The organism is Burkholderia sp. RS01 (assembly GCF_039748055.1).
In the GTDB taxonomy this organism is placed as follows: Bacteria; Actinomycetota; Actinomycetes; order Actinomycetales; family Micrococcaceae; genus Arthrobacter.
Window position 1 is genome coordinate 1 of the sequence record NZ_JBDLAK010000004.1, and the last position, 115,343, is coordinate 115,343.

Genomic DNA, 115,343 nt, shown 5'->3' on the forward strand with positions numbered 1-115,343 from the left:
CCGCCTCTTGGTGGCGGAACAGACCGTGGCCCGGCAACCCACGAACCTCTTTGAACCCGAGGTTCCAGTCCTACATCAGGGACCGGCCCGCCACACTTCATATCGTCTAGCTCCTCCCCGCGCCGTTTCGACGGTTCCCTGTCGGACCGATGCTTTGCAGCGTCGAGTGCGTACGGAACCGTCGAAACGGCGGACGCAGGTTCGCTCAGCAGCCAGAGCCCGCCCTCTTCAGCGGAGCCTGCCGGTAGACGTAACGGGCGGCCTCGCGGAACCCTGCGCGCGTGTAGAGCTCCCGTGCGGGGGCTTTGGATGCCATGACGAGCAGCCAGTAGCCGGCCAGCCCCTGCGCCGAGCCTTCGTCCAGCAGCGCACGGACCACCCGGCCGGCGTGCCCCTGCCGCCGGGCATCGGGGCGCGTCGCCATGCAGTACAGTCCGCCCCACCCGTCGGGCCCGCCGGGAGGAACCGCAAGGCGTCCGACGGCGGCCGGCCGGCCGCCGTCGTCCCTCACCATCGCGTACAGCGACGGGCAGGCGGTCAGGATCCCCAACGCAATGGCCAGCTGATCCGCGCCGCCGCGGCCGTCCACCGACCACCACAGCTCGGCCCACTCAGCCGAGGGCCGCCGAGAGATTTCCGCGGCGGGATGCCCTAAACCCGAATGCACTGGGGCGTCTGAATAGCCGGACCTGCCGTTGCCGGGCATGGCCATGATCAGCGTTTCGGACTGACTGGAGAAGCCCTGCCGGTCAAGCAGCGCATCCAAGGGGTCTGCGGGGCCACGGGCGAACATCTGGTAGATCACCGGAAGCCGTCGGTCCCGGTACCAGGCCGCCGCGTTCCGCGCGGCGGCCACGGGTTCCGCAGCCGCGGCACGGGGCCAGACGGAGTTCGCCCGCTGCGTGACGCCGTCGGCGGCGCGAAGCACCCACTCCCCTGTGTCGTGGCGGTCAGGGGCGGGCCACGCGGCGTCCATCAGCTCTTCCAGCCGCGGCAGCGAAATCAGGTCCGGCATGGCTTCCTTTGTATCAGCCGACTGTGTCAGGGGACGCCAACGGCTCCCCGGGATTCCGGGGAGCCGTTGATACCGCAGCTGCGGCGGCCCCGAAGGGGCGCTAAACCAAGACGCTTGCTGCGCCGGCTACTTCTCTTCGGGCGACTGCTCGTCGGCCTTCTTGGCCTCAGGCTTCTTGGCCTCGGGCTTGAAGTCCACGCCGGCTTCCTTGCGCTGCTGTGCCGTAATGGGGGCAGGGGCGTCCGTGAGGGGGTCATGGCCGCCGCCGGACTTCGGGAAGGCGATGACGTCGCGGATCGAATCGACTCCGGCGAGCAGGGCTACGACACGGTCCCAGCCGAAGGCGATGCCGCCGTGGGGCGGGGCCCCGTACTTGAAGCCCTCCAGCAGGAAGCCGAATTTGGTCTGCGCGTCCGCCCTGTCGAGACCCATGAGCTCAAATACGCGCTCCTGGACGTCCCGCTCGTGGATACGGATGGATCCGCCGCCGATCTCGTTGCCGTTGCAGACGATGTCGTAGGCGTAGGACAGCGCCGATTCGGGATCCTTGTCGAACGAGTCCATGAACTCCGGCTTAGGCGAGGTGAACGCGTGGTGGACTGCGGTCCACTGGCCGGTACCCACAGCCACGTCACCGGACGCCACGGCCGTAGCAGCGGGTTCGAACATGGGTGCGTCCACTACCCAGCAGAAGGCCCACGCCTTGGGATCGATCAGGCCGGTGCGGTGGCCGATCTCAACGCGGGCGGCGCCGAGCAGTGCACGGGAGGGCGTCTTCTCGCCGGCGGCGAAGAAGATGCAGTCGCCGGGCTTGGCGCCAACGGCGTCGGCGAGGCCTGCACGTTCGGTTTCCGTGAGGTTCTTGGCCACGGGGCCGGCGAGCTCGCCGTCTTCCTTGTACAGGACGTAGGCCAGGCCCTTGGCACCGCGCTGCTTGGCCCATTCCTGCCAGGCATCCAGGGCGCGGCGTGCCTGGGAGGCACCGCCGGGCATGACCACGGCACCCACGTAGGGCGCCTTGAAGACGCCGAAGTTGGTGTCCTTGAAGAATTCCGTCAGCTCAGTGAGTTCCTGGCCGAACCGCAGGTCGGGCTTGTCGGAGCCGTACCGCGCCATGGCGTCCGCGTAGGTGATGCGCTGGATGGGCGTGGGGATCTCGACGTCGATCAGCTTCCACAGCGCCTTCACGATGTTTTCGCCGAGCGAGATGATGTCGTCCTGGTCGACGAAGCTGGCCTCAATGTCCAGCTGGGTGAACTCCGGCTGGCGGTCGGCGCGGAAGTCCTCGTCGCGGTAGCAGCGGGCAATCTGGTAGTACTTCTCGAAACCGCCCACCTGCAGCAGCTGCTTGAAAAGCTGCGGCGACTGCGGCAGGGCGTACCAGGAACCCGGGGCGAGGCGGGCCGGCACCACGAAGTCGCGGGCGCCTTCTGGCGTCGAACGCGTCAGCGTGGGGGTCTCGATCTCGACGAAGCCGTCCTGGTGGAGCAGTTCGCGTGCCACGCGGTTGGCTTCGGAGCGGAGGCGGAGGTTGCGGCTGGGGCCGGGGCGGCGCAGGTCAAGGTAGCGGTGCTTGAGCCGGGCTTCCTCGCCGACCTCGACGTGCTCGTCGATCTGGAACGGAAGCGCGTCCGCGGTGTTGAGGATGACCACCTTGTCCGCCATGACCTCGATCTCGCCGGTGGCCAGCGCCGGGTTTTCGTTGCCCTCGGGGCGCTTGGACACCGTGCCGGTCACCTGCAGCACATACTCGTTGCGCAGCCCGTGGAAGACCTCTTCTTCGCGGACCACGATCTGGGCGACGCCTGAGGCGTCACGCAGATCGACGAATGCGACACCACCGTGATCACGACGGCGGCCAACCCAGCCAGCCAGGGTTACGGTTTGTCCAATGTGCTCGGAACGGAGGGATCCGAGGTCATGTGTGCGCAGCACAACATTCCTTTCAGAAGGAAAACAAAATGAAGTTCAATAGGATCGTTGCGGAACGATCCCGTCCGAGTTTACCCGCTGGAAAGGTTCACGACCCGCCATGACCAGGCACCAGAGGCTCCAGCGAAGGCTTGGTGTGTTCGACGCAACTTCGATCGGGCTCGGATCGATGCTCGGCGCCGGCGTCTTTGTGGTTTTCGGTCCGGCTGCCGGCCTCGCCGGAAATCTGCTCCTCGCATCCATCGTGATTGCCGGGGCAGTGGCGTATTGCAACGCCGTGGCGTCCGCCCAGCTCGCGGCCACATACCCGGAGAGCGGCGGCACGTACCTGTACGGCCGCCGGCAGCTGGGCGAATGGCCGGGCTTCCTCGCGGGATGGGGTTTCGTGACCGGCAAGACGGCCTCGTGCGCCGCCATGGCCCTGACCTTCGGGCAGTACGTCGCGCCGGAGTACGCCACCCCGGTGGCTGTCGCAGCCGTGGTGGTGCTGACCGGCGTGAACCTGCTGGGCATCACCCGGACGGCGTTCCTGACCCGCATCCTGCTGGGCATCGTGCTGGCCACCCTGGTGTTTGTGTCCGCGGCCAGCATCCTGGGTCCGCACCCCGCCGGCAGTGGGACGGGAGACTCCGTGGGCAGCGTGTGGGGCATCCTGCCGGCGGCTGGCCTGGTGTTCTTCGCTTTCGCCGGCTATGCACGGATCGCCACCCTGGGCGAGGAAGTGAAGGACCCCGCCAGGGTGATCCCGCGCGCCATCCTCGGTGCACTGGCCGGCGCCTTCGCCATCTACGTGCTGCTGGCGGCGCTGCTGCTGGCCCATCTGCCCGTCCAGTCGCTTGCCGCCTCATCGGCACCGTTGCTCGACGCCGTGGTGCAGTCCCGCCTGGCCGGCTGGGCGCCGGTCGTGCAGGCCGGTGCCGCCGCCGCGTCCCTGGGCGCACTGCTGGCGCTCATCACCGGCGTGGGGCGCACCGCGATGGCCATGGCCCGCGAACGAGACCTGCCCCGCCCGCTCGCGCGGGTGGGCGGACGCCATCCGGTGCCCTTCGTGGCGGAACTCGCCGTGGCCGCCGTCGTGATCCTGCTGTTGCTGGCCAGCGACGTCGTGACCGTGGTGGGGTTCTCCAGCTTCGGTGTGCTGCTCTACTACGCCGTGACCAACGCTGCGGCCTACACGCTTAAGGACCGCCCGCGGCATGCGCCGAAGTGGCTCAATGCGGCGGGACTCGCCGGCTGCCTCCTCCTGGCCTTCACCCTGCCGCCGGCGTCGGTGCTGACCATGGCGGCTGTGCTTGCCGCCGGGATTGGCGGACGGGCGCTGGCGCTCCGGCTGCGCCGGCACTGAGCCTCCGCACCGCGGAGTGGATCAGTCCGGGCGGTCACCGGCAGCGGTCAGCCCCGCCGATTACTCCGGTGAAACGCCCGTGACCTGGACGTGCAGGTCCTCGTCCGACGGCGTCCATGTCGCCGGATCGGCGTCGGTCTGGACCCCGGAACGGATGTCCTTGACCTGGTGCTTGCCGTCGTCGTCGGTGAACCAGACGAAGGGGATCCCCCGGCGGTCGGCGAACTTGATCTGCTTTCCGAACTTCTCGGCCTTGGCGGCCACTTCCGTGGCGATGCCGCGGCTGCGCAGCTGGGTGGCCACGTCCTGCGCCTCTCCCCACGTGTCGTCCGCGTTCAGCGCGACGAGCACGGCGGTCGGCACCGAGCGGGACGCCTTCGCAAGGTCCTGGCTGAGGATGCGGGAGACGAGGCGGGTCACGCCGATGGACAGCCCGACGCCGGGGAACTTGCGGCTGCCCTTGCTCGCCAGCGCGTCATACCGGCCGCCGGAGCAGATCGAGCCCAGCTGCTCGTGGCCGACCAGCACCGTTTCGACCACTGTTCCGGTGTAGTAGTCCAGCCCGCGGGCAATGCTCAGGTCCGCAACCACCTTCCCCGGAGCGCGCTTCACCGCGGCCTCAATGACCTGCTCGAGTTCGTCCAGGCCTTCTTCGAGGAGATCGTTGCTCACACCAAGGGAACGGACCTGGGCCACGAAGGACGTGTCCTCGGTCCGGATGCCGGCAAGCTTCAGCGCTGCCTGTGCCTGCTCGTCAGTGGCGCCCAGCTCGGTCCTGAGCAGCTCGGCCACCTTGTCGGGACCGATCTTCTCCAGCTTGTCGATGCTGCGGAGCACGCCGGCGGTGTCGTCCAGGCCGATGCCGCGGTAGAACCCCTCTGCGAGCTTCCGGTTATTGATGCGGAGCCGGAAATCCGGGATGGGCAGCGCGCCCAGGGCCTCGGCGATGACCAGGGCGATTTCGACGTCGTAGCGGAAGGGAAGGTCGCCGTCGCCCACCACATCGATGTCCGCCTGCGTGAACTCGCGGGCGCGACCTTCCTGCGGACGTTCCCCGCGCCAGACCTTCTGGATCTGGTAGCGGCGGAACGGGAAGGCCAGGTATCCGGCGTTCTCAACGACGTACCGCGCAAACGGGACCGTCAGGTCAAAGTGCAGGGCGAGTGCGTGGGGGTCGTGCTTGCCCTTGCCCTCTTCGCCTTCGTCGTCCTGAAGCCGGCTGAGGCCGTAGACCTCTTTGTCGATCTCGCCCTTGCGCAGCAACTGGCCGACCGTTTCCACGGCGCGGGTTTCAATCGAGGAGAAGCCGTGCAGTTCAAAGGTACGGCGCAGGGTGTCCAGGACATGCTGCTCCACCAGCCGCTCCTCGGGAAGCCACTCGGGGAATCCGGACAGGGAGGCTGTGCGTGCCATGGTGGAGTTTCTCCTCAGGTAACCGAAGGCCGGAGTCCGGTGCGCAGTATTCCGCGTCGCCATTTAAATCAAAAAGCGGCGGCAAGGGCGGGAGTCCAGCCTGTCATGCATAAACTATGTGCGGCAGTCAGTTTATGCTTTCGGCGCCTGCATCTCTAATGCTGGGGCCGCGACGTGACCGGCCGCCACACTGCAGCTGCAGCCGGGGATGCCTTCAGGGCGGATCAGGCGGGCAGCCCGATCAACGAGGAGGACCTGTGGCGGCCAGCCCACGCGAGACGCGTGAAGCCAAGAGGCGCATCCAGCAAATGGAAGCCAAACGCGAGCTTCGCCGGGACCAGGAAAAGCGCCGCAAGCGGGACAACCTGCTTGCCGGTGGCGCCGGAGCGGCGGCGGTGATCCTCGCCGTCGTGCTTCAACTGACGGTTTTCTCCGGAAACCCGACAGAGGAAGAGTTCGCCGCGGCTGAGGCAGGGCTGGCGTCGCCGTCGGCCTCTGCATCGGCCCCTGCATCGGCCCCTGCCACCAACGCCCCCAACATCCCCAAGCCGGAATCGGCCGCGGGCAAGGTCTTCACCGGCGAACTGAAACTCAACCGCGGAGCCGTGGGCGTGCAGCTGGATGGCACCAAGGCGCCGCAGGCCGCCGCCGTCTTCAAGTCCCTTGCCGACTCCGGCTACTACCAGGGCGTCAGCTGCCACCGGCTCACCACTGCGGATAACTTCGGCGTGCTGCAGTGCGGCTCCAAGACCGGAGACGGCCAGAGCGACCCCGGCTACACCTGGGGGCCGCTCGAAAACACGCCGGCGGACAACAAGTATCCGGCCGGCACCATTGCGGTGGCCCGCACCGGCGGAAACGCCTACGGCAACGGCACGCAGTTCTTCGTCGTATACAAGGACACCGTCATCCCCGCTGACGCCGCGGGCGGCTACACAGTGGTGGGCAAGGTGACCTCCGGCCTGGATGTGGTGACAAAGATTGCGGCTGCAGGTCTTAAGTCGGGCGGAAACGCCACCGACGGCGCTCCTGCGGAACCAGTCACGATAGACTCGTTCTCTCTGAAGTAAGAACCCCGTGTTCCAAGCGGCCACGGGTGCATTACGAGAGTATTTTCCTCCAAGCGAAAGACTTTTAGCGGTGACAGACAGTCAGAAATCCGACGAAACAGCTGCCGACCTGAACGAGGTTCCAGCCCCTCCGGCCGAACCGACGGACGCAGCAGCAGACGACACGCAGGCAGAAGCAGTGCAGGCTGAAGCTGTGCAGCCTGAAGCAACACAGCCGGAGGCGGAGCAGGCCGAGGTAGCCCCGGTGGAGGCCGTGGCGGCTGAACCTGAGCAGGTTGAGGCTGAGCCGGCTGAGGTAGCCCCCGCCGAGGCCGGCGCCGCTGACGCTGATCAGGCTGAGGAAGCCCCGGCCGAGGCCGGCGCCGCGGAACCTGCGCAGGCTGCAGCTGAGCAGGCCGCACCGGTTGAAAAGGAGGCCGCGCCGGAAGCTGACACCGTTGAAGCGCCCGCTGAAGCTGCCGCCGCTGAGGCTGCACCGGTTGAGGGAGAGGCCGCCGCCGAAGCGCCTGCCCCTGCTGCCCCGCGGCCGGCGCCCCGGCCGGCACCGTCACCCGCGGCGTTCGCAGCCCGCCCCAAGGCTGGCCCTGCGGCTGCCGCGGCGCCTGTCCCGGCTGCACCCGCGACGTCACTGGCTGAAGCGGCCCGCTGGGGCCGGGTCGAGGGTGACGGCCACGTCTTCCTGACCATCGACGGCGAGGAGCACCCCGTCGGGCAGTATCCGGACGTGAGCAACGACGAAGCGCTGGCGTACTTCGCCCGGAAGTATGACGACATCGTCGCCCAGATTGTCCTGCTGGAACAGCGCGTTGCGTCCAAGGCGCCCACGACTGACATGCAGAAGACCGTGACTCACCTCCGCGAGCAGCTTGCTGAGCGCAACATGGTGGGAGACATCCGTTCCGCGGAAAGCCGGCTGGACGCACTGTCCACGGAGATCACTGCGCTCGAAAAGGCAGAAAAGGCGCAGCACGACGCCGTTCGGGCGGCCGAACTCGCCGCCCGGGAGGCCATCGTCACGGAGGCCGAAGCCATTTCCGGAACGGATCCGGCGCAGATCCAGTGGAAAACCTCCAGCGCCAGGATGAACGAACTGTTCGAGAGCTGGAAGACCGCGCAGAAGAGCGGCGTCCGGCTGGGCCGCAGCAATGAAGATGCACTGTGGAAGCGGTTCCGGGCCGCCCGGACCGTCTTCGACCGGCACCGCCGAGCCTACTTCTCCCAGCTGGACAGCAACAACTCCGCCGCGAAGGCCGCCAAGGAAAAGCTCATCGCCGAGGCCGAGGCACTGTCCTCCTCCACGGACTGGGGCTTTGCGGCCGGCGAATACCGCCGGCTGATGGACGACTGGAAGGCGTCTCCGCGCGCCAGCCGCAAGGATGATGACGCGCTGTGGGCGCGTTTCCGCGCGGCCCAGGATGTCTTCTTCTCCTCCCGCCAGGCTGCGAACGACGAGATCGACCAGGAGTACGCTGCCAACCTGAAGGTCAAGGAGGCCCTCCTCGAGGAGGCCAACACAATCCTGCCGATCAAGGACCTGGGCGCAGCCAAGAAGGCCCTGCAGTCCGTCCGCGACCGCTGGGAGGAAGCCGGCAAGGTGCCCCGTGCGGATATGGGGCGCATCGAAGCCGGCCTGCGCAAGATTGAAGATGCGGTCCGGCAGGCCGAGGACGAGATCTGGCAGCGCTCGAACCCCGAGACGAAGGCCCGCACCAACAGCGCCCTGAGCCAGCTTGAATCGGCCATCGCCGGGCTCAAGGATGATCTGGCCAAGGCCGAGAAGGCCGGCGACCAGCGCAAGATCAAGGCAGCCCGGGAAGCCCTGGACGCCCGCCAGGCATGGCTGGACCAGATCCAGCGTTCGGCGAGCGAGCTCTCCTAGCCAGGACACCTGCAGGCCCCGTACCGGTTATCCACATAGCCGGGGCGGGGCCTGTACTCGTTTCGAGCCGTTCCGGCAGGATGGCTGAATGGCCTCAATTTCCGGGCGCGCCCCCGACTCCCCCGCGCACCTTCTGGACCTCTACGCCCCGGGCCCGTTGTTTTCCTGGCCGGAACTGCAGTCCATGGCGGCCGACGGCGTGCTGGCCCAGCTCTACCAGCACGGCTACACCGTTCCCGGAATGGCGGCGTCCCCGCAGCTGAGGGCCCGCGCTGCCGCGTTTGCCGTGCCGCCGGCGATCCGGCAGCGGGTCGTGGCCGGGCGCATGACGGCCGCCTGGATCTACGGCTGCGCGCGCGAGCCGGACCGCCTCGCGCTGCTCGTGGACACCAAACGCCGGATCTCCAGCCTCCGGTCCACCAGGGGGTGCACGCTCCACGAGGTCCGGCTCGGCCCGTTCGACGTCGTGAGCCTTGGCGGGTTGATGGTCTCCAGCCCCCTGCGGACTGCCTTGGACATTGCCCTGCACGTGGAGGCCGAACGCGCCGTACCGGCCCTGCGGCAGCTGCTGGACAGACCCGAACTCGATGTCCGGCTACGGCTCCTGACCTTGGCCGTGGAAGCGACGCCCCGGCTGCCCCACAAGAACGCGGCGCTCGAGAAACTCGCCCTGCTAGCTCCGCCGGCGGTTGCCCGTGGTCCGGTAGACGTCGAACACACCGTCGATTCTCCGGACTGCACTGAGCACGTGGCTCAGGTACTTGGGGTCGCCCATCTCGAAGGCAAACTTTGAGATGGCAACTCGGTCGGTCGACGTATGAACGCTTGCGGCGAGGATGTTGACGTGGTTCTCGGAGAGGACCCGGGTGACATCGGACAGCAGGGATTTCCGATCCAGCGCCTCCACCTGGATCTCCACGAGGAACACGCTCGACTGCGTCGGCGCCCAGTCGACGTCGACGATCCTGTCCGGCTGGTCCTTCAGGCCGGAAACATTGGTGCAGTCGGTCCGGTGCACGGAGACGCCCGAGCCTCGCGTAACGAAGCCGAGGATGGGGTCCGGCGGTACGGGTGTGCAGCAACGAGCCAGCTTGACCCAGACGTCGCCCACGCCGCGGACCACCACTCCGGAGTCCGAGAAGCGGGCCTTGCTGACCTGGGTGGGAATGCTGACTTCGGTGAGGTCGTCGTCGGGGGTTTCGTTTCCGCCCAGGCTCTCGATGAGCTTTTCCATGACGGACTGGGCAGACGTGTGCCCGTCTCCGACACCGGCGTAGAGGCCGGAGATGTCAACGTACTTGAAGTCCTCGGCAACGGCGGCGAGGGCGTCATGGGTCATCAGGCGCTGCAGCGGGAGGTTCTGCTTCCGCATGGCGCGGGTCAGCAGCTCCTTGCCGCGGTCGATCGCCTCTTCGCGCCGTTCCTTGCTGAACCACTGGCGGATCTTGTTCCGCGCACGGGCGCTCTTGACGAAGTGCTGCCAGTCCTGGCTCGGGCCCGCCCCTTCGGCTTTGGAGGTGAAGATCTCCACCCAGTCGCCGTGGTTGAGCTCGCTGTTGAGCGGGACCAGCTTTCCGTTGACCCTGGCCCCGATGGTGCGGTGGCCCACCTCGGTGTGCACCGCATACGCAAAGTCCACCGGCGTGGAGCCTGCCGGAAGCGCCATGACCTCGCCCTTGGGCGTGAACACGAAGACTTCCCGGGCGTTGATTTCAAACCGGAGCGAATCGAGGAATTCACCGGGATCGGACGTTTCCTGCTGCCAGTCCACCAGGGAGCGGAGCCAGCCCATGTCGCCGTCGCGCGGGCTGCCGGGGCCGGTGGCGGTGCGGTTCGGCTGGTCCTTGTACTTCCAGTGGGCTGCCACGCCGTACTCCGCGCGCCGGTGCATCTCATGCGTGCGGATCTGGATCTCCACCGGCTTGCCGCCCGGCCCGATCACCGTGGTGTGCAGGGACTGGTACATGTTGAACTTCGGCATGGCGATGTAGTCCTTGAACCGCCCCGGCAGGGGGTTCCACCGCGAATGCAGCGTGCCCAGGGCCGCATAACAGTCACGGACAGAGTCCACCAGGACGCGCACGCCCATGAGGTCGTTGATGTCGTCGAAGTCCTTGTCCCGGACGATCATCTTCTGGTAGATCGAGTAGTAGTGCTTGGGCCGGCCGGTGATCGTCGCCTTGATGCGCGCCGTGCGCAGGTCATCGGCAATCTGGTTCCGGATGACGCTGAGGCTCTTTTCGCGTTCCGGTGTCCGGTCGCCCACCATCCGCACGATTTCCTCGTACACCTTGGGGTAGAGCGCGGCGAAGGAAAGGTCCTCCAGCTCCCATTTGATGGTGTTCATGCCGAGCCGGTGGGCCAGCGGCGCGAAGATCTCGAGGGTTTCCCGGGCCTTGCGGGCCGACGACTCCGCGGAAACGAAGCGCCACGTCCTGGCGTTGTGCAGCCGGTCCGCCAGCTTGATCATAAGGACCCGGATGTCCTTGGCCATGGCCACGACCATCTTGCGGACCGTCTCGGACTGGGCGGCTTCGCCGAAGCTGACCTTGTCCAGCTTGGTCACGCCGTCCACGAGCATGGCAACTTCCGGACCGAAGTCCGCCTTCAGGTCCGCCAGGGTGTAGGGGGTGTCCTCGACGGTATCGTGGAGCAGCGCCGCCGCCAGCGTGGTCCCGCTAAGCCCCAGCTCCGCAAGGATGGTCGCCACAGCCACGGGGTGGGTGATGTAGGGGTCGCCGCTCTTGCGCTTTTGGCCCCGGTGGCTCTGTTCCGCGACCACGAAGGCACGCTGGATCAGGTCGAAGTCCTCTTTGGGGTTGTTCGCCCGTACAGTCCGCAGCAATGGCTCAAGGATGGGCGAATAGGTGGCGGTGCTCCGGCCTGTCAGCCTCGCCAGCCGCGACCGCGTGCGCTCACGCCTGCCCGGGAAGGTGGGCCGGACACCCGAGTTGTCCACGGGAACGCCCGGCGCGGGGCGTCCGTCAGCAACCAGACCAGTCTGCGGACCCTGGCCCGGACTGTTGTCCCCGGCTGCTGCTGGAGCCGACGTCGAACCCTCTTCCAATGAAGCACCCCTCATCAACCCGTTTAATTATCCCAGTCTATTCCCGCCGCGGGCCTGTTCGATAACCGGCTCCGTCCGATGGCCGGCGCCCCGACGCAAAAAGGCCGGATGCCGTCATGATGACGGCATCCGGCCTTTGGCGGTGCCTGCTAGGCCTGTGCGGGCTGCGCGGCGGCCGCGTCCTTGGCGGCGCTGTCCGCGCGGCGGTGCTCCACGCGCTGGGCCTGCTTGACCAGGGCCGGTTCGTTCTGCCGCAGCCAGGCGTACATGGGCGCAGCGACGAAGATCGTTGCCGCGGTGCCGATGAGGATTCCCACGAAGAGGGCCAACGAGAGGTCGCGCAGGGTGCCTGCACCGAGCAGGCCGGCCCCGATGAACAGGATCGCTCCCACGGGCAGGATGGCCACCATCATGGTGTTGATGGACCGGACCAGGGTCTGGTTGACGGCCAGGTTGACCTCTTCGCCGAACGTGCGGCGGGTGGACGAGTCGAGATCCGCCGTGTTCTCACGGATCTTGTCGAACACCACCACGGTGTCGTACAGCGAATAGCTCAGCACGGTCAGGAATCCGATGATCGCCGAGGGCGTGACCTCGAAATCACTCAGCGCGTAAACGCCGGCCGTGATGAACATCGTCACCAGCATGCCCGCAATCGCGGACAGCGACATCTTCCAGGTCCGGAAGTACAGCGCCATCAGGACCGTCGCCAGGGCCACGAAGACCACCAGCCCGATGAGGGCCTGCTTGGTGACGTCCGCACCCCAGGTCGGCCCCACGAAGGTGGAGGTCACCTCGTTGTCGGTGACGCCGTAGGCCGTGGTCAGTCGTTCCTTGATCTTGATGGTCTCGTCGTCCGTGAGCTTGTCCGTCTGGATCCGCATGGTGGTGCCGGCGACGTTCGCCACACGCGGAACGCTTCCGGCCACGACGTCGTGCACAGCCTTCTCGCCCAGTGTCGCGTCCGTGGTCTTGACGTTGGAGACGGTGAACTCGGAGCCGCCGCGGAATTCAATGCCGAGGTTGAACCCGCCCTTGGCCACCGGAATCAGGATGGACAGGGCCACGGCGACGGCGGCAATGAGGAACCAGAGCTTCTTCTTGCCGACGAAGTCGTAGGAACGCCTGCCCGTGTAGAGCTCGTTACCGAATTTCGCAAAACTGGACATTACTTGCCCTCCTTGGCCGGGCCCTTGGAGGAACCCGCGAGCTGCTCCTGCTGCTCCGCGCGGCGGCGTTCAGCGATGGTCATCCTGCGCTCCGCTTCAGCAGCGGCACCCTTGTTCTTTGTGCGCACCAGGGACGGCTTGTCCTCCGGTGTGCGGAGTCTGCCGGCGCCGCGGTAGAGCGGCACCGCGCCGAGGCTCGCGGGGTCGAGGCCCGAGAACTTGTGGCCTTCACCGAAGAACCGGGTGCGGGCCAGCAGCCGCAGCATGGGGTGCGTGAACGTGAACACGACCATGAGGTCGGCAAGCGCGGTCAGGCCCAGCGTGAAGGCAAAGCCCCGCACGTTGCCCACGGCCACGAAATAGAGCACCAGGGCGGCAAGCAGGTTGACGGCCTTGGAAGCCAGGACCGTTCGCTTGGCCCGCTTCCAGCCGTTCTCGACGGCCGAGACGAGGCCGCGGCCTTCCCGGAGTTCGTCGCGGATGCGTTCGAAGTACACGATGAACGAGTCCGCTGTCTGGCCGATGGAAACGATGATGCCGGCCACGCCGGCCAGGGACAGGCGGTAGTTCTCCGTCCAGCCCAGGATGGCGATGGCCAGGTAGGTCAGGGCACCGGCAACCACGAGGGATGCGATGGTGACGAAGCCGAGGGCACGGTACTGGAACAGGGAATACACCACCACCAGCAGGAGTCCGATCAGGCCTGCAAGCAGGCCCATGCGGAGCTGCTCGCCGCCGAGGGTCGCCGAGATCTGCTGCTCGCTCTGGATGTCGAAGCTGATCGGCAGCGCACCAAAACGCAGCTGATCGGACAGGGCCTTGGCCGACTGCTCGGTAAATCCGCCGGTGATCTGCGGGCGGCCGTCGGTGATGACCGCCTGGGACCGCGGCGCTGAGATGACCTTGTCGTCCAGGACGATGGCGAACTGCGACTTCGGGTCCGTGCCGGTTTCGCCCCCGGCAGCGACGTAGAACTGGTTCAGGCGCTCGGTGACGGTCTTGAACTTGGCCGTACCTTCACCGTTGAACTGGATGTTGACGGCCCACTCGTTGGTGACGGCGCCGTGGGCGCCCTGCTGGAGTTGGAACGTCGACCCCTGGATGTCCACGCCTTTGACCTCCACGGGACCAAGGATGTACTTGATGGCCGGGGTCTGGGCGGTAGCGCGCTCACAGGTCACCAGCGGCTTGGCCGGATCCGAGCGCTGCTGCTTGTCCTGCGCCGGCTTGTCGCAGTCGAGTGCCTCGAACTGCTTCTGGATGTCCGCCGTGATCCAGTTGGAGTCGCTGGCGTTCGCGGGCTTCGCCGTCGGCTTGGGCAGTTTCGCCGCCGGCGTGCGGGATTCCGCGGGAACAGCCGCGCCGGGTCCGGTGACCAATACCGGGCGGAAGTTCATGTCGGCGGACGCCTGGATCAGGGCCCGGGTCTCCGAAGAGGGCGTTCCGGGGAGGCTAACCACCACGTTACGGCCCGACTGGGTGCTGATTTCGGCTTCCGCGACGCCGGAACCGTCCACGCGTTGGCGGATGATCGCCACGGCCTGGTTGAGCTGTTCCTCGTTGATGTCGGACCCACCCTCGACCTTGGGTGCCAGGATCATCTGGGTTCCGCCCTCAAGGTCCAGCGCGAGCTTCGGAGCCCAGCTTGCCTTTCCGGCCATGGTGCCGCCCGCAAGGACGGCCGTCAGGACAGCCAGAATTACGCCAAGCCAGACCAGCACCCTGAGGGATGGTTTATTGCGGCCAGTTCGTGCCATTGTCGATCTTTCTATTAATTACGGAGAAGCCGCCGGTGCGGGTATGAACCGCACCGGCGGCAGCCCGCAGCCGTAGATGGTGTGCCCAGCGGGACGCGGCGGACTAGATGTCCTTCTTGCCCTCATCATTGAGGCGCTTCAGGGTTTCGTCCGGCGTCTCGCTAACGGCGGAAGCAGTTCCAAGCTCGGAGGTTCCGTGCTCCTCGGCCGTCAGCGACGACGCGTCATCGGGCACAGCGTGCGCCTCGTCGGCGGCGGGCTCCACGATCTTGGTGACGGCTTGGCGGTGGACCGTGGCCAGGTTGCCGGGTGAGAGTTCCAGAACAACCTTGTTGTCTTCGTCATCGATCGACACAATGCGCCCGTACAGGCCAAAGCTGGTCATGACCTCAACCCCCGGCGCAAACTGCGACTGGAGCGAAGCCTGCTGCTGCTGAGTCTTCTTGTTCCGGCGGAACATCATGAAGATGAAGATGCCGAGCATGACGAACAGCAGGATGGTCATGATGTCGATGCCGCCGCCGGCCTGCGGCTGGGCCTGGGCAGTGATATGTCCGAACACAGGGAAGTTCCATTCTGTACTTGCGTAGCTGGTTGACAGCAACATCCGCTTTGCACCGCGTCGGGCCACACGCGTGACTGACAACAGACGGCTGGCTGGCGCCAGCCACGGAAACAAAGCCCGGAGGTGCCGAGCGTCTTTCCAGTCTAGAGGGAAACCGCGTGCAACGGTGCTAGTGGGTGTTCGGAATCCATTGCGATTCGGTCTCTGCGCCCGTCTCTCCGGTGAGTTCGTCAACAGCGAACACGTCCAGCGGTTCCTGCCCGAACACGCCGGGAGGAACCGAGAAGCCCAGGTGGGTCCATGCCGGCGCCATGGCGATGCGGCCCCGGGGCGTCCGCCCGAGCAGGCCTTCCCGGACCAGGTACGGCTCTGCCACCGTCTCCACGGTCTCCGGTTCCTCCCCGACGGCGATGGCCAGCGTCGACAGTCCCACGGGTCCGCCGCCGAACTTGGTGATCAGCGCTTCCAGCACGGCGCGGTCCAGGCGGTCCAGGCCGCGCTTGTCCACCTCGTACATGTCCAGGGCGGCCGACGCTGCCCGGGCGTCGATCTGTTCGATGCCGTGCACCAGGGCCCAGTCCCTGACCCGCCTCAGCAGCCTGTTGGCGATACGCGGCGTACCGCGGGACCTGCCGGCGATTTCGCTGAATCCGGCCGAGTTCACCTTCAGGTCAAGGAGCCCGGCCGATCTGCGCAGCACGAGCTCGAGCTCCTCCACCGAATAGAACTCAAGGTGCCCGGTGAAACCGAAGCGGTCGCGCAGCGGTCCCGGCAGCAGCCCGGCCCGGGTGGTGGCGCCGACCAGCGTGAAGGGCGGCAGCTCAAGCGGGATGGCCGTTGCCCCCGCGCCCTTGCCGACCACAATGTCCACCCGGAAGTCTTCCATCGCCATGTAGAGCATTTCCTCGGCGGGGCGGGACATCCGGTGGATTTCGTCGAGGAAGAGAACCTCGCCTTCGGAGAGCGAGGAGAGAATGGCGGCGAGATCCCCGGCGTGCTGGATGGCGGGGCCGCTGCTGATGCGCAGCGGCGCGTTCATTTCCGCGGCGACGATCATGGCGAGGGTGGTCTTACCGAGACCGGGCGGGCCGGAAAAGAGCACGTGGTCCGCGCTGCGGCCCCGCATCCGGGATGCCTGCAGCACGAGGGAGAGCTGCTTGCGGACCCGGTGCTGTCCCACGAAGTCGTGGAGGTTCTTCGGCCGAAGGGCGGCCTCGATGGCCCGCTCCTCCGGCTCTTCTCCCCCGGCTACGAGGGACGGTTCAGCCACGGCTGCCTACCCGGTTGCCGGCGCGGGCACCGTCCTGGCCGAGCCAGCGCAGCGTGGTGCGCAGGATCTCGGCGACATTTCCCTGGTCCGCAAGGTCGGGTGAATCGGCCAGTGCTTTGTCGATGCTGCCGGTGGCGTCCTTCTCGGACCAGCCGAGGCTGGTCATGGCGGCCACCACCTGCGGTTTCCAGACCGATTCCGCCGAGGCGGCAGGGGCGGCAGCTGCCGGAGTGCCGTGCGGAACGAGTTTTCCGGCCAGCTCCAGGACGATGCGGCCGGCTACCTTCGGGCCGATGCCGGGGACCTTGGTGAATGTCTTGCTGTCACCGGTGTGCGCCGCGACGCGGATCGCTTCGGGATCGTGGACGGCCAGGACGGCCAGCGCAAGCCGCGGGCCGACGCCGCTGACGCTGAGCAGGACATCGAAGACCTCCCGTTCGTCGTCGGAGGCGAAGCCGAACAGCGTCAGCGAGTCCTCGCGGACGATCAGGGACGTGAACAGCTTGCCTTCGTCGCCGGTGCGCAGCTTGCTGAGGGTCTGCGGTGTGGCGTTAACGCTCATTCCGGCGCCGTTGAGATCGATCACGGCCGTGGACAGGCCAACGTGCGCTACGGTTCCGCGGAGAAAACTTATCAAGGCCGGGCTCCTGAACTACCGCCGGCAAAGACCGACTATCCGAACATATCTACGAATACCCTAGCAAGGGCCGCGGACAATCAGCGCGCACGGCGCGCCTTTGCCTCCGCGTCGGCCCACGCGCGCTGGGCCGGCGTCAGCGACTGCGATCCCGGTCCGGTGGTGGCCACGGCCGCTCCGCTGCCCGCCCGCCAGGCGTGGGTGATGGCAAGGGCCAGGGCGTCGGCGGCGTCCGCCGGACGCGGCGGTGCGTCGAGGCGGAGGATCTTGGTCACGAGTTTGGTGACGGCGTCCTTGTTTGAGTTGCCGCTGCCCGTGACGGCCGCCTTGACTTCCGACGGCGTGTGGAGCGCCACCGGGATGCCGCGCCGGGCGGCTGCCGCGATGACGACGCCGGAAGCCTGCGCCACACCCATGACCGTGCTGACGTTCAGCTGGGAGAAAACACGTTCCACCGCGAGCACGTGCGGCTCGTAGCGGTCGAGCCAGTCGTCAATGGCGAGGGCTATGACGAGCAGGCGCTGGTCCAGCGACTCCTCGGGGGACGTGCCCACCACGCCGACGGCCACCATGGTGGCGCGGCGGTTCTTCTCGACGTCCACCACGCCGATGCCGCAACGGGTGAGGCCCGGGTCGACTCCCAACACGCGCAGGGTCAAGGCCGGCCCTCAGAGTCACTACAGGACTGCAGGATCACTCGGCTTCCAGTGCGGCCTGCACTTCGTCGCTGAGGTCGGCGTTGCTGTAGACGTTCTGGACGTCGTCGAGGTCTTCCAGCGCGTCCACGAGCTTCATGAACTTCTTCGCGGCATCCAGGTCAAGCGGCACCTCCATGGAGGGCACGAACTCGGCCTCGTCGGTGTCGTATTCGATCCCGGCTTCCTTGAGGGCATCGCGGACAGCCTGCAGATCCTTCGGGTCCGAGTGGATTTCAAAGGTGTCGCCGTTGTCCTTGACTTCCTCGGCGCCGGCGTCGAGCACCGCCATCAGGACGTCGTCCTCGCCGAGCCCGTTCTTGGGCAGCGTCACCACACCCTTGCGGGAGAAGAGGTAGCTGACGGAACCGGGATCGGCGATGGTGCCGCCGTTGCGGGAAATGGCCAGCCGGACCTCGGAAGCTGCCCGGTTCTTGTTGTCGGTGAGGCACTCGATCAGGAGCGCCGAACCCTGCGGGCCGCGGCATTCGTACATGATTTCCGTGTAGTCCACGACTTCGCCGGTGAGGCCCGCGCCGCGCTTGATGGCACGGTCGATGTTGTCCGCGGGGACTGAGGTCTTCTTCGCCTTGGTGACAGCGAGTTCCAGGCTCGGGTTGCCGGCCAGGTCCGGGCCGCCCATCCGGGCAGCAACTTCAATGTTCTTGATCAGCTTGGCGAACGACTTGGCCCGGCGGCTATCAAGGATGGCCTTCTTGTGCTTGGTCGTTGCCCATTTGGAGTGGCCTGACATGCTTTACGCTTCTCCTCTGATCATTCGGATAAAAAGTTCATGCACGCGCTTCTCCCCCGTCACTTCCGGATGGAACGAGGTGGCCAGCAGGTGGCCGGAACGCACTGCAACAATTCTAGCCGTCCCCTGCAGATGGGCTGCGTGGGACGCGTGCGCGGGGTCCGCCGGTTCAACCTGGGCGAGCACCTCGACGCCGGGGCCGACGCGCTCCACCCAGGGCCCGCGGATGAACACCGCGTGGACCGGGGCGACGCCCGCGGCTGTGGCGCTGAAATCCAGGCCCTTGAAGTCGAGATCGGTTTCGAACGACTCACGCTGGCGGCCGAACGCGTTGCGGCGCACGGTGATGTCCAGCCCGCCGAAGGTCTGCTGCGGGTTTCCGGCGAGATCCGTGGCGGGGTCGGCGATGTCGTGGGCGAGCAGGATCATCCCGGCGCAGGAGCCGTACACGGGCAGACCATCGGCAATGCGCTGCCGCAACGGATCCGCCAGTTCAAAGGCACGCGCGAGCTTGTCGATGGTGGTCGATTCACCGCCGGGAATGATGATCCCGTCCAGGCTGTCGAGTTCGGCCGGGCGCCGGATCCCGACGCCGGTCGCACCGGCCGCTTCAACGGCCCGGAGGTGCTCGCGGAAGTCGCCCTGAAGCGCGAGCACACCGATGCGCAGGCCTGTGCCGGCGCCGGAGGGCGCACCTGAACGGGTACCTGAACGCGGGCGCGGAAGCGCGGTGGAAAGGGGATTGGTCATCCAAACAGCATAGTGTCCCGGACGCTGTCCGGCGTCCCCGCCGGTGCCCGACCGCCCGATGGCATGCCGCTACTGGGATATATTACAGAGCATGTTTTCCTTCAGCGTTCCGCTCGGCAAGCTCGTCCGCCGGGTCTCCCGGCTCAGGGGCGGAGGCTCCGCCCTGCCAGGGCTTGTGGTCGAAAAAATCGACCCCGGCTTCATGCAGCGGGCACTGTCCACGCTCCCCCACGGTGTAGCCGTGGTGAGCGGCACCAACGGCAAGACCACCACCACCAAGATGGTGGTGGAACTGCTGGAAAGCCAGGGCCTGAAGGTGTTCACCAACCGCACCGGAAGCAATTTCACCAGGGGCGTGGCCGCTGCCCTCCTCGGCGACGTGGACTGGCGCGGACGGCTCGACGCCGACATCGCTGTGCTGGAACTGGACGAGGCCCACGCCGTGCACTTCGTCAACCGGGTTCCGCCGCGCTACAGCCTGCTGCTCAACGTTCTCCGTGACCAGCTGGACCGCTTCGGCGAGATCGACAAGACGGCCCAGCTGCTCCAGCACATCGCCTCCAAGACCACCGGCACCGTGGTCCTGAACCGTGAGGATCCCCGGGTGGCCCGGATCGCCGGCACGCTGGACGGGCCGGATGTCCGCTACTTCGGCCTGGACGACTCGCTGCTGAGCACGTTTCCCAACGACGACGAACTGCGCGCCGGTCCCGGCAGCCCCGCGCCGGCGCCGGTACGGCAAAAGCCGCCGGCCGACGTCGTCCTGCGGCGGGTGGGGCCGGACAACGCCGATTTTGAGTACGACGGCGGCACGGTCACCACGGCGATGAAGCTCCGCGGCGTCTACAACATTTTCAATGCAGCGGCGGCGCTGACGCTGGCGCGCAGCATCTGCGGCAGCGGCGCGGCGGCCGCGGACCACGCCGCACTTTTGACGGCGCTGTCCCAGGTGGCGCCGGCCTTCGGCCGCGGCGAAAGCCTCGTCGTCGACGGCCTCCCCCTGGACCTTGTGCTGGTCAAGAACCCGAGCGGGTTCCGGCTGGGGCTCAAGTCGTTCGCGGCCGGCGGCTACGCCACCATGATCGCCATCAATGACAACTACGCGGACGGTCGCGACATGTCGTGGCTGTGGGACGTCGACTTCGAATCCCTGCGGGTTGACGGCGTGGACCAGCTGACCGGCTCCCGCGCCTACGACATGGCGCTGCGGCTGCAGTACGACGAGGTGGCCATCGGCGCCGTGAACACTGACATTGCGCCGGCCCTGGCCGCGTTCATTGCCGGGGCGAAGGACAAACCGAAGCGCGTCTTCTGCACCTACACCGCCATGCTCGCCATCCGGCGTGAGCTCTCCAAAATCACCACAGTGGAGGTGGTCTCATGACCCCCGGAACATCAGGCAGCAAGGGAACCATCAGGGTCCTGCAGCTTTATCCGCGGGACATGAACATCTACGGCGACTGGGGCAACGCCCTTGTGCTGCAGCAGCGGCTGAAATGGCACGGTTACGTCCCGGAGCTGCTGGAGTACAACGTGGGGGACGAATTCCCGGACGAAGTGGACCTCATCGTCGGCGGCGGCGGGCAGGACAGCGGGCAGCTCGTCATCCAGGATGACCTGCAGGCACGCGCGGAAACCCTCCGCGGCCTTGCGGAGGACGGCACCCCCATGCTGCTGATCTGCGGGCTCTACCAGCTGTTCGGGCGATTCTTCAAAACACGCTCCGGGTCGGTCATTCCCGGCATCGGCGTCCTTGACGTGGAAACGCACGGGACGGATGAACGGCTGATCGGCAATGTCAAAGTCACCACGGCCGAGTTCGGGGACGTGCTGGGCTATGAGAATCACAGCGGGCAGACCACCCTGGGCCCCGGCGTGGCCCCGCTTGGCACCGTGGCCAAGGGCACGGGCAACAACAGCAGCGACGGCCAGGAGGGCGCCCGGTACCGCAACATCGTGGCCAGCTACCTGCACGGCTCCCTCCTGCCGAAGAACCCGGCGATCGCAGACTTCCTGATCCGGACCGCCGTCGAACGCAAGTACGGGAGCTTTACGCCGGGCGAGCCGGATGACCGCTACGCGGTCCTGGCCCGGGAACACGCGGCCCGCCGGCCCCGCTAGGAGCGGCGGCGCCGGAAACCGTGAGCGGGGAACAGTAGCCGGTCAGCGGTCCTTGGTGATCAGCAGCTCGTGCGCGCCGGCTTCAGCCGCACCCATCGACTCGACCACGGCCCTGGTCCGCTGCCGCGTCGCTGCGTCCGCGGCGGGGCTGGCGCATACGCCCTGCGGCGCATCGGACGCCACCGAGCACCAGCGGTAGGGCGCGTTCACGATGACCGAGGGCGCCCAGCCCAGATCCGATGCGGTCCACTTGCCGGCGGCGTCCTGGCTGAACTGTGCCCGCACCAGCAATCCCTCGTTGTTCACCACGTACGTGGGCGACAGTTCCGTCACGCCGTTGCCGAGGCCGTACACAATCCAGGTCCCCTTGTACTTTTCGACGGGCAGCACGGAGTGCGTGTGGTGGCCGTAGACCATGGTGAACTGGCCGCTGTCCACGAGCGCGTGGGCGACTTCCTGCTGCTGGGCATTCGGGACACTGGCGTATTCGTCGCCGGCGTGCATAACGCCCAGCACAATGTCGGCCCCGAGTTTCCTGGCCTTCTTTGCCTTGGCGATCATGGCGGAGGCGTCAAGCAGGTCCACCTGCCATGCCGCTTCCGGTGTCTGCCCGTTGAGGCCGTACGCGGCTTCGATGACGGCGATCTTCGCGGCTCCGGTCTGCATGATGAGGACACCCTGGGACTCGGCCTCGGTCCGGTAGGAGCCTGTGTGCTCCAGGCCGGAGGCGTCCAGGACATCCAGGGTCCGGACCAGCCCCTCAGTGCCCTGGTCGATGGTGTGGTTGCTGGCGGTGGTGCAGGCCCTGTAGCCCACGGCCTTTGAGGCGGCAATGATCTGCGGCGGCACGTTGAACGACGGGTAGGCAGAGAAGGGGCCCTGCGGAACGGCCACCGGCGTCTCCTGGTGGCAGATGGCGAGGTCGCTCTCCTGGATGTAACGCCGCTGGCCCTCGAGCAAGGGGCCGAAATCAAGCCCCTTGATTCCCGCCGCCAGCGCGTCCACGCGCGCCTGCTCCCACAGCTGGGCATGGACCAGCATGTCGCCGGTGACCAGCACGGACGTGCATCTGACCGCCTTGCAGGCCGGGCCGGCGCCCGGGGTCGGAGTGGGGGCCGGCGTCGGAGTCGGGGTGGGCGTCGGCGCAGCGGCCGCCGAGGACGCCTGGGTCGCTGTCGCCGAGGCGGTGGAGGCCGACTGCCCGCCCGGCGTGTCCCGTTCGGCGATCACCCCGCAGGAAGCCAGTGATGCGATCAGTGATGCCGCCGCGGCCGTGCGGAAGGCACGGCCGGCGGTTCCGGTGCGAATGATCCCCATGCCGCCATCCTAAGGCGGCGCAGCCGCCGGACCGCGCAGCCAGACACGCCGGACATGATTGTGAACCGGACCACAGCATGAAAGTGTTGCTTCATGACTAATCCGCTGCTGAGCCCGAGCACACTGCCGTTCGGCCTGCCTCCGTTTGCAGACATCAATGACGCCCACTACGCCGAGGCAGTTGACGCCGGCCTCGCCGAGCACCTGTCCGAGATCGCGGCGATCGTGGACAACCCGGAACGGGCGACGTTCGAGAACACTGCCCTGGCGATGGAGCGGTCGGGCCGGCTGCTGGAACGGGCCGCCGCGTCCTTCTTCACGCTGGTTTCCGCTGATGCCTCCGATGCCATCCGGGACCTTGAGACGGAGCTGTCGCCGCTTTTTGCCGCCCATCAGGACGCCGTTTACCTCAACCGGGGACTCTACGAGCGGTTCGCCGGCATCCGCACCGACGGCCTGGATGCCGAGTCGGCCCGGCTCGTGGAGGAATACCTCAAGGAATTCCGCCAGTCCGGGATCCAGCTGGACGATTCCGGCCAGGAGAAGCTCAAGTCCCTCAACGCCGAGCTCTCGCGGCTCGGCACGGAGTTCGGGCAGCGGGTCAAGGAGGGCATGAAGTCTGCGGCCCTCCTGCTGGATGATGCCGGGGAGCTGGCCGGCCTGCCCGCCGACGAGGTGGCCAGTGCCGCGGAAGCCGCCCGCGTGGCGGGCCACGACGGGAAGTACCTGCTCACGCTGATCCAGCCGAGCAACCAACCCGCCCTCGCGGCACTGGAAAACCGGGGCGTCCGGCGCCGGCTTTTCGAGGCATCCGTGGCGCGGGGCAGCAGCGGCGGCAGCCTTGACGTCCTCGAGCTGGTGAAGTCCATGGTGCGGCTTCGCGCCGAGAAGGCCGCTCTGCTGGGTTTTGCCAACTACGCCGAACTGGTGGTGGACCGGCAGACCGCGCCGGACTTCGAGGCCGTCCGGACCATGCTGAACCGGCTGGCGCCTGCCGCGGTCCGGAATGCCGACGCCGAGGCCGCCGCCCTGGCGGAAAGCGCCGGCCATCCGCTCGAGGCCTGGGACTGGGCCTACTACTCCGCGAAAGTCCGGCGGGAGCGCTACGCGGTGGACGAACAGGCGATCCGGCCGTACTTCGAACTGGACCGGGTGCTGGTGGACGGCGTGTTTTTCGCGGCCACCTCGCTCTACGGCATCACCTTCCAGGAACGGGACGACCTCGCCGGCTACCACCCGGACGTCCGGGTCTGGGAGGTCCGCAACCAGGACGGCACGGAGCTGGGGCTGTTCCTGGGCGACTACTACACCCGGGAATCCAAACGGGGCGGCGCCTGGATGAACTCGCTCGTGGAGCAGTCAGCTTTGTTGGGCACCAAACCGGTGGTCATCAACAACCTGAACGTTTCCAAGCCGCCGGCCGGTGAACCCACGCTGCTGACGCTGGACGAGGTGCGGACCGCGTTCCACGAATTCGGCCACGCCCTGCACGGGCTATTCTCGGACGTCACGTATCCGCGGTTCTCCGGCACGTCCGTGCCCCGGGACTTTGTGGAGTACCCGTCGCAGGTGAACGAAATGTGGATCATGTGGCCCGAGGTCCTGGCCAACTACGCCCGCCATCACGCCACCGGCGAGCTGCTCCCGCAGGAGACGGTGGACCGGCTCAATGAGTCCAGGCTCTGGGGCGAAGGCTTCGCCACCACGGAGTACCTCGGTGCCGCACTGCTGGACCTGGCCTGGCATGTGCTCGACGCCGGCAGCGTCCCGCAGGACGCCATCGAGTTCGAGGCCAAGGCGCTGGCGGCGGCGGGGGTGGCCCACCGTCTGATTCCGCCCCGCTACCGCACGGGCTACTTCCAGCACATCTTCGCCGGGGACGGCTACGCGGCCGGCTACTACTCCTACATCTGGAGCGAGGTATTGGACGCCGAAACCGTCGACTGGTTCACCGAGAACGGAGGACTCACCCGCGCCAACGGGGACCGATTCCGCACTGAGCTGCTGTCCCGGGGCAACAGCAAGGACCCGCTGGACTCCTTCCGCACGCTGCGCGGACGCGACGCCGCCCTGGAGCCGCTCCTGAAGCGCCGCGGCCTCGAGTAGCTTCCGCCCGGCTCCCAACCAGGTAGCAGCAGGCGTCGGTTTGGGCGCTCAAACGACACCTGCTTCTACCCAGTTGGGGTTAACGCGCGACGGCGGCGGCTCACCGTTGAAGGTGACCCACCGCCGTCGTACTGCTTTTGGAGCTTTACCAGCCGCGCTCGGCGAGGCGGTGCGGCTGCGGAATCTCGTCGACGTTGATGCCCACCATGGCTTCGCCCAGGCCGCGGGAGGCCTTGGCGATGACGTCGGGGTCATCGAAGAAGGTGGTGGCCTTCACGACGGCGGCGGCGCGCTGGGCGGGGTTGCCGGACTTGAAGATGCCGGAGCCGACGAACACGCCGTCGGCGCCAAGCTGCATCATCATCGCGGCGTCGGCCGGGGTGGCGATGCCGCCGGCGGTGAACAGCACCACGGGAAGCTTGCCGGCGGCAGCAACCTCCTTGACCAGTTCGTACGGGGCCTGCAGTTCCTTGGCCGCGACGTAGAGCTCGTCCTCGGGCAGGGCGGCAAGCTTGGCGATCTCGGAACGGATCTGGCGCATGTGGCCGGTGGCGTTGGAGACGTCGCCGGTGCCGGCCTCGCCCTTGGACCGGATCATGGCCGCGCCCTCGTTGATGCGGCGCAGCGCCTCACCGAGGTTGGTGGCGCCACAGACGAAGGGAACCTTGAAGTTCCACTTGTCGATGTGGTTGACGTAGTCGGCCGGGGTCAGGACCTCGGACTCGTCGATGTAGTCCACGCCGAGGGACTGCAGGACCTGGGCTTCGACGAAGTGGCCGATGCGGGCCTTGGCCATGACCGGGACGGAGACGGCGTCGATGATCTTGTCGATCATGTCCGGATCGGACATGCGGGACACGCCACCCTGGGCGCGGATGTCGGCCGGAACGCGCTCGAGCGCCATCACGGCAACGGCACCGGCGTCTTCGGCGATGCGGGCCTGCTCGACGTTGACGACGTCCATGATGACGCCGCCCTTGAGCATCTCTGCCATGCCGCGCTTGACGCGGTTGCTGCCCGTGACGCTGTTGGCGGACGAGCCGGCTTCGCTGCTTACATCAGGTGTAGACACAAAAACCCCTATGGGTAGATAGATGACCTTCGCCGGGAGTGCGGGCGGCACGGAAATGCCGTAATTTGCACACACCGGATTACCGGTCCATTGACCAGGCAGTCCTAATACTAGTCCCACCCCGGCAGCCGGGCTTAATCAGGTTTTTTCGGTGTCCTCGAGCGACTGGTCACGGACCGCCAGCACGCGCTGGACCACCGTGACGAGGCTGGCCAGAGCCAGCAACACGAGCGTCACGAACAGCGCTATGGACGGCAGCCCCAGGCCGGTGAAGCCGGTGACCACCAGGACGGACACCAGCCGCTCGGCGCGTTCGGCAATGCCCACATTGGCCTGGAAGCCCAGCGATTCGGCCTTCGCCCGCACATAGGAGACCACCATGCCAAGAACAAGGCAGACGACGGCGGCAATCGCTATCGCTTCATTGTCGCCGCCCGTAAAAAACCAGATGGCCAGGCCGGCGAAGAGCGCCCCGTCGGCAATCCTGTCCAGGGTGGAGTCCAGGAAATTGCCCCAGCGGCCTCCCCCGTTCTGCAGCCGCGCCATGATGCCGTCAATGACGTCGGAAAAGATGAAGGCGGTGATGAAGAGCGTTCCCCACCAGAGCTGGCCCAGCGGGTAGAAGACCAGGGCGCCCACCACCACGCCGGCCGTCCCGACGATGGTGATCGCGTCCGGGGATACGCCGATCCTGAGGAGCCAGCGGGCAAGCGGGGAGAACAGCGCGGTGAAGAAACCGCGGGCATGCCTATTCAGCATGCGTCTCCCCGGGCCACGCCTCGGCAACCTGCTGGCGGACTTCGTCGAGGGTCTGCGTGATCGCCTTGGTCTGGGCGATGATGGGGAAGAAGTTTCCGTCCCCGCCCCACCGCGGAACAATATGCTGGTGCAGGTGCCCGGCGATCCCGGCGCCGCCCACAACTCCCTGGTTCATGCCGAGGTTGAAGCCGCCCGGATTCGCCACCTTCCGCAGCACCCGCATGGCGGTCTGGGTCAGCTCGGAGAATTCGGCGGTCTCCTCGACCGTCAGGTCCGTGTAATCCGGAACGTGCCGGTAGGGGCACACCAGCAGGTGCCCCGGGTTGTACGGGAAGAGGTTCAGCACCACATAGCTCGTGCGGCCCCGGCACACGATGAGGGACTCCTCATCCGTGCGCGAGGGGGCGATGCAAAAAGGGCAGTCGTCCTGATTCTTGAACTGGTGCTGCCCGCCCTTGATGTAGGCCATGCGGTGCGGAGTCCACAGGCGCTGGAAAGCGTCCGGCACGCCGGCGAGGCCGAAATCATCCGTCACCTCAGCGTCGCCCGGATAGCCCGCCCCTGTGTTCTCCTGCACTGCGTACCCTTCCGCCGCGGCTAGCTGGTCCGGTCGCGGACGGCATCCACGATCCGCTGGACGGCGTCGGCCACGGGCACACCGTTGTCCTGGCTGCCGTCGCGGAAGCGGAAGGACACAGCGCCGGCCTCGGCGTCCTCGCCTCCTGCGATGAGCACGAACGGGATCTTGTCCTTGCTGGCCGTGCGGATCTTCTTCGGGAAGCGGTCCGAGGAAATGTCCACCTCGGCCCGGATGCCGGCAGCCTTGAGCTGGCCGACGACGTCGAACATGTAGTCGTTGAACGCCTCGGCCACCGGGATGCCCACCACCTGAACGGGAGCCAGCCAGGCCGGGAACGCTCCGGCGTAGTGCTCCGTGAGCACGCCCATGAAACGCTCCACCGAACCGAAGAGGGCACGGTGGATCATGACGGGGCGCTGGCGGGTGCCGTCAGCGGCCTGGAACTCGAGTTCGAAGCGTTCGGGCAGGTTGAAGTCCAGCTGGATGGTGGACATCTGCCAGGTGCGGCCCAGGGCGTCTTTCGCCTGGACGGAGATCTTGGGGCCGTAGAACGCGGCCCCGCCCGGATCCGGAATCAGTTCCAGGCCGGAGGCTTCGGCAACCTCGGCCAGGGTGCGGGTGGCTTCCTCCCAGGCAGCGTCCTCGCCCACGAATTTGTCTTCGTTCTTAGTGGACAGCTCCAGGTAGAAGTCGTCCAGGCCGTAGTCCTTGAGCAGGCCAAGGACGAAATTCAGCGTGGTGGTGAGTTCGTCCTTCATCTGTTCGCGGGTGCAGTAGATGTGGGCGTCGTCCTGGGTCATGCCGCGCACGCGGGTCAGGCCGTGCACCACGCCCGACTTTTCGTACCGGTAGACGGAGCCGAACTCGAAGAGGCGCAGCGGCAGTTCGCGGTAGGAGCGGCCGCGCGAGCGGAAGATCAGGTTGTGCATGGGGCAGTTCATCGGCTTCAGGTAGTAATCCTGGCCGGGCTTGCGCACGGTGCCGTCCTCGTTCAGCTCCGCGTCGATATGCATCGCCGGGAACATGCCCTCCTTGTACCAGTCGAGGTGGCCGGAGACTTCGTAGAGGTGGCCCTTGGTGATGTGCGGCGTGTAGACGAACTCGTAGCCGGCGTCCACGTGGCGCTGGCGGGAGTAGTCCTCCATGGCCTTGCGGATGATCCCGCCCTTGGGGTGGAAGACCGGCAGGCCGGAGCCCAGTTCATCCGGGAAGGAGAACAGGTCCAGTTCGGCGCCAAGCTTGCGGTGGTCGCGGCGCTCGGCCTCGGCAATGCGCTCCTGGTAGGCCTTCAGGGCGTCTTTGGTGGGCCAGGCGGTGCCGTAGATACGCTGCAGCTGCTGGTTGTTCTGGTTGCCGAGCCAGTAGGCGGCCGACGAGCGGGTCAGGGCGAAGGCATTGGAAATGAGCTTCGTGTTGGGCAGGTGCGGGCCGCGGCACAGGTCGCACCAGAGGCTGTCCCCGCTCTTGCGGTCCACGTTGTCGTAGATGGTGATGTCGCCGGCGCCCACTTCAACGTTGACGCCTTCACCGGCTTCGGCGGCGTTGTTCTTCTTGCCCAGGAGCTCGAGCTTGTAGGGCTCGTCCTTCATGGCTTCGCGGGCTTCGTCCTCGGAGACGACGCGCCGGACGAACTTCTGGTTCTGGTTGATGATCTTGAGCATCATCTTTTCCAGGGTCTTCAGGTCTTCCGGGGTGAAGGGTTCGGCGACGTCGAAGTCGAAGTAGAAGCCGTCAGTGATGTAGGGGCCGATGCCCAGCTTGGCGTCGGGGCGCAGCTGCTGCACTGCCTGGGCCATGACGTGGGCGGCCGAGTGGCGCAGCACGTTGAGTCCGTCAGGGGAATCGATGCTGACGCCCTCGATCCGGGCGCCTTCGGGAAGGGGCTGGTCCAGGTCCTTCAGCTCGCCGTCAACGCGGGCCACAACGACGTCGCGGCGCTCGAAGAAGAGTTCCGCGCCGGTAGTTCCGGTAGTCACCTTCATCTCTTCGCCATCGACGATGAGGGTGATCTGCTCGGCATCTGACACGGGTGTCTCCTATTCAAAGTTAAGGCTTCGTAGCTTGTGGCATACGGGGACCACAGCCAGCCTCGTCAATGGTATCTGTAACGGGAGAGGCCAGCCAAAGCGGCGCACGGGCGGGCCCGTCAGCCTCCCAGCCCGGTGATGGCCAGATTGCGGCCGATTCCCTCCAGCGGCCCCGGCACCCTGAATTCGTCCGGGATGACCGTTCCGGGGTGGACATCGGACGTGCCCTGGCCGCCGGAGCGGGTTCCGGGACCGGGGTGCTCCGGACCTTGTTCAGCCGCACCCTCTGTGCCGGGCGCGCCCTGCGCCGGGAAGGCCTCTTCAGGGAAGGGCAGTGTGTCGATCCGGCTGAGGTCCCAGGCCATGCTGGCGCTGAGGCTAATCCCCCGCGGGCCTGTTCGCCTGGTGGTTCCGCGGATGAGCAGCAGCCGCGTGCCGAACAGCAGTGGCCCGGCGTGCTCCTGGGCTTCATGGAAGAACACCGAGTCCACGCATCCCGTGCCGTCATCAATGCTGATGAAGACAACCCGCCGGCCGCCGCGCATGGGCGGGGTCTGGGTAGCAATCCGGACGCCCGCCACCAGGACCTCCGTGCCGTTCCTGAGTCCGAGCAGTTTGTCTGCTGTGGTGACACCAAGCTTGTCCAGGAGCGGCCGGTGGCTCGACATGAGGTGATCGCTGACGTCCACAGCCATCAGGTCAAGCTCCGCCCGGACATTGTCCACCATGGTGGGCGGCGGAAGCTCGGCCTTCACGTTCCGCAACTCGACATCGCCCAAAGGCAGCGCCAGTTGCCCCTCGATGACGTCGGGCCCTTTCCGGGCCTGCCGGCCCTGGAGGTTTTGGAGGTGCTGGACCAGGTCTGCACGGTTGGCGGCGCCGCCCGATTCACGGTGCAGCGAATCGAAGGCACCCAGCTGGGCGAGCCGCTTGATACTCGGTTTGCTCACCCTGGACCTGGCCCGAAGGTCCGCCAGGGAATCGTAGGGCTGCCCGGCCACGATCCGTTTCAGCTCCGAACCGGAAAGGCCGAAGATCCCGTTCAGGCTCAGCCTGATGCCGAGCTTGCCCCGGTCCGGCCCTTCAGCGACCCGCTCCACCCGGTACTCGGCGCCGCTGCGGTTGATGTCCAGCGGAAAGATGGGGATGCCGAGGCGGCGCGCCTCAGCAACCAGCAGGCGCTTGGGATACATGCCGGGATCGTGTTCCCACAACCCGGCCAGGAAGGCCTCCGGATGGTGCGTCTTCAGCCAGGCCGACTGGTAGGTGGGCACCGCAAAGGCAGCCCCGTGGGCTTTGCAGAATCCGAAACTGCCAAAAGCCTTCAGGGTCCCCCAGACCTTGTCCACCACCTCCGGGGTGTAGCCCCTGGCCCGGGCTTCCTTGCGGAAAAATTCCTCCACCTTGGGTTCAAGGAGCTCATTGCCCAGGGCACGGCGGAATTCATCTGCCCTGGCCAGCCCGCAGTCCGTCATGACGTGGAAGGTTTTCAGGATCTGCTCATGGAACACGGTGACCCCGTGCGTTTCCTGCAGCACCGGCTTGAGGTCCGGATGGGGATAGACCTCTGGCGCGAAACCGTGCCGGTGTTCCAGGAAGGGCCGGACCATGTCCGATTTCATGGGCCCGGGCCGGAACAGCGAAATATCGATGATGAGGTCATTGAAATCCCTCGGCGCCATTTTTCCCACGAGTTCGCGCTGGCCCGGCGATTCGATCTGGAAACAGCCCAGGGTATGGGTGCTTCTGATGAGCTCGTAGGTGGGTTCATCATCCAGCGGCACGGCGTTGAGGTCTATGCGGCCATCCTCGCTGATGTAGTCCGGACCCTTGCCGTCCGGCCCCACGGGATGGGCCCCTGCGGCCACCACTTCCTCCTTCGAAGGGTGGATGCGGATGATCTCGCGCACGGCAAAGGCCATGGCGCTCTGCATCCGGACACCCAGCACATCGAGTTTGAGCATGCCCATGGGATCCATGTCGTGCTTGTCGAACTGGCTCATGGGTAGCCCCAGGCCGCTGGGCTGGACGGGGGTCCGGTCCAGCAGGGTGGCATCCCCGAGAATCACGCCGCAGGGGTGCATGGAGATATGGCGCGGGAGGCGGTCCAGGCGCTCGGTAAGATCCACCAGCAGGTCAAGCTGCTGGTTTTCCGAAAAGTCCCGTTGCTCCACCCGGCCGGCGAATTCCCGCAGTTCGGGTTTTTCCTCCAGCGCTTCCCGGAATTTCCGGGCAGAGAACCGCCACAACTGCTTGGCAATCTCCCCCACATCGCCGCCGTCCATTCCCAGGGCCATGCCTGCATCCCGCACGGCTCCCCGGGCGCGGTAGCCGTTCTGCATGCTCATCAGGGTGACGCGCTGGGCGCCGAAACGGTCAAAGATTTTCCGGTAAACGTTGTGCCGTTCAGCGCTTTCGACGTCGATGTCGATGTCGGGCAGGGTGGACCGGTCCCCGGACAGGAACCGTTCGAAAATCAGGTCATGCTGCAGCGGATTCACCTGGCTGACGTCGATCAGGTAATTCACCAGGCTGGACGCCCCCGACCCCCTGGCGGCGGCCCGCACCCCCATGTCCAGGATCATCCGCGAAACCTCCGCCACAGTGAGGAAGTAGGAGGCGAAACCGAGGTTGGCGATGATCTTCAGTTCATGATCGAGCCGCGCCCGCATCTCGGCATGCGCTGTGCCCGAAATCCCCGGGAAGCGGCGGGTGACCCCGGCTTCGCAGCGAAGGGCCAGCTCTGCCAGCGGATCCCCTTCAATGCCGATCACTGAGGCCTCGGGCACCACCGGCCGTTTCCAGCCCATGTCGGAAACCGGATCCATGCGGCACCTGTCCGCGAGCGCCTCCGTTTGCGCGAGGAGCACCTGGAGATCCGCCGCCCCGTAACCGGCGGCGTGAATGATTTCCTTCCCCAGCTGAAGCATCTGCGAGGGCGATTTCAGCCACCCCTGGCCGTTGGGCTGGAGCATGGGCGCGGCGGACAGCTCGGGCAGCGACTTCAGGGTGCGGGCGGAATCCAGGACGTCGGCCGTCGCGGCGCCGTCCTCCGCGCAATAGCGGACCGCGTTGGTGAGCACTGCCGGAACACGGAATTCCTGGGCCAGCTTCAGCATCCGCACTGCATGGGCCGTGCTCAGCGGCTCCCCGGGAGCAGTGAGATGGGTGACAACTTCGGCGGCGAGGCTTCCTGCCGGCAAGGCATCCAGCCAGCTCTTGAACAGCGTGCGTGGCCGAAGGTAACGCCGCCCGCCCAACGCCCGTCCGACGTCGGAATCAGGGCCGACCAGGACGGTGAGCACCGGCTTCAGGGTGCTGGGGTCAAGGATCCTGGAGGCGAGCTCCGCCCGGGTGACGGCAACAGGGACCGCTCCCCCGGCCTTGCCGGTGGTGCGGGCGTGCGCATCCGAAATCAGCCGGCACAGCGCCTTGTAGCCGGCACCGTTGGTGTGGCCGTGCGCAAGCACCACCACCCGGCCGGAAAGCTGTGTGCGGAGGTCTCCGTCGTCGTCGAATACGGCGAGGTCCACCCCTACAACCGGGTCGATGCCGGCAGCCATGCATGCCTTGAGGTGCTTGACGGTGCCGTAGAGCCCGTCCCTGTCTGTGCATGCCAGGGCCGTTGCCCCCTCGGCCGCTGCCGACTGGGCAAGCTCATCAGGCCAGGAAACACCGTAGTGGGCGCTGAAGGCGGTGGAAACGTGAAGGTGCGTGAAGGTCATGCTGTCTTATGCCGGAGTGCGTCGTGGATCCGGAGCAGCCTCCAGCGTCCGCTGCCGGTGTGTCGGACCAGATCCAGGGTGAGGGATTCATGGGGTTCAAGGGATTCCGCAGAATCAAGGCGTTTGCCGTCGGCGCGGGAGGGCACCACCTGGATGCGCCAGATCTCGTGGTCAACGAGCCCCGGCCCGCTGCCCAGCGGCGCCCGCCGCTCCTCCGCCCACCACTGCCGGCGCTCATACCAGCGCACCGGTTCGGCGCAGACGGTGTACTGCCTGCCGCCCCATTGGACTTCCACGGGTTCGCCCGCCCCGTTGCAGACGACGTCTACAGACTCGCTGAACGTGCCCACGGGTGCCTCCGGAAACCAACATGAATCTGCTGAATATAAACGGTTATTCGAATATGTATTCGAATACGTCCAGTCTACGCCGGGGCTCGGACAAAACCTAGATGGGTGTGGACTGACGGCGGCTTAGGGGGCAGGATGGTGCCATGAGTTCCAATGACGCGCTCCTGAAGCATGTAAGCATCGCCGCCAATGAGGCAACCCTCGTGGCCAGGTTTGATATCGAGGGCAACATTCCAGGATCGGGCGCCTTTGTCGTAGGGCTCATGGCTGCCACTCCGGACTATTCGCATCAACGGAGGCTGGGAATCGAGTTCATGAACGGTGAAGCGGTCTCCATGTACTTCTTCAACCACGACGAGACGGAGGAGACTTTTGACATCAGCAACGTCGAGCACTCCGGCAACACGATTACCGGCAACTTCCCTGTAAGCACAGTGTTCGGGCTGGGCAAAGGACATCTCATGTCAGGCTTCAGCGAAGCCGACGGCCGGGAATACCAGTCCGGAGTGCCCGTGGAGGAATCGCTTTAACCAGCCCGGGCGGGGCTAAGAAGCCCCGCCCGATAACGCAAGCCCCAGGGCTTAGTTGTTGTCCTTGTGGATTTTCAGCTCGAGCTCAATGAACTTCGAGATCATGGCCCGGTACGTGCTTTCCACGATGTCCGGGTCAATTTCCTTTTTCTGGGCAGCAGCCCGGACGTGCTCAATGACCCGTTCCACGCGACCAGGGGCCCTGACTTCCGCGTCGTCGCCCTTGAGCGTTCCCGCGATCCTGATCAGGCGCTCACGGCGGGCGATCAGCGTGACGATCTGGTCGTCCACCTCATCGACGGCGACCCGAACGGCAGCGAGCTGCTCTTTGTCAGCCTGGGCACTTTTCTCGTCTCCGTGATTTGTGGACATGTCCATGACAGTATCGAACCATGCAGCCCCGAGTCGATTTTATTTCACTGGGAGTGCGAAGCGTGGCCGCCTCCCGCCGCTTCTATGTGGACGCCCTCGGCTGGCCCGTCCACCGGGAGGTTCCGGATGAGGTGGTGTTCATCCAGGCCAACCACGGCCTGGTGCTCTCCCTGTGGGACGCAGCGCAGATGCAGGCCGAAGCCGCGGTGGACGCCCCGTCTTCTGTCCCCTGTATTACGCTGAGCCACAACGTGGGCAGCGCTGAAGAAGTCGACCGCGTGATGGCACAGGCGGAAGCCGCCGGCGCCGCCGTTGTGGCCGCTCCCAAGACGCAGCCCTGGGGCGGCTACACGGGATATTTCGCGGATCCGGACGGCTTCCGGTGGGAAATTGCCTATAACCCCACGTGGACCGTGGACGACGGCGGACGCGTCACCGTCTGATTCCTGCCGCCGTGTGCAGGTGTCAGAACAGTGCCTCGACGGGTTCGATGAGCTCCGGAGAGTTATTGCGGACATTTCCGACGGCCGGGCCGACGGAGTCCACGCGCCAGCCGGCGGCAACGTCCGTCACGCCTGAGCGGACCAGGTCGACCAGGCCGGCGGCGTCGTCAGCCTGCGGATCGATCCAGGCCGCCATCGTTTCCCGGCTCATGGGAAGGGGGACGCGGTCGTGGAGCGCGGTGAGCTCCCCGAAAACCGTGTGCTCGGCACCGGCCGGCGGGGAATCCGCAGTCATGATAGACATCGAAAGCATCCAGCGGGCGGGGTCGTCCTGGTCCTTCGACGGGTCCTTCCACCACTCGTAGAGTCCGGCGAAGACCATGCCGGAACCGTCCCTGGGGCGGACGTAATAGGGCTGCTTGCTGCGGCCCTCCCCCTGCTTCCATTCGTAGTACCCGTCGGCCGGCACCGCGCAGCGCCGAGACTGGACCGCTTTGCGGAAGGCGGGCTTCTCGAGCACGCTTTCACTCCGGGCATTGATCATCTTCGGGCCGATGACCGGGCTCTTTGCCCAGGACGGCACCAGGCCCCAGCGCGCAATGTGCAGCTGGCGGACCGTGTCGCCGTCGACAAGCCGCTCCAGGACGATGGGGGCACCGTCGGTGGGCGCAACGTTCCACGACGGCGGGATCTGAACTTCGTTTTCGATTTCGGCGTCGAATTCTGCCAACAGGTCCCCGACCGCCCTGGCCATGACATAGCGTCCACACATGGCACCAGCATGCCATCGCAACAGAGGCGGGGGAATACCGGCTCCCGGGTTACCGTTGTCACGAACGAACTGACAGGCAAGACATCAACCAGAGGAGAGCTCTGTGGATTTCACTCCCGAAGACGGCACCATCACCATGTTTTCGACCACGTGGTGCGGCTACTGCAACCGGCTCAAGAAGCAGCTGGACGCGCAGGGAATCGGCTACACCGAAATTAACATCGAAGAGGTGGACGGCACCGCCGAGCTCGTGGAGCAGATCAACGGCGGCAACCGCACCGTCCCCACCGTTCTCTTCCCGGACGGCACCGCGGCCACGAACCCGTCGGCGGCCGAGGTAAAGAGCAGGCTCGCAGCCTAGGAGCGCTTCTCGCCAGAACGGCTGAACACGCATGGCGGCTGTCCGGCCCGCTGCCCGTACCCGACGAACCGGGACGGGTCAGCGGAGCAGGGCAGCCGCAGCTTTTTGCAGCGACACCGCGATTCTCGTAAGCGTTGCCGATTCCACCGACCACTGTTGCCAATAGAGCGGAATATCCATGTGGCGCTCGTCGTCCAGGACGACCAGAGTGCCGGCCGCGATAGCGTCGGAGGACTGAAGGTCGGGCAGCATTCCCCAGCCCAGCCCCAGCTCGATCGCGCGGAGGAAGTCGGCGGATGCGGGCACGTAATGCCGCGGCGGCACTGCGCCGCCGCCACCCAGCCGCTGCTCAAGGTAACGGTCCTGCAGGGCATCCTTGCGGTCGAAGACCACCACGGGTACCGCGGACAGGGCGGCGTCGGTGAATCCGTCCGGCAGCCACTGTTCGGCAAAGGCCCGGTTGGCCACCGCCCTGTACCGCATGATGCCGAGGGGCCGTGCAAGGCACCCCTGCACAGGGTTCGGATTGGATGTTATCGCCGCCATCGCCGTGCCTTCCCGGAGACGGCCGATCGAGTGGTCCTGGTCGTCGATGGTGACTTCGAAGCTGGCCCGGTCAATGGCCGCCAGGGCCGGCAGGACCCACGTGGCCAGCGAGTCGGCGTTGACCACCAGCGGTATGCGCGGGCGGGCCCCGGCTCCCTCCAGGCCCAGCTCTTCCATGGCCTCACTTTCGAGGAGTGCCACCTGACGGGCCAGCCGGACCACCACACTTCCCGATTTGGTGGGTCTGGCCGGTTTGGTCCTGAGCAGCAGGACGCGCCCCGTCTGCTGCTCGAGGGCCTTGATCCGCTGGCTGACCGCTGACGAGGTCACATGGAGGACCTCGGCCGCCCGGTCGAAGGTGCCGTGTTCGATCACCGCAGCCAGCGTCCTGAGCTGTTCGGTTGTCGCGTCCATCCTGAAATTTCCTTAAGGTACGTAAGAAAGTTTAGCTGTACTCATGATTCCGCGCCGCCTAAAGTCAAGCAAGTGGAATTCACAACAACTTTCGGATCGCTCCTGGCCGGCTTCGGTGCCGGCCTCTCGCTCATCGTTGCAATCGGCGCCCAGAACGCCTTCGTGCTGCGCCAGGGATTGCGCCGCGAACACCTGGCCCCCATCGTGGCGGTCTGCATCGCCAGCGACGCCGTGCTGATCGTTGCAGGCGTGGCTGGAGTCGGCGCCCTGATCCAGGCCGCGCCGTTCGCCCTGGCAGTGGTCCGCTGGGCGGGCGCCGCCTTCCTTCTCGCTTATGCCGTCATCGCCGCGAGGCGGGCCCTGAATCCCGGGGCGCTCGCCGCTTCCGGCCCGCCTGCCCGGACCACGCTGGCCGCCGCGGTGACCACCGCCGTCGCCCTCACCTGGCTCAACCCGCACGTGTACCTGGACACAGTGGTGCTCCTGGGCTCGCTGGCGTCCGGCCACGGCCAGGATGGCCGCTGGCCGTTCGCCTGGGGAGCGGTGGCCGGCAGCACGCTGTGGTTCAGCCTCCTCGGCTTCGGCGCGAAGTTCCTCGCCCCGGTCTTCGCCCGCCCCGGCGCCTGGCGCGTCCTCGACGGCGGAATCGCCGTCCTCATGACGGTCCTGGCTGTGCTCCTGGTGGTTTCGTGACACTCGCCGCCGCCGGGCGCTGGACACACCGGGACGGCTGAACACACAGGATAGGCACCGACGCTGCGGTGCCTATCCGGTTTGCGCCTAGACCTTCTCGTGGATACGGTCAGTCATCGGTTTCGAAGCCTGGTGCTCCCTGCGGCGGGCAAGGAAGGCCCACAGTTTGGTTTCGTCCGCGTGGGCGGGTTCCGGGGTTTCCGCAGGTGCGGTCTCCCGGCGCCCTTCAGGCTTCCGGGCTGCGTCCTTCTTAGTGCCCCAGCCGAAATCCTCACGCGATGAGTAGCACATCACCGACCTCCTTTACAGCGGCTGTCCTTTAATGGTGCGCCGTTTTGGGCCGAAAAGTCGACGGGTTTCCGGACGATTGGGCCCGCAGATCCGTGGGCGTTACTTACTTGTTTGCAGGCTGCTGAACTCCGCGTGCCTCAGGGATGCGTAACCGGCGTAGGTGCTGACCACGGCTGCTTCGATGGCATCGACGTCCAGGTGGGGCACGAGGTCGTTGACCGCTCCTGCGGTCGCCGGATCCCAGTCCAGGCCGAGGGCCGCGTAACTCGCTGTGAGGACGCTGCGGATCGGTGCCGAGTCTTCCACCACCACCACGGAGCTGAACAGCCAGCCGCCGGAAACCACGCGCTGGGCGGTTCCCACCAGCTTGACCTGGTGCGCCGGGAACTGCGGATCCGTGCCGTGGACGCTGTATTCACCCGGGCAGTACTCACCCGGGATCTCCCCGACCGCAGCCTGCACGCCTGCACTCCGGAGCGCCTGCGCCAGCATCTCGCCGAAGAATGCGAACCGGCCCTTGGCACCGGCGATGGCGTCGGAGTGCGGCTCCACATGGTCGATGATCAGCGTGCCTTCGTGGTACGCAGCCGCCCGCCCTCCGGCCTTCCGGATCAGGGGTTCAAACCCCAAGTCGCGGCAGGCCTGGGCAGCAGCACCGAACCCGGGCAGATGCGCGTCGCGCTGGCCGAATGCCACGGTCGGGGCCGGGCGGTACAGCCGCAGGGTCGGCCCGATCCGGCCGGTCTTGGCCTGGCCCAGCAGCTCGATCCCGAATTCAAGGTCCCTGACAGCCCCCAGCGACTCTGCCTGGCGGACGACGGTCAGCGTCCGCGAGTCAGCCCCGGCCTGCTGCATATTGCTAAGCTCCCTTATGGTCATATTGCAATTCCTGGTGGTAGCCGCTGCCTTCGCCGCGATCGACGCCGTATGGCTCAAGCTCATGAACCCGTTCTACCGCAGCCACATCGGTGACTTGCTGGCCGACCGGCCCCATCTAGGTTACGCCGTTGCTTTCTACCTGATTTACATTGCGGGAATCGTCTTTTTTGCGTTGCGGCCGGCGCTCGACGGCGGCAGCTGGCTGACCGCCGTCGGGTTCGGAGCAGCGCTGGGCGCCTTCGCCTACGCCACCTATGACCTGACCAACGCAGCGACGCTCAAGGCCTGGCCCCTGCAGCTGATTCTCGTTGACATGGCCTGGGGCGCTCTGCTGACGGCGCTCGCCACGCTGGCCGGCTGGCTGGTGTTCCACTAGGGGATGCCGGGGCACTTACAGGCCCTGGGGCCGGTCAGGACTTCCGCAATGTCAGGATCTGCTCCGCCCGGCCGAACGGGCCGGCGAGGTCGTGCAGCACCGTTGACGTGAGACCGATCCCGTCCGCGCCGAAGGACACGGCGTTGTCCAGGCCAAGCCATTCGCCCTCGGGCCTGCGGTACATGTGGATCTGCAGGTCGAGGTTGGGGAAAGCGTAGCTGCCCTTGCCGGGCGGAACCCGCGCGGCGATGCCGTTCGCGGTATCCACGAGCCCCATCAGCCTGGCCAGGTCGGTGCTGTCGGCGGTGTCCGTCAGCGGATGGTCGGTGCGCAGCCAGACCTTCCCTGCGCCGGGCCGGTGCCCCTCGGCCACGCGCATTTCGAGCGAGCGGATGTACCCTCCCGGCCAGATGCTTGCGCCGTCGTAGGGCTTGCATTCATCCGGTGACGGAATGACGGCGTCTTCGACGGCGGCGACGGCGGATGTGTCGCTGGTGATCATCCGCCAGGCCGTTGCCCTGATGACTGCCCGTCCCCCCGCCACAAGCTCGGCCTGTACGAGTTCGATGGTCCGGCCCGGGCGGAGGGTCCTGGTGACGACGTCGACCTCGCCGCCGGGAATCAGACCCAGGATCTCGTAGCTGAGCCGCGCCATGCGCATGTCGCTGCGCGGCTCGTGGCGTTCCAGCCGGTCCGCCAGCAGTCCGGAGGCCGGAGCCATGTGCTGTTCGTGCTCGTTCCAGGCCCCCTGGGCGTGGATGGTGGAGCGGAAGCGTCCGCCTCCCAGGTCCTGGTAGTAGAAGTCGCCGTCGGCGAGTTCCGGCAGTGCAGCAGTCAACGTTGACCCTTTCGAAGCTTGGAATTAACCCGGAATCACACTATCGCCTCCGGCGCATGCCTGCAGGGTCACAGTCACGCTCAAGGACGGCGCCAGACCGATGCGGACTCCGCTTCCGGCGCGGTCACGGTCGACTCCGACACGGCTCGCCGTTCGTCGTCCAAAGCGCCACGAAGCAACACGCAGGGCCGTGGCCCGGGCGGAAGGTAACCGGCAGGGAAGACAACCAGCCCCTTGGGAAGAAAACTGCCCAGGTGCCCGTCCGGCGTCGTCAGCTGTTTTGGCGGCGCCGGACGCGCGCTTAAATTTCCCGATCTCCATATGATGTTCTGGGTAGACTCGGAGACTGGTCCTTCTAGCAGCCCTCGGAAGAGGTGTTCCACTGATGCGAGTTATTAGCTACAACCTCCGCAAGCACAAGGCGAGCGGCGAACTGGTCAGTCTGGCCCGTAATTTCGGTATAGACGCCCTGTGCCTGCAGGAGTGCGATTCGGCTGAGCTGCCGGACACGCTGGGCCCGCTCCAGCTGGCCGACTTCACCAAGGGCAACCGGCTGGGCCTGGCAATCTATTACCGCAGCGACCGGTTCACGGCGCTGGAAACCAAGACGTTTGCCCTGCACAAGTCCATGCACGACCGCGTGATGGCGCCGGCCCACGAGCGCCTGATCGGGACGCGCATGGTGGACAACGCCACGGATCACGAACTGGTCATCGGCTCGTTCCACGCGGCTCCGCTCACCGCATCAAACTCGCTGCGCCGGAAGCAGATCCATGCGGCCCATGCGGAACTGCTGAGCATGGGTGAGGGCCTCATGACCCTGATGGTCGGGGACTTCAACTACCCGTTCTTCACGAAGAACCTGCACGCCCGCATGAAGGACTCCGGCTACGCCCTGTCCCTGAGCGACCGCAGGACATATACGCGGTACAAGGTCTTCAAAGGCCACTTTGACTTCGCCACTTCCCTAGGCCTGGACATCGAGAGCGTGGAGACCCTGCCGCGGGGCAAGTCAGACCACCTTCCGATCCTGATCACGGCGGAGTACGGGCAGGACCGGGCACCGATCAAGGCGGCGCAACCCGTTTCATGATGTGACGGCTTCTCCGAGGGGACCCGTGCGCTTGAGCCGCGATTGGATCAAAAAAGCCGTACCGGGCATCCATCTCGCCCGGAGCTATAAGTGGTCCTGGCTAAAGTCCGATCTTGCTGCCGGAGCGGCACTCAGCGCGGCGCTGATTCCTGCGGGGATGGCCTACGCTGAAGCGGCCGGCCTGCCGGCCGTCACTGGCCTATACGCGTCGATTGTTCCCATGGTATTTTATGCCGTCTTCGGCCCTTCTCGAGTGCTTATCGTCGGGCCGGATTCTTCGCTGGCTCCAATGATTTCGGCGGCTGTCCTCCCGCTGGCCGGCAATGAACCGGCGCATGCCGTCGCGCTGGCCGGCGTTCTGGCCATCCTGATCGGCGTTTTCCTCATCGCCGGCCGGATTTTCCGGCTCGGGTTCGTGACCGGCCTCCTCTCGAAGCCCATACGGGTCGGCTACCTTAACGGCATCGCTCTGGCCATCATCGTCAGCCAAGTGCCACGGCTGCTCGGGATCACGGTTCCGCCAGGTCCGCTCCCGGACAGGGTGGCGGCAACGGTGGATGCCGTCCTTCAGGGATCCATCAATCCCCTGGCAGTGCTATTCGGGGCGGGGACGCTGGCGATGATCATCGCCGGCCGCTTCCTACCGTGGAGAGTGCCTGTGGTTCTGCTGGCAGTGGCAGGGTCCATCGCCGTTGCCGCATCGGTTGAGGCGGGACCAGGCCTGGGCATGGTGGGTGCACTGCCGTCGGGGCTGCCCGCACCTGCTTTGGGCGGCGTCAGCATAGAAGAGGTGATGAGCCTGATCGGACCTGCGGCGGGAATTGCGCTGATTGCCTTCGTCGACACGTCCGCGCTATCCAAAAGCCTGGCCAGGCACAGCGGGGGCCGCAGCGTCGGCAACCAGGAAATGGGTGCGTTAGGCATCGCCAACGCAGCAAGCGGGATGTTGGGCGGGTTTCCCGTCTGCGGGAGTTCTTCACGGACGCCCATAGCCCTCGACGCCGGGGCACGCACTCCGTTCAGCGGCATCGTGGCAGCCGGACTGGTGACTCTCTTCATGGTGGCTGCACCCAATGTGACCGCCTTCCTGCCGACAGCAACGCTCGCTGCTGTCGTGATCGTGGCCGCCGCATCACTCGTGGATATCCGGACGGTTCTGCGGCTGGTGAGGATGAGCCGGACTGAAACGCTGCTGTTGCTCGCGGCGTTTTTGGGCGTAGCGTTCGTTGGCGTCCTTGAAGGCATTGTCCTCGCCATCGCCCTGTCCCTGATCGCATTTGTCCGCCGTGCGTGGGATCCCTACCGCACGGAACTGGCCGGCCTTGACGGCATTCCCGGCTATCACGACCTGACGAGGCATCCCGAGGGCAAACGCGTGCCCGGCCTGGTGGTGGCCCGCTTTGATGCTCCGCTTTTCTTCGCGAACGGGGAAGTTTTCGCAGACCATATACGAAGCCTCGTAAACAATGCGCCCGGACCGGTGCACTGGGTGATCGTCGCAGCGGAGCCGATCACGGATCTGGATACCACCGCACTGGACGAGCTCGTCCGGCTGGACGATGAACTGGCCCGGCTCGGAACCAGCCTTGTGTTCGCAGAGATGAAGGGTCCGATCAAGGACCGCATGATCAAGTTCGGAGTCCGCAGCAGATTCGGACCGGACCACTTCTTTCCAACCATCCATAGCGCCGTGCGTAGCTACAAAAAGACGATGGGACTGGAATGAACCCCTGCTACTCCTCCGCCGTCAGAGGAACCACCTCGATCCGGGCATCCGGTCCGATCACAACCAGCACACGCTCGCCGCTGACGCCCGCCAGTGCCTTTGCAAGTTGCCCGGGGTCCGGCTGGCCGGGTTCGCCGGGTTCGCCGGAGCCAGTCCCGCCGGCGTCGGCCCTTTTCCAAACGGTGATTCTGGCCCCGCTCGCCTCGCTGATGACGCGGGACAAGGGGGCGGGGTCGGAGCCGGTCACCAGGATGACATGCCCGATCGTGCGCCGCGGGGGCGGCGGTCCCAGCGGCAGGGCTGCGCGCTCCCGCCTCCAGACGCCGTAGTGATAGCCCGCCACGAGGCCCGTGGCCACGAGCAGCCCGAGCGGTGCCCGCACCCGCCCGGCGAGACTCCCCCGGCCCGCGCCGTCCAGCAGATATTCGAAGGCCTGGTAGCCGATGACCAGCAGCGTCACGAGCGCCACGACGGCGCTGAGCCCGAAGACCGCGACGAGGTAGATGCGCCGCCCGCTCGTGCTCTTCCCCGACGGCGGAGTCCCGCCGTCGGGGACGGCTCCATCCGGGTGGCCGGTCGGATTCCAGACCCTCCACCAGACGGGCCCGCCGGTGGCCAAAGCACTGATACCGCCAAGCAGCAGTGTCCTCGTGTCCGTCCCCGCGAGCGTGGTCTCGGCCAGCCCCAGCGTGGCATTGACGATCACCCCTATCCCGGAGGCGGCGGCCGCCAGGGCGGCTCCGGAGGCCAGCAGCCTGGCTGCCTGCCGCATCTGTCCTGACCGCCTCTCGGCCAGCGTTGTGTGGTACGCCCAGACGATTGATCCGATCGCGGCTGCCGCCAGCGCTGGCCCGAGCGGGTCCAGGATCCGGTTAAGGGGATCGGTTCGGTCCAACACCAGACGGAGCAGCACGAACAGGGCGGTGACCGCGCCTGAGATCGCCAGAATGCACCCGCCGAGGACGCCGAAAACGGCAACCGCCACATTGGCCAGCCCGGTGGTCAGGAGCCGGCCCCCGCCGCGGATCCAGTGCCACCACCAGGCCAGGCCTCCGCCTGCCGTCCAGACGAGCGACTGGATAACGGAGACCCACCATGGCCGGCCCAGGGACGGCGCCGCCGCAAACACCTGCAGGGCAGCACCGAGAAGGCCGCTCAGGGCTGTGGCCGCGCCGCCGGCGCCGAGGAAGAGGCCGAACACCGATCCGACCAGCGAGGGTACGCCGCTGAGCCGCCGGGGACCTTTGACCGGGTGCAGCCACATCCGGCGGTGCCACGCCCAGACGCCGGCCCACGCGATGCCTGTTGCCAGGGCAGGACGCCACTGGGCGGACTCCCCTGCGACAAGCTGCGCGCCCATGCCGAGAAACGCCGTCGAGAAGGTGATGAGTGCAACCGCATAAATGCCGGCGACGTAGAGTCCCCAGGCGAGGGAGGCACGCTCCGCCTCCTCGCTGAGCCGCCGCCACACAGTCCACCACAGGACGGCTGCCAGCGATCCGCCAACCACCGCGAAGGCCAGGGACCTTGCGAGGCCTCCGACGTCGTTCCCTGCGAGCGCCGTGCCGGCGCTCAACAGCCGGTCCAGCAGGCCCGCCAGGCCGGACGCCCCGATGAGCATGAGGGCAAACATGAGCAGGAAGACTATGAGCCGCCGGACCGTGGGCAGTGCTTCGTGCGTTGGCTGGGCTGCCGCGGGCCGGACGGCGCTCACGGCTTCCCCAACGGATCCGGACAGACGGTGAGCTGCCACGGGGCGGTCTTCACGAGCCACTTGCCGTTGACTTTGACGAGGTCAAACACGTCCTCGGTCTCGTACTCAGGGTTCCCGAAGGGCCCGTTTCCGTTCGAAACGGTCAGCACCACGTGCACATCCGCGGAATCAGGGCGTTCGGTGGTCGATAGCAGCGTGACCCGCAGGCTCCGGGTCGACACGCTGTCGACCGGTCCGCACTGCCGGCCCGAACTTTCCGCAAGGTAGCTGGCGGCGCCGGCCTCGTCGCCGTCGAGGACCGCCTCTGCATAGCGTTGCACGACGCCCGCCGGCGTATCCGCCGACAGCGGCTCAGGCTGGCCGCGGAAAAAGACCGCCGCCAGTGCCAGCACCACGAGGCCGGCAATGACGGACAGGATAACAATCAGGATCCGGTCAGGCCGCCCCGCAGGTGCGCTCATCCCAAGAGCTAGGTGGGGCGGTGCTCGACGGTGAAGTCGCCGCCGGGATACATGATGGTCTCGTGCCCGTCGTCGAATCGGACGAAGTACGGCGGGGTTCCGTCGGGACCGCGGACTTCGAGAATCTCGCCGTGACGGTCGGACGACTCCACCGTCCTGCCGTGGATGACGATGCGGTCTCCTTGGCTTGCCTGCATGGCAATCACCTCCCAGCCCAAGAGTACGATGCTCTTCGGCTCTGGGGAACAGCCTGCGAGGACAGGATCACGAGCCGCCGGCGTCAGGCCCGGCCGCTGGCGTGCAGGATGCAAAACGGAGTCCAGGGCCGGGCTTCCAGCCGCCCCTCGGCGATCTCTTCGCCGCACACCGCGCAGATGCCGAATGTGCCGTCATCGATCCGTTCCAGGGCGGCCTCGACCTGGGCGAGGCCGGACCTGCTCTGATCCAACAGTGCCGACGCCTGAGAGAGTTCGAAGGCGATGGTGGCACCTTCGGGATCGTGCTCATCGTCCACGTTAGAGTTTTGCCGGGCCTCGTTGGCCGAGGCGATGTCCGCGCTGAGTGCCGGGAGCAAGGCCAGCTTCCGGGCGCGTTCCTCTTCAAGCAGGATCCGGAACCGCTCAGTGTCCGCCATCTTGGCGTCTCCCGTCCCGGTGGCCGCGGAGAAGCTCAGCGCCCGTCATGACGGAGGGGCCGCCGGTGGTCCAGCAGCTTTTCGCTCAGCGCGGGCCAAGACGCGGCGAAGGCGGGGTGGAGGTTGATGCCGGCCACCTCATGGATCGGGATCCAATCCAGTTCAATACTTTCGGGGTCGCTGATGGCGGGTTCAAACGGCTCCACGACCTCCACCGCCACGGTGGTATAGGACCAGTAGCCGACGTCGAACACCGAGGTGAAGAGCACCCTGACGTTCTGCTCCGGGACGGCGGCCTCCTCATAGGCCTCGCGCAGCGCACCCGAGACAGGATCCTCGCCCTGGTGCAGCGCGCCACCGGGGAGCCCCCACGTCCCGCCGTGGTGGCTCCACGTGGCGCGGTGCTGGAGCAGGACCCCCTTTCCGGCGTCGTGGGCCAGGAGCCCGGCGGAGCCGAACCGGCCCCAAAACTGTCCGCGGTCCCCGTCCACCCAGGCATCGCCCGGGTCGCGCGGGCCCAGCGGACGGCGGGGATCTCCAGGCGAGGTGGGCACAATTTTCTCCATCGTCCCAGTCTGCCCCATCGGAAAATGCTGTGACAGGCCGCTGACGCAGCACCAAGGCAGGGAGCCCGGCCTGCCTCGGCAAGCGGGGCTCTCTGTCACGTCAGTCGTGCTTGAACGCGTCCTTGACCTTTTCGCCCGCCTGCTTCAGATCGGCCTTGGCCTGGTCGGCTTTCCCCTCGGCTTCGAGGCCCTCGTCGTCCTTGGCCTTTCCGGCACCTTCCTTGGCCTTGCCGGCCAGCTTTTCCGCCGTGTTGTCGATCTTGTCGTCCAGACCCATGGCACTGTCCTTCCGTCTGCGCTGCCCGCTGGCTGCAGGCCGGCTCGTGTTCCCAGTGTAGGATCGCCGCCCGGCCGGGTGAAGGCACCCAAACCTTGGGGTTGGGGAATCGCGGACCCGGCAGACCCCCTGTTTGGGGGGTCTGGGCAACACCACCTGTTCAGGTCTGAAGACCGGGTTTTCCCAAGACGTGCGGGCCAGAGTTGCAGTGTCCTGAAGTTGCAGGTAGCCGCGAACCTTCACTGCAGGATGGCCGGGTCCGGGCGCACTCCCCCCAAAGCGCCGGACCCGGCTACACCCCTCCCGCACAGAGGCCGCACCCGACGGCATCGGCGGGGGCGTGCGTTCAGCTCCAGGGACTCCAGCCAGGGCCCCGGGCTGCCAGAAGCCTGTCGGTGGCCGAGTCCGGCTGCCCTTCGAAGTATTTATCCAGCACCCGGTGGAAGACCGCTTCGCCCGGTGCTGCCCGCAGGAACAGCGTCATCGATGAATGGAGCTTCAGCGAGTCGATGCCGCCGAAGACCTGAGTGGCGTTCCGGGCGTTGAGGCCCGCCACGATGCCCGCGCATTCGATGAGCCGGGGGCCGAGCACCGGATGCCGCAAGTAGGCCCGGGCCTCGTCGAGGGAGGCGATGGCGTAGATCCGGGACGTGGCGCTCAGGCCCAGCCCGGCGATCTGCGGAAAGACGAACCACATCCAGTGGCTGCGCTTGCTTCCGCTCCGGAGCTCGACGACGGCGGCATCGTATGTGCCGCCATCGTTCTGGGCGGTCACGAACCGCTCCAGGTTGTACCGGTCACCGTTGGGGTCATCCGGGGCAGGCCCGGCAGGATCGCCACTCATACCCCATGGTGGCCGGGCTGTCTTTCGGCGGTCAAGATCCGTGATGCGCGACGGCGGGCCGTCGCCTTCAGCGGACACGTTTCGTTCACGCGTCCGTAACCCGGCCCGAAAGCACGCATCTCACGGTGCCGGGCGGGACGCTGCGCGTAGATGGCTGCCTGGGGCGGCATGCGGCACCACTTTTGCGGCGCTTCAAGAGGTCCCGTTAACAATTCGGAAACAGAACGGTCATGCGGGCTTTACCTGACGGCGTTTTCTGAAACGTGGGGGAAACTTTTTTCGCCACGGCCTGAAACAAACGTCCACCACTATCGATGAGGGGCTTGGGACCGGCAGCAGCGGTCTCCTGTACGGATGACTTGTTGCGAAGGGAAGACGCGTGGAGATCACTGCGGCAAATGTTTGGATGATGGTGTCAGCGGCGCTTGTCCTTCTTATGACACCTGCACTGGGCCTCTTTTACGGCGGCATGACCCGAGCCAAGGCATCCCTGAACATGATCATGATGAGCTTCATCTCCGCCGGCCTGGTTGGCGTTGTCTGGGTCTTGTGGGGTTACTCCATGAGCGTGGGCGAAGGTTTCCTGGGCCTGTTCGGAAACCCGTTCACCAGCTTCGGACTGGAGGGCCTGCTCGGCACCCCGGATCTGATCAAGGCAAGCTTCGCCGGGACGTTCGCCATCCTCACGGTGGCCCTGATCAGCGGAGCCATCGCCGACCGTGCCAAATTCACAGCCTGGGTGGTCTTCGTGCCCATCTGGATCACGCTCGTCTACTGCCCCCTCGCCTACATGGTCTGGGGCGGCGGCCTCATGAGCCAGGGCGGAGCCGTCAGCGCCGTCTTCGGACAGGTCATTGACTTCGCCGGCGGCACCGTCGTCGAAATCAGCTCCGGTGTGGCCGCACTGGTTCTTACCGTGATCGTCGGCAACCGCCACGGCTTCCGAAAGGACCCGGGCCACCGCCCGCACAACATTCCGTTCATCATGCTCGGCGCTGGCATCCTGTGGTTCGGCTGGTTCGGCTTCAATGCCGGTGCCGCCACGACAGCCGAACAGGCGGGCCTGATCTGGATCAACACTCTCGCGGCTCCCGCAGCGGCGATGCTCAGCTGGCTCGTCACGGAGAAGATCCGCCACGGCCACCCCACCTCGCTCGGAGCCGCGTCCGGTGCCGTGGCCGGTCTGGTGGCAATCACCCCCTCCTGCGCCAACATCAGCCCGCTTGCCGCAGTGGGTCTTGGCCTCCTGGCCGGGATCGCCTCGGCGCTGTTCGTCGAACTGAAATTCAAGTTCGGCTTTGATGACTCGCTCGACGTCGTCGGCGTTCACCTGGGCTCCGGCCTGGTCGGCACGCTGGCGCTGGGCTTCATCGCCCTTCCCGTCAACGGCGAAGGCGGCGGGCTCTTCTACGGCGGCGGATTCCAGCAGCTCATCGCCCAGACCGTGGCGGTCCTCATCACGCTCGCACTCTCAGGCCTCATGACCGCCGTTATCGGCGTCGGAATCCACAAGACCATCGGGTTCCGTGTCAGCCGCGAGGCCGAGGTCACCGGCGTGGATCTCTCCGAACATGCCGAGACGGCCTACGAGTTCGGCGGACTGGGCCCCAGCCAGTTCCACCCGCTGCGGCAGCACATCCACACGGCGTCCGCCGTGCGGCCCGCAGATGGGTCGGCTCTGGAGCAGGAAGAGATCCAGGCGGACGCCGCGGCAGCCGATGAAGTCCAGCGGGTCGCCGCCCCGGCGTAGGACTAGCCCAGCCGCAGCTCCGGGCGGCCTTTCGCCACCTCGTCCAGCACCACACGGATCACCTCACTGGCCGCCGATCCGTCCGGTCCGGTGTCCGTCGCCCCCGCCATTACCGTCCGCGCGCGGCGGGCGAACCCGTCCCAATCGCCGCCGCCTGCGCGGAGGGCCCGCAGGGGTGCCATGAGGGCCGCGCGGCGCAGCCAGGCGTCCGGCTCCCCTGCCCACCGGTCCAGGACCGCGTCGGCGCGGGCCCTGGCCTGGGCGTCGAGTCGCTCCATCAGCGGACCGACGACGTCAACGGCTAGCGGATCAACCAGAGCCGGCACGCCCGCCTCCCGAACGAAGCCTTCGATCCGTGTCAGGTCGGAGTTACTCAGCATTTCCACCTTGGACTGCAGGAGAACGACGGCGGCCAAGCGGCGCTCGTACACCGGCACCGACCACAGCTCCGCACTCAGGGCCGTGACGTCATCGTGGGTCAATCCGGAGTGGCGGCGGAGGGCATCGCGGACCGTGCCGCGGACCGCCCCCACGGACGCACCATAGAACTGCAGATCGACGCCGAGCCTGAGGCGCATCTCGTCTGCCCGGTACCACGACGCCTCGCGCTGCAGCGAGTCGTCGATGAATTCTCCAGCCGCACTCACCTCCCTATTCTTTCGGCCACCATGGCTATCGACAAGAATGCTCCAGCGGAGGAGGCTTTCACCGTACGCGACTCGTAGTCCGGACTGGCGTGAATTGGGCCAGCCGGCCCCGCTGGCGGTTCCCGTATGAAGGCGTCCAGCACTGTCCCAACCCTGCTACGAAAGAAGGAGCGCAAGTGTCCCAAAACGTTGTCTCCCAGCTAAGCGTCAAGTCGCACAACTCCCCCGATGAACAACGCCGACCGGACAAGGCCGAAGTGGACGTCGTCACTGTCGGGGACTACACCATCGGCAGGTTCAAGTTTGAGCCCGGCTGGCGTTGGTCCGAGTCCATCAAGCCCTTGGCAAAGACCGATTCCTGCCAGAACAGCCACGTGGGATTCTGTGTTTCCGGCAGCCTCGTCGTCGAGACGTCGGATGGAAAACGGATAAACATTACCGAAGGCGATTCCTACACCATCCCGCCGGGCCACGACGCCTGGGTCGAGGGGAACGACTCCTTCACCGGCATCGAGTTCCTGAGCGCTGCCACGTTCGCGAAAGCCACGGAATAGCCGAACGGTGCCGGCAGGCCAACCTGCCGGCACCGTCCCCGCCGGCACAGTTTGGCCTGGTCTCTCCACCCCCGATTTCCGTGCAGCGGTCCCACGGACTCACTCGTCGGCGTGCGGCGGCGTTTTTTGGTCCGCGCGCTTCGGTCAGGACGCAGCCAGCGCATCTGCTCAGCCTAGGCAAACGGGCCTCTGGTGCGCGCAAATGTGGCGTGCCCGCGAAATTGTTTCAATTCGGTGTTCCTGCAGGTCAGCCGCGCCGGCGGCGGCGTGGCGGTGATTTGCACGACGCCAGCGGTTTGCGGACAAAGATCACAATCAAGTAACGTTGGCGCCTGGCCCACAAGGGCTGGCCCGAACGGGCCCCGGATGCCTGAACGCTGGGCCCGGATGCGCTGAGCGGCACCATGTCCGCTCCGGCCCCACCGACGGGGGCCCAGAAACGCTTCGCGCTTTCTTCATCACCATCGTTGTGGCTGTCGCATGCGTGGCAGTCCTATGCCCGGAGGGTTTTTTGATCAAGAAGAATATAGCCATAGCCATTAGCATCGGGGCTCTGTCCCTGACCGGATGCAGCATCGCTCCCACCTCCCAGAAAGCGGCAGCCCCGGCGCCCGCGCAGGCGGCGACGGCCGCCACAGTTGGCGCGTCAGCCCCGTCGTCGGCGGGCCGTGCATCAGCTACTGCCGCGAGCACGTCCGCCGAGGCGAAGGCTGTGGCCGCGAAGGCCAAAGCCACCACGCAGAAGGCGGCGGCAGCACAGAAAGCCGCCGCAGCACAGAAGGCCGCAGCAGCGGCCGCCCCTGCGCCTGCAGCGCCGGTTGCCAACACCAAGCCCGTGACCGCAGCTCCGGCACCCGCCGCAGTACCGGCCGCCGCGCCAGCCGCGGGCACCGCCGCTGGCGCAGCGCAGGCCGCTGCCCCGGTAAAGGTGGCCCCCGCCTCTACCCCGGTGGCGCCCGCCGCAACTCCGGTGGCGCCCGCCGCAACCGGCAGTGGTACGCAAGCTGCCACCGTTCGCGGCTGGGGAGCCGTCGTCGCCGGCGACGAATTCTCCAACACCGGCGCGCCGGACCGCACGAAGTGGGGCGTCTACAACGGCACAGGCCATGCGGGCAAGGGCGTCCGCAGTCCGGCGGCCTGGGCGGTTGCCAACGGCGTCGCAACGGTCAGCGGCAACTCAGCCGGTACCACCGGCGGCATGTCGGCCAAGTTTGCGAAGCAGAAGTACGGCAAGTGGGAAACGCGCATGAAGACGAATGCACGGGACCCTCAGTACCACCCCGTCCTGATTCTGTGGCCCGACAACAGCGACTCCAAGTGCGCCGAGATTGACTACGCTGAGGGCACGTCCGACACAGCGCAGATGAAGTTCTTCCTGCACTACGCCTGTGGCGGCGGAAATTTCCAGACGACGGCAGCAAAGGCCATCGATACCACCCAGTGGCACAACTATGCGGTGGAATGGACCCCGGCCGGCATCACCGGATACATCGACGGCGTGAAGACCTTCACTGACACGAACCCGGCACACCAGCCGACGGGCACCATGCACCAGACGCTCCAGCTTGACTGGTTCCCGACCGGCGCCCGCACTGCACCCTCGCAGATGCAGGTCGACTGGGTGCGCGTCTACAAGTAGACAGCACCGGGGGCACCCCGATGGCGTCAGAATGCCACGACCACCGCAGGGCGGCCGCAACACGCGGCCGCCCTGCGGTGCTTCTCGTTAAGGGCGCAGTGGGCTGTCTTCGCGAAACTGCGCGGCCCGCAGCGTAGGTGTCCGTCCCGACCGGCCATGGCCGGGCGCCGCGGCGGGTGGGAGACTCAGGTTCATGCGTGAACTCGTCGTCCTCGGCACCGCTTCCCAAGTCCCGACGCGTACGCGGAACCACAACGGGTACCTGCTGCGCTGGGACGGCGAAGGCCTCCTCTTCGACCCGGGGGAAGGCACGCAGCGGCAGATGATCCATGCCGGCGTATCTGCGAGCCCGGTCACCCGTATCTGCCTCACCCACGTCCACGGTGACCACTGTTTCGGACTGCCCGGCGTGCTGTCGCGGATGGTGCTCGACGGCGTGGCCCACCCGGTCTACCTGCACTATCCGGCCTCGGGGGCGGACGTCGTACAGGCACTGGTGTCCGTCGCCCCGCCGGGCCTCGACCTGCGGATGCTGCCGCACGGAGGACGCGGGGAGATCGCGCCGGGGCTGGAGGTGCTGCCGCTGCGGCACAGAGTCGAAACCTACGGCTACCGACTTATCGAACCAGACGGACGCACGCTGCTGCCGGAACGTCTGGCGGCGGCCGGCATCGGGGGCCCGGCATCAGCCAATTGCAGCGCGAGGGTATCCTGCGTGGCGTGCGCCTGGAGGACGTCAGTGTGCCGCGGACCGGGCAGGGTTTTGCCTTCGTCATGGACACCGCCCCGTGCACAGGTGCCGAGGAACTCGCCGACGGCGTCGACCTGCTGGTGGCGGAGTCGACCTTCAGCGACGACGACGCCGATCTCGCCGCGCAGTACGCTCACCTGACCGCAGGGCAGGCTGGCGCGCTGGCGGCAAGCGGCGGCGTCGGGACCCTCGTTCTCACCCACTTTTCCTCTCGCTACCCGGACGTCAGCCGGCTCGCCGAACAGGCAAGGGCGCGCGCAGGTGGGGCCGCCGTGGCAGCGAACGATCTGGACTGGATCGCGCTTCCCAAACGCGAGCGCGCCTCCTCGTAATGCTCAGCCCATCAACTTCCGCACGCCGGTGACGGATCGAACAGTCAGCCGGAAGTCAGCTGAGCGAAATGACGAGGTACAGGGCAGCGAGCGCCAGCGCTGTTGGCGTCATGACGAGCCGCTCGGGCTTGCTGCGGGAGATCCCGTTCAGTATGACGCCGAGGATGAAGTAGGCGGTCAGCAGACGCGCCCGCAAGTACTGAACCTCAGACGTACTTGCTGAACCAGGCCAACGTGTCGTTCCAGGCGGCGGTGGCCTGCGCCTGGTTGTAGCGCTCTCCGGTGTCGTTGTGGAACGCGTGGTCGACGCCGGGATAGACCTTGAGTTCGTGGCGGACGTCAGTGGCGTCCAGGGCGTCACGGAGCTTCGGCATCGGGCCAGTGATCCTGTCGTCGAGTTCGGCGTAGACGCCAAGGACCGCCGGCTTGATGGTCGGAACCTTGTCCAGATCGGGCGCGGGTCCGTAAAACGCCGAGGTTGCCTTCAGCCCGGTCAGCTCCGTCGCCGACTGCCACGTGATGCCGCCGCCGAAGCAGTAGCCGGTCATGGCGATTCGTCCTGCGTCAACGTAGTCCTGTGAGTTCAAGTACTCGAAACCGGCCCTGAAGTCGGAGACGTGGCGCTGCGCTCCTGCTTGGGTCAGCGCACCCGGCACCGCATCCGGATCGAGACCGGCGGTACCGCCTTCCCTGCTCAGCAGGTCCAGCGCGAGCGCCGCATAACCCTCTTTGGCGAATCGGCGGGCCACGTCCTGGATGTGCGGGGTCAGCCCGCGGTTCTCATGGCACACCAGCACGGCAGGCCCCGGCTTATTCCCTTCGGGCCGGGCGAGGTACCCGCTGATGTCGGTTCCGCCCGAAGGGAACGTCACGGTCGCCGTCACCAGGCCTGCGGCACCCTCCGGAACGGACAGCGGGCTCTTGGCTCCCGGAACCGCACCTGATGATGCCGTGCCGGTCCCCGAAGCGGAGGTGGACGGCGCCGGTGTCGGCATCGGGTCGGTGGCCCGCGGAACCTCGTTCGGCGAGCACCCGACCAGCGTCATCGCGGCCGCTGCTGCGGTCATGCTCCCGGTTATGAATGCCACCCGTCGCGTGAACGTGCGCTGGCTCATGGCGCCGGCGCGGTAGTCGTCAAAGAATTCCTCGATCAGGTACTTCTCAAACTTGCCAAGCTGGGTCATGACAGGCCTCCCGGAGTTTGGCCACATCCTCCTCCGAAGTCCGCCGGCGGGCAAGAGACTCGGTGGTCAGCAGTTGGGCGAATCGTATTCGTAGGCGCCTGAGTCAGCGTCGGCGGTTCCTTGGCAGTCCCCGTTCTGGGGCACCGCACCGCCGTCGAGGTCTGTCAGCGAACTGCTCACACCTGCACGGTCAATAGCGGGGCTGGTGGCCGTCAGATGCAAGTCCGCCGGGGCGTTGACGAAGCCAGCCGGTGCAGCTGTGGATGTGCTGTTCAGTGTGAAGTTCCTGGGCCCGTTGAGGACATTTTGCCGTTCGGTCCAGCCTGAGCCGTTGATCCACAGCGAGTTCTTGACGCCGACCAGGATATTGCCCCGGATCACGGTGGAAGCCGGGCAGGAGGCGTGGCAGACCATGGCTTGGGAGTCCGGGCCGTTCAGGTAGACGGTGTTGTACTCAAACACCGTGCCGTTGGTTGGTCCGAATGACGTGGTGGCACCTCGGGCGATGAAGCCTTTGGCCTGGGCGCAGTTGGTACCGCAGGTGGAACGAACGAGGTTGTAGCGGTAGGCGTTGTTGTCCGCGGTGCCTGCGGAGGACCGTCCGAGTTCAGCGAACGAGTTGTTGTCCACGCCGATGTTGTGGTGGATGTTGTTTCGGTTGCCGTTGAAGATTTCGATGGCCCCGCCGTCGACCTTGAAGTCGAAGGATGCGGCCGCGGAACCGGAAACGGTGTTGCCGGCAACTTCGTTGTCATTGCCATTGATCAATATGCCAAAGGCGCCCGAGTCGTCACTGCAGTTAACCGCCTGCGGGGTTCCGCAGTTGGTGCCGGGGGTATTTACGTTCATGATGTTGTTGTTCGTCAGGGCGTTGCCAGTATACGTGCCGAAATCAGAGCCCGTGCTGATCTTCACACCCACTGCGTTGCTGGACGCGCTGGAATTCCGGAGAGTGTTGTGGTCACCGACGACGCTGTAGCCGGCATAGCCGCAGGAAACCGCTCGCAGGCCCTCCACAATGGTGAAATCGCCGTTGATACGGACACAGTTCCCGGATTTGCCGCCGGTCACCGTCGGCGCACTACCCGTTCCGTAGCTGTTCATCGTGATCGGCGACGCCGACGTGCCGCTTTGCGCGGTGACGACCCCTCCAGTAAATGTGTCGCCGCGGCGAAAACTGACCGTGTCCCCGGGCTTAAGGATGGCCTGATTGACTTTGGTGAGGGACTTCCAGGGGGTGGCGGCGGACGTGCCTGTGTTGCTGTCGCTTCCGACGGCACTGACGAAATATGTAGTGCCGGCGGCAGAGGCCGGCGAGGAGATACCGGCAATCATGCCGACGGACAGAAGGAGGGACATGAGGATGGCTGTGTACAGCGGCTTGGCTTTCATGGGTCACCTTGTAGCTTCGGGCCGGGTCCGCCCCCGCCCCGTCAACGAGGCAGTGGGGGCGTTCTCAACGGGCGGGCGGATGTGAGGACATCAGAAAGTGGACTGCGAGCACCCCAATACGGCTGAGTGGCAGGCCTGACTTTGAGCCTCAGTCGGATAGCCAGCCTGCCCCTTCTCCCCTGTGAAAATGCTGAAGACACATCGCGAATCGTCTGATGCGGTCCCCCAGCGGCAACCTTTCCCCAAGGAAGACACTGCAGAGTTTCCAGTGGCCGGCACGTGCCTCACTTCGGACAGAAAGGACGGCGATGAACATCAGGCGGACCACCCTGTCTGCAGCGGCACTGCTTGGAGCCCTGGCGGTGGCCGGCTGCGCCCCATCAGCTCCCTCCCCGGAGCCAACCTTTACCGTGACAGCGGCACCCCCCGCCGCGCCTGCAGCCCAGAAATTCACGGCAGCGACCAGCGGCAAGGTCCTGGCGGCCCGGATCTTGGCGCGTGCCCGCCCCAAGGATGCTGGAGTCAAGATCACGGGGATGGAGTGCAAGAACTTCCCCAATATCAGAGTGGGCACACACACCGATTGCCAGGTGATGGTCAACGGCGGCAAGCGCGGCTACCTCGTCACGTTCACCGAGCGCGACGGCCACTACGTGGTCAAGCCGCAGAAGCTCACCTGGTAGCCACGGGAGCGGAGCGGCAACCTATGGCGGCGAGTGGCGGCGCTGCCGGCTGCGTGAAGGCGAACTGCAGATCAGGATTCCGACCACGGAATGAACGGCGGCGCGGTCTCAAACCATGCCCTGCCGTGCCGGTACCGGAAGGCCGGCCCCGTATAGCCGGCCGAACGGAGATCGATAATGTCCTGCACCCCTGCCTCCGGGCGTCGAGGCTTGGCCCACCACGGGCCGTAGTCTGCCGGATCGGTTTCACGAGCAGGAGGAACCTCTGGAAAGTCTGCGTCGATGCGTCCGCGGATTTGCCGGACGGGAATCCCGGCAAACGTGTGCCCGGCAAAACCGTAGAGGAGCTGGCGTCTGGCGTCCGGGTCTACGTATTCCGGCAAGCCGGAGCCGGCGTCCCACAGCCAGGTTTCCTCAGCCCGGGCGGTGAATTCCCCGGGCGTGAGCTCATTGATCCGATCGATGCCGTGCAAGGGGCAGTAATCGGAAGCGGGTATGTCTTCACCTTCCATGAGGTCGTCCTCGGAGTCTGGGAAGGACCGGCGGAATTCTGCCAGGCAGTTACAGCCGGGAGCTTCCGCGACGTCCATGGGCACCTGCCCGGCGTTGTTCCGGGCGTAGGGCCACCATGACACCGTGCCGACGCCAGATGGGATTTCCCAGACCATGCGCCGTCCTACGCGGCCCATCGCGAACAATCGCCAAGCCTGCTTGACCCCGCGTGAGCCGTGTGGATAGGCATCAGCTCCAGCGAGGATGACGGGTCCGTTGCCAGTCGCGCATTGGTTTCTACGTCGAGACGTTCATCTCCGTACTGAAGCTTTGCGCGCTCCAAGCCCTCGAAGATCGATGTTACTGAGGCCGACGTTGCCGACGGCTTCGCCGCAAAGCTCGATTGCCAGGTTGATTGCGCGGTCCGGCTGATATGTCAGCGCGCTCCCAATGAATTGGCAGCCCAACCGCGTGCAGTCCGTCGCCGCTGACGCACTGGTGCCAATTGAAATAGAGACGGCCGGCCCCGCACGTTTCACGCACAGGGCCAGCCGCGGGAATTACCAGAGGGCCGGAATACTTACAAGAAGTGTAGATTGCCACGCTACTTGGTCCCCAGGGCCGTTCCCCTCCCCCGCGTTCACGCCGGGGCATGAGCTCGGGCAAATCTTATCATGGTCAAAATAGTTGGTCCTTTATACATCGGACCCGGACAATAGTCGGCCGGACCGGGCTTCCCAAGCCGCACTGCCACCAGGAACCGGCCCCTCAGGCATCCACTCCGACTCGACATAGCCGCGGTTATCAGTGATTGACGGGTTCAGATCGAAAAGGGCGTCGGTCCTCGTAGTTGCACGACGCCTGCAGCAGTCCGGTGGACTTCCCAGAGTTCATGGCGCCGTAGCGGAAATACAGCTTGGCCAGGGTGGTCCTTTCGACGGCGGCGTCGTCGGTTGTACGCACCAGCGTGCGGCAGGGCTGGCCGGAGTCGTACGGTAGCCGGATGGAACGCTTTACAGGCTTCATCGCGGGTCTGGGCACCAGCGCGGGGCGCCGGCTGGTGGTCGGGCACTGGATGGACTCGCCGCTCGGCGCCTTCACGGACGTCATGACCGAGGACCGCGACGGGCTGCGGACGCTGCTGGCCCCCAACCGGGCGGTCGCCGACTATGTGTCCGCGACCTACCGCTTCGATGAGGTGGTGGTGGCGCCGCTGGATGCCAGCCTGAGCCCCGCTGGGGAACGGGGCGCGCAACCGGGGGACGAACCCGGGACCGCCGCACTGGTCCTCCGCGTTTCCGGCGGCCCGCTGGAGCTGCGCGCCGACCTGGGCCCCGTGACGGCGCTGGGCCGGATGCTGCAACTTGTCCCCGCCCGGATCGCCGTGCACCCGGTGTGGCTGACGGCCGTGAACCGCGCCGCGGGGATCCTGCTCCCGGGGGTGGCCACCGCCGACTCCGCCGGAGGCGGACGCCGGGAGTACTATGGCGTGCGCTCCATCCGTGGCGTCGAGCGCGCCGCGGCGAGCTGGAACGGGGCCGACCTCGGGCCCCTCGCTCCGGTGGACCCGCCCGTGCGCTTCGGCTTCAGCTCCTTCCCCAGCACGCCGCAGGCCGTGGCCGTCACGACGACGATCCTCCCCGCCCGCCGCTGAGGCGGGACCGGTAGCGGAAGTGGGTAGCGGCGTTCGTTGCCGGAGGCAACAAGACCTTTCCTGCTCAAGCTCGGGCCTTGCCCGCCCGCCAGCCGCACAAGACCGTCCTTCACCACGGCACTCAACCGGCGGAAAACGGACGCTCATAACGCTGCGTTGCCGAGACTCCCGGATGGGGGGCTGCCCCCGGTTTAGTTGGGTCGACACTACTAGACGGATGGTGGGCAGGCTCCATGCCCTCGACGATTCGTGACGTTTTCGCGGACCCTGATCGTTCGCGTTAGGACGCCACCGACCGACCAAAGACGCCGATGGAACAGTCATCCTTAGTCGCGTTGCGCACTCTGACGTCTATGAACTTCCGCCACTGCTTCTTGTGTTTTGAGTTCTGACTCAGTCTGGCGGGCGCAGATCCGACAGCCACAATAAGCTTCTCGCAGGCCGCCGCCAGCTGACGCGTGCGAGCGTTGAAGAGGCTGTCCCCAGCGCCATCACTCATGAGAATGAATCCGGTCACTCCCTGCAGCGAGCCCCGAAAGAGTCGCATCGACCCGGCGGCACCGTGAGAAGTCACGAAGGTGGTCTGATTGGCGAACTCGCTGTTATCCGGAGCGGAGATGACACGCAGGTCACCGTCCTTGAGGTATCCAATTACGCCGTCGCCAACATGTGCACCAAGAAACTTGTCGCCAGAAACCGCAACGCCGAGGAAGGTCGAGGCAAAATCGTGAACGTCACGACCGTGTCGTTCGGCGAGCATGTTGACCTTGGCGAGAAGTCGTTCTAGGAGCTCGATCTTGATCTGGCCGCCGTCGACGCTCGCGACAAGCTGTTCGAACTGCTCGACCAGCGCGGCGCATCCTTCGTCTGCCACCGCTTGCGCGCCAAATTCGGAATGCGAAGCGGACCCAGCGCCGTCAGCTAGACAGATCGCTTGAACGCCGCCGCGTGAAAGGTACTGAGTCCGATCCTGACCGCGCGTTCCGTCAAGCTCATGCCCTCGGCCACGCACCTGATGATGGAACTCATTGAACACTTACAACTCCGCCCAGCCAGCCAAGCCCTCAAGATCAAGCTTGACTGTGTCTCCAGGGGTGGACCTGGAGACACGGGAAACAGACTTCGACAGCCACTCGAAGAACTCCTTAAAGCTCAGGCCTTGGAGCCGAAGCGGCAGACGGTTCGGGCTGAATCGGGCCAGCACATTCATGTCGGCATCAGCCCCGATCCCGATCGGGAATACTGTGAGCTTCTTCTGGGCGACAAGTTCCGTCACGCGGTGGACTGCGCGTTCGAGTTCGTCAGGACGTCCGTTCGGCTTACCGTCGGTCATCAGAACGAGCCAGGGCTGGTAGTACAGGACACCAGCGTTGGAATAAGTGGACTTTCGCTTCTCGAGCGTGTCGAGGGCGAGGTTGACTCCCTCGCCGAGGGCCGTGCCGCCCGTCGCATCGATGGCATCGATTCGGTTTAGTCGCTCGATACTAGCGAAGTCCTGAATCAGGCTCACAGCAGAGTTGAACTCGACGATGCTCACTTCGGCGGCGTCGTGGGCGTCGTCATCTTCGTCAATCGCGTCGTAGAACAGGTTGACGCCCTTGACAAGCTCGCGGATGTTGTCTCCCATCATCGATCCGCTCGTGTCGAGGCAAAGCGCGACGGGGACGCGCGGAGTCGGGTTCTCGACGAGGTCGTCGGCGCCGATGTTGAGTGCCATGGGATTACCTTTCATTTGATGTGAGCGCTTAATAGTGGATCAGGAGCTCAGCCACGTGACGAGGCGCTGCCAGAAGCTCTTCTTCGGCGGCGCGGCTGAGTTAGCGGAGGAGGGCGACGAACTCGGGGCTGTGCTCGGCGGGCGCGAAGCAGTCGATCGCAGTGGACATGGTTTCTTTGTCGCGGTCTGATGAGACTTTGGAATATCGAGCCCTTTGGATCGGAACCACCGCTCGTGATCGAAAGTGATGAAGGGCTGGTGACACTCGGCACAAAGCCGCGCCGGGTTGAGTTCCGCTGCCTTCTTGACGCACGCAGCGCAGCGCCCGTAAGAGAGTTCGGTCTTCGCTGTCAATGTCTTGCAGTCCTTGCACGAAACCGGTTGACAGTTTGAGCATCGACCATCGACCAGGTACGTCTGGGCAACTTCCCTGTTGCAGTTCTCGCACGTCGCGTAGTTGCGCTTGCGGTTGCAGTCCCAGCAACGACCGTCCTTCAGTGCGTCAGCAGGCCTTGGTTTGCCGCAGTCGGCGCATCTAGATTTGCTCTGATTGCAGTCGTAGCAAAGGCTGGGTTCGTAGTAGGACTGGCTCTCTTCGTCCCACCTGCCGACGATTGCGCTCGGCCGCTTACACTGCGGACAGTCGCAGATGGGTGTGTCAGGACGGAATGCACGGAATCGAAAAGGGTAGACATCGTTCGACATAGGGTCGAAATCGTCGTTGCCACCGAAGAAGTCGCGGTATTCGCGGAATGCCGCGAGCCACTCGTTCGCTGTCGGGCGACGATCGAAGCGCGAGCCGCCCTGGCGCTGGAACGTGTGCCAGAACAGGCGTTTGATTTGAAAAGGGAGGTGGCTCCACATGAACTTCCAGTTCCCCTCGGGCTGGTCCTGGTCGGACGCTCCCTGGAACTGGAATGCGAACATTCCTTCCTTGATTAGGGCTGCAAAGTCGCCACCATCAGCTCCGGCGCGCGCGTAGGGGAACTGACCCGTGATGAGAATCATGAAGAGCATCGTTGCGATCGCAAAGCGTTCCTCCTCGACGGTGCGCAGCGCGTCAGCGTAGTCGCCCGTGATCGTGGACGCCGTGAACATCGCGGTTCCCACGGGGCAGGGGTACCCTTCCACTTGCCATGAGTCGGCATCGATGATCCAAACGTTCTTATGCTCGTCAACCATGAGATTCTTCGGATTGATATCACCGAGGAGGATGTTCAGCGAATGCAGGTAGGCAACCTTTTCCAGGAATGAGACGCAAACATCTACGAGGTCTGCTTTGGTCCAAGTCGGATACATCCTTTTGAACCGAGCAGGACGCATGATCGTCGCCTGGAGCTCCTTCCCAGTCGCTCGGGGCATGGCGTAGCCAACGAAGTCACCGTCACCATTTGTGATGATGTGCGAGGGAAAGCCAATGCCTTGCGTTTCAAGTTCGTGCGAAAGAAGAAGTTCGAGCTTTGCCTTGCGATGTTCGGTTCGATGGTCCTTATCGAAGATCTTGACAACCTGACTGGGATTATCTCGCACGGCATAGACCGACCCCTCACCGCCCTCGCCAACCAAGTCGCCCAAGACGAGCGCATGACGCGAATGCAGTGACACTGCGATCACCTGGTCACCCGACTTGGGGATGACGGCGTCTCCAAGCAGCTGATCCTTCGGCTTGAGCGTCGTCACACGCTTGAAAGCTCCGTCCGCTCGTTGCGAAGCGGGCCTCGTTGCCGCCCTGGTGTCGCGCCTGCCTCCAGGCCTCGCGTCGACGTCGGCGACGCCAAACGTGTGCTTGAACTTGTCCAGCAGAGGCGCCAGCGCCTCCACTTCGGCATAGTCTTTGGCCTTCGCAAGCCCCTCATCGACGTGCCGCGTCATCCGCGCGAGCTTTCTAGCGCCACGTTCGTACAAGTCCTGGTCGGTATCCACTGCAATCCGACCATCCACATCTACTGTGCCTGCCACAAGCTGACGCTTCGCCTCGGCCGCGAGCAGTCGGATGCGCAGCCGCAATGTGATGTCGTTGGTCAGCAGGCACATGTCGTACCGGTCGCTGAAGTGCGTGAAGAGATCGACGAATAGGTCGTCTGCATAAGGGTTCGATCCGTCACCAAGGTCCTTGCGAATGAGTCCGTGGGCTGCCGCGGACTCCAGCGCCGTGAGCCATTGGCCAGCACGACGCACTGCGGCCGCGCGCTCCTCAGTGAACAGCGAGACATCCAGGCCGCTCTGCTTGGAGAGTTCATCGATCACCTTGGACGGGACGACGATGCCGTTGCCCTTTCGGATGGCGACATCCTTGCAACGCTCGAAGAGCATCTTCAGACCCGCTGAGCGTGCAGTATCGGTGTCCATGAAAACGTTCGTATCGATGAAGAGCCGGCGGCCGGTCTCGACGAAATCCTCAGGCGCAAGAACGGATGCGACGAGGTGTTCCGCAGAGCGTCGAGTCGGGGTTTCACCAATCGGTGGGCGTGGTGTTGGCAGATGTCCTGTCGCGGGCACCAGTGGCCGTGGATTCGCCACCTCACTCCTCTCCTTGACCGCTAGCGCGGAACGTAACGTTACTGTGGAAGCCGGCGGCCGAACGAGAAGAGAACTCGGTGAGCAGTTCTGCCGCCCTTTCCTGGCTCACCTGACGGGCACGCTGGAACGCAACCAATTCTTCGGCGGGGATGCGGTGGTGCGTCCCAACTTTCACAGCTTCGATGCTGCCTGATTCGATGAGCTTCATGAGCGTCGCGCGAGAGACACCGAGCAAGGTCGAAGCTTCTGTGGTCGTGTATAGCTCCTTGACGGGAACGACGACGGCACCCGATCCATGCTCCGATTCAAGGAGTCGCAGAATATTCTCTGCACTCCCGCGCGAGATCGTAAGGGTTACTTGTACGTGATCGCTAGTCCCTCGGAGCGCGCGGCGTAGCACGTCGATCGAGTCTTCTTCCTGCCCGGCCATGCCGCCTCCATTGCCATAACTGCCCCTAACTGCTGTAACTGTAACATATGTGCTGCATCTGCAGAGGGTGCGGCGAGAAAGTCTGCGAAGCATCGCGCACTTACTTTGCATGAGCAATCGCAACGCCAGAGAAACCCCACCCGAAGCGCCAGTCACCCTTCCGCGTCATGTGGACGTCTACAACGACAGGGACGTGGACCTGGTGGCCGCCAAGTGGGTGGCCCAGCGCAACCACAACGGCCTGTACTCGCACCTGAAGCCGGCCGCGGATGTGTTCAGGGAACGCATGAAGCAGGCAGTGCTCACCCACGACGACCTTGAACGCGGGCAGCTCGAGGAGTTCCGCAAGACGGCGGCCGCGTTCACCAAGGCGTACGACTTCTTCTCCCAGATCATCGACTACGGCGACACCCGCATCGAAAAGCTCGCGATCTACCTCAAGCTGCTCGCCCGGACGATCCGGCCCGAGGCCGACGAGGGCGGTCTGGACCTGGCCGACGTCGTGCTCACCCACTACGCCCTGAAGAAGCAGGAAGCCGCGGACCTTAAGCTCACCGACGGGGACGGACCCGGGCTCAAGGGCGTCACCGCCGCCGGGTCCGGGGTCGTGCGGGAGAAGAAGAAGGGCACCTTCGGGGAGCTCATCGAGCACATCAACAAGCTCTTCGAAGGCGTCGGGATCAGCGACGAGGACCAGATCAACGTCATCTCCTCCGTCATGCGCCACGCCGAAAACAACGAACAGCTCCAGCGCGAGGCCATCGCCAACGGACCCGTCGACTTCGCCGCCTCCCCCACCCTGCCCGAGGCCATCGAGGAAAACGTCTACGTCGCCGGCGAAGGCCACCAGAAGGCCATCAACGCCCTTCTCGAGATGGCCGACAACGGCGGGCTCGTCGACGTCCTCCTCCGCGGCGGGCTCCAGCAACGCCTCCGCGATCGAGCCCAGCAGGAAGCCGCCGAGGTCGGCTGAGTCTCCCACAATGCAGGAAGGCCCCGACTCCAAAAGGAGCCGGGGCCTTCCTGCGTCGAGCCCAGTGCAGACAAGTGTGAAATCTCTTTGGCCAACTATCTTGGAATCTCACACCAGGCCACCGGGAGGGGGCTAACCGAGGCTAGTCACGACTAAGTCGCGAGTACGTTTTCAAAAGTCGCGCAAACTCTGCAAAAGTCGCAACTAGACATTCAAGTCACAGCAACTAGACGTTCAAGTCACAGGCATCTCACGATTGGCAACCTAAGGACCAAAGGACCAATCAAGTCGGCTTAGGTCCAAATTACTTGCCAAAAGGACCAACTAGGCGTATTGCCCAGGGAGGTTGATCAACCGGCTGACGGGTGGTTTGTTCCCGATGGCGGTGTGGGGCCTGTGGTGATTGTAGTAGTGGATCCAGTCCGGTAGCGCGTCGCGGCGTGATGTTTCCATGGGGTAGAAGCCCCTTCATGGACAAGCTAAGTGGTCCTTTATGACCCCGCGCCCTTTTGCAGCCCTGATGCCGCCGCTGGGTAGCGCCACCTCAAAGGGACCTAAGTCGCTCTATATGGCGGCGCTGTTCTTTGTCGTCCTGTTTGACGTGAACACTGACCAGGACACAGTTGCCGTCTGGCTTGTAGTAAACGCGGCCCATGTCCTCGCTGCCAGCGATCCCGGTAGCAAGCTTGGAGACTTCTCGCCATCCGCGCATGCCTTCAAGATCCTTCCCCACGATCTGCCCCATATCAATCTGCACGAGTGCCCGGAGCACCGACGCGGGTGCGTCGATATTGGCCAATACTTCGACACTGTCGAGAACGAAGGAAAGCCGCGCAAACGCCGTGTCCAGGAACCCCGGAACGCCGCGACGAGGCGCGACATGAGCGGCAGCAGCTCGACGGCGCTCTCGTTCCTGTCCCCCGATTTCTTCGAGCCTCTCCTGAAGGCCGGCTAATGTCGCCTCCAAGGTCAGGATCCTTGAATTACTTCGCTCTGCCTCATTCCGAAAGTTTGCGAGACTGTTGTGGAGATCGGAGTTTTCGGCCAGAGCAAACTCGAGAAATTCTTCGGTCTCCGACTGCTTCGCTATGAAGGCCTTTGTGTCGGCTGTGTGCTCCGGGGCGCGGCCCAACTCGACAATCTGAATGTGCAGGGATTTTTGATGCTCCAGCGCCCGATCGAGATCTCCCGCCAGTTTGGATTCGCGGCCGGTCGCCGCCTCCAGCCTCTGGCGGAGGAGTGCAGCTTCGCTCTCTGACGCGTTGAGGCTGGCTCTGAGGTCGACCGTGAGTTCCAGCAGTTGCTCGACCTGAGCTGCGAGGTCCTCAATACGCGTGATTACCGGGGTTGGTGCAATATCAACAGTCAGGGCGGCCGACGTGGGCGAGAATACCGTCGAGACTCGGGACATGACATCGTCATGGGTTCCCTGTTCCCGGAGACGGGCGAACCAGTCATAGAACTTGCCGTCACTCGCCGGCCGGTGGCTGACATCCCATCGCTGTACGGAGACGCCTCCCGCTTCCAGTGCCTCGACGACGGCGGCCGCAAGTCGCTCCGAGGCGTTGAAGACCAGGTAGTGACCAAAGCGATTAGTCTCAATGTCCCACTCACCGCGGAACCCTCTAAACTCCTGCTGCGCTGCCGCGTCATCGATTTTCGGCGCATACGGGACAGCAACGCCGGCGAAGAGGAACCGGTTACAGTCCTCGACCTCCCACGAGGCTCCAGAAATGTTGACCAAGTTGTCTGCGAACACCGGGTAAACTGCTCCGGCGTAAACGATGCCGGCGTACCCGTCCGGGGTCAGCCGAACGGGCCGTCGAACGGATTCCTCGACAACGGACGCGCCATCCACTACGCGTACAACGACTTGCTGTGCCGCCATCCTCAGGCCACCGAGGCGCACCTACAAGCAGGGTCGCCCCACTGACGCTTACAGACTGCACATGGCGTGTAGTAGAGATGTTCGATAAGTTGCTCTCCGGTGGCTTGGTCTGAATGCCTCGAAAAGGCCGAAGGGTTGTGCTGATACAACACGTCCCCGGGAACCAGCCGTGTGTCCTTCTGGTCTGCAACGTTGGCACGGGCTACGAGACCGTCATTTGGCACCCAGACGTCCATGTCGGCAACATCGACGGGGCCGAGGTCATTGCTTCCAGGGAGCCCGATGCCAAACTCCAAGTCGAAGTAAGATGCGCCAGCCTGGTCGCCGTGCTGCTTGGACATGGCACTGACAGACAAAATAAGGTCGTCATCAACCTCGACTTCGAGTTCGAGTCGCTCGACCAAGGGTGGTGCAGTCTTGTCCACATTAATGGTCACGATGCCAAGCGACGTTCGAGGATCACTTGCTTGAGGTTGTTCGGCAAGCTCGGAGGGCGCCACGATGGAGAACTTCGCTACGCCGTCAGTCGGGTCCGTGCAGTACAGGTGGAACCGTTCCCGGCGCACCTCGCCATCAAGTGGCATCGCGGTTCCGGCCCGTAAGAGTGGAAGCCTCGACCCACGTGCCATTTCCAGCTCAATCTGCTTTGCCAGGACCAGCCGCTGCGAGTCATGGGCGATCCACGCCGCTCCTTGGGAAACAAGCGTTGCACTGTTCCCTGGGACGAGGACCCGCTCCGGCCCGAACAGTTCGTGCAACCGGCTGCGGATGCTGGGCATCGCAGCCATACCACCCGCGACCAGGCAAAGCGACACCTGGGCGGGAGCCATGCCGACACTTTCTAGCAGCGACTCAATTTCTCGAATGCCTGAGGTCACGAGTGGTCGGGTGATCCCATCCAGTTCCTGCCGGGACAGTGAATATTCTAGTGTAGTGCCGGAGACGGGGAAGTAGCTCGGCCTGTAGAATGTGACGCTGGCTCGCTCTGAGAGCTCGATCTTGTTCCGTTCGGCGTCTTGCAGCAGGCGTAGTCGTGCGTCTCGGGTCGGCTGGTCCGATGCGGAGATACCCTGCTGAACGGAGAACTTAGCGACTACCTCGTCGCGGATGACTTCATCAAACTTGTCGCCACCCACGTTGTCCGTCCCACCGTTGCGGAGTTGAAGGATGCGACCGGGTTCGATTCGGCACAGTGTTAGGTCGAGTGTTCCGCCACCCCAGTCAACAACAAGTACATTCCGTCGCATGAGTCCCCGGATCTCACCTTCAGGGTCCGAGGCGCCGCGCAGGTGGCCGTACAGCGCGGCGAGCGGTTCGTGAACGAACTGAGCCACGGACATTCCTTCCCGGGCGAACGCCTCACGGAGGGCCGCGCGTCTCGGGCCGTTCATATTCACAGGGATAGTGACTACTGCGCGATCCAGCTCTCCCAAGACTTGACGTTGGCGGCTTTGGCGCGACTCAGTCCGGACATGTCGAATCACGTCCGCAACGATGTCGACAGGGCTGCGGTCGACACCACCGACGCTGACGGCCTCCTGCCCTAAGAGGAACTTCGGCGAACGCACGGTGTTGCCGTAGACCCCAAGCCCGACTTCCTCTAACGCATGGCGCGCTTCTCTGCCAACGATAACGTCCTCGCCCTCGTAACGGACAACGGAAGGATGGGGGCGGCCCTCCTCATCAAAGACGTCGATAACGCGATCACCGACCACCACAGATACCAAGCTGTTCGTGGTTCCGAAGTCAAAACCTACAGTCACTGCACCCCTCCATCAAGATCTTTGAGGCGCGTGACCTCACCGGTAATTGCGCTCAAAGCCCGGTCAACGAACTCCTCCGCCACACCTGTGCTTCCATTGCGTAGCGCGTGAAGTCCGTCGCTGAGAAGCTCGACCTGGGTTGTTAGTCGCCGGATAACCTGCGTTCGGAGTGCTTCGTAGTCATCGACATGGTGGCTCTTGTCCACTACACGGCTGCTTTGCTCTGCGGAGAGTCGTTGGGACAGATGATTGACGTCTGCGACCAATTCAGCCATGCGTTTTCTCGCATCCTCCAGCTCAGCCGATTGCTTTTTACTGAAAGCTTCGGCCTCTATGGCACAGAGTTCTTGCGTCCGAATCCGAGCAAGTGCGTTGTCTGTCTCTCGCTTCGATTCACGTAGACGAACTTCAAAGTGCCGTGACAGCTGGCTAAAAGCGTCGGTATTTCTGGCAGCTACGAGCATTGCAGCTGCTTTGGAGGTGCTCCGCACAGGTTCCGCGTTCCAGAACAGTGCGGTCATATCCTCAATAAACTGATCTGCCGTTCTGTGTCCATGGAGAACGTGGAAAAGCTCAACTGCCGTGACCGCGTTCCATCGCAGCCGCTCCCGCGTCGCTTCACTGAATTCGGACGGCACTTTAAATCCGAGTGCATCGAACGTGAGTGCCTTAACCGCCTCATTCACTTCATGGGCAGTAAGAAAGTCTTGGGCCTGCGGCTCAACCAGCCGTTCCATTCGCCTCTTAAAGAGCTTGTGGCTCCCGAAAGCCACCAAAACCAAGTCCAGGATGTGACGACGGACACGCGGCTCCGCACCAAGCTCCGCCACGGCGCTTAGTAAACTGAGCGGCACCGCAAGGAACGGATCGTCAGCGGCCAATCGCTGAACAGTGTCAATCTCAGCTTGCTTGGCGTTGGGTTGCAGGGAAAGCTCCTGCAAGTCCCGGCGCACAAGGCTCAGTTTGCGACCCTCTTCCCCGTACGCGAACTCAATTAAACCGAGGACAGTCTTGGGCCGCTCCTTTTTCTTGCTGCTGCCCTGACTACGCGTCTGCGCCCCGGTCTTCTCCCCACCGCCCTGACTACGCGACTGCGCCCCGGTCTTCTCCCCACCGCCCTGACTACGCGACTGCGCCCCGGTGGCCGTGGAGTCCTGGTTCGCGGTCGAGTCAGGGGCCTCCTCAGGCAGAGCCCCTTCGGATGCGGTGTTTGTAGTCACTATTTTGAAACTCCTTGAAATTGAACTCGTTCTCGAAAGCCTGCGTACCAGCCCTCGGTGAGACGACTGTGGCGAAGGTGTTCTGCATGGTGCTTGGCTGAGGCGATGTCCCCTGCAGCATATGCATGCTCTGCAGCGATTATGTGCAGCTTGAAAGCGTCGTTTGGTCGCTGTGCACCTATGTTGGCCGTCAGGTCAGCAATATCGCCTACTGCGGTGCCGTCAAGCGGCAGAGCGCTCCACCCCAGGACTTGTTCGATCACTGAGTCGCTGAGCGCCGTGTCCAAGCTTGTATGCGACGACTGTGACAGATCGCCGGGCATCCAAATTTCCCCCTTTACAAGCGCCTGAAAGCGGAGCGAAACTTCGGCGACGCGTTGACTCTTAGTCTTGGTCATGGCGCGTTCAAACTGGTTGTAGTGGAAGGCAACTATGCCGCAAATAGCCTCAGCTGGCGGACGATCAAAACTTCCCAGGACTCCCACAGCCTGGTCGTATTTGCCCTGATAACCACCGCCATCATGCGATTCGTCGCGGACTCCTAACTCGGTGACACCTTCGCGGGCCAAGACGCCGTATAAATAATTCGCCAGGCCGGAAAGATACCTGCCGGACGTCGGGTATCGTTTCGAGCGCATAATAAAGTCGTCGATGGCGCGAACACTCAACTCACCTCCGTCGATCAACCGTGCCAAGGCAGCATCCACGCCATTGAGATCGTCCTCATCAGCGAGGGTGAACTCGAATTGGAAGGACTGAACCACATCTCGGTTCGCTAGCGTCACATCGACAACGCCACTTCGCGTCGACGACAAGACCTTGGCAGCGCTGGCAGCGGATGTACGAGCGCCGTTTAGGGTGATCGTTTCAGCGCTGCGAATCGCCCAATCTTCAGCCGCCGTCTCGCCGGTAATGGTCAGGCGGCTCCTGCCACATTCCCGTCCCTTCAACACCAAAACGGGCCGCTGTATGCGATGTCCCTCAAAGGTATGCACCCGCAGGTCAGGTTCGGTGGAGAATTCCACACCACATGTCAGGCAGGGAAACAGGTCCGGCAACACACTAACGAGGTGGCCAGTTCCTTCTCCTGTCGGCTCATGAAACTCCATGTATCCGGTATGCCAAAAACCCATGCGTCCCCCTACCTGTCGCCGACCGCGACCGCGATGTATCCGGCTGGCAGTTTCTTAGGCATCGCGGGCACAAGACTGCAGCCGATGACATTTATCGAATCAACGAGACCCGGGGTGCGCCATGGCACACGGCATCCTTGCTCGGCGACGAACCCACCCACGCTTTTCCCTTCCGACGACCCCCAACGTCGACCAGCCATGGCTGGGCAAGCCGTTTTGATATTCCGCGATCATATCGCTGTTGTGAACCGCACAACCGACGCCACGCTCCGAGAACCTGCCGGCGAAACAGAGCGTCATCATTGGCTGCCGATGCCGCCTCTCCGTGCATGTAAGTGGCAGGTTCGGCGCCTTTAACGAGGAGGAGATGAAGCCACCCCGGCCCCTTCGGTCAATGAGATTCTTTGCAGGGGTGGAGGAGCGAGGCAACGGTGGACTTGGCCATCCTGCTCAGGTGTCGCCCTAGGCTGACGGGTCTTCCTCGTGTCGCAACTCTAGGGTGAGTTGATCGGCAGCGGCGAACTCGCGTACTCGGAGTTGAACGGTCCGCTTGCGTATGACGTCTTCCGATTTTGAGGAGGCAAGAGTCCCGAATGGGTCTTGCACGGCTCTCACGAAGGGTGGAGCGTTTTCGAGATCGGCGCGAAGATTGCCGACGAGGTAGAGCCAGAAGTGATTTCTTAATTCTCCCCCGGCCGTCTTCCACTCGTTCCAACTCATGGCTTGAACTTGTGCGTCGACTCCGGACGACTTCAGTTCAATCATTCGATCGATTGAACCACCTTGGATGGTCAGAATGTCGAAGCCGGGGTAGAGCTCGCTGATGCCCTGCTCAGCGAGCTGGTCAAACACTTGGCCGACCACGGTGGACTGTTCGATAGCGGCTACGATCATCTCCGGCGAGCTGACGTCGACGATGAGCACGTCCGCATTCTCAGGGGGCGTCTCTCCTGGGAGTACGACGGTCTTCTGCCCGACGAATCGTCGCTCCTCAAATCCGAAGGTTATACGCATGCCAAGACGGTCAAGTTCGTTCAGGTCGGTGCCGGCGGCTGCCCTTGGCGCGCCTGAAGAATCACCCGCTTGGTCGCCATGTCCGTCACCTGCGGCTCCGGGTTGACCGTTTCTTCCTTGGGTCTCGTGTTGGAGACCTGTTCCCTCGATGCGGGTGAGTTCTCCGTCTATCAGGAGGTCCTCGAAGCGGTGCAGCGGGATGCGCGGGGCGGCACGGGTCGCCGCGGGAAGGGTTCGGTCTGCGTGCCCGGTGGCCGCTTCTGTTGACGCGCCGTCTGTCGTGTCGAGCTCGTTGCCTTCTGCGCGGTTTGCCAGCTGATCGGCCTGATAAGCGCCACCTCCGAGATCGGCAAGGTCTTGCTGCACCTCCTCCAGCTTCTCCGCGGCGCCGGCCAGATCGAGCAGTTGCTGTCGCTGCGCGGGGTTCGCGTTGATGAACGATAAGAAGGTCTCGACAGTGTTGACCTCCAAAGTCTCCGCAAGCGCCATAGCCAAGGTATGAGCGTCCTCCGCTATCGGAGGCCAGGCAGGGCCGGACCAGACGGCGAAACCTTGAAATCCTGGTTCCTCGGAGCGCCGCACGTGGTACGTCCGCTGGGGAATGTCACCGAGGTTCTGACCGCGGAATGAACAGCTCAGACTGAGCGACTCCACGGGTTCCAACTTCTCAGCGAATTCAGTCAAGGCTCGTTGGTCGGCCCTACTCCGGTCAGCTCGATCGGCACTGAGGCGGGCGAGTAGCGGTGGGATCAGGTCTCGGAGTCCTTGGCGGAAACTGCCGAGGCCGGATGCTTCAAGAGCAGTCTCGCCCGGCACCGCCGACCACTCCAACGCGCTCTCAAGGAGTGGGGTTCCGAAGAGCTCGCGGAGCGGACGAAGTGCTCCCGGCTCGGCCTCAAGAACGAACAACGGCACCTTGTCCTGCACACCGCTCCGTTCTCGGCTGCCTGACACCGACGCGTACACGACGTCTCGGGCGGCGAGGAACTCGTACCCGCTCGCCGTGCGCGCGGCGAGCGGGGTGCCACTGAGTGGCACCCCTTTGTTCACCGTGCTGCCGACCAGGAGTTCGAACATCTGGCGGTAGATCGGCCGCAGTTCTGAGCGCAGTGCCTGGTCGGTGATACCCGACGGATAGATGTGCGAGATGCGTACGCAGAGATCGTGTGCATCCTCGACAGTGAACGCGGCCGGAGTGAGCTCGCCGCGGACTTGTAGTTCGTCGAGGCAAGCGCGGAGTGTCGACGTCGGCACCCCCGTCGGTTGTTTGAGGACAGGAAGGTAGTCGTCGGCGTCGCGCCCACTGCGGCCCAGACGACGAACGAGCTCCTCGGATCGACGCCAACTTTGGTTTGGACGCCGCGGGCCATGGCTCGTGGGGCAAATCGCGTGGTGACGAAGTCGGTAGAGCCATAGATCTGGGCCAGCATTGACGAGTTCTTCCGACGTTGCTCGCGGTGGAGCCGTGCGCGACGACGGCCATTTGCCGGCTCCGACGAATGCCAACTGGGCTTGGGTGTGGCGGGCGTAGGTGTTCCAGTTGCGAACGAGGTGGTCGAGCAGCTTCTCGGCCACGTCGTTGTCCCTGCGGAGGGCGACCCTGGCGATCTCATCGAGCCGATCAAGATTGTGAACCTGGTAGAGATAGTGATCCGTCCGCTCCCACCGTGGATCGGACGAGAGTGCCCCGACGAGATCCGCTTGGTATTCGGACCAGACCTTGTCCAGGCCTGAGAATGCCCAACCACCAGGGAGACCGAGACCCTTCGTGTTTGTCCACCCGGTCCCCGTGTCGTCAACGTCGTGAAAGTGGATCAGTCTCAAACCGCGGCTGACTCCGAGCCAAGCGAAAAGGTTGCGCCACCGATCATCGACGGTCGTCTCAAGTGCTTCGTCGGTGTCGTCATCGAGGTCGACTTCTCCCTCGTCGGGATCGATTGCCGCTGGACTCGCGTCGTCTTCCTCGTTGACCCCGATGGTGGACGAGAACTCGGCGAACACGTCAGGCGATGCAAGGAATCGGACTTGCATGACCTCGCCCGCAGCGGCCATCGCTTCAACGATCGCCTCGACCGAGTCATCTCCAACCCAGTCTCTTCCGAAGTAGACCTGATGGGCCGGTGCCCAGGTCAGCTCGCCGGTGGCATCGGCTCGACACGGAACGTCAAGGCGGCTGAGATTGAAGAACGCTCGGTCCGAACCCAGTCGGCCCATGGGGAGGGGCTGGTCGGGTTTGGTGGTTTTTCCGGCCAACCGACAGATCGTGGCGAGTGCTTCGATGGTGCGGTTTGACTCCCGCAACTCGGCATCGGCCGCGGCGGTGCGCGTGAGACCTGGGAGGACTGCGGCGCGCATGACCTCCTCGAAGCGGAACTCTTTGATGTCGAAGAGCGCGTCCCAGGCCTTCATCTGGCGCTCCAGGACCGACCTCTGTTCGGTCCTGCCGAGGGTGCCCCAGCAGACCGCATGTGCGAGGAACTGCAACTTACGAAGGGGAAGTTTCTCTGCGGAAGAGCGCGGCGGGTAAAACGCACTTTCACTTTCCAGGGTTATCCGCCTGACGGTGCCATCGTCGTTCTCGCCGACAGGGAAGACCGGTTCCAGCCGGGCGCTTTTCTCCAAGGCCTGTCGATCCGCCGCGCCAGATCGTTCCCAGAGGAGCGCGCAGAGATCAAGTACAGGGTCAACCCGATAACGAGGGTCGGGGCCTGGTCTTAACGCTGTCTTCCCTGTGTCGAGGTTGTGCGCGAGGGCGCGTAGTGAGTCAATCGGGCTGAGTGCCACTGACCCGTAGGCCGCACACACCCTGGCAAGCGATCCTTCACAGAACTCGGGATCAGGGAATTGTCTGCCGTTCACAACGCAGTCCGCCTTGAGCAGGTCAGCGAAGTCGGACCCCTCCGCGTCGAGATCGGGCGATGGAAAAACCGCCTCATTGAGGGCGAGTTCATTCGGTCCTGATGGCAGGAAGCGGGCACCTGTCATTGCGCTAGCAATGGCCTCGGCGAGGAGTCCGCCGGCCGACCCGGCGTCGCTTTCGTCTCGATCCAGAACTCGCAGGACGTAACGTGGGCCACCCTCGGCAATGAGGTGAGGCATGAGCGTCTGCACGAATGTCTCGGCTGCGCGGCGTACGAGATACCCGTTGTAGTTCGACGCGGTGTGCGTAACTTTAACGTGCTGGCGGGAAAGATCGGTCGTGAAGGCGCCGTTGACCAGTAGCGAGCAGGATAAAGGCTCCTGTGTAGGCAGGAAGACGTGAAACCGGCGGTCTTCCGTCTTGATCTGGGGGTCCTCGGCATCCCGGACTGCGACTGACACCTCGGTGACGTCCACGCCTTCCCATGCGGGCCCGGTCAAGCCATCGCGGTGGTCGCCGATGCGCACGTTGCCGTCGTGAGCGACCCAGTAGCGGTCACCCGCACCTTCCCGGTTGACCAAGTCGACTCTAAAGAGGCCCGATTCGGTCAGGCCGACACACCGCTCGACGCCAGCGGAGGTCACTCGGTGCCTCTCCAAGAGCCACTGACGGTCTGACTTCTCGCTGGAGGTCGCAACCTCAATGACCACTTCTTCAAGGTGCTTGAGAAAGAGCACGCTGGTCATCGGAAGGTTCAATAATTGATGCGCGAGTGCTGCCTTCTGTTCGGAGCTGACGCGTTCGTGGAACGGGAATCGAAAGGCGCTGTGATAGCCGGCTGCACGGAGCTCGTCCCAAGTTTTGTGCACCTCGGCGATCGCCCACGGGAACCGCATCGCCGGCACCCCGCGGACCTTGCCGCGGTCATACTCCTTCCAGAGCAGAGACACCTGCGCTTCCGCCTGCTCCCGTCCCAGTCGGAAACTCACCGTCTCTGAGTAGGCCTCGGGGCTGTCAGTGATTTCGAGGACCGACTTGAAGCCCAACCCCTTATGACCGATGCTGGCACGCTTAGGACCGTCTGACTGGGCCTTGGAACTGGCTCCAAGGCCGCACAGTCCCCGAATATCGGCCTCGGTGAAGGGGCGCCCCGTGTTGGCAACCCACAGCTCCTCATCGGTGAGTCGAAACAAGGCCCTGTCCTCGGCCCTCGTAACGCCACCCAGTGCGTCATCGGCATTCTGAAGGAGTTCGTACACGAGACGCCCGCGATAGTCATGGGCGACTTGCGCCTCTTGGCTGACGTCCTCCTGGAGCCGGCCCTGTGACTCTCGGTACACAGCGAGGTTCTCACGGCAAATGCGCTCCAGGATGTCATCGGGCGGGGTCGTCGTCGCAGTCACGTAGTTATTCCACCACATGGGTCCGACAAACCGCCCAGCACTTGATCAGCGGCGGCAGCAGATCCGGGCCGTAGACCGGCGGCCGCCCAGGTCTGGGCTTCACGATCTTCAGGACCAGGGCCTCGCGGGCGTAGTCGCGGTGCAACCGGTCAACTCGACCAGCTCGTTCAGGAGCCGGCTCTTCCCTGCACGATCGGCGCTCTGGTGGGCGAGGGCTTTCTTCTTTGTAACAGCCTGGCGCTGGCCCATCGTTAGCTCCATGAAAGCGCGCACAAGCCGAATCCGCCGCCACCGCCGTGAACCACGCCGCTACGCGGAGGTTTTCAACCGAGGCAACGAGTCCGGCTACGCGGAGGTTTTCTATGAGTCAACGGGTTGTCTTGCCGCTATGGTGTGTGCCGCAGTAGCATGTCGAACGAGCGCTCATTAGGACCGGGACCATCGGAGTCGACGGGATCCTACGGGGCGTCGAGGCTAATGCCGACTTCCCCTGAGTTTCGCACGAAGGGGAAGTGTGCCCAATTCGACATGATCAGTAGACTCGGGGAATGCTTGCGACCTACCGGCTGCCCCTATTAGACGCTCGGAGCTTTGCCGCTGACGAGCGCGTCGCTAAATCCGTGATGCTCCCCCGAATGTGGCGGGATGGAGACTTTGTTCGGGGAATGGGTAGAGTCACGAAGCGCCCCAGCAAAGCCATTGAGCGATGGCCACACGAAAATGCTTTCGCCGATCTCAATCGGACGCTGACATTTCCGCCATTCGAAGTACAAGCCCTGAATCGTCAAACCGAGCACTGTCATGTGTATGCAATTCGAAAGCGCGCATGGCTCGCCCTTCCTGGGACAACTGCACTATTGGACGTTGACCTTGGTTTGCGGATTGATCTGGTGGGTTCGGGTGGGCAGGCCTACCCCCGTAGTGGACAGTTCGATCTGGAGGAATTGTTTGACCTGATCGCCTCAGGAGCCACCCTGCCAGTACACCTTCGTTCAGACGAACCCGGGCGTACGCACCCCCTCTTCAAGCTGGGTAAACCGCTCGCGAGACATTATGCGTTGAGTACGTCAAATGAGCGCGGGGGTGATCCGTTGGTCGACTCCGGGCTGATGGCGGTCGTGGTGGAGGCGCCGGGTCTCACGGCCCTACTTCCCAAATCCTTCCGCGCCAAACGAATTAGAGGGAGCCAGATTCAACTAGCTAGCCGCGATGTGACGCTGCCGGATGGGAAAAAACTACGGGTGCACGTGCTATCGAGCGAGTGGGGCGCGAAGGCTGTCCGTAAGCGGATCCGAGAGTTGCGAATACACCTCCTGCGACTGCACTCGGCCTCGGAGTTGATGGGCTGTATCGCCTCCTTGACACAGCATTCCCTGCCGATTGCCGAAAAGAAGGGGGAGTATGGCTTTGACGCGCTGCAGTTTGCGCTTCGTGAATGTGTGAAATCCCTGCAGGATGACAAGGCCATCGGAGACGCATCACCAGAGTCCGTGCTCCGCGCAGTGTCCTCGAGAACCTTTGGTGACGACCTTCAGCTAAAGTACGAACGCATGCTGGGGGCGATGCGCCCGAAGGTTGGTCGCGAGATCAACCGGTTCCTTGAAAGCGTGCTCGTGGACAAGCAGCCCACCGTCGGCATGGAAAGAGCCAATCAGATACACCAGCAGGCTCCAACGACCAACCACCACCATTACTACGAAGGCGTTAATACGATGAATTTCCAGTTCCATGGCCAGGTCACCGCCGGCGCGATCGGCCCCGATGCAAAGGTCGAGATCGGTGTATTCGGCAATGATACGAAGGTAGAGGGTGACATCGTCACCGCGGATACTTTGACCATCGGTAACAAGGAGTTCGATCGCGAGACTCTCCTGAAGGAACTCATCCAGCTTCGTGATCACTTCCGGGCAAGCAACGACGAGGGTGCTACTGAGGCCGCGGATCAGCTAGCCCTGGCCGCAAGTGAGGCTGAGAGAAAGAACTCGAGCGGGATGATTCGACTCCTCAAGAGCACCGGCACTTGGATCGCTGACGCCGCTGGGTCGATTGGTGCGGGTGTAGCTCAGGCCGCAATTCAAGCAGCTATCGGCCTCTCCTGACATCTAAACCAACCGTGTAAGGGGCATGCATCGGGCAGCATCAGGGGTCGTCCAGATTTCTGAGAGTGGGTGATATTGCCTTGCGCGTATCCCAGCCCTGCCTGCCCCGGTCGAACGTTCGCTCCGGTTGTGCCACCCTGTCCTCCGGCGCACAGTCAGTGCAGCCCCCGGCGCGACGGCGGCTGGCCACCGTTGTGTGCTGGTCGTGCCCAAAGGCGCACGTCCACCACCACGGGTTGTTGGTGGCGACCGTCTGCGAAGGCTGCATCCCGTTCCTGACAGTGTTCCAGTCAGTCACTAAGTCCGGTTCCTTGGTCGCGATGTCGTTCACTCCCCCGAGCAACCACCAACCTGTGTCCACAGAGCACGTCCTGTTCTTCTGCCGGCATCTGTAGTCGATGTCGGCCGGGAACTCATGTCCGTCATTGCACAGCCACCACACCCTCCGCCCGCTGCCCGGCGTGACCATTTCCGGGGTGAGGTCACCGTTTTTGTGTGGATGCCACCAAGCTGCGACATCTGGTCGAAGCGTAGCCAGATCGTTGACCCCCGGCACTACTGTGCGGCCGTGGCAGGTCGGGCAGCGCCCCTCGGTTTTTACAAGGTTTGCAGGCGTGCGGGGGAAGGGATGCCCTTTGTCGCAACGCAGGTGGATGTTGTCTTTTGAGTTTCCAGCTGAAACCTGTGTGATTTTCCGGTCTCTGTTTGCCTCGTCGTCCCAGAGGGCGGCCAACTGAGGATGCGTAGTGGTCAAATCGTTAAGACCGGCCAGGACCGCCTTCGCTGCACAGAATGGGCATCCGGTGCCCTGCAGGGTCCGGTTCGGGATCCATGCGTCGTAGTGGTGACTGTTGTCGTCGATCCAACCGACTTTTATGTTGGCTCCCGGAGTAACCATGAATGGAGTTAAGTCGCCGTTCGCGGCTTGATCCCAGTCAGCGGCTATTTTAGGCATGAGGTCCGCCAAGGAATTCAGCCCGGCTACGACTCGTTGGCCGGTGCATATGGAGCAGCGGAAGTCTTCGCCCTCGATCCGGCGAGCGTGGTGCTTTAGTGTCCTTTGAACATGCCCGTTGTCACACATCAGCAGCGGGGCCTTGACGGGCGAAGACTGAACGACCGTGTAACGGTCCTGCCACCACTCGTCGGCGTTCGTTCCGGCCGTCCGAAGGCAGGCCATGGATCGGCGAAATGGCTCCAGTGGATAGCGGGCTAAAGGGAGTTTGAGCGAAGGCTCCGGCACGATGATGGGCTCGAACCCATCCACGGGGGCTTCGTTGAAGAAAGTCGTCCGGGTCCATGCAATTGTCTGCCTCAGTAGGAGCCACAGCCGATCGCACAGCTCCGGGCTGAGTGCCGCACCGGAGTCCACCAGGACGGTCCACAGCCTTGCGTATCGTTCCGCGAACGAAAGCGTCTCGTCGAGAACGATGGAGTGTATGTCAGGATCGGTGAGCGCAGCCAAGGCTGCGGCGGCTACAGGAAGATCGCAAGGACGGGGGATCCCCCAGTGTTCTCGGCCGCGGGCCGAGTCGATCCGGCGTACAACCTCGTCGATCAGCGCAACTGAAATCCGACCTTCGGCGAGGAGCTCCGCAATGCGGAGGTCAGCGTCGATCACGGGCTGGCTAAGTTGCGTCAGAGCGTAGTCTCCAGGGGGATGGGGTTCAAATGCCGAAGGTTTTTTCGGTGAAGGGCCGGGTGCTATCCATCTGCGGTGTCGTTCGCAGGTATACCTTCCGCCGTTCCACTCGTGCTCGACGGCAATTCCTCCGACGCACTCGCTGCACAGGTGTGAGGAAAAGGGGCGGTTGTTCACCGGAGCTACCCGGGCCAGTGTGCCGGGCGGCAGAACGCACATTGCCTCGCAGATGCTGATCATTCGTTCGGTGGTCTGCCGCGGCGTTGCGTTCTTACCGATGACCCGGGTGGCGTCGCAGTAGGCGAGGTGGTTGATGACTCGTTTGGTGGCCTTTAGTTTGCGCTCGAGGCGGCTGGCGAAGCTGTACACGGTTTCTCCGGGCCACGCCTTGATCCGCAGCGCCACCGGCAGGGCGTGGATCGGTTCAGTTTCCGGCATGGCCTAGTCTTCTTCGGTTGCCAGCTCCCTGCAGCGGCGCCGCCGGCTCCGTGTTCGTGTTCCCGGTTTCTGCCGCGTAGTCACGAACGGACAGTTCCAGGAGTCCCCGGGTGATCGTCTCCTGTCCTGGTTTGTCTTCCAGGATGAGACTGGCGGCGGCGTCGAGCAGGACGGCCTTAAGGGTTCCGATGTTGCCCCCGGTAAACCAATGGAGCCAGCCGGCCTCTGCGCTCAGTAGTTCTGGAGTTGTTGCGTAGAGGGGTAGCGCTTCAGCGAATCCGGCTACGATTTTGGCCCATTCATCCGTCATCTTGTCAGTCATCTTTCCGGTGAAATCGATGACCTCGACGTTGAAGACGCGGCGCTTGAGCTGCAGTCCCTCGTCATTCTGCAGAAGCTCGGAGTCCTTCAGCTCCAGCCCTGAATAAACGATGGTGCCTTCAAAGTAATTTGTCAGGTCCTTCAGGTTGTTCACGGCGGGGCGGGAGAGTGATGCGGCATTGCCCAGCATTTGAACTTCGTCGAGGACGATCAGTTTTGTGGATACGGCGGGCAGCGTGGCCTGCAGCATGGCTGCCAGGTCTGTTTCGGTGTCCGAATTCTTGAACGGCAGCGCGAGGAACCGTGCGATCCGCTGGAGGACGCCTTTGACGGTCCGGGTGGCGGGTATGGAGACGTAGATGGCCGGAACGGCCCCCTCTGCGATGGCCCCGGGATAGTCCTTCTCATAGCGGGACAGATAGTACTCAATCAATGCGAGGCAAGCCGTGGATTTGCCGGTGGAAGCCGGTGACGAGAGCATTACGCCGCGTCTGCCGATTAGTGATCCGTCGTTCATCATGTGGGCCTTGGTGAACTGCCTGATGAGGTCAAGGACTGTGCAGGTCGTGATGATCATGCCTCCGGCCATGTATCGGATGCGGGCCCGGTTGAATGCCATCCTGTCTTCAGATTCCAGAGCGTCATAGGAGGGCCGGTCGATCATCTGGAATTCTTTCCGGCTTGGGCCGAGCAGATTGTTCAGGGACTCCCACCTCATGAGGGACTTGTCGTCCTCGATGGGCCCGCTGAGCCGGTGGAGACCGTTCGATGTGACGGCGTCCACTCCGGATGGGGCGGCAGGATCGTGGGGCATCTAGAGGCCTTCTTCGTCGGGCTTCCGGTTTTCCGGCGCGTCCGCCGCGATGTCCCCGGACCGGTCGTGCATGTGGTCCATAGTGTTCACGATGTCGTCGGGGTCAAACAGTTTGTAAGCACTGGCGCTGGCGGCGCCGGCCCACATTTCGGGGGTGTCTTCGGGCTCCACGACCGTCCTGGGTTTGGGACGTCCGATGCCTTGTTCGTCGGCCAGTTTCGCTTTTTGCTCGCGGTCCGCCGCCGCACGGGATTCCTTTTCTGCCGCTGCGGCGGCGCCCTTTGCCAGCCGTCTGGATAGATCGCTGCGTTCCTTAGCACTAATCTGTAGCCCCAGCGCGGCGATGTTCTCGGCACTTTCACGGGTCGCACGTGAGAAGGGCGAGTCGAACGCGTCGGCGTTCACCCAGGGGCATTCGATGTACTTTCCTGCGTCTTGGAAACAGTCCAGCTCGGTAACGTAGACCCAGACCGCGGCGGGGTTGTCCGGTTCGTAATGGACACGCCAGAGGTCCTTGGCCAGCTTATTTCCCGACGGTTTGCCGCGGTATGGATCCAAGGCGGCGCTGTCGTACCGCCTGTTGTGTAATGGAAATCCGACGCGGCCGATCTTTCTCTCCTCAACTGGCAGCATGCTGATGTAGGTGTTCCGGGTGATGGGGGTGAATAGGCATCCGGTACGGTATGTGAGGGCCTCGTACATGGTGTTGGGGCTGTATCGACGGCCGGGGTGCTCGGGGTTTCGCAGCGCATCCGTCTCTAGGTTCTGCCAGACCTGGCGGATCCACAGATCCAGAACGTAGGCGAGCGTGTGGATGCTGATCAGGTCTTTGCGCTTTTCAACGTCTTTGCCACGGGTATCCGGGTTGCCTCCCGTGAAGCCGGGCAGGTGCCTGACGAACATGTCTTTGATGGTGCGGTGTGACCGTTCGACGATGGCCTTGTCGGTCCCGGTTCCGGGTGCCGCGTTCGTTATGTCGATGCAGAGCATATGGCAGGCAGCCAGCACGGCGTTGGACTGAAAGTCGCGGCCGAGATCCATGACGATGCGTTGGATTCTTATGATGGGCCGGCCTGTGTCCTTACCGTCCAGGTCCGCTTCGATAAGTGCTGCCGCCCACGGCATGGCCCGGATCTCGTTCAGGTTGAAGGGCAGGGCGGGACCGGGCCGCAGTTCCGGGATCGACAGCGCCTTGGCCAGCAAGTAGACCAGGTCGATGCCCTTCACGCCAACCGTAACCATCGCCGCAAGGATGCTGTGGGTCGCGACGCAGATCAACGTGGTCAGGGTGGGCCGGACGGGTTTGCCGTTGTCGTCGAGCACCATCATGTCGATTGGCGTGCTGTCGATCTGGGTTTGTTCCCCAGGGGCGTACGCGGGCCGTGCAGCGACGTAGCGTTTCGGACTTCCCTCGTTGGTGCGGCGATTGTTGGCGCTGCCTGTGGTGTAGCGGCCCGCGGTAAGTATTTTGAACTTGCGGCGCAGGGTTTTCTCGGAGGGCAGCAGGCCCATTTCGCCCGGGTACTTTTCAATCCAATCACCACGGACCTCGGCGACGAGCTGCTGGGTCGTGGGAGTTGAATCGTTTTTCTTTTCTTCCACCCGCCGGGCCATCATCGTGAACAGCCGGGAGTCGATGCCGGCGAACGGATCCTGAATACGGGTGGAGCGGCCGTCCACCAGTCCGGCGGAGTCCTGTTTCTTCAGTTTGCCTACGAGCTTTTTCAGGTTGGAGCGGGATGTACCCCGCATGTACAGCGGTGCAAGTTCCCGGGCCTTCCTGTCGAGCCGTTCATTCTGGGTGGAGTTCTCCGGGTCGTACTCGGGACGGTACGATTCTGCGTCGAGGGGCTTGCCATAAGCGACTTCCTCGACGTGGCGGGTCAAGAAGTCCTTCTTCCACTTCGCCAGAGGCGTTAGGTGCTCGTCGGCCGCGCGCGCCATAACAACATTTTCCAGGGACAGGTCCGACAGCCCGCAGCGGCGCATCACCGCCGTGTACTTAATGGTCAGCGTCTGGCCGGTCAGAGTGTTGAACAGTGCAAGGTCTGATCCCTGTTGCCCTTCCATCATGTAATCGACCCCATCAATCACGATCGGCCGTGCCGGGTCATGTTCCAGCGGGTTGCTCATGACTTTTCACGGATCCAGATCCGGGTTTCATCACATAGTGAAGTGCTGCCGTCGTAGTCAAGGACCCGGGTGAACATGAGGTGGAAGATAGCCGGCAGGTACCGCCATTCGAGGTCCGCATCCAAACCGCGTGCCAAGTGCATCAGTTCAATGGGCGCTGTGGCAGCGGCGACGATACGTTCTTCCAGTTCCTCGTCGGGTGCGGCGTACCGGTGGCGGTATCCGGCGAGCCACACCAAATTCCGCTCTTCGTATCCGAGCAGGGGTTCGATCACGGTGTACCCCCAACCGAGCCGGTCGCAAACCTGGGCTGTTCGATTGAACTTGACGATGTCGCGCGGGGTGGTGAACTTCATGCTGCGTACATCAATGACGATGGTCGCCGCGTCGCTGGTCTTAACCGCGTAGTCCGGATAGTGGGCCATCTCCCCGCGAAGCAGGAAGCAGCACGGCTGCGAGGCAATCGCGGCGATGGACATCGTGTGCTCAAGCTGCATAAGCGCCACGTATTCCTCCATCGACTCATACCAAACCTGTTCGCCGGTCTGCCCCACGACGTACAGACCTTCATGGTTGATCCGCTGGGGGTGCTTGTAACCGGTGCGAACGGGAACAGCTCGTGAGAGGTCACCTGTGAACGGTGTTCCGTCCACGACATGCACCTCGCCGTCACGCTTCGATTCCGGGTAAAGCCAACGGACTTCTTCAAGACCGTCCTTGATACTGATACCCCTGAAGGGGTGCGACGAAGTCGCCTGGTTCTTTCCTATCCGCCGGATTTCGAGGCTGCCTCGGGGCGCTTCTTCTGCTCCAGAATCATGCATTGAGTCCTCGTTTTCTGGACCTGTTTTCCAAATGAGGCGCGCCACAGAATATGGCGGCGCCACGACAACGCCCCGACTGACTAAGGCCTCAACCCTTCAGCCGCTCTGGTTGGGAAGTGGCTGCTTTTCCTAGTAATCTCCCCGCACGGACGGCCATATCTGGACGACCCAGCGGTCAAACAGGATGGCTAAATCCTCGAGCAGGATGAGGTCCTCCTCACCGCTGTCCCTGCTTCTGTAACCGCTGCGAGGTTGCCCAGGTAACTTATCGACGAATTCTTTCTGGATCTTGCTGAAGGCGCGTTCAACAACCGCATAGGCCCACAGTGTCTTTGGGGTGGTGACGAGGGTGATACCGCGTTTACGGCAGAGGCGACGGGATCGGTAGTCCTCGTCGTCCGTCAGAATCCTGGACGGCCGGACGGGGGGACGTCGGGCAGCAGCCGCCGCGTGCGTCGCATTATTGAGGAGGGCCGGCCAAGGAAAGTTCATCCGCTGCAATTCCCCGCGGCATAACAGCTTCCCGACGGGTCTGTTCGCTGGTGGGGCCAGCGCCTGGGCGATGAGGTTTGCGATGTGCGGGCGCGCATCCCGCGCCTGGACGCTCGTTGCCGGTATCGACCGGTTTGATTTGTCAATCATGATGCTCAGATTCGCCACCCCGGGCTGCCCGGTTGAGGTTTTGACCCTCACAGCAGAAGTTAGCGAGCTGATTTGCGCTTCGCTGCCAGGCAGGAAGGCACGTAGATTGAAGATCCTGTTAGGCATGGGATAAAGCATCGAGAGCGGCATCCGTTCGCGGGGGACAAACTTGGCCACCACGAGCAGTGGCACCGGCGAAGGCCCGGACGAAGACGTGTCGTTCAAGTACGAGCAGTCCTCCTGGCCCCGTTTCCGGAGACGCGCATTCCTCCGGCGGTGCTGATGGTGGCAACCGCTGCGAGGAGGAATCCCGGAGGGTTCGAGGTCGCTCATCCGCCTGTGCAGGATGACGGCGCATCTTTCTATTCTGCGTTCCCACCGACGTAGGACGTCGTGCGCATATTCGTTGAAGTTCCGGAACGAGTCGCTCAGGTTCTCGCTCAGTACCACGCTTAGAGTCTCGTCTGGCATGTTTATCTTCGGCGTCGTGCCGCTGCCCTTGACCTGGATCCACCCTCAATATCGGCGTCGACTTGGCACGGGCGGAGATTACCCAAGCCGACGCGACTACATATTTGCGTTCCGCAGAACGCACAGTTTCAACGACACTTCTAATCAGGGTTTGGCAACACTGCCAGGACCTCTGTTGTCTCGACGCGACCGACATTTCAGTTAGGCGTCTTCCCCAAATCTACTCCGCCCTAAGGGCGTGTCAAGAGCCCAGAGGGCTGGCTGAAAGTGCCGGTAACCTCCAAAATCACTCTGCGAAACCCTCGAGATTGAGGCGTGAGACTTGAAGACTGTGGCAGTCGTGTTTCCGGTGCATAGCCTAAAATCAGGCCATGAGTGCCCCTCGTTTCCAGCCCCGCCTTATGGCCGTCCCGACGGACCGGCCATACTTCGGCAAGGTAGCGAGGATCTCTTGGCTCGAAGGGAGCACGGAAACGGAAGATAAGCGGATCGCAACCGCCCGTCTACAACATGCCCTTGCAGTGACAATCATCGGCACGCTCCGGGACAAGGGATACAACGTCCGCAGCTACGCAAAGCTTGCCGGCGTTAGCTATGACCGGATGGCAAAGGTCCTTCGGGGGGAAGCCCTGATGCGACTCGAGGATATTGCGGACGCCGAACGACTTCTGGGCCTGGTCATCCCGGCGTTACTGGAGGTCAACGAGACCCGCTCGCCCGAACAGATCGCCGCCGACCAAAAAATCGAAGCCGCGCTGAAGCGCCACGAGGCGTTCAACCTCATGAGGGAGGCTGTGGCTGCGGAACTCAAATTGGCGAAGGCTGCGGAAATCGAATACAACGCCAGGAGGAACGCGTCGCCACCGGATTCTCAATCATCCTCGGAGCCGGGTGCAGCTGCGGAACCCTCCACCGAAGCGCGGAATCCGATAGCTTAATCCCGGACATTGCTGACAAAGCGCCGCAGCCGTCTGCACATTAGTTCCTTTACGTAGGCTCGCGGCCGGATGCTTCAGGTGCCTGGATCCATTGCCGGTTCGATGAATGTCCCCGTATTTTCATTCCCCTTCTCAAATTCGTGGCTGTCCGCCTGGTCACTGACGATGGCTACTGGAATACCCGGGCCCACCATCAGCTGTATGCGTTTCGGGTGAGCGCCCGCCACATCCACCCACAGCCATGAATAGCTCCCTTTGGCGTACGCGTTCAGGAGAAAATCGGCTAGTTCGTCGACGTTAACCGCTTCTGGCATTGATATTGTCTGCCCCGCATAGAGGATGTTCGCCATGGCGCCCAGCCTAGCCCCCCGCCGAGCATGGCGTCCGGCGCGGATTCAGCCGAAACGCGCTTAGGGGGCGTCTGGAAGCAGCAGCCGCATTCGATCCAATGACAGTGATCGCGGGTGCCGTCCAAGATCATGGAACAGGGTCATTTGCGGGCATTCGTTTAGAAGATTGAACTGGGCAGGATGGGCGCTAGAAGCGACTTTGGATGATCATCCGGCGAGTTAGGGGGTCGGCCTCGCCGCATTGGAGCCAGCAGTGCGTCGGACAGCCGGGCCAGCAGACGCCTGTAGCGCGTCGCCGGTGGTCGAGCAGTACCTCGGCCGCCTTCCGGTAAACAATAGGGCCGGACGCTCGCGCCCACGGGTGACGATGTCGAGTGTCCCTTCATCAAGTTCGAAAGGGGTTACTTTATGCTGTGTGGATGCCCGGTCCCCAGCCCCTTGCCGTCTTCGGCGACTGGCATGGCGATACCGGCTGGGCTCTGACAGCCATACGGTCTGCAGCTCGTGAGGGCGCCCGCACGGCCATTCACGTCGGCGACTTTGGTCTTGACTGGCCTGGCGCCAAGCGCGGTCGTTACGAGGCCAAGCTGAACAAATACCTTGCGGACTTAGGACTCACCCTTGTCGTCTCCGGCGGCAATCACGACAACTGGGACACCCTGGAAAAGCTCGACGTCGACTCAGACGGGTTAGCCACTTTCCGTTCGAATATCCGCATCCTGCCTAGGGGCGGCCGTACCGACCTTGAGGGGCTGACCGTCGGCGGGTTAGGGGGTGCGTTCAGCGTCGACTACCAACACAGGACTGAAGGCAAAGACTGGTGGCGAAACGAAGAGCCGACGCCAGAGGAAGCCGCCGCACTCGTAGCTGGCGGCCCCGTAGACATCCTAATTACCCACGACGCGCCTGCAGGCGTTCCCCTCGAGGGCGACTTCCACCTCAGCGACGAACTCAACAGAAAGGCCGACATCACCCGCAACCTCCTCAGAGAGGTAGTCAATTCGATGATTGTTCCGCACCTGTTTTGCGGCCACTGGCATCAGCGCCGCATACACGAACTGAATCACCCGAATGGAACCACCACCCGCGTGGACGTCCTGAACATGGAACACTCTCGTTTCGGCAACGGCGTCCTCGTTCTGCCGGGTCGGTCTCCCCTGCGCATCGAACCACTGGAAATTCGGGGGACATAGGGCCAAGTTGCATGCAGACCGGAACAACACCACCTTTACGGCGGCAAGACCCGCGGTCCTATTCGTCGTCTTCGGCTGCCAAGTGCAGGACGGTGTCGGGCGTGGGTCGATCCAATCTTTCATCCAGGACTTTTCGCAGGCGGGCACCAGCCCGTTGGAGATTCCGGGACTGTCTGGCCTCGTTGTCTAATTCCGGCTGGGTCTTACGCCCGTGGCAACGGCATGGACAATGTTTGCGGGCTTCCCTGTCGAGACGTGCGATAGCTTTTTCAACCCAACCTGCAACCAGAACCGGGTCGCCCTGCTCCTGTGCGAGATCAACCACCCACTCAGGGGTGGGCTCGCTTTCCAATTTGCGATCAGTCACAAGCCGCAGACGGGCCGCAGCCCGCTGCACGCCCCTATACGCCTTCGCATCCTTGGCCAGTTCGTCAAGGGATAACGTCCGAGGGTCCCGACGACCACAGGGACAAAGATCATGGCAGGAAACCGAGGCAAGGCCCTGAAATGTTGCATCGGGGCCAGCGTGCCGACCAGCCATCACAACTCCCCAAACCAAGAGCCGTCGACCGACTCCAAACGGTCCGCGGAGCCGCGGGCCATCCATTTGTCAGGGGCACACTCCTCGGCGACCTGCAATTCAGCAATGTCTGCCATGGATCGATTCTAGGCCGGTGGCAGCTATTCGTCTTGGTGTCGTGGCTAACCCCTTCGGACGTCGGACAGCGGCGCCATCCTCCCGTAGGCTTCAGTCGAGACTTGGCTGGGATGTCTAGGCAGCCACGAGTAACGACGACTGGGAGAGGGATCCGAAACTACATGACAACGGCCCAACGCGAGGTTGAAATCGCTTCGAAGTTGATTCGACTTGATACCAAAAGGAGAAGTGCACTCAGTGCGTGCGGCGATTCCCTCCGGTGGGACTTCAAGTGGGCTGATCTACAGGACGATTCCCAGACCATTCTCGACATGATTGCGCAGAAGATCGCACTGCTCTGGGACAAAGGCCTCGTAACTGAAGCTAATACCCCAGTCATGTCCCAGCGCAGGGAGGAGTACCTCCCCGGCCTCTCCCGACTTGCCACGCGCAATTCCTTGGAGATGGAACAAGAAGTCTCGGGATTGCCGATGTGCCAAGTAGTCGAATATCTAGAGCTGCTGGCCATCCCATCAGCACTGCCCGACGAGATCGGCCAGCTGACGGTGATGTCCGGGCTTGCCCGACTTCTGATCATGCGCACGGTCGCCGCGGCTGCCTGCCTGGACACGGATCTGCAGGAGCCTGCTCCTTTTTCGCTTCGCCCGAACGAAAATGCTGACTGGCATCCCGCCCCGGCCGCCGGAATTCACGATCACGCCCCCTGGGTCACCGGAGTAGCGCAGCTTCACGCCTGTCTGGCGGGTTGGGACGCTGCCTGGACCCTCCCACCGCGACCGCCCCTCGATTCGGACGTCGAGCCGAGATGCGCCTACTTCGCCCCGCTGGCACTGTTGATGTTCGGCTGCCTTTCTTGGATAGATCCAGCCGTCGGTATTGCTCGATGGATAAATTTGGGCATGCCGGTGGATGATCCGGTCCTGAAGCTAGTTAAGCGGCAGTGGGGCAAATGGGCTCTGGCTCATGCGCTCGGACAGGATGCGCTCAGCTTCTGGACCTACGGTCCTGGCTACAAACTGGCTAGGGGCCTAACTCATGAACAGACAAACCTTCAAGAGTCCGCGAGGGCTGGCCGTTCATTCCTGGCGTCATCGGACTACGGACGCCGGCAACTAGAATTTGCGGGCCAACTCCACATGCAGACTCATATCCACTGGCAACTTGGGCGCCTGGACAACCCAAGGCCTTCGCGGACTGTGTTCGTCAACGGGAACCGCGCCGTCATCGCTCTCGACGAATACAGCGGCTGGTGGGAGGCTCTCCGAGAAGAAGGCAACAACCTGCCGCCGCTCCGTGACGACGATGAGCGCGTGGTCCAAGTCCTTTCAAGGGGGATAGGACTCCTCGGGGAATTTCGATACTCAAGGGTCACCGGGCGCTGGTACGTCGGCTCACACGAAACACACTTGCTTGGTTGGACGGCACCTTAGTCCGCCCGCCGGACCGACCGCGCAACAACGGCTCTAAGCATGGGAACCCCCGACGCTCTCGGCGACGACGAAATCTAAGGGCTGACCCGCCACGCTTCTGGCCGAGCTCAGCGCTGGCCGGTCATGCCCCGAATATTGCCAGTCGGCTCCCGCTGCCCACGCGGATAAAATGATGGCTCCCGCCCAGCCACACAAAGGATCACCCGCGCAAATGACTCATGAGGAACCAGGGCTCTTTGACCTGCCCGAGGCAGCACCCACATCGGCAGTCATCGAGGATCCTCTTATCGCGCCCGAGCAGATCGCAAGCATTCGCAAAGCCTTTGACAGCGCCGGAATCGCCGACATGGCCGAGCGTCAGGAGGTCATTCAGAGCTGCGTGATTCGGAGGATCTCCAATATCAGGGAACTGTATTCACGCGAAGTGCGGCAGGTGCTGGCGCGCATCGAACGGTGGGGAAAAAGTCAGAGGCCAGCTCCGGCTCAGCTTGGGACAACCGCGAAGAAGACACCTGGATCGACAAGCTCTAGGGTCCGCCCGGCGGAAACCTCGCAACTCGCCGGTCAAGGCGCGTGGCATGACCCCAAACACGCATCGCAACGTTGGTAATGTAGACCAGTGGTGTCTCAAAGTTTGGTTGCAAGTCTCATGGGGGAACTGGTGTGGAGCAAGACCGCTGGATCGAAGTAAGCGATTCGCAGTTCCCGCATGAGATCGAGGGCCTTGCGTACCTCAAGAGCAAGATCCCGGCGCAGAGCCCCTACCGGGTGTGGAGCAACTTCGAGTTCCGTGACGGCCGCGGTGGCTGGCATGAAGTCGACGCCCTGATACTCGGCCGTGGCGGCCTGCACTTGCTGGAGCTCAAGTACTACTCCGGCCGGCTGACAGGCAATGACACGCAGTGGCTTCGTGACGGGCGACGCGCGGAACCGTCACCCCTTTTGCTAGCCCGGCGGAAGGCCCAGTATCTGGCCTCGAAGCTCAAGGAAGCTCTCCGTGAATGGGCGCGCGAAAAGGGCATCCAAATTGAGGACGAGCGAAGCGTCATCCCATTCGTCAGTCAGGCAGTCTTTCTTCACCACCCGAGGTTTGTCAGCGAGCTCCCGGCTTCCTCGGCGCTCGGTCTCTATGGGCTCGATGAAGCGGAAGCTGTCAGCCATCTTCCCGGCATCAGCGATCTCATCGGCCAGGAGCCACGTGCCAATGCCGCCATCGGTCAGAACCAGGAAGCGATCCTTGTAGACCTCATGGCCCGTATCGGCCTGGTCCAGCGCCGCGAACGGGAGGCCGGGTCGTGGATTATTGAGGATGGGGCCCTCGACGAGGGCCCGGGCTGGCAGGACTGGAGCGGCTATCACAAGGTCTCCAAGCAGGAAACAGTCCGTATCCGTTTCCAGGTCACGCCGCCGGGAACATCGCAGTCCGTAGCCAGCCGTAACTACAAGATCGCCGAACACGAGTTCCGGCTTATGAGCCGACTCTCACACGACGGCCTGTTGAGGCCTCGCGATCTGGTCGATTCTGAACTCGGTGTCGGACTGGTCTACGACTATTCCGATGGCATGCAGCGGCTGGACCTCTGGCTCGCCGGGCAGCCTAACGGGCTGCCCCTGGATCAGCGCTTATCCATCATCCGTCAGCTGGCAGAAGCCCTCGACTACGCCCACCGCAACCAAGTCGTCCACCGTGGCCTGAGTCCCAAGGCCGTCTGGGTAAAGACGGTTCATGGACAGCCCAAGGTCCTTATCGGCGACTGGCAAAGCGCTGGCTTGGCCTCAGGCCAGGTCCTCACCGGGCACGCCGCCGACGGCGTCACTTCGCTGCTGGACCGCAGGCCGGACCCCAATCAGGCAGACGCCTGGCTGACTGAAGCTTTTGAAGCCCCTGAGGGACGCTGGCAACCGGAATCAGCAGACCGTATCCGCGTGGACGTCTTTTCACTTGGCGCCCTGGCTTACTTCATCCTCGCGTCGCAACGTCCCGCTGATTCATCGCTGGTCCTTGCGGAGCGGCTGAGGAACCAGCGTGGCCTGGACCTGTCCCTCGAGCTGCCCTCGATCTCACCAAGCATTCGCGAAGCCGTGCTCGGTGCCACCAGGCCCGCCCCCGGCGAGCGGTTCGACGGCGTCGGTAAGTTCCTGGACGCATTGTTCGATTCCTCTGTGCCATCCGGCGTGGCAAGTGAGGACGTCGACGCCGTCGACGCCGCTCCAGGCACGGTTTTGGCTGACGGACGTTTTACTGTCCTTCGCCGGCTCGGGCGCGGCTCGACTGCCGTCGGGCTGCTCGTCAAAGACTCGGACGACGACGGCGCGCACCGCGTACTGAAGGTCGCGGTGGACGCCAAGGCGGCACAACGGCTCCACGAAGAGGCCGCGGTGTTGCGTGCACTCTCTGGCCCACGCCTCGTCAAGATCCTCGACGGGCCACTTCCCCTGGGCGACCGCTCGGCGCTGTTGTTGGAGAGCGCAGGCGATCAAACGCTCAGCGAGCTGCTGCGAGAACGTAAACGTCTCTCGCTGGACCTGTTGGAAAGGCTCGGCCGGGACCTGCTGGAGGCACTCGTCCAGCTGGACAAGGACGGTGTTGACCACCGGGACATCAAGCCGGGCAACCTGGGCGTTCGTGCGGAGCGCAGTGGCAAACACCTCGTGCTCTTCGACTTCTCCCTGTCCCGCGCCGCGGCCTCGGACATTGCCGCCGGGACCCCTCCATATCTGGATCCGTTCCTCGGCGGTCTCCGGACCCGTTTCGATTCCGCCGCAGAACGATACTCTGCCGCCGTCGTGCTGTTCGAAATGGCGACCGGCCACACGCCGTTCTATGGTGATCCGCTGGCCAACCCCGCGTCTGTGCCGGACGAGGCCAGCATCGAAGCCCATGACTTCGACCGGGCCATTGCCCCACGCCTCGTCTCCTTCTTCCGCACGGCGCTGGCCCGCGATGCCAAGCGGCGCTATGACACTGCTACGGAGATGCTGGAGAACTGGCGGGCTGCGTTCCCGACGGATGCCACCACGGCCCCGGAGAACTCGGACGAACTCGCAGCCCTGGCAACACCGGCCACCCCGCTGGAGCAGTCGGGCCTGTCTGCTCGCGCCCTCTCCGCGCTGGAACCACTTGGCGTCAGCACCGTAGGGGAACTCACGGCGGTTGATCCGGTCCGGCTGAACGCCCTGCGGGGGGTAGCCCATGCCACCAAACGCGAGGTGTCCACCCGGGCCATGGCGTGGCGTGAGAAGTTTGGCGAAAAAGCCAAGCAGGGAACCGCGGGTACTGCCCCGCTCCCCTCGGTCCTTGCCCTCGCCGAACGACTCATCGAGGCCGCCGGCACACGGAAGGCTGTACAGTCCCGAGCGGCCGCTGGCCTGATCCTCGGCACGTACGGCGACGTGGACGCCTTTGCCACCCAGGCACAATTGGGCGCGCATCTGCCGAACCCAGTCACCGCCGCGGGCGCCAATCAGCTCGTTGGGAAACTCCAGACTGCCTGGGCCGAGGACACACCGGTGTTGGGTTTCCTGCGCCACCTTTCCGCTGTGGTGAACCAGCGCCTGAATGCGCTCGGTGGGGCCGCCACCATCGACGAACTCGCCATGGAAGTGCTGGCCCAGACCACGGTCGAGTCCGAGCGCACTGGCGAGAATGAACGCATCGCCCGGGGTCTGCTGCGGATTATCGTGGACCGCCAGCGCGCCCTCAAGCGCGCGGACTCCAATGACGAACCCCTGGAGCTGCGCCGCCGGGACGGCAACGTAATGCTGCTCGCCCGTGAGACCCCACTGCTGGATGCGGCAGAACGATTGGGTCGCGAAGCCGACTCGCTGCTGGCCGAGTCGACGGCGCAGCCCGCCGTAGTTCCTGCCGAACGCGTCCACCAGCGGCTGTCCGCGCTCCTCGACGCCGCGGGCATCGAGGACCCTTTGCTGCGCGACCGCGTCCGGCTGGCGCGTCTGGCCGCCGGGTTGTCCCGCCTGGCGGCAGCGTCCGGCAGCGGAGAACTGCACGATAGGGACCTGTCCCAGGTCGAGGCGCTGGGGCTGGCTCTGCGCGGCGTGGCTGGCCCGCAGCGCCTCTCGCCCCGCGAAATCGTTGACCGCGTCCGCGTCCGCTTCCCCGCCGTACCGGCTCTTCCGACGTCGGGACGCCTCGCCGAGCTGCTCCGCGAGGCTGGTCTGGAGCTGACCCACGACCCCGCATCCGGGACCTACGGCACCCCCACCATCGCGGAGCCGTTCCAGGGCAGTTCCTCCAGGCTGGGCACGGGAACGCATACCGGCGGCCTGTTCGCGAGCGAACCCACCCCGGAGTCAAGGCTGCGCGAAAGCATCAGCCAGCGGTCCTTCCTGGCTTTGGGAGCCCGAGCCGACCTTTGCGACACGCTGGCCGTGCGGCTGGAAACGGAGTTTCACGCCCAGCGGATTGATGTCACCGCCCTGCTGCTGGACGAGTTGAAGTCCCTGAGCCTGGAGGCCGGGTTTCCGTCATGGGAAGCACTGGTTCGTGCCGACGCACAGCCCGAGAACGACCGGGCCACCCGCGGTGTAATCGCAGCAGTGAAGCGGGCCGTCCCGGTGGTCGAGGCCGCCATAAGCGCGGCCGCCGCAGACACCGGAGAGAAACCCAGGCCGGTCGTCATCGTAGAGGCCTCTCCCCTGGCCCGCTACGGACACACGGACATCCTCCGGCACTGGAGCGACCTGGCCACCGGCCGCGGCCAGGCGGTATGGGTGATCCTGCCGCAGGTCGGAGCGAGCCGGGGGCCACTGCTCGACGGCGTCTCGGTCCAGACTTCCCCCAACCAATATCTCCGTGTCGACACCGCTTGGATCGACGCTCCTACAAACCTCATCCCGGCAGCCGTCGAAGGAGCCACCGTATGACCATTGGCAAGGATCTCACCCCCAAGCTGCAGAAACTGGTGCTTCGGGTTGAAGACGACCTGCGCACCCGGTTGGACGAAGACGCGGAGATCAAGGCCCGCTGGCAGTCCGAGCACGCGGACGCGTTGCGCGCCGAACGCACCTCTTCTGCATGGGTCAGCTGGCGCGACGACCGCATCACACAAGCCGCAGTTGGCTGGGTCCTGAGCACGGTGTTCCTACGCTTCTGCGAAGACAATGCGCTGCTGTCCAAGGTCTGGATCGCCGGTCCCGGCGCCCGCCGGCAGGAAGCGTTCGACGCCGAAAACGCTTACTTCCGCGCCCACCCGGAAAACACCTGGCGCGAGTGGATCCTGGAAGGCATCACCCACCTGCGCTCCTTCCCGTCCACCGTGGCACTGGTCGACGAACACGCGGCCCTCTGGCAGGTCTCCCCCTCCGGCGCCATGGCGAAGGAAATCCTGGATTTCTGGCGCGCCACCGACGAAGACGGCGTCCCGCTCTACGACTTCCAGGACAGCGGGCTCTCCACCCGCTTCCTCGGCGACCTCTATCAGGATCTCTCCGAGTACGCGAAGAAAACGTTCGCGCTCCTCCAGACCCCCATATTTGTCGAGGAGTTCATCCTCGACCAGACGCTCACCCCGGCGCTGGCCGAGCGCCCGCTGGAAGGGTTCAAGCTCATCGACCCAACCTGCGGGTCCGGGCACTTCTTGCTGGGCGGATTCCAGCGGCTGCTGGACGAATGGAGAAGCAAGGCCCCTAACTTGGAAGCCCGCGACCGGGTTCAGAAGGCCCTCAACGCGATCCACGGCGTGGACCTGAACCCGTTCGCAGTGGCCATCGCACGCTTCCGGCTCACTATCGCTGCGCTCCAGGCCACGGGAGAGCTGGACCTGGAACGCGCCCCCGACTTCAGCTTCCACGTCGCCGCCGGCGACTCGCTGTTGCACGGCCAAGTGCAGCGCGAGTTCCGGTTCGAAGGCTTCGACGCCGATGCGGAGCTGTCCGGATTCGCCTATGCCACCGAAGACCTTGAGCAGCTCAAGCGCATCCTAAAGCCGGGCCAATACGATGTAGTGGTCGGGAACCCGCCCTACATCACAGTCAAAGACAAGACCCTAAATGCCGCGTACCGCAACCTATACGAGACGTGCAAGGGAACGTATGCCTTGACCGTGCCGTTCATGGAGCGCTTCTTCGGTCTGGCGAAACACGGTACCGATTCACAGCCCGCGGGATGGACCGGGCAGATTACCTCAAATTCCTTCATGAAGCGCGAGTTCGGGTCCAAGATCATCGAGGAGTACCTCACCCGTCAAGATCTGCGCCTGGTCGTCGACACCTCGGGCGCCTACATCCCCGGCCACGGCACGCCGACCGTCATCCTGATCGGCAAGCACCAGCGACCCGCCAGCCAAACCGTCCGCGCCGTTCTTGGAGTGCAGGGCGAGCCAGGGCGGCCGGAGAACCCCGCCACCGGCCTAGTCTGGCGGGCGATCGCCGATCGCCTCGATCAGCCCGGCTACGGCGACCAATGGATCTCTGTCACTGACCTCGATCGACAGCGACTGGCAACTCATCCATGGAGCCTTAGCGGTGGAGGTGCTTCGAGTCTCTTGACTGAACTCAACAAGAGCAGAGCTCACCTGTCCGACTGGTCCGTCAGCATTGGTCGGACGACCGTGGTCGGCGAGGACGATGGCTGGTTCACAACCGACTCGCGTGCTAGGTCACTCGGCCAGCTTGATCAAGTACGCAACATTGTAGTTGGGGAAAACGTTCGAGATTACGGTCTCACAGGCGGAGCCCTCATATGGTGGCCGTACGACGATGTTTTCAAACCATCCTGGATTCCTGAGACGCACCCTGTCGTAAAGAGTTGCTTGTGGCCATTGCGCTCGGTTTTGTCTCAACGCGTCATTTTTGGGCAATCCCTGGCTGACAGAAAACGGCCTTGGTACGACCACCTCGAGTGCTACTCGTCGAAAATGCGGACGCCCCTGTCGATCACTTTCGCATTCGTCGCCACGCACAACCACTTTGTGCTCGACCGGGGTGGGAAGGTCTTCAAACAATCCGCCCCGGTCATCAAGCTGCCGGAGGGCGCATCCGAAGACGAACACCTCGCCCTGCTGGGCGTGCTCAATTCCTCATCCGCTTGTTTCTGGCTCAAGCAGAACAGTCACAACAAGGGAAATGGCGGCATTGGCGGCGGCATCGGTGACGAGTCATGGGAACCTCGATATGAGTTCACGGGCACAACGTTGCAGGACTTCCCAATGCCTTCATCGCTCCCGCTGAACCGGGGTCGCCACCTCGACGCACTCGGGCGATCTTTGGCCGCAGCGTCTCCCGCCTCCGTTTTGGAGAGCGCCACACCGACAGCTTCTGCGCTGTCGGATGCCCGGAAGTTGGCCCAGAACCTGCTTGGTCAGATGGTGGCGGCCCAGGAGGAACTGGACTGGGAGACGTACCGCCTCTATGGACTGATCGATGAGGACTTTACGTACAAGAGTGAATCGCTGCCCGAGATCGAGCTCGGCCAGCGGGCCTTCGAAATCGTGCTGGCACGACAGATCACCAGCGGCACCACTTCATCGGCGTGGTTCTCCCGCCACGGCTCCACACCGGTAACCGAAATCCCCGCCGAATGGCCACAGGACTATCGGGCACTCGTCCAACGTCGGCTCGACGCCATCGAGGCCAATCCGAGCATCCGTCTGCTCGAGAAACCCGAATTCAAACGACGGTGGGCAACCGAGCCGTGGGAAAAGCAGCAGGAACAGGCCCTGCGTGGCTGGCTCCTGGACAGACTCGAGGACCGCTCGTACTGGTTTGACGCACACGACCGCCCGGTCGCTCGCAGCATCTCACAGGTCGCTGACGTGGTTTCCCGCGACGCAGATCTGGTCAGCGTCCTGGCGATATGGGACGGAACTGTCGACGTCGACGTCGCCAAAGCCCTCACCAGGCTGTTGACGGACGAGGCTGTCCCCTACCTCGCTGCACAGCGGCTCAAGGACTCCGGTCTGCGGAAGCGCGAAACGTGGGAGGAAACGTGGGAGCTGCAGCGCCGGGAGGACAACGGGGAGGACGTGGGTAGGATCCCGGTGCCGCCCAAGTACGCCACCGCCGATTTCCGGAAGGCTTCCTGGTGGCAGGCCCGCGGGAAGCTTGACGTGCCCAAGGAACGCTTCATCCTGTACCCGGACGCCGGGCGTTCCACCGACCCGACGCTGCTTTTGGGCTGGTCCGGCTGGGACCACGCACAGCAATTCCTTGTCTTGGCTACGATCATGGACGAACGGATCAGCGAAGGTGCCGATGACGGCCAATTGGTTCCGCTCGTTGCCGGCATGGCGGAAGTGCTGCCCTGGGTCAAGCAGTGGCATGCCGATCTGGACCCGACCTTCGGCATGAGCATGGCCGATTTCTGTTCTGCCCAGCTGGAGGAACGAATGACCCAACTCAATGTATCGACCACTGATCTGAAGGCCTGGCGTCCCGCCCCGGCTACGCGCAGCCGCCGCGCCATCAAGGAGAACGCATGACCATCCTGCTTCGCGACGTCTTCGACATCCCCGAACGCGCGGGCGTCGAGGACTATGTCCTCCGCCTCACCGACGCCGTCAGCGGCGACGGCGCCCGGCACGCCCTCGACGACTACGTGGTCACCCCGTCACTCGTGGACGCCTTCGATTCCGCGCTAGGACTGGTGTCCGATTCGCTGACCACAGGAATCAACCGCGGGTCGTTCCTGACCGGGTCCTTCGGCTCAGGTAAGTCGCACTTTATGGCTGTCCTCCATGCCCTGCTGCGCCACGATCCAAAGGCCCGATCTGTCGGCGAACTCCAAGAGACCGTCGCCCGGCACGACGCTGTCCTGTCCGGCAGGAACATACTGCCACTGGCATTCCATTTCTTGGACGGCCAGTCGATGGAACAGGTCATCTTCGACGCCTACGTCCGGCACATCCAGACCGCTCACCCCGGCGCGTCCTTGCCTGCTCTCTTCGCATCCGATGCCCTCCTTGAGGACGCGGAGAACCTGCGCCAGCAAATCGGGGACAGCGCGTTCTTCCAGGGTCTTGGAGGCTATGCGGCCGACGACGAATTTGACGAGTTCTCCGGCCTGCTCGGCTCCAGCGGCTGGGACCTGGACCGCTACCACGCGGCTCGCACCGCCTCCGTACAAAGTGTGGAGCGGCAGTCGCTGGTCGGTGATTTGGTGGGGACGTACTTCAAGGCGTTTGTCCGGTCGGGCGCGTACGTTGACCTGGATACCGGTCTTGCCGCCATGTCCTCTCACGCCAAGTCGCTAGGGTATGACGCCGTCGTCCTCTTCCTCGACGAACTGGTCCTCTGGCTCGCCTTTGGCATGCACGAACCCGAGTTCTTCCGCCGCGAATCCCAGAAACTGACCAAACTGGTGGAAGGTTCCTATGGCAGCCTCGAGGCCCCCCTGATCTCATTCGTGGCCCGGCAGATGGACCTGCGCAAGTGGTTCGCAGACGCCGGTGCCAACGGTGTCCAGCAGGAGGCACTCGAATCCGCGTTCCGGCACCAGGAAGGACGCTTTGCAAAGATCGAACTGGGCGATGACAACCTCCCGTTCGTCGCCAGCAAGCGCCTCCTGAAGCCCACGGACGACGCCGCCAGGCAGTCCGTCGACGATGCGTTCACCCGGTTGGACCGCAATCCGAAAGTCTGGGATGTGTTGCTCGACGGGGTCAACTCTGATGACCAGCACCGTGGTTCGGATGAGAAAGCCTTCCGGCTCACCTACCCCTTTGCCCCCGCTCTGGTCTCCACCTTGCGCTCCTTGGCCAGCGTCATGCAGCGCGACCGCACCGCGCTCAAGGTCATGCAGCAGATGCTGGTTGACCGCCGGAACACCATGAGCATCGAGGAGGTCATCCCTGTCGGGGACAGCTTCGATTACATCGTCAAGGGTCAGGCCGGGGCGGCCCTTGACGCGCAGGCTGCGGCGCTCTTCCGTTCTGCCACCCAGCTGTACCAGGACAAGCTGCTGCCCAAGATTCTCTCCACCCACCACCTGGCCGCATCCGACCTGCAGGATCCCTCCCGGCTGACGCCCGCATTCCGCGCGGATGACCGGCTCGCCAAAACACTGCTGCTCTCAGCTGTGGCCCCCAACGTCCCCGCCCTGAAGGCGCTGACCGCGGCACGGCTCGCCTCGCTCAACCACGGCTCGATCGCGTCCCCGCTGCCGGGTGGCGAGGCCAACATCGTGCTGGCCAAGGTGAAAAATTGGTCCCGCGAGGTGCCCGAAATCCATGTGGGTTCCGAACCGTTGAACCCCATCATCCGGGTCCAGCTGTCCAATGTGGACTACGAATCGATCGTTGAAAAGGCCAAGGGCGAGGACAACCCCGGGCGCCAACGCGAACTGATTCGCAAGCTGGTCGCTGAAGGGCTCGGTCTGGAACTCGGCGACCCCGATGCCTGGAATGTTTACCGCCAGCCCGTCGTGTGGCGTGGCTCCAAGCGCGAGGTCGAACTGGTCTTTGGCAACGTGCGCGACGCGGGCTGGCTCACGGATGAGCATTTCCGTTCCGGGGCTGGTGCGTGGCGCTTCGTCATCGACCACCCCTTCGATGAACAACAGCACACCGCCACCGAAGACATCGAGCGCATCGAGAACTTGCGCGCCCGCAATTTCACTTCGCGAACTCTGGTCTGGTTGCCACGTTTCCTCTCCGCAGAATCCATGCGCGACTTGCGTCGACTCGTAGTGCTCGACTGGTTGCTGGAGGGCACCGGAGACCGGTGGAACAGCCACGCCAATCACCTCAGCGAAGTCGACCGCCAACAGGCCCGGGGTATCCTCGAATCTCAGCAGGCGGCCCTGCGCGAGGGATTGCTACGTATCATCCAGCAGGCTTACGGAGCAGCGACCCCCGCACGCGGGGCCCTGCTCGAGGACCCCGCGCACGTGGAGGTCCTGTATTCACTTGACCCGGAATACGTCCCGCAGCCCCCCGTCGGGGCCACCCTCGGCGCAGGCTTCAGGCAACTCGTGAACCGTGCGTTCGAATCCGCGTACCCGGGTCACCCGCGCTTCGAGCCGGAAGACATCGAGGTCAGGGTTGCCGACCTCAAGGCTGTCGCCTCGGCTTTGGAGGCCGCGGCCGCCGAACCGGAGGGTCGCGCCCCTTACCCTGGAGACGCACGGACGGTCCGCCGGATCGCCAACCCGCTCGAGGTTGGGCTCGCGGGGGAAACCCACTTCCTCTTTGGTGACGGACGTTTCGGTCCTTGGGGCGTCGCGCTTGAGCGAGGACTCTCGCGTGCGGGCATCGGCAACGACGATGCCGTCACGGTTTCGAAGTTGCGCGAGATCATCGACGGGGTCGAACCGGCCCACGGGCTGCGCAATGAAGTCTCCGACCTGATAGTGATTGCGTGGGGTCTGCTGCGCCAGCGTGCCTGGTTCAACCACGGCGGTGCACTGCCGGCTGCTCCGTCGCCGGGATTGCTCCAGCCAAGCATGGAACTGCGGCCGCAGCCCATGCCGACCGAACAGGAATGGGAGGCCGCCAGGGCCACCGCGGGCCGCGTGTTCGCGATCGAGGCCCCCAAGTACCGCACCCCTGCCGCAGTTGCCACCCTTGCTGAGGCTACGCGCGCGTTTGCACGCACGCGCGTCGTCGACGCGGACGCGCTGGTTAGTGCGTTGGAGTCTGCCGCCACGCGGCTCAAGACAGATGGGGGAGATCGTTTGGTGCTAGCCGGCGGGATTGCGAAGGCCCTCGGTGCTTTGCAGCACCAGAACGGCGTGACACTGATCCAGACCCTCGCCGGGCTGGACCTCCCGGCCACCCCGCAGGAAGCTGCGGCGTCCTTGGCCTGCGCAAGGGACGTTTCCGCGGCTTTGTCGGACTTCTCGTGGAACCGGCTGACGCCCGTCCGCGAGGCCGCCGCCGGCCAAGGTAATCGCGCCGATGGCGCCCAAGCCATCCTGGACCATCTCACCACCGCACTAAACGGCCAGGAGCACGCCTACCCATGCGCGGCGGCGCTCAAGAACGCCGGCGATGAAATATTTGAGTGGCTCGCCAGCGCACCCGTCACGCCAGCGCCGGTCCTGCCGCCGGTTTCACCGGTTCCTGTCACTCCGGTTAATCCCCCGGCAAGCCCAAAGCCAGACGATGTTGTCCTTCCACCCACCGTGGCACCGCCCGCCATTCCTGGGGGGAATTGGCGCACGGCCGTCGGCGCCGACAGCGCGGTGTCCGAGCTGCAGACCTTCATCCGGAACAACCCGAACCGCCGCATTGAAGTGCAGTGGAGGATCGTCGAGTGAGTGTCCAGACGTCCATTCAGGCAACGGTGAGCACCGCCGTCGTCCGTTCTCTAATCTCCGCGGCCCGCAAGCACGGCAGCCAGCGAGTGATCGGCCTGCGTGCGGTCCCGGACCCACGCGCCGAACGACGCTTCGTGGATTCCGGGGAACCCGTCCACGTCCTGCCCTGCGTCTCCTCGTTGGCCATCCGGGATGCTTTGCGCAACCGCTCTGGTGGGGAATGGCTCGTGATCCTGACCGATCGGCCGGAGGAAGACCTGGGTGCCGGTATCCTCGGGCATTTCGCGCATCAAAGGCTCCAGACGCCGGGAGCCTGGGAGGCCCTTAAAGATCGTTTCGGCGCCGACCGGATCGATCGCGCGTTATCCACGCTGAAGCAGCGGTTGCCAGTGGCGCAGGGCTTATTGCGCATCACTCCCGACGAAGGGTGGCCCGTCGCCCTGGGTGCCGTATTGACCATCGATCATGCCTTCGGCTCCGTTGCGGAGCGGCAGTTGGCACTGCAGCGCGGTCCGGTGGACGCCCTCAGCGTTCTGGACTGGACCACGAGATCCGACGCCGCGGACCGCATGGCGGACCTGCGCGAATTCGGCGGAGATGAACTCGCCGACGCTGTCCTCCAGTGGCTGACCGACCGCGCGGGGCAGGCAGGCACACCGCTGCTGCGTTTGCTACTCTCCGGCAGGGCCGCCGAGGCGGTCCCGATCGGAATTGTGCTCAATGTACTGACCGGCACGGCCGGACAGACTGCCCAGGAGCAGCAGCTCACCCAGCTGGCACTGGCCCGGCTCGAACACCTGTGGACTGGTTCCGTCGAAGCGGTCACTCCGCCCATGCTAGCGGCGCTGGGCAAGGTTGCGCGCAGCGTTGTCGAAGCTCAGCTGGACGATCCGGCGCGCTGGCAGGAAGGCCATGCCGCGCTGCAGGCCGCTGACAGGTTGCTGGGCAAGATCCAGGCAGCCAGCTTGGGAAGCGATTCGCAGCTGCTGCCCGCCGGGCTCACCGCGTCACTGCGCCGGCTCGCCGAATCGCTCCGCTCCTTCCCATCATCGGGGATCGACGCCGTGGAGCAGGCCTGGTCGAGGGTGGAAGCCCACCGCCTGGCCTATCCGTTACGAGGGAACGCCCGGGATCCCCGGGTGGATCCGTTCCGTGCCGCCGTCCGGCTGGCCCGCTGGCTCAGCGGAGACGACATGCTGCCGGACAGTTTCGCCGCCGCGGTGCAACTTCACGCCCGCGACCATGCGTGGGTCGATGCCGCGTACAACGACGCGGTGGGAGGCGTCAGCGACCAGCTTTTGGCTGAAGGTCTCGGCGCCGTCCTGCGACTCACAGAGCAACGGCGCCACGACCACGACCGGGCCTTCGCACGCCTGCTGGCCGCGTCAATCGCCTCAGATGAGGGCCGGACGACGGGCCGTTTGGACGGCGCCGGAGACCAGGTCTGGCATCTGGAGCGGTTACTGCCCTCGGTGGTGCTGCCGCTGGCGCGGGCGAAAAACACCCTGCTGCTGATCCTCGACGGCATGAGCGCCGCCACCGCCACGGAACTGACCTCCACCGTGCTGCACGGCAACGAGGGCTGGTCCGAGGCCATCCCTGCTGCCGCAGAACGTCGCGGGTCTGCCGTGGCCGTGCTCCCGACACTCACGAACCTCAGCCGCGCGTCCCTGTTTAGCGGCGAGCTGACCTCGGGCGGACAGTCCCGCGAACTGTCAGGCTTCGCCGCAATGGCGAAAGCCGGCGGGATCGCCCGGTCCGTGCTCTTCCACAAGGCTCCCCTGGATTCGTCGCGTCCAGGGTTGGCCTTGCAAGATGACATATCCGTTTCCATCGCCGACTCACAGACACGGCTCGTGGCCTGCGTTCTGAACACCATCGACGACGCCCTGGACAAGAGCGACCCGGCCGGAACCACGTGGACGCCTGACACCATCCGGCACCTGCGACCGTTGCTATCCGCCGCGATGGCTGCCGGACGCACCGTGGTCATGACGTCCGATCATGGGCACATCGTGGAGCGCCGCCGCGGGGAACTGCGCGCGTTCGGCGAAACGAGCAGCGCACGGTCCCGGACACCGGAACCTCACGCCGGTGACGACGAGGTGTTGGTCCAGGGCCGCCGTGTCCTGACCGAAGGCGGCAGCGCAGTACTCGCCGTCGACGAAACCCTGCGCTACGGACCAATCAAGGCCGGATACCACGGAGGCGCTTCCCCCGCCGAGGTAGTGGTTCCCATCGTTGTGTTGGTTCCCGGCGATAACGTCCCCGACGGATGGAAGCTGGCGCCGTCACAGGAACCGCTGTGGTGGTCGGTCGCAGCCAGCGGCCCCACGGCGCGCCTGGCAACTCCCGGTGCCGGGCTGACGAAGACAGCCCAGGACAACACCCCATCAATGCTCGACATCCTCGACTCCCCCGACCCGGTCCCCGCCGCGCCGGGGATCGGAGCCGCCGTCGTATCTTCTGGCACGTTCAAGGCGCAGAAAGCGATCGCCGGCCGACTCGCCGTTGCCGATAGCCAAGTCGCTACGCTGCTGGATGCCCTGGCCGCTGCGCCGGGGACCCGGCTGGTCAAGGAGACGGCCGCCGTCGTTCTTCAGGTAGCCCCCACGCGCATGGAAGGGGCGGTGGCCCAACTGCAGAAGCTGCTCAACGTCGAAGGCTACGGGGTGTTGCGTGTCGACGGTTCCATCCTGGTCCTGGACGCACGCCTGCTCCGTGAACAGTTCGGGGTGACAGATCGTGGCTGACGTCTCTCCGCGCAGGCGCCGCGAAGTGATCGACGCGCTGCGGCGTGGCACGGTTCCTTCCAACGGGCTCGATCTGCTCGCCGTCGGTCTGGATCGCTTCCAGCGCGCCGTCGAGGAGGAACTTGAGACGGTCGCGGGTAGTGGTGCCGTGGTCAAGGCAGTCCGCGGTGAGTACGGCACGGGTAAGACCTTCTACACCCGCCATCTTGCGGAGAAGGCCCTGAGGAAGGGTTTCGCCGCCGCCGAAGTGCAGATTTCCGAGACCGAGACCCCGCTGCACAAGCTTGAGACCGTCTACCGGCGGATTACCGAATCGCTGCGTACTGCTTCGGTGGCGCCCAGCGCGTTCCGTTCCGTCCTGGATGCCTGGTTGTTCACCCTCGAGGACGATGCCATCGCCGCAGACCCCGCACTGGCTACCGCTCCGGCGGGTGACTTGGCGGCCGCCGCGGATGAGTTGCTGGACCGGCGTTTGGCCGAGGTGAGTGCGAAGACACCTGCCTTCGCCCAGGCACTCCGCGGTTACCGGGCAGCCGTAGCCGCTGGAGATGCTGCCGTTGCGGACGGGCTTGCCGCCTGGCTCGGTGGCCAGCCCCATGTGGGCGCTTCGGCCAAGCGCGGGGCCGGAATCCGTGGCGATCTTGACCACTTCGGCGCCTTGGGATTCCTGCAGGGTCTCCTGCTGATCCTGCGCGACGCCGGGCATCCTGGCCTGCTGGTGGTTTTGGACGAGGTCGAGACCCTGCAACGAATGCGCTCGGATGTGCGGGACAAAGCCCTCAACGCCCTGCGGCAGCTCATGGACGAAGTGGATTCCGGTCGGTTCCCCGGCCTGTATCTAGTCCTGACCGGAACACCGGCTTTCTTCACAGGGCCTTCCGGGGTGCCACGTCTGGCGCCCCTGGCCCAACGGCTGGCCACGGATTTCGGCACCGATTCGCGCTTCGATAACCCTCGAGCCGTACAGATCCGTTTGGCAGGCTTCAACCGTGAAGCGCTCGAAGCGTTGGGCATCAAGGTACGGGACCTCTATCTTCTCGGTGCCGATGCTCCTGACCGTATCCGCCAGCTCGTCGACGATCCCTACATCTCCGATCTGGCAGACGCCGTGGCCGGCGGGCTGGGCGGCAAGGTGGGCATCGCGCCAAGGATCTTCCTAAAGAAACTCATCGGCGACGTGTTGGACCGTGTTGACCAGTTCGATGACTTCGACCCGCGCCAGCACTACGCCTTGACCCTCGCCTGCGAGGACCTAAGCCCCGAGGAACGCAACGCCGTTGGCGGCACCGTCGGAGTGGCCGGCGGGTACGCGGCGACCGCGGACGACGTCGAACTCAACCTATGACCCAGCTCGCGGGGTTCGACGCACTCCACACGGTGGTCCAGCACCACATCGCCAACACGCTGGGATGGGGCGGCCTGCGGCCGCTGCAGTCAGAGTCCGTCGGTCCCGTCCTGGGCGGGAACGATTGCCTGCTTCTGGCTCCCACAGCCGGCGGCAAGACCGAGGCAGCATTGTTCCCGCTGCTGACCCGTATGGCTGAGGAGGCGTGGACAGGGACGTCTGTCCTCTACGTGTGTCCCCTGCGCGCATTGCTAAACAATCTGGAGCCACGGGTCGCTTCCTACGCCGGATGGCTCGGACGCACCGCGGCGGTACGGCATGGAGACACCACCGCAGGAGTCCGCAAACGCCAGGTCTTCGAGCGTCCGGACATCCTGCTGACGACCCCGGAATCGCTCGAATCCATGTTGGTCTCCACCCTGGCGGATCCGCGGCAACTCTTTGCAGATGTACGTGCCATCGTCGTCGACGAGGTCCATGCCTTTGCCGGGGACGATCGGGGTTGGCACCTGCTGGGAGTTGTGGAACGCATCTCTAAGCTGGCGGGCCGTCCGCTCCAACGGATTGGACTGTCCGCGACGGTAGGCAACGCCCCGGAGCTCTTGACGTGGCTGCAAGGCAGCAATCGGATCTCGGAGATACCCGCATCCGTCATCTCTCCGGACGGGGGCTCTGCGCCCGTACCGGAGATGCAGCTAGATTTCGTGGGTAGCGACCTGAATGCGGCCAAGGTGATTTCTGCTCTGCATCGCGGTGAGAAGCGGCTCGTCTTTGCCGATTCGCGGCGGACGGTGGAAAAGGTATCGCTCGGGCTGCGCGACCTTGAAGTGGAGACTTTCGTTTCGCACTCATCCTTGTCCGTGGATTCCCGAAGGCAGGCGGAAGCCGCGTTCTCGCAGGCCCGCAACTGCGTCATTGTGTCCACCTCGACCCTAGAACTCGGCATCGACGTGGGCGACCTCGACAGGGTCGTCCAGATCGGTGCACCGCGCACCGTAGCCTCGGTACTGCAGCGGCTCGGCCGCACCGGTCGCAGACCGGGGACTGAGCGGAACATGCTGTTCCTGTCCACCGACGACGCGCAATTCCTGCGCGCCTGCGGACTTATGCTGCTGTGGTCAGAGGGCTATGTGGAGCCGGTCGTTCCCCCGCCGTCGCCCTTGCACGTCGCGGCACAACAACTCCTGGGGTTGACGCTGCAGGAGCGTCGGGTGGGAGCCAACACCTGGGAGGAGTGGTTCTCCGGACTCGGGCTCGCCTCGCCGGTCGAGTGGCAGGCGATTGCCGCAGGGCTGGTGGAATCGGGACACCTCGATTCAGACCAAGGGATGCTCTTCATGGGTCCTGAAGCTGAGCGCAAGTACGGCGGCATCCACTACCGGGACCTCATGGCCGTGTTCACAGCGGACCCGCAGGTAGTCATTCTGCACGGGCGCGAGGAAGTCGGCTCCGTTGACCCGCTGGTGCTCCAGCGCAAAGTCGATGGTCCTCGGCTCCTTACTCTCGGAGGCAGGGCATGGCAGGTGAACTACGTCGATTGGAAGCGCCACCGCGCCTACGTCGAACCGTCGGCAAACGCCGCTGACTCCAAATGGTCAAGCATGCCGCAGCCCGAGTCCTATGCCCTGAGCGATGCGACGCGGCGGGTGCTCCTCGGAGCCACTCCCGCCGGCGTGCGGCTGTCCAAAAGGGCTCTGACCAAGCTGAACGAACTCCGGGAAGAATATGCACACCGGGTGTCCGATGATTCCACCGTCATGATCCGTGAACCGAACGGGAGACTTCGCTGGTGGACTTGGGCCGGAGCCCGTGCGAACGCTGTCCTGGTGGCGGGGCTGCTTGACCTGGCACCTGAGCTGCTCGACGAATCGCGGGCCTACAACAACTGGCAAATCGGATTGCGGGGCGACACCACCGCTCCGGCTCTGGCTGAGGCCATGCGCGAGATCCGGTGTGCGCTTCAAGACGAGCCGCAAAGGCTCCTGCCGCAGGTTGATGAGCGTGCGCTCAGGACACTGAAGTTTGCCGAACTTCTCCCTGCTTCATTGGCAGTGAGCACCCTCGCTGAGCGAAGCAGCGATCATGCTGGTGCTTCGGCGGTAGCCGCTGGGCCCGTAGCGTCCGTCTAGTCCGAGATTCGTGGAATCGAAAACAGCTATCCCCGACTGCTCTGCAGCCGCTATAGGCTCGCCGTATGCCGCGCTCAATCTCCAACGACAGCACTGGACGTTTCCTGATCACGACAGCTACAGGGAGCCAGTACGTCGTCAATCTAGACGACCGAACCATCTCACGAACGATGGCGGCGACCCCGCCGTTAGTGGATTTCCTGGATGCAGGATTCTCGCAGCTTCGTCGTGACGGCGAAGCGTTGCAACTACTGATGCTTGAGTCCTGTGAGGTCGGCTCCTCGGCGGTCTTCTGGATCCAGGTGCGCGACGACCATATTCCCACCTTCCGTAGAACATCGCCCGTTGTCTGCATCGAACCGCTCGATTAGTGTGGCCGCCGTATCCATCCCGAAAAGTGCGTGCTCTGGACAATGGACCCAGTACCCTGCCTGATCGTCAAACCATGAGCTGCTGAAAGTGGCTCACAAAAAGGGCCCTTCAAGACTCACTGTGCAGGGACCTGGTGCCAGCTACCTGGAACTTTCCACCAGACGATGCACTTCTTCCAAATAGGTGTTGCACTCTTCCAGCTAGGTCGACATCTCACATCGATAGTAGATGACAGCTACCTGGCCTGAGGCCAGCTGTTTTGCGGTGAGATCCCATCGCGGGGCCCAAAGCGCTCCGTCGGGCTGGATGTTGCCACGTTAGTTGTCCATATTCTGAAGGCCCCACCCCCGCACCCTCCATCCCCCCTCACATGTAGCTGTCACCTCTAAGTAGCTCAGATGTTCCGGGGTCTGGCAGCTCATCGAGAGCGAGCTGCAACATCGAGCGACGTTCAACCGCACTCCGGGTTTCTAGATCGGAGCGGCTCATGCCGCAGAGCGACTGCTTCGTTCGTCGTTTGCCCAATGTGAGCTAAGGGCTGCAACTGCTAGTTCGCGTTGACAGGTTCTTCTTCCGCAGGAGCTCCGGTCTCTGACGTTGCGTCCGCGAATGGCCACTCGTCTCGTTTCATATAACCGAGAACCACCGGCGGCAGGCCGAGTGCTGCAGTCATTTGAGTGAAGAACTGACGGATGTAGGGGTAAGCGATGAAGTAGACATTGGTCTCAATCCAAGCCGAAACTGTTGCGGCATGGACATTTAGCTCCCCAAGAACATTGAACGCCACGATGTGGTTGGCCCGGATAGTTGTCGCGTTGTCTTCGTCCTGGCCAGCAAAGCAGCTCAGTACGTGTTCCAGTCGAACCAACAGGACGTCCGCTGCGGGATCGTAGGCGAAGCCGGGCTCGCCGCGAACTAGCCTCACGGTCATGTCAGCGGCAGCGCTTTGGACAGGCCCGGCATGGACTTCATCCAGACGGACTTCCACTGGTTCGGTCGCGGCTACGAGGGCAGCTACGTCAGAGGGGTTTACGGCAGCGTCCTCCGGCTCAGCGTGGATCCGCAGCAAGGTCACAATATCTCCGATTCAATTTGCTAGACATGGGCGGCCGCCCCCACAAGGTCGTAAACAGCTGTTACGGCCTTCTGGGCACGGCCGCCCGCGCTAACGCGGACGGCTGGCAAAACGGTTTGGAACTTCGGCTGAACCGAAGGCAACTTGATCGAGGCCTGATGCCATTGAACAGTTGTGTGATCAGGATTGCGCATCAAGCAATTCTCAATCTGGGTCATCAGCTCAAGGCTTGGAAGATCTTCTTCCAAGTCAAGTGCGCGGGCAAACTTGAGCCAGGCGGCAATTTCCGTCCACGCCCATATCTTCATCGAGCCGGCACCGACGTAGTCAAAGGGCACCGGAAAATCCTTGGCCATCGTCCACTTTCGCGCCCCTTCGCGGCTGACGCCGGCGCGTAGAGCGATGTCCGATATACCGACCAAGTCGCGGTGCACACCCACGACTTTAAGACCGTTCAACTGCTTTTCCAGGCGATGGGCAACATCGATGATCTCGGCGACCGCACCATTGCGCTCAACGAAAGCAGTCACCGTGATCATGCCATCAATCGTTTCCCAGATCGTGTCGGGGAATTGTTCGGCCAGGACGTTTTCAGTGGCTTCAGAGTCTAGATCGATACCGGATACGCGCAGAGTTACTTCAACCATTTTGGCTCCCCAGATCTATAGCTTTCCCTAACTATCGCACAGGGAGTTGGCAACTGCCAACCGACTATCCGCCATCTTTACGTACAGTCCCGTAACGATTCATCCGTACTCGAAGTGCGTCACGTTGTGTCTTCAACGCGTCCAGCCGGGCACCCAGCCGCTCAACTTCTGCATCCTTTGGGGGCAGATCCCTGAGCGTGAGCTCGGCTGTCCGAAGTTGAGAACTTGCGGTTCCTAGCAGCTGGGAGGAGGCGACGTCGGCGCCATCGGCGCCCAAAAGCTCACCAACCAGGCCTTTAGCATGGTCGAAGCTCCGGTTGGCCTCATCGAAGGCCGCCTCCGCCTCGGCAAGCTGCTCGGAGGCAAGCTCCAAGATTTCAAGCATGTGCTGCTCTGCGTCGTCCCGGTCCAGAAGAGCGCTGGCCGCCTTGAGGAGCCTCGCAGCGTCCTCCAGCGCGGTCTCTGCCCGACCGAGAGGGCCGCTGAGGTCACCATGTTCACACCGCTTGACCTTTTTGCGGGATGTACGCGCTACGTCCTCCGCCCCCTTGCCGGTCGAAAATACCCGAATCTTGTGGTTCGGATCAGCGCCCGGGCAAATCAAAGTCAAGCCACCGTGACTTGTCGCCTTCTCACTGGACCACCCGAGACGCCGGGCCAGGTCCAATGTCTCCTCCCACTCCTTATTCGGATGGGTCCAAACGGACTCTGCCACTCCGCCCCCTCCGGTGGTCCAGTGAAACTTGTACATCCTGGTTTTGGCATAAGCCGCGACTCTACCTGGCCGCCGTGAGTTATCACGGATGCCACGTCAATTGCCAACCTAACTTGTCATACATGCCAACTATCTTGGCAACTAGAAACCGAGGACCAACTAGGTTGTCCAAAGGACCAAATAGGTTGTCCATCTACAAGAAGACTAGAAGTCCCAGTCGTCATCCTCAGTGTTGACAGCCTTGCCGATCACATACGACGAACCCGAACCCGAGAAGAAGTCGTGGTTCTCGTCAGCGTTCGGCGACAGGGCCGACAGGATGGCCGGGTTCACGTCGGTGACGGAGGCCGGGAACATGGCCTCGTAGCCTAGGTTCATCAGCGCCTTGTTGGCGTTGTAGTGCAGGAACTTCTTGACGTCCTCGGCCAGGCCGACGGAGTCGTAGAGGTCGTGCGTGTACTGGACTTCGTTCTCGTACAGCTCGAAGAGCAGCTCGAACGTGTAGTCCTTGATCTCCTGCTTGCGCTCCTCGGACAGGCCCTCCAGGCCCTTCTGGAACTTGTAGCCGATGTAGTAGCCGTGGACGGCCTCATCGCGGATGATCAGACGGATCAGGTCGGCCGTGTTCGTCAGCTTGGCCCGTGAAGACCAGTACATCGGCAAGTAGAAGCCGGAGTAGAACAGGAAGCTCTCCAGCAGTGTGGAGGCCACCTTGCGCTTCAGGGGGTCGTCGCCCTGGTAGTAGTCCATGACGATCTGGGCCTTCTTCTGAAGGTTCACGTTCTCGGTGGACCAGCGGAATGCCTCGTCGATCTCCTTGGTGGAGGCCAGCGTGGAGAAGATGGAGGAGTAGCTCTTCGCGTGCACGGACTCCATGAAGGCGATGTTCGTGTAGACGGCCTCCTCGTGCGGCGTGATCGCGTCCGGAATCAGCGATACGGCGCCGACGGTGCCCTGGATGGTGTCCAGCAGGGTCAGGCCGGTGAACACGCGCATGGTGAGCTGCTGCTCATCCGGGGTCAGAGTGGCCCACGACTGCACGTCGTTGGACAGCGGGATCTTCTCCGGCAGCCAGAAGTTATTGACCAGGCGGTTCCAGACATCCACGTCCTTGTCGTCCTGGATGCGGTTCCAGTTGATCGCCTCGACGTGGCTAAGCAGCTTGACCTTTTCGGTCATGTCATCCCCTAAACGTTGGGTTGTTCTTGAAATTAAGCGTACGACGGCGGGCGGGCACCCGCCGTCGTACTGGCACGATTTAGTTGAAGATTAAAGCATGCAGCTGACGCAGCCGTCCACCTCAGTCCCTTCCAGCGCGAGCTGGCGGAGACGGATGTAGTAGATGGTCTTTATGCCCTTCTTCCAGGCGTAGATCTGGGCCTTGTTGATGTCGCGCGTGGTGGCGGTGTCCTTGAAGAACAGCGTCAGGGACAGGCCCTGGTCCACGTGCTGCGTGGCAGCGGCGTACGTGTCGATGACCTTCTCGTAACCGATCTCGTACGCGTCCTGGTAGTACTCCAGGTTGTCGTTCGTCAGGTACGGCGCCGGGTAGTACACGCGGCCCAGCTTGCCTTCCTTGCGGATCTCAATCTTGGACGCCACCGGGTGGATGGAGGAGGTGGAGTTGTTGATGTAGGAGATCGAGCCGGTCGGCGGAACAGCCTGCAGGTTCTGGTTGTAGATGCCGTGCTCCATGACGGAAGCCTTCAGCTCGCGCCAGTCATCCTGCGTGGGGATGTGGATGTTCTTGAACAGCTCCTTGACCTTCTCGGTCTGCGGCACCCACTCCTGCTCCGTGTACTTGTCGAAGAACTCGCCCGAGGCGTACTTGGACTTCTCGAAGCCGCCGAAGGTCTGGCCGGTCTGGATGGACAGCAGATTCGAGGCGCGGACGGCGTGGTACACCACCGAGTAGAAGTAGATGTTGGTGAAGTCCAGGCCCTCTTCGGAACCGTAGTGGACCCGCTCACGTGCCAGGTAGCCGTGCAGGTTCATCTGGCCCAGGCCGATGGCGTGGCTCTGGTCGTTGCCGCGGGCGATGGACGGCACCGAGGTGATGTTGGACATGTCCGACACAGCCGAGAGCGAGCGGATGGCCGTCTCGATGGTCAGGCCGAAGTCCGGCGAGTCCATCGTCTTCGCGATGTTCAGCGAGCCCAGGTTGCAGGAGATGTCCTTGCCGGTCTGGTCGTAGGACAGGTCATCGTGGTACGTCGTGGGCTGCGAGACCTGGAGGATCTCGGAGCACAGGTTGGACATGATGATCTTGCCGTCAATCGGGTTTTCCCGGTTCACGGTGTCCTCGAACATGATGTACGGGTAGCCGGATTCGAACTGGATCTCGGCGAGGGTCTGGAAGAACTCGCGCGCCTTGATCTTGGTCTTCTTGATCCGGGAATCGTCCACCATCTCGTAGTACTTCTCGGTGACCGAAACGTCCGAGAACGGCATCCCGTAGACGCGCTCGACGTCGTAGGGCGAGAACAGGTACATGTCCTCGTCCTTCTTGGCCAGCTCGAACGTGATGTCCGGGATCACGACGCCGAGGGAGAGGGTCTTGATACGGATCTTCTCGTCCGCGTTCTCCCGCTTGGTGTCCAGGAACCGGTAGATGTCCGGGTGGTGCGCGTGCAGGTACACGGCACCGGCACCCTGGCGGGCACCGAGCTGGTTGGCGTAGGAAAAGCTGTCCTCGAGGAGCTTCATCACGGGGATGACGCCCGAGGACTGGTTCTCGATCTGCTTGATCGGGGCACCGACCTCGCGGATGTTGGTCAGCGCGAAGGCGACGCCGCCGCCGCGCTTGGACAGCTGCAGCGCGGAGTTGATGGAGCGGCCGATCGACTCCATGTTGTCTTCGATGCGGAGCAGGAAGCAGGAGACCAGTTCGCCGCGCTGCTTCTTGCCGGCGTTCAGGAACGTCGGGGTGGCCGGCTGGAAGCGGCCTTCGATGATCTCGTCCACCATCTGGGTGGCCAGCTTCTCGTCGCCGCGGGCCAGGTGCAGGGCCACCATGCAGACGCGGTCCTCGTAGCGCTCCAGGAAGCGCTTGCCGTCAAACGTCTTCAGCGTGTAGGAGGTGTAGAACTTGAAGGCGCCCAGGAAGGTCTCGAAGCGGAACTTCTTCTTGTACGCGCGGTTGTAGAGTTCGCGAATGAAGTTCATCGTGTACTGGTCGAGGGTTTCGCGCTCGTAGTACTCGTTCTTGACGAGGTAGTCGAGCTTTTCCTCGAGGTCGTGGAAGAACACGGTGTTGTTGTTCACGTGCTGCAGGAAGTACTGGTGCGCAGCCTCGCGGTCGGCCTCGAACTGGATCTCCCCGTTGGGACCGTAGAGGTTCAGCATGGCGTTGAGTTCGTGGTAGCCCAGGCCCTTGTAGGCGGCCGGCATTTCGGGCTTCTTCTGCTGTTCGACGGCGGTGGCCCCCTTCGAGCCTGCGCCCTCAGTTACTGGTGTGTCTGCGACAGTCGTGTCCAAAACTCTTCCAATCCTTCTTGTACACGGGAGACGTCTTCAGGCGTGCCCATGAGTTCGAACCTGTATAGGTGGGGGACCTTGCATTTGGCGGCGATGATGTCCCCCGCCATGCAATAGTTATCCCCGAAATTCGTGTTTCCCGCCCCGATCACGCCCCTGATCAGGCGCCGGTTCTGCGGGTTGTTCAGGAACCGGATGACCTGCTTCGGCACCGAGCCCTCGCCGCCCGTCCCGCCGTACGTGGGAAGGACCAGCACAAAGGGCTCGCAGGCCGTGAGCGGTTCATCCTTCGCATGGAGCGGTATCCTGGCCGCCTCCGCACCCAGCTTGCCAACGAATCGCTTGGTGTTCTCGGAGGCCGAGGAAAAGTAAATGAGGTGACTGTGTGTCCTGTTTGCAGTCGTCATGCTGTTTACAGGCGTCGTGTTCGCAGCCTGGGCTGCGACCGGCGCATCGGCAAGTGCCGGCGCGGCCATGGGAGTCACCTTACCTACATAGGAATTCTCTGCCGGAAACGGCGTGGGAAGCCTTAGGCCACCGAAGCGGCGGCGCTCAGCGCCAGCTCTTCGATCTTGTCCGGGCGGAACCCTGACCAATGGTCCTGGTCCGTGACCACTACCGGAGCCTGCATGTAGCCCAGGGACTTCAGGCGCTCGAGGGCCTCCGCGTCCTGGGAGATGTCCACGCTCTGGTAGGTGATGCCCTTTTTGTCCAGCGCGCGGTACGTCGCGTTGCACTGAACACAGGCCGGCTTCGTGTAAACCGTAACGGTCATGGTCCCTGTCCCCTTTGTTGAAGTCTCTACTTTGTGAAGTCTCTGCTCATCGCTGCGGTGGACACTGCGCCGGACTGAAACCATTGTCCGATGCCGGCCTCGCCTGTGCCCCGCTCAATCTGTATGTCGATACTACATGTAGTGCACGGCCCCCGGCGGGACCCCAAGATGATGTATTACAAGTATGTCATTTAATGCACTTTTAATCCACAGGCAGGTGCCCTCAAAATGTCCGGGATTCCGGCTTTTTCGAGGACGAAATCCACACCCTGTGGAGTAGTTAGCCACATTTAAACGCCAGCGTGTCGTCTCAAAGACGGCGTGTCGCGGGTGCCGGACGGCAGCACATCGGGTGGCCCCGGACACAAGAAAGGGACCCTGAAGCACGCTTCAGGGTCCCTCCTGTGATTAAGGAAACGCCGGATTAGAGCTGGGCCTCCCGGCGGTCCAGCACGATCTGCTGCACGTCCAGGTAGCCGGACTGGAAGCCGGCCCGGGAATAGCACAGGTAGAACAGCCACATCCGCTGGAAAACTTCGTCGAACCCGAGCTCCCCCACTTCACGGGACCGGGCCAGGAACCGTTCCTCCCAGAGCCGCAGCGTGGCCGCGTAGTGGTCACCCATCCCCCGGCGTTCCCGGACACGGAGCGTCGTGTGCTGCTCGGTGACGCTCTCGATCGCCC

The 115,343-nt window shown here is 64.0% G+C and carries 94 protein-coding genes and 1 pseudogene (1 of these 95 running past the window's edge); 33 read left to right on the top strand and 62 right to left on the bottom strand.

From position 1 onward, the window contains the following. Positions 1–205: 205 nt before the first annotated feature. On the bottom strand, positions 206–1,015 hold the full coding sequence (locus ABFP37_RS05065) for a GNAT family N-acetyltransferase (RefSeq protein ID WP_347032909.1): 810 nt from the start codon (positions 1,013–1,015) through the stop codon (positions 206–208). A 126-nt stretch (positions 1,016–1,141) separates the two neighbouring features. Then, a complete protein-coding gene (gene aspS / locus ABFP37_RS05070) occupies positions 1,142–2,950 on the bottom strand; it encodes an aspartate--tRNA ligase (RefSeq protein WP_347032910.1) in 1,809 nt (602 codons plus the stop codon). 97 nt (positions 2,951–3,047) lie between these two features. Between aspS and ABFP37_RS05075 the strand changes: the two genes are divergently transcribed. Beyond that, positions 3,048–4,292, top strand: coding sequence for an APC family permease (locus ABFP37_RS05075; protein WP_347032911.1), 1,245 nt, complete (start codon positions 3,048–3,050; stop codon positions 4,290–4,292). Positions 4,293–4,352: 60 nt separating this feature from the next. Here the strand turns inward: ABFP37_RS05075 and hisS are convergent, their stop codons facing one another. Continuing rightward, positions 4,353–5,705: a histidine--tRNA ligase gene (gene hisS / locus ABFP37_RS05080; protein WP_347032912.1), complete on the bottom strand. Its 1,353-nt coding sequence runs from the start codon at positions 5,703–5,705 to the stop codon at positions 4,353–4,355. A 257-nt stretch (positions 5,706–5,962) separates the two neighbouring features. Here hisS and ABFP37_RS05085 point away from each other — a divergent pair, with 257 nt between their 5' ends. The 3 genes from ABFP37_RS05085 (at position 5,963) to ABFP37_RS05095 (ending at position 9,447) form a co-directional block, all read left to right on the top strand. Next, positions 5,963–6,775, top strand: a complete 813-nt coding sequence (locus ABFP37_RS05085; RefSeq protein ID WP_347032913.1) for a peptidylprolyl isomerase — start codon at positions 5,963–5,965, stop codon at positions 6,773–6,775. Between the two features lie 70 nt (positions 6,776–6,845). After that, positions 6,846–8,654 carry a DUF349 domain-containing protein gene (locus ABFP37_RS05090; RefSeq protein WP_347032914.1) on the top strand — a complete coding sequence of 603 codons (1,809 nt, stop codon included), beginning with the start codon at positions 6,846–6,848 and terminating at the stop codon, positions 8,652–8,654. Between the two features lie 88 nt (positions 8,655–8,742). After that, positions 8,743–9,447, top strand: coding sequence for a type IV toxin-antitoxin system AbiEi family antitoxin (locus tag ABFP37_RS05095; RefSeq protein ID WP_347032915.1), 705 nt, complete (start codon positions 8,743–8,745; stop codon positions 9,445–9,447). Here the strand turns inward: ABFP37_RS05095 and ABFP37_RS05100 are convergent. From ABFP37_RS05100 to pdxT, 9 genes are all read right to left on the bottom strand, one after another. Continuing rightward, positions 9,328–11,613 (bottom strand): bifunctional (p)ppGpp synthetase/guanosine-3',5'-bis(diphosphate) 3'-pyrophosphohydrolase, encoded by a 2,286-nt coding sequence (locus tag ABFP37_RS05100; protein WP_347032916.1) that lies wholly within the window; start codon positions 11,611–11,613, stop codon positions 9,328–9,330. The genes ABFP37_RS05095 and ABFP37_RS05100 overlap by 120 nt on opposite strands. Positions 11,614–11,870: 257 nt before the next feature. Continuing rightward, the gene (gene secF / locus ABFP37_RS05105) at positions 11,871–12,890 is read right to left on the bottom strand and encodes a protein translocase subunit SecF (protein ID WP_347032917.1); all 1,020 of its coding nucleotides are present in this window, start codon (positions 12,888–12,890) and stop codon (positions 11,871–11,873) included. Then, complete coding sequence (gene secD, locus ABFP37_RS05110; RefSeq protein WP_078027901.1) at positions 12,890–14,647, bottom strand: protein translocase subunit SecD; 1,758 nt, start codon at positions 14,645–14,647, stop codon at positions 12,890–12,892. Before secD ends, secF begins: the two co-directional genes overlap by 1 nt. A gap of 103 nt (positions 14,648–14,750) precedes the next feature. Further along, complete coding sequence (yajC, locus tag ABFP37_RS05115) at positions 14,751–15,209, bottom strand: preprotein translocase subunit YajC (RefSeq protein WP_347032918.1); 459 nt, start codon at positions 15,207–15,209, stop codon at positions 14,751–14,753. A gap of 172 nt (positions 15,210–15,381) precedes the next feature. Continuing rightward, complete coding sequence (gene ruvB / locus ABFP37_RS05120) at positions 15,382–16,482, bottom strand: Holliday junction branch migration DNA helicase RuvB (RefSeq protein ID WP_078027902.1); 1,101 nt, start codon at positions 16,480–16,482, stop codon at positions 15,382–15,384. Then, positions 16,475–17,119 (bottom strand): Holliday junction branch migration protein RuvA, encoded by a 645-nt coding sequence (gene ruvA, locus ABFP37_RS05125; protein ID WP_078027903.1) that lies wholly within the window; start codon positions 17,117–17,119, stop codon positions 16,475–16,477. Before ruvA ends, ruvB begins: the two co-directional genes overlap by 8 nt. A gap of 80 nt (positions 17,120–17,199) precedes the next feature. Beyond that, entirely contained in the window at positions 17,200–17,778 is a 579-nt protein-coding gene (ruvC, locus tag ABFP37_RS05130) for a crossover junction endodeoxyribonuclease RuvC (protein WP_078027904.1), read from the bottom strand. A gap of 34 nt (positions 17,779–17,812) precedes the next feature. Beyond that, entirely contained in the window at positions 17,813–18,568 is a 756-nt protein-coding gene (locus ABFP37_RS05135; protein WP_078027905.1) for a YebC/PmpR family DNA-binding transcriptional regulator, read from the bottom strand. A 3-nt stretch (positions 18,569–18,571) separates the two neighbouring features. Further along, positions 18,572–19,318: a pyridoxal 5'-phosphate synthase glutaminase subunit PdxT gene (gene pdxT / locus ABFP37_RS05140; RefSeq protein ID WP_347032919.1), complete on the bottom strand. Its 747-nt coding sequence runs from the start codon at positions 19,316–19,318 to the stop codon at positions 18,572–18,574. A 91-nt stretch (positions 19,319–19,409) separates the two neighbouring features. Here pdxT and ABFP37_RS05145 point away from each other — a divergent pair, with 91 nt between their 5' ends. Together ABFP37_RS05145 and ABFP37_RS05150 are read left to right on the top strand one after the other, a co-directional pair. Continuing rightward, on the top strand, positions 19,410–20,702 hold the full coding sequence (locus ABFP37_RS05145) for a Mur ligase family protein (RefSeq protein WP_078027906.1): 1,293 nt from the start codon (positions 19,410–19,412) through the stop codon (positions 20,700–20,702). Continuing rightward, positions 20,699–21,439 carry a glutamine amidotransferase gene (locus ABFP37_RS05150; RefSeq protein ID WP_078027907.1) on the top strand — a complete coding sequence of 247 codons (741 nt, stop codon included), beginning with the start codon at positions 20,699–20,701 and terminating at the stop codon, positions 21,437–21,439. The genes ABFP37_RS05145 and ABFP37_RS05150 overlap by 4 nt, the downstream gene beginning before the upstream one ends. A 42-nt stretch (positions 21,440–21,481) precedes the next feature. On the opposite strand, the gene ABFP37_RS05155 is transcribed toward ABFP37_RS05150, so the two are convergent. Further along, positions 21,482–22,756: a CapA family protein gene (locus ABFP37_RS05155; RefSeq protein WP_347032920.1), complete on the bottom strand. Its 1,275-nt coding sequence runs from the start codon at positions 22,754–22,756 to the stop codon at positions 21,482–21,484. Between the two features lie 93 nt (positions 22,757–22,849). Between ABFP37_RS05155 and ABFP37_RS05160 the strand changes: the two genes are divergently transcribed. Further along, positions 22,850–24,862 carry a M3 family metallopeptidase gene (locus ABFP37_RS05160; protein ID WP_347032921.1) on the top strand — a complete coding sequence of 671 codons (2,013 nt, stop codon included), beginning with the start codon at positions 22,850–22,852 and terminating at the stop codon, positions 24,860–24,862. 145 nt (positions 24,863–25,007) lie between these two features. Here the strand turns inward: ABFP37_RS05160 and pdxS are convergent, their stop codons facing one another. From pdxS to ABFP37_RS05190, 6 genes are all read right to left on the bottom strand, one after another. Continuing rightward, the gene (pdxS, locus tag ABFP37_RS05165; protein ID WP_043481916.1) at positions 25,008–25,934 is read right to left on the bottom strand and encodes a pyridoxal 5'-phosphate synthase lyase subunit PdxS; all 927 of its coding nucleotides are present in this window, start codon (positions 25,932–25,934) and stop codon (positions 25,008–25,010) included. A gap of 138 nt (positions 25,935–26,072) precedes the next feature. Continuing rightward, a complete protein-coding gene (gene pgsA / locus ABFP37_RS05170; protein WP_078028935.1) occupies positions 26,073–26,693 on the bottom strand; it encodes a phosphatidylinositol phosphate synthase in 621 nt (206 codons plus the stop codon). Further along, positions 26,683–27,270 (bottom strand): HIT domain-containing protein, encoded by a 588-nt coding sequence (locus ABFP37_RS05175; protein ID WP_078028871.1) that lies wholly within the window; start codon positions 27,268–27,270, stop codon positions 26,683–26,685. Before ABFP37_RS05175 ends, pgsA begins: the two co-directional genes overlap by 11 nt. A gap of 20 nt (positions 27,271–27,290) precedes the next feature. Further along, positions 27,291–29,300, bottom strand: a complete 2,010-nt coding sequence (gene thrS / locus ABFP37_RS05180; RefSeq protein WP_347032922.1) for a threonine--tRNA ligase — start codon at positions 29,298–29,300, stop codon at positions 27,291–27,293. A gap of 119 nt (positions 29,301–29,419) precedes the next feature. Beyond that, complete coding sequence (gene dnaE / locus ABFP37_RS05185) at positions 29,420–33,025, bottom strand: DNA polymerase III subunit alpha (protein ID WP_347032923.1); 3,606 nt, start codon at positions 33,023–33,025, stop codon at positions 29,420–29,422. Then, positions 33,022–33,375, bottom strand: a complete 354-nt coding sequence (locus ABFP37_RS05190) for a hypothetical protein (RefSeq protein WP_078028868.1) — start codon at positions 33,373–33,375, stop codon at positions 33,022–33,024. The genes dnaE and ABFP37_RS05190 overlap by 4 nt, the downstream gene beginning before the upstream one ends. 143 nt (positions 33,376–33,518) lie before the next feature. Here ABFP37_RS05190 and ABFP37_RS05195 point away from each other — a divergent pair, with 143 nt between their 5' ends. After that, entirely contained in the window at positions 33,519–33,905 is a 387-nt protein-coding gene (locus tag ABFP37_RS05195) for a hypothetical protein (RefSeq protein WP_078028867.1), read from the top strand. A gap of 51 nt (positions 33,906–33,956) precedes the next feature. Here the strand turns inward: ABFP37_RS05195 and ABFP37_RS05200 are convergent, their stop codons facing one another. Further along, positions 33,957–34,277, bottom strand: a complete 321-nt coding sequence (locus ABFP37_RS05200; protein WP_347032924.1) for a chorismate mutase — start codon at positions 34,275–34,277, stop codon at positions 33,957–33,959. Between the two features lie 20 nt (positions 34,278–34,297). Between ABFP37_RS05200 and ABFP37_RS05205 the strand changes: the two genes are divergently transcribed. Next, a complete protein-coding gene (locus ABFP37_RS05205; protein WP_347032925.1) occupies positions 34,298–34,720 on the top strand; it encodes a VOC family protein in 423 nt (140 codons plus the stop codon). 22 nt (positions 34,721–34,742) lie between these two features. Here the strand turns inward: ABFP37_RS05205 and ABFP37_RS05210 are convergent, their stop codons facing one another. Further along, positions 34,743–35,492, bottom strand: a complete 750-nt coding sequence (locus ABFP37_RS05210) for an SOS response-associated peptidase (RefSeq protein ID WP_347032926.1) — start codon at positions 35,490–35,492, stop codon at positions 34,743–34,745. 103 nt (positions 35,493–35,595) lie between these two features. On the opposite strand from ABFP37_RS05210, the gene ABFP37_RS05215 reads away from it, so the two are divergent. Then, positions 35,596–35,853 (top strand): mycoredoxin, encoded by a 258-nt coding sequence (locus ABFP37_RS05215; protein WP_078028863.1) that lies wholly within the window; start codon positions 35,596–35,598, stop codon positions 35,851–35,853. A 78-nt stretch (positions 35,854–35,931) separates the two neighbouring features. On the opposite strand, the gene ABFP37_RS05220 is transcribed toward ABFP37_RS05215, so the two are convergent. Further along, on the bottom strand, positions 35,932–36,813 hold the full coding sequence (locus ABFP37_RS05220; protein ID WP_347032927.1) for a LysR family transcriptional regulator ArgP: 882 nt from the start codon (positions 36,811–36,813) through the stop codon (positions 35,932–35,934). Between the two features lie 72 nt (positions 36,814–36,885). On the opposite strand from ABFP37_RS05220, the gene ABFP37_RS05225 reads away from it, so the two are divergent. Further along, the gene (locus tag ABFP37_RS05225; protein ID WP_260680702.1) at positions 36,886–37,506 is read left to right on the top strand and encodes a LysE/ArgO family amino acid transporter; all 621 of its coding nucleotides are present in this window, start codon (positions 36,886–36,888) and stop codon (positions 37,504–37,506) included. A gap of 87 nt (positions 37,507–37,593) precedes the next feature. Here ABFP37_RS05225 and ABFP37_RS05230 read toward each other — a convergent pair whose 3' ends face one another. Continuing rightward, positions 37,594–37,797 (bottom strand): hypothetical protein, encoded by a 204-nt coding sequence (locus tag ABFP37_RS05230; RefSeq protein ID WP_347032928.1) that lies wholly within the window; start codon positions 37,795–37,797, stop codon positions 37,594–37,596. Positions 37,798–37,896: 99 nt separating this feature from the next. Next, on the bottom strand, positions 37,897–38,676 hold the full coding sequence (locus ABFP37_RS05235; RefSeq protein WP_260680701.1) for a lipoate--protein ligase family protein: 780 nt from the start codon (positions 38,674–38,676) through the stop codon (positions 37,897–37,899). Between ABFP37_RS05235 and ABFP37_RS05240 the strand changes: the two genes are divergently transcribed. Then, the gene (locus tag ABFP37_RS05240; RefSeq protein WP_078028858.1) at positions 38,669–39,052 is read left to right on the top strand and encodes a DUF2177 family protein; all 384 of its coding nucleotides are present in this window, start codon (positions 38,669–38,671) and stop codon (positions 39,050–39,052) included. The two genes, ABFP37_RS05235 and ABFP37_RS05240, sit on opposite strands and share 8 nt — an antisense overlap. 34 nt (positions 39,053–39,086) lie before the next feature. Here ABFP37_RS05240 and ABFP37_RS05245 read toward each other — a convergent pair whose 3' ends face one another. Continuing rightward, positions 39,087–39,890, bottom strand: coding sequence for a thioesterase family protein (locus ABFP37_RS05245; RefSeq protein WP_078028857.1), 804 nt, complete (start codon positions 39,888–39,890; stop codon positions 39,087–39,089). A 385-nt stretch (positions 39,891–40,275) separates the two neighbouring features. Between ABFP37_RS05245 and ABFP37_RS05250 the strand changes: the two genes are divergently transcribed. Together ABFP37_RS05250 and ABFP37_RS05255 are read left to right on the top strand one after the other, a co-directional pair. Continuing rightward, complete coding sequence (locus ABFP37_RS05250; RefSeq protein WP_078028856.1) at positions 40,276–40,983, top strand: endonuclease/exonuclease/phosphatase family protein; 708 nt, start codon at positions 40,276–40,278, stop codon at positions 40,981–40,983. Positions 40,984–41,008: 25 nt separating this feature from the next. Next, on the top strand, positions 41,009–42,709 hold the full coding sequence (locus ABFP37_RS05255) for a SulP family inorganic anion transporter (RefSeq protein ID WP_347032929.1): 1,701 nt from the start codon (positions 41,009–41,011) through the stop codon (positions 42,707–42,709). Between the two features lie 7 nt (positions 42,710–42,716). Here the strand turns inward: ABFP37_RS05255 and ABFP37_RS05260 are convergent, their stop codons facing one another. The 7 genes from ABFP37_RS05260 to ABFP37_RS05290 all read right to left on the bottom strand — a co-directional run bounded on the left by ABFP37_RS05260 (position 42,717) and on the right by ABFP37_RS05290 (position 47,205). Beyond that, complete coding sequence (locus ABFP37_RS05260; protein ID WP_347032930.1) at positions 42,717–44,462, bottom strand: DUF5671 domain-containing protein; 1,746 nt, start codon at positions 44,460–44,462, stop codon at positions 42,717–42,719. Beyond that, entirely contained in the window at positions 44,420–44,884 is a 465-nt protein-coding gene (locus tag ABFP37_RS05265; protein ID WP_078028853.1) for a hypothetical protein, read from the bottom strand. Before ABFP37_RS05265 ends, ABFP37_RS05260 begins: the two co-directional genes overlap by 43 nt. A gap of 8 nt (positions 44,885–44,892) precedes the next feature. Further along, the gene (locus ABFP37_RS05270; protein ID WP_078028934.1) at positions 44,893–45,081 is read right to left on the bottom strand and encodes a DUF1918 domain-containing protein; all 189 of its coding nucleotides are present in this window, start codon (positions 45,079–45,081) and stop codon (positions 44,893–44,895) included. Positions 45,082–45,164: 83 nt separating this feature from the next. Then, a complete protein-coding gene (locus ABFP37_RS05275; RefSeq protein ID WP_078028852.1) occupies positions 45,165–45,518 on the bottom strand; it encodes a TraR/DksA C4-type zinc finger protein in 354 nt (117 codons plus the stop codon). A gap of 35 nt (positions 45,519–45,553) precedes the next feature. Further along, a complete protein-coding gene (locus ABFP37_RS05280) occupies positions 45,554–46,084 on the bottom strand; it encodes an NUDIX domain-containing protein (RefSeq protein WP_347032931.1) in 531 nt (176 codons plus the stop codon). 100 nt (positions 46,085–46,184) lie between these two features. Then, the gene (locus tag ABFP37_RS05285; protein ID WP_078028850.1) at positions 46,185–46,361 is read right to left on the bottom strand and encodes a CsbD family protein; all 177 of its coding nucleotides are present in this window, start codon (positions 46,359–46,361) and stop codon (positions 46,185–46,187) included. Positions 46,362–46,707: 346 nt separating this feature from the next. Then, positions 46,708–47,205 (bottom strand): DUF1810 domain-containing protein, encoded by a 498-nt coding sequence (locus ABFP37_RS05290; protein ID WP_078028849.1) that lies wholly within the window; start codon positions 47,203–47,205, stop codon positions 46,708–46,710. A gap of 379 nt (positions 47,206–47,584) precedes the next feature. Here ABFP37_RS05290 and ABFP37_RS05295 point away from each other — a divergent pair, with 379 nt between their 5' ends. Continuing rightward, complete coding sequence (locus ABFP37_RS05295; protein ID WP_347032932.1) at positions 47,585–48,955, top strand: ammonium transporter; 1,371 nt, start codon at positions 47,585–47,587, stop codon at positions 48,953–48,955. 2 nt (positions 48,956–48,957) lie between these two features. Here ABFP37_RS05295 and ABFP37_RS05300 read toward each other — a convergent pair whose 3' ends face one another. After that, positions 48,958–49,602, bottom strand: coding sequence for a DNA alkylation repair protein (locus ABFP37_RS05300; RefSeq protein ID WP_347032933.1), 645 nt, complete (start codon positions 49,600–49,602; stop codon positions 48,958–48,960). 176 nt (positions 49,603–49,778) lie between these two features. On the opposite strand from ABFP37_RS05300, the gene ABFP37_RS05305 reads away from it, so the two are divergent. The 3 genes from ABFP37_RS05305 (at position 49,779) to ABFP37_RS05315 (ending at position 52,878) form a co-directional block, all read left to right on the top strand. Beyond that, a complete protein-coding gene (locus ABFP37_RS05305) occupies positions 49,779–50,156 on the top strand; it encodes a cupin domain-containing protein (RefSeq protein WP_078028846.1) in 378 nt (125 codons plus the stop codon). Positions 50,157–50,667: 511 nt separating this feature from the next. Continuing rightward, the gene (locus tag ABFP37_RS05310; protein ID WP_347032934.1) at positions 50,668–51,795 is read left to right on the top strand and encodes a glycoside hydrolase family 16 protein; all 1,128 of its coding nucleotides are present in this window, start codon (positions 50,668–50,670) and stop codon (positions 51,793–51,795) included. 720 nt (positions 51,796–52,515) lie between these two features. Beyond that, on the top strand, positions 52,516–52,878 hold the full coding sequence (locus ABFP37_RS05315; protein ID WP_347032935.1) for an MBL fold metallo-hydrolase: 363 nt from the start codon (positions 52,516–52,518) through the stop codon (positions 52,876–52,878). Between the two features lie 55 nt (positions 52,879–52,933). Here the strand turns inward: ABFP37_RS05315 and ABFP37_RS05320 are convergent, their stop codons facing one another. The 3 genes from ABFP37_RS05320 to ABFP37_RS05330 form a co-directional block, all read right to left on the bottom strand. Next, positions 52,934–53,074 carry a hypothetical protein gene (locus tag ABFP37_RS05320; RefSeq protein WP_185982418.1) on the bottom strand — a complete coding sequence of 47 codons (141 nt, stop codon included), beginning with the start codon at positions 53,072–53,074 and terminating at the stop codon, positions 52,934–52,936. A gap of 10 nt (positions 53,075–53,084) precedes the next feature. After that, positions 53,085–54,062 carry a dienelactone hydrolase family protein gene (locus ABFP37_RS05325; protein ID WP_347032936.1) on the bottom strand — a complete coding sequence of 326 codons (978 nt, stop codon included), beginning with the start codon at positions 54,060–54,062 and terminating at the stop codon, positions 53,085–53,087. Positions 54,063–54,128: 66 nt separating this feature from the next. After that, a complete protein-coding gene (locus ABFP37_RS05330) occupies positions 54,129–55,454 on the bottom strand; it encodes a hypothetical protein (RefSeq protein WP_347032937.1) in 1,326 nt (441 codons plus the stop codon). A gap of 308 nt (positions 55,455–55,762) precedes the next feature. On the opposite strand from ABFP37_RS05330, the gene ABFP37_RS05335 reads away from it, so the two are divergent. After that, positions 55,763–56,137 carry a hypothetical protein gene (locus ABFP37_RS05335; RefSeq protein WP_078028842.1) on the top strand — a complete coding sequence of 125 codons (375 nt, stop codon included), beginning with the start codon at positions 55,763–55,765 and terminating at the stop codon, positions 56,135–56,137. Between the two features lie 71 nt (positions 56,138–56,208). On the opposite strand, the gene ABFP37_RS05340 is transcribed toward ABFP37_RS05335, so the two are convergent. Further along, positions 56,209–56,805, bottom strand: coding sequence for a hypothetical protein (locus ABFP37_RS05340; protein WP_347032938.1), 597 nt, complete (start codon positions 56,803–56,805; stop codon positions 56,209–56,211). A 628-nt stretch (positions 56,806–57,433) separates the two neighbouring features. Further along, positions 57,434–57,655, bottom strand: a complete 222-nt coding sequence (locus ABFP37_RS05345; RefSeq protein ID WP_347032939.1) for a hypothetical protein — start codon at positions 57,653–57,655, stop codon at positions 57,434–57,436. Between ABFP37_RS05345 and ABFP37_RS05350 the strand changes: the two genes are divergently transcribed. Next, positions 57,633–58,283 (top strand): hypothetical protein, encoded by a 651-nt coding sequence (locus tag ABFP37_RS05350; RefSeq protein ID WP_347032940.1) that lies wholly within the window; start codon positions 57,633–57,635, stop codon positions 58,281–58,283. The genes ABFP37_RS05345 and ABFP37_RS05350 overlap by 23 nt on opposite strands. A gap of 280 nt (positions 58,284–58,563) precedes the next feature. Here the strand turns inward: ABFP37_RS05350 and ABFP37_RS05355 are convergent, their stop codons facing one another. Genes ABFP37_RS05355 through ABFP37_RS05370 form a run of 4 tightly spaced genes read right to left on the bottom strand, consistent with a single transcriptional unit; the run spans position 58,564 to position 62,950 of the window. After that, positions 58,564–59,319 (bottom strand): PP2C family serine/threonine-protein phosphatase, encoded by a 756-nt coding sequence (locus ABFP37_RS05355; protein WP_347032941.1) that lies wholly within the window; start codon positions 59,317–59,319, stop codon positions 58,564–58,566. Beyond that, positions 59,320–60,000 (bottom strand): VWA domain-containing protein, encoded by a 681-nt coding sequence (locus ABFP37_RS05360; protein ID WP_221385874.1) that lies wholly within the window; start codon positions 59,998–60,000, stop codon positions 59,320–59,322. Between the two features lie 39 nt (positions 60,001–60,039). Further along, positions 60,040–62,520 (bottom strand): PIN domain-containing protein, encoded by a 2,481-nt coding sequence (locus ABFP37_RS05365; protein WP_347032942.1) that lies wholly within the window; start codon positions 62,518–62,520, stop codon positions 60,040–60,042. A 1-nt stretch (position 62,521) separates the two neighbouring features. Beyond that, positions 62,522–62,950 carry a helix-turn-helix domain-containing protein gene (locus tag ABFP37_RS05370; RefSeq protein WP_347032943.1) on the bottom strand — a complete coding sequence of 143 codons (429 nt, stop codon included), beginning with the start codon at positions 62,948–62,950 and terminating at the stop codon, positions 62,522–62,524. A 109-nt stretch (positions 62,951–63,059) separates the two neighbouring features. Here ABFP37_RS05370 and ABFP37_RS05375 point away from each other — a divergent pair, with 109 nt between their 5' ends. Continuing rightward, positions 63,060–63,923, top strand: coding sequence for a hypothetical protein (locus ABFP37_RS05375; protein WP_347032944.1), 864 nt, complete (start codon positions 63,060–63,062; stop codon positions 63,921–63,923). Between the two features lie 324 nt (positions 63,924–64,247). Here ABFP37_RS05375 and ABFP37_RS05380 read toward each other — a convergent pair. The 6 genes and pseudogenes from ABFP37_RS05380 to ABFP37_RS05405 form a co-directional block, all read right to left on the bottom strand. Then, positions 64,248–64,355 (bottom strand): annotated as a pseudogene (locus ABFP37_RS05380) (integrase core domain-containing protein); the annotation flags it as partial. 112 nt (positions 64,356–64,467) lie between these two features. Then, positions 64,468–65,811 carry a hypothetical protein gene (locus ABFP37_RS05385; RefSeq protein WP_347032945.1) on the bottom strand — a complete coding sequence of 448 codons (1,344 nt, stop codon included), beginning with the start codon at positions 65,809–65,811 and terminating at the stop codon, positions 64,468–64,470. A 2-nt stretch (positions 65,812–65,813) separates the two neighbouring features. Then, positions 65,814–67,574, bottom strand: a complete 1,761-nt coding sequence (locus ABFP37_RS05390; RefSeq protein WP_347032946.1) for an Hsp70 family protein — start codon at positions 67,572–67,574, stop codon at positions 65,814–65,816. Further along, the gene (locus ABFP37_RS05395; RefSeq protein WP_347032947.1) at positions 67,571–68,794 is read right to left on the bottom strand and encodes a hypothetical protein; all 1,224 of its coding nucleotides are present in this window, start codon (positions 68,792–68,794) and stop codon (positions 67,571–67,573) included. The genes ABFP37_RS05390 and ABFP37_RS05395 overlap by 4 nt, the downstream gene beginning before the upstream one ends. Beyond that, complete coding sequence (locus ABFP37_RS05400) at positions 68,794–69,927, bottom strand: hypothetical protein (protein ID WP_347032948.1); 1,134 nt, start codon at positions 69,925–69,927, stop codon at positions 68,794–68,796. Before ABFP37_RS05400 ends, ABFP37_RS05395 begins: the two co-directional genes overlap by 1 nt. A gap of 462 nt (positions 69,928–70,389) precedes the next feature. After that, complete coding sequence (locus tag ABFP37_RS05405) at positions 70,390–75,204, bottom strand: DUF3883 domain-containing protein (protein ID WP_347032949.1); 4,815 nt, start codon at positions 75,202–75,204, stop codon at positions 70,390–70,392. Positions 75,205–75,752: 548 nt separating this feature from the next. Here ABFP37_RS05405 and ABFP37_RS05410 point away from each other — a divergent pair. Next, positions 75,753–77,303, top strand: a complete 1,551-nt coding sequence (locus tag ABFP37_RS05410; RefSeq protein WP_347032950.1) for a hypothetical protein — start codon at positions 75,753–75,755, stop codon at positions 77,301–77,303. 40 nt (positions 77,304–77,343) lie between these two features. Here ABFP37_RS05410 and ABFP37_RS05415 read toward each other — a convergent pair whose 3' ends face one another. The 5 genes from ABFP37_RS05415 to ABFP37_RS05435 form a co-directional block, all read right to left on the bottom strand. Then, positions 77,344–79,383, bottom strand: a complete 2,040-nt coding sequence (locus tag ABFP37_RS05415; protein ID WP_347032951.1) for a zinc-ribbon domain-containing protein — start codon at positions 79,381–79,383, stop codon at positions 77,344–77,346. Next, positions 79,370–80,518 carry a TniB family NTP-binding protein gene (locus ABFP37_RS05420; RefSeq protein WP_347032952.1) on the bottom strand — a complete coding sequence of 383 codons (1,149 nt, stop codon included), beginning with the start codon at positions 80,516–80,518 and terminating at the stop codon, positions 79,370–79,372. The genes ABFP37_RS05415 and ABFP37_RS05420 overlap by 14 nt, the downstream gene beginning before the upstream one ends. Further along, complete coding sequence (locus tag ABFP37_RS05425; RefSeq protein ID WP_347032953.1) at positions 80,519–82,651, bottom strand: Mu transposase C-terminal domain-containing protein; 2,133 nt, start codon at positions 82,649–82,651, stop codon at positions 80,519–80,521. It lies immediately after the preceding gene. Further along, entirely contained in the window at positions 82,648–83,475 is an 828-nt protein-coding gene (locus ABFP37_RS05430; RefSeq protein ID WP_347032954.1) for a TnsA-like heteromeric transposase endonuclease subunit, read from the bottom strand. The genes ABFP37_RS05425 and ABFP37_RS05430 overlap by 4 nt, the downstream gene beginning before the upstream one ends. 129 nt (positions 83,476–83,604) lie before the next feature. Then, positions 83,605–84,342, bottom strand: coding sequence for a hypothetical protein (locus ABFP37_RS05435; protein WP_347032955.1), 738 nt, complete (start codon positions 84,340–84,342; stop codon positions 83,605–83,607). A gap of 647 nt (positions 84,343–84,989) precedes the next feature. Between ABFP37_RS05435 and ABFP37_RS05440 the strand changes: the two genes are divergently transcribed. Beyond that, positions 84,990–85,526 carry a hypothetical protein gene (locus ABFP37_RS05440; protein WP_347032956.1) on the top strand — a complete coding sequence of 179 codons (537 nt, stop codon included), beginning with the start codon at positions 84,990–84,992 and terminating at the stop codon, positions 85,524–85,526. 74 nt (positions 85,527–85,600) lie between these two features. Here ABFP37_RS05440 and ABFP37_RS05445 read toward each other — a convergent pair whose 3' ends face one another. Next, positions 85,601–85,876 carry a hypothetical protein gene (locus ABFP37_RS05445; RefSeq protein ID WP_347032957.1) on the bottom strand — a complete coding sequence of 92 codons (276 nt, stop codon included), beginning with the start codon at positions 85,874–85,876 and terminating at the stop codon, positions 85,601–85,603. A gap of 419 nt (positions 85,877–86,295) precedes the next feature. On the opposite strand from ABFP37_RS05445, the gene ABFP37_RS05450 reads away from it, so the two are divergent. From ABFP37_RS05450 to ABFP37_RS05495, 10 genes are all read left to right on the top strand, one after another. Further along, a complete protein-coding gene (locus ABFP37_RS05450; protein WP_347032958.1) occupies positions 86,296–87,069 on the top strand; it encodes a metallophosphoesterase in 774 nt (257 codons plus the stop codon). A gap of 819 nt (positions 87,070–87,888) precedes the next feature. Beyond that, positions 87,889–89,157: a hypothetical protein gene (locus tag ABFP37_RS05455; protein ID WP_347032959.1), complete on the top strand. Its 1,269-nt coding sequence runs from the start codon at positions 87,889–87,891 to the stop codon at positions 89,155–89,157. 211 nt (positions 89,158–89,368) lie between these two features. Beyond that, entirely contained in the window at positions 89,369–89,767 is a 399-nt protein-coding gene (locus ABFP37_RS05460) for a hypothetical protein (RefSeq protein ID WP_347032960.1), read from the top strand. A 53-nt stretch (positions 89,768–89,820) separates the two neighbouring features. Next, positions 89,821–94,041: a BREX system serine/threonine kinase PglW gene (gene pglW / locus ABFP37_RS05465; protein ID WP_347032961.1), complete on the top strand. Its 4,221-nt coding sequence runs from the start codon at positions 89,821–89,823 to the stop codon at positions 94,039–94,041. Beyond that, on the top strand, positions 94,038–97,595 hold the full coding sequence (gene pglX, locus ABFP37_RS05470) for a BREX-2 system adenine-specific DNA-methyltransferase PglX (RefSeq protein WP_347032962.1): 3,558 nt from the start codon (positions 94,038–94,040) through the stop codon (positions 97,593–97,595). Before pglW ends, pglX begins: the two co-directional genes overlap by 4 nt. Beyond that, on the top strand, positions 97,592–101,371 hold the full coding sequence (locus ABFP37_RS05475) for a DUF6079 family protein (protein WP_347032963.1): 3,780 nt from the start codon (positions 97,592–97,594) through the stop codon (positions 101,369–101,371). The genes pglX and ABFP37_RS05475 overlap by 4 nt, the downstream gene beginning before the upstream one ends. Further along, the gene (gene pglZ / locus ABFP37_RS05480; protein ID WP_347032964.1) at positions 101,368–104,124 is read left to right on the top strand and encodes a BREX-2 system phosphatase PglZ; all 2,757 of its coding nucleotides are present in this window, start codon (positions 101,368–101,370) and stop codon (positions 104,122–104,124) included. The genes ABFP37_RS05475 and pglZ overlap by 4 nt, the downstream gene beginning before the upstream one ends. After that, positions 104,117–105,469 (top strand): BREX system ATP-binding protein BrxD, encoded by a 1,353-nt coding sequence (brxD, locus tag ABFP37_RS05485; RefSeq protein WP_347032965.1) that lies wholly within the window; start codon positions 104,117–104,119, stop codon positions 105,467–105,469. The genes pglZ and brxD overlap by 8 nt, the downstream gene beginning before the upstream one ends. Next, positions 105,466–107,598, top strand: coding sequence for a DEAD/DEAH box helicase (locus ABFP37_RS05490; protein ID WP_347032966.1), 2,133 nt, complete (start codon positions 105,466–105,468; stop codon positions 107,596–107,598). Before brxD ends, ABFP37_RS05490 begins: the two co-directional genes overlap by 4 nt. 65 nt (positions 107,599–107,663) lie before the next feature. Continuing rightward, positions 107,664–107,969, top strand: coding sequence for a hypothetical protein (locus ABFP37_RS05495; RefSeq protein WP_347032967.1), 306 nt, complete (start codon positions 107,664–107,666; stop codon positions 107,967–107,969). A gap of 548 nt (positions 107,970–108,517) precedes the next feature. On the opposite strand, the gene ABFP37_RS05500 is transcribed toward ABFP37_RS05495, so the two are convergent. The 8 genes from ABFP37_RS05500 to ABFP37_RS05535 all read right to left on the bottom strand — a co-directional run. After that, positions 108,518–109,045: a hypothetical protein gene (locus ABFP37_RS05500; protein ID WP_347032968.1), complete on the bottom strand. Its 528-nt coding sequence runs from the start codon at positions 109,043–109,045 to the stop codon at positions 108,518–108,520. A 20-nt stretch (positions 109,046–109,065) separates the two neighbouring features. After that, entirely contained in the window at positions 109,066–109,692 is a 627-nt protein-coding gene (locus ABFP37_RS05505; RefSeq protein ID WP_347032969.1) for a hypothetical protein, read from the bottom strand. Between the two features lie 64 nt (positions 109,693–109,756). After that, complete coding sequence (locus ABFP37_RS05510) at positions 109,757–110,407, bottom strand: hypothetical protein (RefSeq protein WP_347032970.1); 651 nt, start codon at positions 110,405–110,407, stop codon at positions 109,757–109,759. A gap of 204 nt (positions 110,408–110,611) precedes the next feature. Further along, positions 110,612–111,586 (bottom strand): class 1b ribonucleoside-diphosphate reductase subunit beta, encoded by a 975-nt coding sequence (gene nrdF, locus ABFP37_RS05515; RefSeq protein WP_024368367.1) that lies wholly within the window; start codon positions 111,584–111,586, stop codon positions 110,612–110,614. Between the two features lie 90 nt (positions 111,587–111,676). Continuing rightward, on the bottom strand, positions 111,677–113,797 hold the full coding sequence (gene nrdE, locus ABFP37_RS05520) for a class 1b ribonucleoside-diphosphate reductase subunit alpha (RefSeq protein WP_078028840.1): 2,121 nt from the start codon (positions 113,795–113,797) through the stop codon (positions 111,677–111,679). 56 nt (positions 113,798–113,853) lie between these two features. Beyond that, complete coding sequence (gene nrdI / locus ABFP37_RS05525; protein WP_078028839.1) at positions 113,854–114,360, bottom strand: class Ib ribonucleoside-diphosphate reductase assembly flavoprotein NrdI; 507 nt, start codon at positions 114,358–114,360, stop codon at positions 113,854–113,856. 53 nt (positions 114,361–114,413) lie between these two features. After that, positions 114,414–114,659, bottom strand: a complete 246-nt coding sequence (gene nrdH / locus ABFP37_RS05530) for a glutaredoxin-like protein NrdH (RefSeq protein WP_078028838.1) — start codon at positions 114,657–114,659, stop codon at positions 114,414–114,416. Between the two features lie 424 nt (positions 114,660–115,083). Beyond that, on the bottom strand, positions 115,084–115,343 hold the 3' portion of the coding sequence (locus tag ABFP37_RS05535) for a cyclopropane-fatty-acyl-phospholipid synthase family protein (RefSeq protein WP_078028837.1). The gene runs 1,066 nt beyond the window's last position; 260 of the gene's 1,326 nt are visible here — the last part of the coding sequence; its start codon lies beyond the right edge, outside the window; it ends in the stop codon at positions 115,084–115,086.

Excerpts from the sequence above, each read along its gene's own strand:
- nrdF (WP_024368367.1), bottom strand. The coding sequence starts at position 111,586 with ATGACCGAAAAGGTCAAGCTGCTTAGCCACGTCGAGGCGATCAACTGG.
- ABFP37_RS05445 (WP_347032957.1), bottom strand. The coding sequence starts at position 85,876 with ATGGCGAACATCCTCTATGCGGGGCAGACAATATCAATGCCAGAAGCG.
- nrdH (WP_078028838.1), bottom strand. The coding sequence starts at position 114,659 with ATGACCGTTACGGTTTACACGAAGCCGGCCTGTGTTCAGTGCAACGCG.
- ABFP37_RS05285 (WP_078028850.1), bottom strand. The coding sequence starts at position 46,361 with ATGGGTCTGGACGACAAGATCGACAACACGGCGGAAAAGCTGGCCGGC.
- ABFP37_RS05450 (WP_347032958.1), top strand. The coding sequence starts at position 86,296 with ATGCCCGGTCCCCAGCCCCTTGCCGTCTTCGGCGACTGGCATGGCGAT.
- ABFP37_RS05430 (WP_347032954.1), bottom strand. The coding sequence starts at position 83,475 with ATGCATGATTCTGGAGCAGAAGAAGCGCCCCGAGGCAGCCTCGAAATC.
- ABFP37_RS05195 (WP_078028867.1), top strand. The coding sequence starts at position 33,519 with ATGAGTTCCAATGACGCGCTCCTGAAGCATGTAAGCATCGCCGCCAAT.
- nrdE (WP_078028840.1), bottom strand. The coding sequence starts at position 113,797 with ATGCCGGCCGCCTACAAGGGCCTGGGCTACCACGAACTCAACGCCATG.
- ABFP37_RS05455 (WP_347032959.1), top strand. The coding sequence starts at position 87,889 with ATGACAACGGCCCAACGCGAGGTTGAAATCGCTTCGAAGTTGATTCGA.
- ABFP37_RS05425 (WP_347032953.1), bottom strand. The coding sequence starts at position 82,651 with ATGAGCAACCCGCTGGAACATGACCCGGCACGGCCGATCGTGATTGAT.
- ABFP37_RS05505 (WP_347032969.1), bottom strand. The coding sequence starts at position 109,692 with ATGGTTGAAGTAACTCTGCGCGTATCCGGTATCGATCTAGACTCTGAA.
- ABFP37_RS05340 (WP_347032938.1), bottom strand. The coding sequence starts at position 56,805 with ATGGTCTGGGAAATCCCATCTGGCGTCGGCACGGTGTCATGGTGGCCC.
- ABFP37_RS05095 (WP_347032915.1), top strand. The coding sequence starts at position 8,743 with ATGGCCTCAATTTCCGGGCGCGCCCCCGACTCCCCCGCGCACCTTCTG.
- ABFP37_RS05475 (WP_347032963.1), top strand. The coding sequence starts at position 97,592 with ATGACCATCCTGCTTCGCGACGTCTTCGACATCCCCGAACGCGCGGGC.
- secD (WP_078027901.1), bottom strand. The coding sequence starts at position 14,647 with ATGGCACGAACTGGCCGCAATAAACCATCCCTCAGGGTGCTGGTCTGG.
- ABFP37_RS05265 (WP_078028853.1), bottom strand. The coding sequence starts at position 44,884 with ATGAGCGCACCTGCGGGGCGGCCTGACCGGATCCTGATTGTTATCCTG.
- ABFP37_RS05335 (WP_078028842.1), top strand. The coding sequence starts at position 55,763 with ATGAACATCAGGCGGACCACCCTGTCTGCAGCGGCACTGCTTGGAGCC.
- ABFP37_RS05400 (WP_347032948.1), bottom strand. The coding sequence starts at position 69,927 with ATGGGTTTTTGGCATACCGGATACATGGAGTTTCATGAGCCGACAGGA.
- pgsA (WP_078028935.1), bottom strand. The coding sequence starts at position 26,693 with ATGCTGAATAGGCATGCCCGCGGTTTCTTCACCGCGCTGTTCTCCCCG.
- ABFP37_RS05160 (WP_347032921.1), top strand. The coding sequence starts at position 22,850 with ATGACTAATCCGCTGCTGAGCCCGAGCACACTGCCGTTCGGCCTGCCT.
- ABFP37_RS05270 (WP_078028934.1), bottom strand. The coding sequence starts at position 45,081 with ATGCAGGCAAGCCAAGGAGACCGCATCGTCATCCACGGCAGGACGGTG.
- ABFP37_RS05230 (WP_347032928.1), bottom strand. The coding sequence starts at position 37,797 with ATGTGCTACTCATCGCGTGAGGATTTCGGCTGGGGCACTAAGAAGGAC.
- ABFP37_RS05440 (WP_347032956.1), top strand. The coding sequence starts at position 84,990 with ATGGCCGTCCCGACGGACCGGCCATACTTCGGCAAGGTAGCGAGGATC.
- ABFP37_RS05205 (WP_347032925.1), top strand. The coding sequence starts at position 34,298 with ATGCAGCCCCGAGTCGATTTTATTTCACTGGGAGTGCGAAGCGTGGCC.
- ABFP37_RS05075 (WP_347032911.1), top strand. The coding sequence starts at position 3,048 with ATGACCAGGCACCAGAGGCTCCAGCGAAGGCTTGGTGTGTTCGACGCA.
- ABFP37_RS05275 (WP_078028852.1), bottom strand. The coding sequence starts at position 45,518 with ATGGCGGACACTGAGCGGTTCCGGATCCTGCTTGAAGAGGAACGCGCC.
- ABFP37_RS05370 (WP_347032943.1), bottom strand. The coding sequence starts at position 62,950 with ATGGCCGGGCAGGAAGAAGACTCGATCGACGTGCTACGCCGCGCGCTC.
- ABFP37_RS05250 (WP_078028856.1), top strand. The coding sequence starts at position 40,276 with ATGCGAGTTATTAGCTACAACCTCCGCAAGCACAAGGCGAGCGGCGAA.
- ABFP37_RS05155 (WP_347032920.1), bottom strand. The coding sequence starts at position 22,756 with ATGGGGATCATTCGCACCGGAACCGCCGGCCGTGCCTTCCGCACGGCC.
- ABFP37_RS05220 (WP_347032927.1), bottom strand. The coding sequence starts at position 36,813 with ATGGACGCGACAACCGAACAGCTCAGGACGCTGGCTGCGGTGATCGAA.
- ABFP37_RS05240 (WP_078028858.1), top strand. The coding sequence starts at position 38,669 with ATGGTCATATTGCAATTCCTGGTGGTAGCCGCTGCCTTCGCCGCGATC.
- ABFP37_RS05150 (WP_078027907.1), top strand. The coding sequence starts at position 20,699 with ATGACCCCCGGAACATCAGGCAGCAAGGGAACCATCAGGGTCCTGCAG.
- ABFP37_RS05490 (WP_347032966.1), top strand. The coding sequence starts at position 105,466 with ATGACCCAGCTCGCGGGGTTCGACGCACTCCACACGGTGGTCCAGCAC.
- dnaE (WP_347032923.1), bottom strand. The coding sequence starts at position 33,025 with ATGACCTTCACGCACCTTCACGTTTCCACCGCCTTCAGCGCCCACTAC.
- ABFP37_RS05345 (WP_347032939.1), bottom strand. The coding sequence starts at position 57,655 with ATGAAGCCTGTAAAGCGTTCCATCCGGCTACCGTACGACTCCGGCCAG.
- nrdI (WP_078028839.1), bottom strand. The coding sequence starts at position 114,360 with ATGGCCGCGCCGGCACTTGCCGATGCGCCGGTCGCAGCCCAGGCTGCG.
- secF (WP_347032917.1), bottom strand. The coding sequence starts at position 12,890 with ATGTCCAGTTTTGCGAAATTCGGTAACGAGCTCTACACGGGCAGGCGT.
- ABFP37_RS05200 (WP_347032924.1), bottom strand. The coding sequence starts at position 34,277 with ATGTCCACAAATCACGGAGACGAGAAAAGTGCCCAGGCTGACAAAGAG.
- ABFP37_RS05385 (WP_347032945.1), bottom strand. The coding sequence starts at position 65,811 with ATGGCGGCACAGCAAGTCGTTGTACGCGTAGTGGATGGCGCGTCCGTT.
- pdxT (WP_347032919.1), bottom strand. The coding sequence starts at position 19,318 with ATGACCAATCCCCTTTCCACCGCGCTTCCGCGCCCGCGTTCAGGTACC.
- ABFP37_RS05290 (WP_078028849.1), bottom strand. The coding sequence starts at position 47,205 with ATGAGTGGCGATCCTGCCGGGCCTGCCCCGGATGACCCCAACGGTGAC.
- ABFP37_RS05415 (WP_347032951.1), bottom strand. The coding sequence starts at position 79,383 with ATGCCGGAAACTGAACCGATCCACGCCCTGCCGGTGGCGCTGCGGATC.
- ABFP37_RS05330 (WP_347032937.1), bottom strand. The coding sequence starts at position 55,454 with ATGAAAGCCAAGCCGCTGTACACAGCCATCCTCATGTCCCTCCTTCTG.
- ABFP37_RS05360 (WP_221385874.1), bottom strand. The coding sequence starts at position 60,000 with ATGGCACTCAACATCGGCGCCGACGACCTCGTCGAGAACCCGACTCCG.
- ABFP37_RS05350 (WP_347032940.1), top strand. The coding sequence starts at position 57,633 with ATGGAACGCTTTACAGGCTTCATCGCGGGTCTGGGCACCAGCGCGGGG.
- ABFP37_RS05235 (WP_260680701.1), bottom strand. The coding sequence starts at position 38,676 with ATGACCATAAGGGAGCTTAGCAATATGCAGCAGGCCGGGGCTGACTCG.
- ABFP37_RS05375 (WP_347032944.1), top strand. The coding sequence starts at position 63,060 with ATGAGCAATCGCAACGCCAGAGAAACCCCACCCGAAGCGCCAGTCACC.
- ABFP37_RS05210 (WP_347032926.1), bottom strand. The coding sequence starts at position 35,492 with ATGTGTGGACGCTATGTCATGGCCAGGGCGGTCGGGGACCTGTTGGCA.
- ABFP37_RS05135 (WP_078027905.1), bottom strand. The coding sequence starts at position 18,568 with ATGTCAGGCCACTCCAAATGGGCAACGACCAAGCACAAGAAGGCCATC.
- ABFP37_RS05495 (WP_347032967.1), top strand. The coding sequence starts at position 107,664 with ATGCCGCGCTCAATCTCCAACGACAGCACTGGACGTTTCCTGATCACG.
- ABFP37_RS05460 (WP_347032960.1), top strand. The coding sequence starts at position 89,369 with ATGACTCATGAGGAACCAGGGCTCTTTGACCTGCCCGAGGCAGCACCC.
- pglX (WP_347032962.1), top strand. The coding sequence starts at position 94,038 with ATGACCATTGGCAAGGATCTCACCCCCAAGCTGCAGAAACTGGTGCTT.
- hisS (WP_347032912.1), bottom strand. The coding sequence starts at position 5,705 with ATGGCACGCACAGCCTCCCTGTCCGGATTCCCCGAGTGGCTTCCCGAG.
- ABFP37_RS05065 (WP_347032909.1), bottom strand. The coding sequence starts at position 1,015 with ATGCCGGACCTGATTTCGCTGCCGCGGCTGGAAGAGCTGATGGACGCC.
- ABFP37_RS05145 (WP_078027906.1), top strand. The coding sequence starts at position 19,410 with ATGTTTTCCTTCAGCGTTCCGCTCGGCAAGCTCGTCCGCCGGGTCTCC.
- ABFP37_RS05410 (WP_347032950.1), top strand. The coding sequence starts at position 75,753 with ATGCTTGCGACCTACCGGCTGCCCCTATTAGACGCTCGGAGCTTTGCC.
- ABFP37_RS05420 (WP_347032952.1), bottom strand. The coding sequence starts at position 80,518 with ATGCCCCACGATCCTGCCGCCCCATCCGGAGTGGACGCCGTCACATCG.
- ABFP37_RS05325 (WP_347032936.1), bottom strand. The coding sequence starts at position 54,062 with ATGACCCAGCTTGGCAAGTTTGAGAAGTACCTGATCGAGGAATTCTTT.
- ABFP37_RS05280 (WP_347032931.1), bottom strand. The coding sequence starts at position 46,084 with ATGGAGAAAATTGTGCCCACCTCGCCTGGAGATCCCCGCCGTCCGCTG.